Origin of the sequence: Mycobacterium sp. 852014-52450_SCH5900713, assembly GCF_001667075.1 — a bacterium.
In the GTDB taxonomy this organism is placed as follows: Bacteria; Actinomycetota; Actinomycetes; order Mycobacteriales; family Mycobacteriaceae; genus Mycobacterium.
The window spans coordinates 56,214-158,960 of the sequence record NZ_LZIL01000051.1 but is presented as its reverse complement, the minus strand read 5'-3'; the positions used below and the strand labels follow the sequence as shown (position 1 = coordinate 158,960).

The window sequence follows — 102,747 nt, the reverse complement described above, 5'->3', positions numbered from 1 at the left end:
AACACCACCTGCACGTCCGGACACTGGGCGGCCGCGGAGGGGATGACCGAACCGGCGAGCGCCGACGCGCCGAGGCCGGATGCGGCAACTACTGCTGGACATACAAAACGGGCTATTTGACGTGCGATCATGCCGCAATTGTGCCCAGTCGACCCCTCGGCTAAACAGGTGAAAGCATGGAAATTACTGCGAATTCACACAACCCCGGTTTCCTCGGGCTTTGCGGGCTGAGATCGCTTGCGCGGGCGCCCCATCCGGCGCCGCGGCGGCCGGCGATCCGGCGCCCGGCTCGACCGGAGCGACAACGCCGGGGCGGGGCTCGGGCCCGGATCGCGATGTGGTCTGCTAACTGTGACGAGTCGGGCGCACGGTGAAGCCATCGCCGATGCTCGACACGCGGCCCGAGTGAATGCGGCGGCAAAGTTGAACGTGATAGTGCAGGCCCTCAATAAGGTCACGGACCACGTGGCCAATCCGGCCCGGGAGTCGGATGCCGACAAGCTGCGCCGCGCCGTCGCCGGCAAGACCGTGCTGGTCACCGGCGCCTCATACGGCATCGGCGAGGCGACTGCGCGCAGGCTGGCCGCCGCCGGGGCCACCGCGCTGGTGGTCGCCCGGTCCGAGGAACGGCTCGGCGACCTGGCGGCGTCGATCAACGCCGCCGGCGGTCGCGCGATCGCATACCCGACCGACCTCACCGACGAGGCCGCCGTCAGCGCGCTGACCAAGGAGATCACCGAGCAGCACGGCGCGATCGACATCCTGGTCAGCAATGCCGGCAAGTCGTTGCGCCGCTCGCTGCACCACCAATACGACCGGCCGCACGATTTTCAGCGCACCATCGACATCAACTATCTCGGGCCCATCCGGCTGCTGCTGGGACTCCTGCCGGCCATGCGCGAAAGCGGGCGCGGGCACATCGTGAACGTCTCCAGTGTCGGCGTGCGCGTCGTGCCGGGGCCGCAGTGGGGCGCATACCAGGCGTCGAAGGGGGCTTTCGACCGGTGGCTGCGCAGCGTGGCCCCGGAATTGCACGCCGATGGTGTGGAGGTCACCTCCGTCTACTTCGCGCTGGTCCGGACCCGGATGATCGCACCCACGCCCATCCTGGGGCGGCTCCCCGGGTTGTCGGCCGACCAGGCCGCCGACGCGATCGCCAAAGCGATCATCGAGCGGCCCCGCACCAACGAGCCGCCGTGGGTGTTGCCGGCCGAGTTGGCCTCGGTGCTGTTGGCCGGGCCGGCCGAACGCGCGGCCCGGCTGTGGTACCGGCGGTTCTTCTCGGATTCCAGCGAGGCCCGGCGATGAGCGACGAGGGTGTGGTCGGCACCGCGGCCCGGGCGCTGGTGCGGTCGCGACTGCTCGCTCCGCCGTCGCCGCTGGCGGCCCTGCGGCTGATCCGGGAGGCACGCCGGGGCGGCACCAACCCGTACACCCTGCTGGCGGTGACCGCGACTCGATGGCCCAACCGGGCCGCGATCGTCGACGACGACGGCGTCTGGGATTACCGGCAGTTGCAGTCGGCGACCGAATCGCTGGCACGCAGGTTGTCGCGCGAGGGTGTCGGGCCCGGCGACGCGGTGGGCATCATGTGCCGCAACGGCCGCGGTTTCATCACCGGCGTCTTCGGCGCCGCGCTGGTGGGCGCCGACGTGGTCCTGGTCAATACGGACTTTCGCAGCGACGCCCTGGCCTCCGCGGTGAGCGGTCACCGGATCACCGCGATGGTCGCCGACGCCGAATTCGGCGAGCGCGCCCTGGCCGCCGACGGATCGGTCGTCGTGATCGACCCGGTCACGATCGCCGCCCAGGAGAATGAGCCGCGGCCCGACGTGGCCAAGCCGGGCCGGATCATTTTGTTGACGTCGGGCACCACCGGCACGCCCAAAGGGGTGCCGCGCTCACCGCAGCTGCGGTCCGCGGTGGGCGTGTGGGTGACGATCCTGGACCGCACCGGCCTGCGCACCGGGTCGCGAATCTCGGTGGCGATGCCCATGTTTCACGGGCTGGGACTGGGCATGCTGATGCTCACCGTGGCCCTGGGCGGCACGGTACTCACCCACCGCCACTTCGACGCCGAAGCCGCGCTCGCGCAGGCGTCGCTGCATCGCGCCGACGCGTTCACGGCGGTACCGGTGGTGCTGGCGCGCATCCTCGCCCTGCCGGAGCGGGTGCGGGCCCGCAACCCCGTGCCCTACCTGCGGGTCGTGATGTCGAGTGGGGACCGGCTCGACCCCACTTTGGGGCAGCGGTTCATGGACGCCTACGGCGACATCCTCTACAACGGCTACGGCTCCACCGAGGTCGGCATCGGCGCGCTGGCCACTCCCGCGGAGCTACGCGAGGCGCCCGAGACCGTCGGGAAACCGGTCGCCGGCTGCCCGGTGCGCATCCTCGACAAGAACGGCAAGCAGGTCGGTGCGCGCGTTACCGGCCGCATCTTCGTGGGCGGCGAACTGGCCAGCGAGGGGTATACCGGCGGCGGCGACAAGCCCGGCGCGAAGGCCGTCGTCGACGGCATGACCAGCACCGGCGACATGGGCTACCTCGACAACGCGGGCCGCCTGTACATCGTCGGCCGCGAAGACGACATGATCATCTCCGGCGGTGAGAACGTCTATCCGCGGGCCGTCGAAAACGCCCTCGCTCAGCATCCGGCGATCGCCGACAACGCGGTCATCGGTGTTCCCGACGAGAAGTTCGGTCATCGATTGGCCGCGTTCGTGGTGCTGCACCCGGACATTGGCACCGATGAGGCGGAGTTGCGGGAGTACCTCAAGGGCAAAGTCTCGCGATTCGAGCAGCCCCGAGACATCAACGTGGTCACCAGCATCCCGCGCAATCCGGCGGGCAAGGTCGTGCGCAGGGAGCTGTCCGGCTAGGCGCGCGAAACACTCACTGCGGCTTGGGTTCCAGGGCGGCGACCTGCTTGGCCAGCCAGTTGGGCGCCAGCACCGAGACGACGGTGGCGCCCGCGGTGGCGCTGATGACGCCGGTCCAGGCGACCGGGCCCAGCGGCGTGCAACCGAAGAAGTGGCTGACGCCGGGGGTTTGGACGATGGCGACCAGCACGCCCGCGCTCCCCAGCGCCGTGCCCAGCACCAGCGGGCTGTGGCGGCGGGTCAGCAGGGTCTGCGCGAGCTGCGTGGTCACCAGCGCGGTGAGTCCCATTGTCGACGTGCGGCGTTCGGTGCCCGGTGTCCAGCGACCGATGGCCCAGGCCGCCGTCGCACCCGCTGCCGTGATGGCGCCGCGGGTGACGATCTGCCGCATCAGCGGTGCGTCCAGGGAGGGCGGGGGCCCCGACAGCGTGGCCAACTGGAAGGCGCGGTGCAATTCCTCGGCGTCGCGGTCGGCCCCCTCCTCGGCCTCCTCCGGCTCGGAGAACTGCGGGGTGACCGCGACCGCAAGCGCGGGGAACATGTCGGTGAGCAGGTTCACCAGCAGCAGCTGGCGGGTGCCCACCGGCGCCCGGCCGGTGCCCAGGGCGGTGCCGATGAGGGTGAACAGCACCTCGCCGACGTTGCCGCCGACCAGGATGCCCACCGCGTCCCGCACGCCACCCCACATCCCGCGCCCCTCGACCAGCGCGTCGAGCAGCACGCCCAAATCGTTGTCGGTCAGCACGATGTCGGCGGCCCCGCGCGCGGCGGACGAGCCGCGACCGCTCACGCCGATGCCCACATCGGCCATCCGGATCGCGGCGGCATCGTTGGCCCCGTCGCCGACCATCGCGACCGCCTGCCCGCTGTCCTGGAGCGCCGCGACGATCTGCACCTTCTGCTCCGGGCTGACGCGGGCAAAGACCTGGACGTCGGCGGCGACCTTGGCGCGATCCTCCTCGCCGAACGCGACGAGTTCGGCGCCCGTCATCTCACGCGCGTCCGCCGGCAGGCCCAGTTGCCGGGCGATCGCCCGCGCGGTCACCGGGTGGTCGCCGGTGATCAGCACCACCCGCCGGCCGGCTTCCACCAGCGCTTCGATCAGCGGCCGCGCCGACGCCCGCGCGGTGTCCGCCAAACCGACGTAGCCGACCAACTCGAGGTCGTGCGCGGCGGCCTCGACGGCGTCGGCGTCGGTGTCCTCCTCGCCGGTCCCGTGCTCCCACGGGCGCTGAGCCACCGCCAGCACCCGCAGGCCCTGCTCGGCAAGGCGCAACACCAACGACTCCGCGCGGTCGAGGTCGGCGTCCGCATCGGCGAAGCGGCAGCGCGGAAGAACTTCTTCCGGCGCGCCCTTGACCATGAGCATCGGGCCGCCGTTCCCGCCGGCCGTGCCGATCGCGGCGGAGTAACCGCGGCTGGATTCGAACGGTACATCCGCGAGCACGGTCCAACCTGAGGCCCACTGGCGGTCAATGGAATTCGCCGCGGTGAGGATCGCCTCGTCGGTCGCGTGCGCGTGGCCGCCCCCGTTGTGGGGCTGCGTGCTGCTGCGCGCGGCGGCCCGCACCACCGCGGCGGACGCCGGGTCGGTCACGTCGGGGAAAGGAGTGTCCGCGTCGGCCCCGTGCGGGACGCCGCGGACGACGCGCAGGCGGTTCTCGGTGAGCGTGCCGGTCTTGTCGAAGCACACCGTCTCGACCCGGCCCAGCGCTTCGACCGCCCGCGGCGTACGGACCAGAACCCCGCGCCGCGACAGCCGCTGGGCGGCGGCCAGCTGGGCCAGGGTGGCCACCAGGGGCAGGCCCTCGGGGACGGCGGCCACGGCAATGGCCACCCCGTCGGCGACCGCCTGACGCAACGTTCCTTGATGTAGCAGCGCCAACGCGGTCACCGTCGCGCCGCCGGCCAGGGTCAGCGGCAGGACCTTGCTGGTCAACTCGCGCAATCGCGCCTGCACCCCGGCCGCGGACTCGACGTCGGCGATCGCCGAAATCGCGCGCTGGGCGGCGGTGCCCGCACCCGTCGCCACCACGATCGCGCGGGCGTGCCCGGCGACGATGGTGCTGCCTTCGAACAGCATGCTGGCGCGGTCGGAGTCGGCGACGGCCACGGGCTCGACCTGCTTGTCCACCGGCAGCGACTCGCCGGTGAGGAAGGACTCGTCGACTTCTAGGTCCTCGGCGACCAGCAGGCGGGCGTCCGCCGGGACCACCTCGGGGGCGGCCAGGTCGATGATGTCGCCGGGGCGCAGCGACTTCGCGTTCACCGAGACCGTCCGTTCGACGGTGCGGGCCGCCTCCAGCCGGCGGTGCGCCGTGGCCACCGCGGGCAGCACCACGCGCCGCGCGGATTGATCCTGCTCGGCGAACAGCTCGGCGACGGCGGCCTCGGCCCGCAACCGCTGCACCCCGCCGGCGACGGCGTTGGCGGTCATCACGCCCGCCACCAGCAGCGCGTCGACGCTGCTGCCGACGATCGCCGAGGCGGCCGCCCCCACGGCCAGGATGGGCGTCAGCGGATCGGACAACTCGGCCCGCGTCGCGGTCAGCAGTCGGCCCACCCGGCTGGCCGGCCCGCGCAGCGGCGCGACCAGCGGGTTGTAGGACAGGTCGTCGAGGAGTTGTCGCCAGGGCGCGGCGCCGGGTTCGACGGCCAGGGGCCGGGTGCGGCTGGCCAGCCGGGCATAGACGATCTCCGGATCGAGGGCGTGCCAGGCGGTCAGCGGCTGCGGTGTCGGGTCGGGCAGCCGAAGCACCCGGGAGGCCGCGAAGGTGCCCTGCATCAGCGCGGCCGCCGCGGCGGCGTTGACCGGGTTGAGCCAGCGCTGCACGGCGAAGGGGCTCAGCGTGCGTGGGTCGCCGGTGACCAGCAGCAGCCCCGCCAGCGTGCTGCCGCCCTTCGCGAGGCGCACCGCGGACTCGGTCGCCGCCCGGGCCACCGGCAGCGCCGACAAGATGCGCACCGCCGCGGCGAGGTCCGTGCCCGTGATGATGTCCGCCGTCCACGGCGTCGCCGCCTGCGGGTCGTCCAGCGCCACCCCGACGTCGGCGATGGCCAGCGCGGCCAATGTGTCGGTGGACGCGAAGTCACGGTGCAGCGCGGTGATGAGCAGCACGGGCCCGCGATCCGTGCGCAGGTCGCGCACCAACTGCAGCAGCGGCGTGCCCGGCGGGTGGCTCACGGCGACGCTGGCGGCCAGGTCCTCGGTGCCGGCGACGTGGCGTAGCACCACCCGGGCGCCCGTCCGGTGCGCGATCTGCAGCAGCGGGATGGCGAACGGGTCGACCTCCCACCCGACGTCGACGCTGCCGACCCGCTCGCCGTCGACCACGAGATCGGCGTGTTCGAGGCCCTGCGCCGGCGTCGCCGACGACCCTTGGGCCCGGGCCCACCGCAGCCGGGCGCCGGTGGCGGGCAACTCGTCCGGGTCCGGTTCGGGGGCTTCCTCACCGTGCAGCAGCGCGTCGGCGACCTCGTAGACGCGGTCCTCGTCCCACCCGGGTATGTCGCCGCGGGCCTGTAGCACGGCGCGGTTGTCGCCACGCAGTGCGGCGCCGTCGACCACGACCACCTTGACCCGGTCGAGGCGCCGCAAGGCGCCTGGGTCGAGAAACAGCTGCCCGGTGTTGGCCAGTCCGCGGCCCAGGACGGCGGCGAACGACTGCCGGCCCGTGTGTGCGGCCCGGGGCACGCCGGCCAGCAGCGCGCCGGCCGCGTCCTCGGTGCCGCCGCCGGCCAGCAGCGCACCCGCCGCGGCCACCAGCGAGGCGTTGGCGGCCTGGTCGGCGTACTCCTCCACCGGCCCGGCCATTGAGCCCTTCGCGGTGTCGATCGCGGCATCGATGGCCCCGCCCACCACCACGTGGGAAGCTTCCCCCGCTGCGGCAGCGGCCCAATTGTGCCGGGGCGCTTGCGATTTGGGGCCGGCCGAGGAGATGATCGGAACCACCGGGGCCTGCGGCCGGTTAGGTGAGGCCAGCTCCGGTTCGCGGTCCCGCCAGCGCTGACGGTGCGCCGCGGCCTCGGAGACCTGCAAGCTTCGTTGTGCCAGGTCCAGCAGCGGGGTGCCGACTGCCTGCGTCAGCCCGTTGGCCAGTGCGGTCGACGCGCTGAGGGCGATGTCGGTGCCGACGCGACCCAGCCGCGACTCCAGCACGGCAACCACCCGCGGCTGATGGTTCAGCAGCGCGGCGGCGGCGCGTGCGCTTCGCGGCGCGACGGGGAGGCGGCCCAGCCAGCCCGTCACCGCGGCTCCGATGGCCGCCACGTCCATGGCCGCGGCGCTGAACGGGACCAGGATCGCCAACGGGTTTCCGGGGTCGGCGAACGGCGCGGTCCGGGATGCCTCCTTGGGGGCGACGAGGGTCAAGTCCGCCGCGACGCGGCAGATCGTCTCGCGAACCCGGTCCAGCACGGCATCGCCATCGGGTTCGTTCTCGAATTCGACCACCAGCCGCCCGAGGGCGCCCTCGACGTGCGCCGAGGCCACTCCCGGAATCCGGCGAACCGGCTCCTCGACCGCCGGCGCGTGCTCGTGCCAGCCCGGGAACGGCAGCAACGGGTCCAGGTCCAGATGCACGCGCCGCCCGCTCTGCCACCGGACCGGCGGGGTGACGCTGGGCCCGGAACCGTTGGTGGAACCGGTCAATCCGACGGCCCGGCCCGTCGTCTGGGCCATCGACTGCACGACCGGGACCGCGAGTTCGGCGACCGGGTTGGTCAACGCCTGCAGCGCGCCCGCCGCCCCGGTCGCGGTGGCCACGCCGGCGCGCACCACCTGCGCGGCCCCGTCGGTCATGCCGGCGACGACGCTGCCAACGCCCGGAATCCTCACTCGGTCACCCTTCGACTACCTCTACCGCGCCTAATGATCCTGGGGGGTTGGGGGCCTGTCCACATTTGCAACGGTGGACGTGCGACGACAGCGGTGACGCCGGTGGGGTCGTGCCTTCCTTCGCTGACCGGTGGTGTTGTCGCTTCCCCTGCCGACAGGTTACCGGCTCGCCGGAAAACCAAACCTGCTGAACAGGCCGGGGTCCAGGAAGACGGTGATGGTGGCGATGCCGGTGGCGTCCGCGGTGAGGACGTGGATGGAATGGGCCCGCATGGTCCCGTCGGGACCGCGGCGGTATTCGGCGACCGCGGGTTGCGCGTTCGCGGCCGTCGGGATCATCGCGATATCACCGGCCTTGGCGAAAGCGCGCGCGGCCAGGAACCGCAGCACCGCGTCGCGACCGGCGAACCACACGGGGAGAGGCGGCATTTCGAGTTTCACCTCCGCCTGCAGCAACGCGGTGAGGGCGGCCATGTCCGCGTTTTCGAATGCCGCGCAATAGCGGTCGAGGAGTTCACGGCGCCCGGCGTCGTCGGGTTCGGACAGGCTTTCCTCGGTGGGGGAGAGCTCGGCGAGCCGGGCCCGCGCCCGCTGCAGCGAGCTGTTGACGGCGGCCGGTGTCGTTTCCAGCAGCTCGGCAACCTCGGCGGCACTGAACTGCACGACGTCGCGCAGGATGAGCACCGCTCGCTGGCGGGCCGGGAGCTCCTGCAGGGCCGTCATCACGGCCAGCCGCAGGCTTTCCCGCGCGGTGACGTTGTCCTCCGGGGTGAACATCAGCGAGTCGGGAATGGGCTCCAGCCACTCGTGTGCACCACCGACCGCGTCGAGGCCGGCGTCCGGGTCGGTCGTTCCGTCACCCAATCCGGCCGGCAGCACGCGGCGCGCGCGGTTCTGCAGCGCCCGCAGACAGGCGGTCGTCGCGATCCGATACAGCCACGTTCGCAACGCAGCGCGTTCCTCGAACGCCTGGTAGCCGCGCCAGCCGTTGAGATAGGTCTCCTGCACCAGGTCCTCGGCGTCGTGCACCGACCCGAGCATGCGGTAACAGTGCGCGATCAGCTCGGCCCGAAACGGCGCCGCCTGCGCGATGAAGTCCTCTTTCGCCGGCATGGCCTCTCCTGTCTCGGCTGCGACCGAACGCTACTCCAGTACAGAGACGGCGGACCGGGGAAATTCATCGGTCCGCGGGCGATGAATTCCGGTGCTGCGACGTCTCTCAACTAGTGGACGCACATTCCATGAGAGCGAGGAAGAACATGAACGAGCCACTGACAACCGATGGGCTGGCCGGTACCACGGCGATCGTGACCGGGGCGAGCCGCGGATTCGGCCGCGCCATCGCCGGCGCCCTGGCGGTGGCCGGCGCCCACGTGGTCGGCGTTGCGCGCAACGCATCCGGCCTCGACGAGGTGCGCGACGAGCTGGGCGGCGGCTTCGTCCCGGTGGTCGCCGACGCCGCCGACCCGGCGACGGCGCAGCGGCTGATCGACGAGTACCGGCCGCGCACACTGGTCCTGTGCGCCGGGGCGACGCCGCGGATGAGCCCACTGCAGGACCAGAGCTGGCACAGCTTCAGCCAGAACTGGAATGTGGATGTCGCGCAGGCGTTTCACTGGATCCGCTACGCGTTGCGACGGCCGCTCGCGCCGGGCAGTTCGGTGATCGCCGTGTCCAGCGGCGCCGCCGTGGCCGGGTCACCACTGAGCGGGGGGTACGCGGGGGCGAAGGCCACGGTCAGGTTCATTGCCGGCTACGCCGCCGTCGAATCGGAGCGGTCCGGCTTGGGGATCCGGTTCGTGTCCGTCCTGCCGCGGTTGACCCCGGTCACCGACCTCGGCGCCAAAGCCGTCGCGGCGTACGCCGAACGGCAAGGGGTCGACGTCGAGTCGTTCGTGCAGGCCGGCGGGCCCGCGCTCAGCGCGGAACAGGTGGGCCAATCCGTCCTTTCGATCGCCGCCGACGGCCGTGGCGGCGGGGACGCGTATCTGCTCACGTCGACCGGCCTGTCGGCAGTGGCCTGACCCCCGAAACCCAAGGAGGACAACGCAATGAACACACCCCCCATCGTGTCGGCACGGGACTGGGCGGCCGCACGCGAACAACTGTTGGTGAAGGAGAAGGAAGTGCTGCGGGCCCACGACGCCCTGGCGGCGGCCCGCCGGCGGATGCCCTGGCTGGCCGTCGACAAGGACTACGCGTTCGAGGGGGCCGAGGGCAGGATCAGCCTGCTGGGCCTCTTCGGGGGCCGGCGTCAGCTGATCGTCTATCGCGCATTCTTCGAGCCGGGCGTGGACGGCTGGCCCGACCATGCCTGCCGCGGCTGCTCGATGATGGCCGACCACGTGGGGCACCTCGCCCATCTGAACGCTCGCGACACCACCCTGGTGTTCGCGTCGCGGGCACCGCAGGCCGAGATCGCGCGGCTGAAGGCGCGGATGGGTTGGCACATGCCGTGGTACACGCTCACCGACGATTTCGATGCCGACTTCGGCGTGGACGAATGGCACGGCACCAACGCCTTCATCCACGACGGTGACCGCGTGTTCCGGACCTATTTCATAAACAACCGCGGCGACGAGGTGATGGGCAACACCTGGAGTTACCTCGACATGACCGCGCTCGGACGCCAGGAGAACTGGGAGGACTCGCCAACGGGCTACCCGCAAAGCGCGCCGTACGAGTGGTGGGAATGGCACGACGCATACGGGGAGCGCGCGCCGTCGCGGTGGTTCGGGGATCCCGATCCGGACAATCCCAATGACCCCCGGCCCGCGCGGAGCGGCTAAATCCGGCAGACCGCAATTCGCGTTTCCGGCCCGAATAACACGAATGCGCGTAGCCGTCCAACGGCTACTCGCGCACTATTCGGCTGAGTAAATCCGGCTATAAAATTCGGTGGTTCGCCCTGTTGACGTGGTACCCGGCTGGGAACGACTTCTCGATGACCTGCAGCTGGTGGTCCACCCTGGACTCGAGCTCGAGGACCACGCAGCTGTCGCCGACGGCCTTCGATTCGAGGACTATGTACCGCTGACCGCAATCCATGATGGGATCACCTGAGTGCAATGTTTCGACGGGCACCAATTCCGGGCTTCCGTTTGATTCCACCCATCACACGCTAGGTCAATTTCGCGGGCGAGGGAATAGTTTCCCGATCAGCCTGCGCCCCCGGGCTGCTTGAAGAACACACTGACGCGTGAGATCAGCCCGTCGTCGCCCCGCTCGAACAGGATGCATTCCGGCCACCGCTTGGGGACGCCGTCGATCACGAACGACTCGGTCAGCTCGACATAGGACAAGCGGGTGCTCACGTGTGAAACCCGCTGCACGTCCAGCCGATGACCGTCCAAGTTGGTGAGGACCTTACGTAGGTAGGCGACGTAGTGCTGCTTGCCCTCGACGACGTCGCAGAACGGGCCCTCGCGGGTCAGGCCTTCGTCGCCGATCGTCGTGGCAAGGCCGTCCCAGTCGTGTGCGGCCAGGCAGTCCAGGTAGCGCTCGACTACACCCTGCTCGCTCACCTCGCCTCCACCCACAACACAGTAGGTGACCGGCCGGCCGCGCAACAGGTTTGCCAAAGCGCGGCGCCCGGCCAGTCGGCGCGGGCGAGAATGGGGCGATGAGCGCACCCAGCCCACCGGATTCGCCGCCCGCGGCCCCCAGTTGCTATCGGCACCCCGGCCGGCCGACGTACGTCCGCTGCAACCGTTGTGAGCGCTACATCTGCGGGGACTGCATGCGGGAAGCAGCCGTCGGTCAGCAGTGCGTGGAGTGCGTCCGGGCGGGCGCCCGCACCATCCGGCAGCCGCGGACCCGCTTCGGCGGGCGGCAGCGGTCGGCCACGCCGGTGCTCACGTACGCCCTGATCGCGATCAACGTGGCGGCGTTCGTGCTGCAGATGGCGTCGGGGCAGCTGGAAAGGCAGCTCGCGCTCTGGCCGCCGGCGGTCGCCGACGGCCAGTTCTACCGCCTGGTGACGTCGGCGTTCTTGCACTACGGGGCGACGCACCTGCTGTTCAACATGTGGGCGCTCTATGTGGTGGGGCCGCCGCTCGAAATGTGGCTGGGCCGATTGCGTTTCGGCGCGCTCTACGCGCTCGGTGGGTTGGGCGGCTCGGTGCTGGTCTACCTGGTGTCGCCGCTCGACACGGCCACGGAGGGTGCCTCCGGGGCGATCTTCGGTCTCTTCGGTGCCACCTTCGTGGTGGGCAAACGGCTGGCCGTCGACGTCCGCTGGGCGGTCGCGGTCATCGCGATCAACCTGGTCTTCACTTTCGTTGTCCCGCTTATCAGTTCGCAACGCATCAGCTGGCAGGCGCACGTGGGCGGATTGGTCACGGGCGGGCTGGTCGCCGCGGCCTACGTCTACCCGCCACCACAGCGGCGCAACGCGGTTCAGGCCGCGGTGACGATCGTGGTGCTGGCGGCGTTCGCCGTGCTGATCTGGTGGCGCACGGCGGAATTGCTCGCAGAGTTCTCCGCATGAGCTGGTGGGTCGCCCACGCCGAGCGCACGCTGACCGAGGACGTGCCCGCGCCGCCGGGCGAAGTTCGTGACTTCTACGTGGACCTGGACAACATCAAGCTCGTCCACCCGCTGATCGTGTCCGTGGAGACGCTGTCGCGCACCGAGACCGCGGACGGTGTCGTGCACAGCTATCGGGTTCGGGACCGGATTCCGTTGGGGCCATTCAGGGTGACCATCACCTACCGGGCCCGGCTGCGGGTGCCGGCGGTGGGCGCGGTGCTGACCGAGGCCGACCAGTCCCCGGGGGTTCACCTGCGCGGGACGGTGAGCTTCGAACCGATCGCGGCGGGCACCCGTGTCACCGAGCGAATCCGGATAGCGGCGCCCCGGCTGCTCGCCCCGATGACGACACGCGAGGCCGTCAAGGCGCACATCGAGATGCTGGCCGGCATCCGCCGGCACTTCGAGACATGATGATCAGCGCGGCTTCCACTCCGACGTCAGCGCCGACTCCGACAGATACTTCGTCGAACTCCACCCGCCGTCGACGACGATCGTCTGGCCGTTGATGAAGGCCCCACCGGGCGAGCACAGGAACGCCACCGTGCTTGCCACGTCGTCGACCGTGCCCAGGCGCTGATGCGGTGTCATCTCGGCGTTTATCCGCCGGAACCGCTCGTCGTGCAGGCGATGCTCGGTCATCGGCGTCTGAATCACCCCGGGCGCCACTGCATTACAACGTATCCCCTGCGCCCCGTACTGGCAGGCGATGTGGGTGGTCAGCGCCGTGAGGCCGCCCTTGGCCGCCGAATACGCTCCGCCGCGCAGGCCGCCGACCACGGCGAAGGTCGACGTGACGTTGATGATCGCCGACCCGGGAGGCATGTGCGGCAACACCTCCCGGATGAGGCGGAACGGGGCCCGCAACATCAATCCGAGGAAATGGTCCAGCGATTCATCGTCCGTCTCGTGCACCGGCTTGGGGCTGCCAATCCCGGCGATGTTGACCAGAAAGTCGATGTGGCCCCACCTGTTTAGGGCGGCGTCGGTGATCCGCTTGGGTGCATCGTCGTCGGTGAGATCGACGGCCACCGTCGCCACCCGGTCGGGGTCGCCGATATGGCGCGCCAGCCCGGCGAGCTTCTCGTCGCTTCTCCCGGTCGCCATGACCGCCATGCCCGCCTCGGCGAGCTTGGCCGCGCAGCCGAAGCCGATGCCGCCGCTCGCCCCCGTCACCATCGCTACCTGCATGTCACTGCTCCGCCTCTATGAGCGCCGCCTTGATCCGGTGCTTCAATATCTTCCCCGCGTCGTTCTTGGGCAGCACATCCCAAAGCACCAGCTGCTCAGGGGCTTTGAACCGCGCCAGCCCCGACTCTTCCAGGAAGCCGCGCAGGCTGGCCACATCGAGGCCGGGGCCGCCCGCGGGCACCACGACGGCGCAGGCCCGTTCCCCGGTCCGGTCGTCGGGCAGCCCGACGACGGCGATCTCCGCGATGCCGGGGTGGCCGGCGAGGATGTCCTCGACTTCCTTCGGCGAGATGTTCTCACCGTTGCGGATGATGATGTCCTTAGCGCGCCCGGTGACGACCAGGTAGTCGTCGTCGAGCCATCGCGCCAAATCTCCGGTGCGGAAGAAGCCCTCCTCGTCGAAGGCGTCCGCTTCGTCTTCGAGGTGGTGGTAGCCGGTCAGCATCTGCGGCCCTCGCGCGCGGATCTCCCCGTCGACCAGCTTGACCTCGGCCAGGCCGACGCGACCGTCGGTGTCGGCGGCGTGATCGATGTCCCGCACCGACCCGATCGTGGTGACCGGGACTTCCGTCGACCCGTACACCCGGGTGACGATCGCCGACTCGAAAAAGGCCGCGGCCCTGCGGATCAGCGCGGGCGCCACCGACGCGCCGCCACAGACGAACAGCTTCAGATCCGGGAGCCGGGTGCCGGCGCGCTCCGCGGCGGCCAGCATGTGTTCCAGGAAGGGTGTCGCTCCCGCCATGTGTGTGCACCGCTCGGCCTGCATGAGTGCGACGGCGTCGTCGCCGTCCCACCGGTCCATCAATACCGCGGTCGTGCCCAGCAGCAGCGGGCATTCGAACGCGTAGATGGAACCGCCGATGTGCGCGATCGGCGACGGCACCAGGAACGCGTCGCCCGGCTCGACGAGCCAGTGCTCACCGAGCTGACGGATCAGCGCGTGGATCGAGTTGTGGCTGTGCAGAACACCTTTCGGACGTCCCGTGGTGCCCGACGTGTAGAGGATCATGCGGACGGCATCGGGATGCAGCGTGGGCAACGGCGCGCGTGAAGGCCGCTCCTCGAGCAGCGATTCGTAGGGGACGCCATGCCCATCCGGGCCACCCCGCACGAGCACGACCTCGGGCGGTGACTCCAGTTGCGCGGTCACCCGGCCCAGCATCGCCGCATAGTCGTGATGCCCGAACTGCGCTGGGGCAAAGATCATTCGGCTGTCGGCGTCTTCCAGGACGAACCGGAGTTCGCGGTCGCGCATGGACGGCAGGATGGGGTTGGCCACCAGCCCCGCCAGCGTGCTGCCTAGGTAGATCACCGCGGCCTCGTGCCAGTTGGGCAGCATGAAGGAAACCACGCTGCCCGGCGGGATCCGCGCGTGCAGCGCGTGCGCCAGCGCCGTTGCCTGTCGGTACAGGCTCACACAGTCCAGCCGCCGGTCCCCGTCGACCAGCGCCACCCGCTGCGGCGTGCGCTCGGCGGCCTCCCGCAGCGCGTCGGCCAGCGTGCCGGGGACCCACCAACCGCGCGCGTAGGCCTCGGCGGCGCGTTCGTCGTCCCACCGAACCCGCCGCCCGCCGATCAGCTTCCGGGTGGATGCCATTGCGGCAGCTTAGCCACGAACCCGCCGCATCGTCATCGAGTGCCGGAAGCGCGATGCGGGATGGGTGTTGATGGTGACCTGGGCGACCCGCCCGTCGGAGGTCGTGTACGTCCGTTGCACCTGCAATGCCGGTGTGCCCGAATCGATCTCGAGCCCGGCCGCCAGGTCCGGGGAGATGACCACTGCGGCGATCTCCTGCTGGACCTCGACGACGCTGAGGCCGAACAGGTCTTCGATGAGCGGGAAGATGGGGCCCTCGTGACGCTGCAGGAACCGGCCGACGCCGGCGAACGCGCGGTTGATGTAGTACTCGGTGCGGCAGAGCGCGGACCCGGGAGAGTCGCTGGTGACGGTTCGCCGGAAGCCGCGCACGGTCAGCCATTGTTCGCCGGTCGTCAGCCCGGTCCGGGCGGACAGTTCGTCGTCGATGGTGACCATGGCGACCGATTCGATGGCGAATCGGGTGTCCGTCGCGAACGCCAGCAGGTCGTTGATCGACATGACGTGCTGGACGTAGGAGTCGGCCGACGGCCGCGGCACCACGAGGGTTCCGGTTCGTGGGCGCGACGACACCAGGTTGTCCTCGCGCAGGCGCCGCAGCGCCTCCCGAATGGTGTAGCGGCTCACCGCGAATCGCTCACACAGTTCGTGTTCGGTCGGTAATTGCGAGCCCACCGGATAGACGCCTTCCACGATCTCTTTCCGCAACGTGCGGGCGACCTGCAGGTACCGGTGGTCGACGACTCTGGTTTCGGTCATCTCGCCCCTTCAGGATTCCCGCCGCAATGCCAGCACGCTGCCGTCGGCGTCCGCCGAGATGTACAGCGTGCCGTCCGGACCGGCGGCGATACCGGCGAACGGGCCCTGCGGCCCGGAGAAGGGCGGCATGCCACGCAGCGGCTTGGGCGTCACGCCGGGCGGCGCACCCACCGGCAGGCCCGACGCGATGGTGCGGCGCGCGCCGGTGTCCAGGTCGACGGCGACCAACTGCTTGGCGCCCGCGTCCACGACGTACAGCTGCCCGTCGCGCACCAGGATGCCCTGGGGCCGCTGCAGGCCGTCGCATACCGTGCCGCCCGCGCCGCCCAGTCGGGCCACTCGCCCGGCGCCCGCCTCGGAGACCAGGCATCCCCCATCGGGGGCGATGGCCACCCCAACCGGTTCGCTGAGCCCGGTCGCGACCACCTCGACCGCGCCCGACCGGATGGACAGCACCCGTCCCGCGCCCAGTTCCGCCGTCAGCACGGCACCACCCGGGGCGACCGCAACCCCGTAGAGCTGATCGAAACCCTCTGCCAGCACCTGGCTTTCGCCGCCGGCCGGTCGATAGCGGGCCACCTGCCCGTTGGATGTCGTGACGACGAACTCGCCGTCGGCCACGGCGGCAATCCCGCGCAGGAAGCCCGGATAGCCCGGGCTGAAAAGCATTCCGGCGGTTCGCAACGAACCGTCGGAGAGGAGCGCATAAAAGTACGTCCCATCGGCGATGTAGAGATTGCCGTCGGAACCGACCGCCAGGTCCAGCGGCCAATTCAGCCCGCCCGGCAGGACGGTCTGGGTACGGCCGTCGCCGAGGATCTCGGTGATCTCGCCGGTGAAGTTCGAGGCGAACAACCGCTCACCGAGGAACGTCAGGTTGTCCAGTCCGGGATTGAGCGTGGCCAGCACGGTCCGGTCGCCGTTGCTTGGATCGATGCGCAGCACCTGGCCGCTGTGCACCTGCGTCGACACGATGCGCCCGCGGGAATCGAACTTCACCGCGTCGGGGACACCCAGGTCACCGGCCACCCGCTCGGGGTCGCCGCCGCCGGGGTCGATGCGCCAGATCTCGTTGGCCCCCATCAGCGGGAAATACAGCATGCCGTCGGGCCCGACCTCCATCGCGTTGGGCGACGGCGCGTTCTCCAGCAGCACCCGCGCCGCGCCGCCCGCCGGGTCGAGCTCGAGCAGGCGGCCCCCGTCGCGGCATTCGCCGATGAACAACCGGTCCCGGTAAAACGTGATGCCGTTGGCCGACGGCACGTCGTCGCGCAGCACCCGGGTGCGGCCCGCCGGATCGCGCACGCTCACCCGGCCGTCCATGACCTCGGTCGCGAACAGGTTGCCGTCCGGGTCGAAGGCCACGTCGTCGGGCGCGATGATGTCGCCGCCCTTGGCGCTGACGACGTCCAGCCGACCGGTCGCCGGGTCGAGGGCGCTGATCTGGCTGCCGGTCACCTGGGCGATGTAGATGCGGCCGTCCGGGCCGGTGCGCAGGCCGTTCGCGCCGAAGAGCCGGCTCGGGGGCGTCAGGCGGGCGAGACGGAAGCCATCGGCCACGCTCGGCGCCCGCTCGGGGGAGAAGCGACCCTGCGACTGTGACAATCCGGCCATCACCGCTCGCACGTTAGCAATCGACCAATAGTCCAGACAATAGCCTTCGTCCGATTCGATCCGGCACTTGACGGGCCGCCATACCCGAGAGAATCATGCTCTCTGATGAGTGCACATCATTATCTTGTCCGGACAATTGGTTGACCCGATGGTAGGCGGCCTGCTGAGCCTGGACGGGCGCATCGTCGTGGTCTCCGGCGCGGCTGGCGGTGGCATCGGGACCATCGTCACCCGCATGGTCGCCGAGGCCGGCGCGACCGTAGTCGCGGTGAGCCGGGGGCAGGACAACCTCGACCGGCACCTCGGGCCGCTGCAGGCCGAGGGCCTGGCCGTCGTGCCCGTCGCGGCCGACGCCGCTACCGAAGACGGGGTGCGCGCAACGATCGACGCCGTGCGGGGGGCCGACGGTGAACTGCACGGGCTGGTCAACGTCGCCGGCGGCGCGGACCCGTCGACGTGGATGCCGTTGACCCGGGTGACGCGCGCCGACTGGCGCGACCTGTTCACCCGCAACCTCGAAACGATGTTCTTCATGAGTCAGGCGGTGGCCGCGGAACTGAAGGGCCACGACCGTCCGGGCTCCATCGTGTCGATCTCGTCGATCAGCGGCATGAACGCGGCGCCGTTCCACATCGCCTACGGCACGGCCAAAGCCGCGATCGTGGCGGCAACCCGCACCATGGCGCTCGAACTGGCCGACAGCGCGTCCCCGATCCGCGTGAACGCCGTGGCGCCGGGCGTGACCGAGACACCCGCGTCGGGCACCTATGTCGACTCCGATCCCGAACGCGACCGCCGCGCCATCGCGATGGGTCGCCGCGGGCGGCCCGCGGAGGTGGCCGGCGCGGTCCTCTTCCTGCTGTCGGACCTGTCGAGCTACATCACCGGACAGACACTCCTGGTGGACGGCGGATTGAACCTCAAGTGGGGGCACCTGGGCGCCGACAACACCTCGGTGTTCCTCAAGGACGAAACATTCCGCGCGGCGATCACGCGCTGGGACGGGTAGAAAGCGAGGGACCCGATGACACAGAACGGCGCGGCCGCGCCTGAGGAGCTGACCGAACCGGTCACGATCCCGGTGGAGGCCTACCTCTCCGAGGAATACCTGCGCGCCGAGCGCGACAAGCTCTGGCGCAAGGTGTGGCAGCAAGTCGGGCGCGTGGAAGACCTGCCCAAGGTCGGTAGCTACCTCACCTACGACATCCTGGACGACTCCGTCGTCGTGATCCGCACCGGATCCGACACGCTCAAGGCTCACCACAATGTGTGCATGCACCGCGGCCGCAGGCTGGTCGACACCCCGGACGGCGCGAGAAACGCTTGCGGCCACAAGAAGTCGTTCGTGTGCGGGTTTCACGGGTGGACCTACGACCAGGACGGCGCCTGCACCCACGTCCCCGAGCGGCAGGACTGGCAGGGCGCCCTGACGCCGGAGAACACCCACCTGGCGCCGGTCAACGTCGACACCTGGGGCGGCTGGGTCTGGATCAACATGGATCCGGCGTGCGAGCCGTTGCGGGACTACCTCGAGCCCGCCGCGACCATGCTCGACCCGTTCCGCCTGCAGGACATGCGCTGCAAATGGCGGAAATGGCTGCATTTCGAATGCAATTGGAAGGTCGCGATGGAGGCCTTCAACGAGACCTACCACGTCGCCACCACTCATCCGCAGTTCAACAAATTCGGCAACTTCCGCGGCTGGGCGATGGCGCAGGGCAAGCACAGCAACATCGGCTACGACGCGCCCAAGGGGCTCGAAGAGACCAAATCGAAGATCCGCCTGGGCACCGGTGCGGACCCGCGGATTTCGACGGCCGAGATGCAGGTCTACACGCTGGAGGAAACCAACGCCACCACCACCAGGACCCTGGTGGAGGCGGCGCGCCGGCTGGTCGACGAACTGCCCGCGGACACCCCGGCCGGCCGGGTGCTCGAGCACTGGCTGTCGTCGGCGCGGCGCGACGACGCCGCGCGGGGCGTCGAGTGGCCGACCATCGACCCCGAACACCTGGCCAAGAGCGGGACCGCGTGGCAGATCTTCCCGAACTTCCAGATCGGCCAGGGCCTGACCACCGCGCTGTGCTACAGCGCCCGCCCCTTCGGCTACGACCCCGACAAGTGCATCTTCGAAGCCTCGTGCTACGAGCTCTACCCCAAAGGCGAAGAGCCGCAAACCGAATGGGTGTACGCACCGCCGGATGATCCGAACTGGCGCAGCGTGCTGCCCCAGGACTTCTCCAACATGGCCGCCGTCCAGCAAGGCATGAAGTCGTACGGCTTCCGCGGCCCCAAGCCCAACCCGTACATGGAACGCAGCACCGCCAACCTGCACCGCAACCTCGCCCGGTACCTGGGCACCGGTGCCCCGAAGGAACTAGCAACGGAGATACAACGATGAAGGTCAATCTTGGTTTCGGCGCACACAACTCCCACGACTGGGACCGCGTGCTCGCCGAAGATTTCAGCCGGCCGCCGGCCACCCCGGACTGGGAGTGCGTCCAGGCGACCCTGGCGATCGCCGACCTGGCCGAGCCGCTCGGGTTCGACGGCATCTGGATGCCCGAGCACTGCGGGACGCCATATGGCATGACGCCCAACCCCATTCAGGCACTCAGTTATTTCGCCGGCCGCACCGAGCGGGTCGCCCTGGGCACCTTCGTCGCCGTCGCGCCGTGGTGGCATCCCGTCCGGCTCGCGCACCAAATCGCCTACCTCGACATCCTCTCCAACGGCCGCTACACCACGATCGGGATCGGCCGCGGGGTCTCGAAGGGAGAGTTCGACGCCGTCGGCGTGCCGCGGGAGGAGAGCAGGCAGCGGTTCAACGAGACCCTTGACATCCTGCAGCTGGCGTTCTCCGGTGAGCGATTCTCCTACGACGGGGAGATCTTCAAGGTCCCCGAGATGTCACTGCGCCCCGAACCGCTTAGCAGCGACCTCTTCTCACGCATCTACAGCTCGTCCTCGACCGCCGAGTCGCTGGAGATCCTGGCCCGCCGCGGCATGGTCCCGCTCTTCGTCGGCAACAAGCCGATCGAGGACGCCGGACGGGAAGTGCAGAAGGTCAACACGTTCCGCAAGGAGGAGGGCCTGCCGCCCTGCCAGCCGAAGAACGTGATGTTCATGTACTGCACCACCGGTGACCCCGCGGCATCCGAGGAGTGGATCTGGACGGCCAACCGCGACGTCACCGTGCACTACGGGTTCGCCGATGCCGCAAACTTCAAGGGCGTCAAGGGTTACGAGGCCTACGCCGCGCGGGAGGCGACCGCGACGGCCGTCCTCGCTTCGTCCGTCACCGGTGACGCCAAGGCCGGCCCGTCCAAGACGCCGGGCTACCACGCGTCCAACCTGCTGATCGGGACGCCGGAGGAGATCTTCAACCGGATCAAGGCCGCCCAGGAGGCGTGTTCGTTCGCGGAGCTGACGATCGTCCCGCAGTTCGGCACCATGCCCTACGCCGAAGCGATGGCCAGCACCGAACTGTTCGCCAAGGAGGTGCTGCCCGCCGTGCAGAAGATGGACGCACCCCTGCACGCCGCGGCCCTACCGGAGAACGCCCTGGCATGACCAACCCGGATTGCCCGCCATCGCAGACGCCGGACGACGTCGACTTCGAGGCGCTGCGCGAGAAGTACCGCCGGGAGCGCGAGAAGCGGCTGCGCCCGGAGGGATCCAAGCAGTACGTCGAACTCGTCGACGACTTCGCCGGATATTACGAAACCGATCCGCATTCACCGCCGTTGGTGCGGGACCCGATCTCGGCGGACATCGACGTCGCCGTGATCGGCGGCGGCTTCGGTGGCCTGCTGTGTGGCGCCTACCTGAAGAAGGCGGGCGTCGACGATGTCCGCATCATCGAGCTGGGCGGCGATTTCGGCGGGGTCTGGTATTGGAATCGGTACCCGGGCATCCAGTGCGACAACGAGTCCTATTGCTACGTACCACTTCTCGAGGAGCTCAACTTCATTCCGTCGAAGAAGTTCGCCGACGGTGCCGAGATCTACGACCACTGCCGGCGCATCGGGAAGCACTACGGGCTCTACGACTCGGCCATCTTCTCCACCCAGGTCCGCGAGCTGCACTGGGACGAGCCCGGCAAGCGCTGGCGGATCAGCACGGACCGCGGCGACGACATCCGGGCGCGCTTCGTGGTGATGGCCTCGGGGCCGTTCCACCGGCCCAAACTGCCGGGCATACCGGGAATCAATGACTTCAAGGGCCACAGCTTCCACTCCTCGCGCTGGGACTACGAGTACACCGGCGGGGACACATCCGGTGGGCTGGACAAGCTCGCCGACAAACGCGTTGCGGTGGTGGGCACCGGGGCGACGGCCATCCAGATCGTGCCGTTCCTGGGCCGGCATGCCAAGCACCTCTACGTCTTTCAGCGCACGCCCTCTTCCGTCGGTGCGCGCAACAACGCGCCGACCGATCCGGAGTGGGTGAAGACGCTCAAGCCGGGCTGGCAGAAGGAGCGGCAGCGCAACTTCCATGCCTGGACATTCGAGGGGATGGCGCTGGGCCAGCCGGATCTGGTCTGCGACTTCTGGACCGAGCTGGGCCGCAACACCGCGGCGCGGGTCCTCGCGCTGGCCGATCCGGCCGCTATGACGCCGGAGCAGTTCATGGCCATCCGTGACGAGGAAGACTTCAAAGTGATGGAGCGGCTCCGGCGCAGGGTCGAGAGCCTGGTCGAGGACCCCGAGACCGCCGAAGCGCTCAAGCCCTACTATCGGTTCCTGTGCAAGAGGCCGACCACCAACGACGAATACCTGCAGACCTTCAACCGTCCCAACGTGACCTTGGTCGACGTGTCGGCCAGCAAGGGCGTCGAGCGGGCGACCGCGAATGGATTGGTGGCCAACGGTATTGAGTACGAGGTCGACTGCATCATTTACGCCAGCGGCTTCGAGATCACGACCGAGATCAGCCGCCGGTATTCCATCGACGCGATCGAAGGCCGCGACGGGGTGTCGCTCTTCGACTATTGGCACGACGGGTACCAGACGTTGCACGGGATGACGAGCCGCGGCTTTCCCAACCAGTTCTTCACCGGGTTCACCCAGGTGGGCATCTCCGCGAACATCGCCGCCAACTATGAACTGCAGGGCGAGCACATCGCCTACATCATTTCCGAGGCCCTGGCCCGCGGCGCGACCACCGTCGAACCCAGCGAGGCCGCCCAAGACCAGTGGTGCCAGACGGTCAAGGACACGGCGATCGACAACAGCCAATTCGACATGGAGTGCACGCCGGGCTATTACAACAACGAAGGTGGCGGCGGTGGCGAGGGCATCCGCTCCCACCTCGGCGAACCGTACGGGCCGGGGTTCTACGCCTTCAGTGACCTGCTGGCCGAATGGCGCGCCAAGGGTGACCTGGACGGCCTCGTGCTGGGATCGTAATGGCGCAACTGAGATTCGACAATCGGGTGGCGGTGGTGACCGGCGCCGGCCGGGGGCTGGGCCGCGAGTACGCGCTGCTGTTGGCCGCCCGCGGAGCCAAGGTCGTGGTCAACGACACCGGGGGCGCACTGACCGGCTCGGGCGCCGACGCCGGTCCCGCGCACGACGTGGTGAGCGAGATCAGGGCCGCGGGCGGCGACGCGGTCGCGTGCACCGAATCGGTCATCACGCCGCAGGGCGGCCAGGCGATCATCCAAGCCGCGCTGGACAACTACGGACGCATCGACATCTTGATCCACAACGCCGGCAACGTCCGGCGGGGATCCCTGAAGGAGATGAGCTACGAGGACTTCGATGCCGTCGTCGACGTTCACCTGCGGGGCGCCTTCCACGTCGTGCGGCCGGCGTTCCCACTCATGTCCGACGCCCACTACGGCCGCATCGTGTTGACCTCGTCGATCGGCGGCCTGTACGGCAACCACGGCGTCGCGAACTATGCCGCCGCCAAGGCGGGCCTGCTCGGTCTGTCCAACGTCGTCGCGCTGGAAGGCGCGGTCGACGGGGTGCTCTGCAACGTCATCGTGCCGTCGGCGGTGACGAGAATGGCCGAGGGACTGGATATCTCGGCCTATCCGCCGATGGGCACCGAGCTGGTTGCGCCCGTGGTGGGCTTGCTGGCACACGAAAGCTGCCCGGTCACCGGCGAGATCCTGGTTGCCATCGCCGGCCGCGTGGCCCGCGCGGTGATCGCCGAGACCCCCGGCGTGCATCGATCGTCATGGTCGATCGAGGACGTGGCCGAGCAGATCGACGCCGTCCGCTATCTGGCCGCGCCCCTGGTGTTTCCCGTCGTGCCCGACGGTCACGGCGAGCACATCCGCTACAGCTTCGGAACCGCGGCGCGCAACGAAGGCGTGCGCAATGTCTAGCCGCGGGCCCGGCCCGCTCACGGGCGTGCGCGTCGTCGACCTGACGGCGATGGTGATGGGTCCCTACTGCACGCAGATCATGGCCGACATGGGCGCCGACGTCATCAAGGTCGAACCCCCGCAAGGTGACGACACGCGTTATGTGTCGGTCGGGCCGGCCCGGGGCATGGGTGGCGTCTTCGTCAATGTCAACCGCGGCAAGCGGGGGATCACCGTCGACCTGCAGTCGGATTCGGGCAAGGCCGTCCTGCGCGCGCTCATCGAACGGTCCGACGTTTTCATCCACTCGATGCGCTCCAAAGCGGTTGCCCGGCTGGGGTTCAGCTACGACGAGGTGGCGGCGATCAATCCGGGCATCGTCTACACCAACTGCTACGGCTACAGCCGGCGCGGCCCCAACAGGGACCTGCCCGCCTACGACGACACCATCCAGGCCGCGTGCGGGTTGCCGTTCGTCCAAGAGCAGTTGACGGGTGAACCAAATTACGTCGGAACGATCATGGCCGACAAGGTCGCCGGCCTCACCGCGCTCTATGCCACGATGATGGCGCTGTTCCATCGCGAGCGCACCGGTGAGGGACAAGAGGTCGAAGTCGGCATGTTCGAGACGATGGCGTCGTTCATGCTCGTCGAACACGCCAACGGCGCCATGTTCGATCCGCCCCTGGGCCCCGCGGTGTATCCGCGGACGGTGGCGCCGAACCGGCGGCCGTACCGCACCAGTGACGGCTACATCGCCGCGCTGATCTACAACGACAAGCATTGGGCCGCCTTCATGGCCGCGGTGCGGCCCCCGTGGCAGAGCGATCTGTACGCCACACTCGAGCGGCGCGCGCGCCAGATCGACGCCGTGTACGCGCTGCTGGCCGAGACGATGGCGCAGCGGACGACGCAGGAGTGGCTGGATCTGTTCCGCGAACTCGAGATACCGGCCGCGTCGCTGGCCAGCCCGGCGACCCTGTTCGACGACGAGCACCTCAACGCCGTCGGCTTTTTCGAGACCGTGCACACGCAGCACGGCCCGGTGCGGTTCCCCGGTGTGCCGACCTGGTTTTCCCGCACGCCGGGCCGCGTCGCCGGGCCGGCCCCGGAGCTCGGCGCGGATACCGAAGAGGTACTCGAGGAGCTCGGGCTGGCCCTGGTCGACGTGAACGCCGACGTGAAACCGGCCGGGCCCGTATAGCACGCGCGACACCGGCCAAAAGCGAAGCAGGTCTTCGCGTGTCTCCGGTCGATCCGGCCGCGTCGCCTTTAAGCTGGCTCCGATCAAGAGGAGGGGCAGCGACGTATCGGCATCAACTATGGCGCCGGGCGACATGGTGGTCAGGGCGCGCTAACCGCGAGCGCTGAGCCGGGCGGGACCAATCCCGCGCCGGCCTGTCGTGCTCGGCAGCCCCGCTGGGTCGCTCCCGTGCGCAGGGCCGGTCGGCTGGCGATCTGGGACAAGCCGGAGCGGCGCAGCGGCATTCCCGCGCTCGACGGGTTACGCGCGATAGCGGTCGCGTTGGTGCTGGTCGGCCATGGCGGCATCCCCGGGGTGAGCGGCGGATTCATCGGCGTCGACGTCTTCTTCGTGCTCAGCGGGTTTCTGATCACCTCGCTGCTTTTGGACGAGCTGGGACGCACCGGCCGGATTGAGCTGACCGGCTTCTGGATTCGCCGTGCGCGCCGGTTGCTGCCGGCCCTGATGTTGATGGTGCTCACCGTGGCGGCGGCCCGCCAACTGCTTCCCGATCGGTCCCTCACCGGCCTGCGCGACGACGCCATCGCGGCGTTCGTATGGATGGCGAACTGGCGGTTCGTCGCCCAGAAGACCGACTACTTCACGCAGGGCGCCCCGCCCTCGCCGCTGCAGCACACCTGGTCGCTCGGGGTCGAGGAGCAGTACTACTTCGTGTGGCCGGTGCTGCTGATCGCGGTGACGCTGCTGCTGGCCGCGCGGGCCAGGCGCCGCTCCACCCGGGCCACCGTGGGCGGAGTCCGCTTCGCCATGTTCGTCATCGCCACCGTGGGGGCGCTGGCTTCGGCCGCGATCGCCATGGGGATGGTGTCCGACGACACCCGCGACCGAGTCTATTTCGGCACCGACACCCGCGCGCAGGCGCTGCTGACCGGCGCCGCGGCGGCGGCCCTGCTGGTCCGCGACTGGCCGTCGCTGAACCGGGGCTGGTGCCTGATCCGGACCCGGTGGGCCCGGCGGGTCGCGCGCGTTCTACCGCTCGCCGGCCTGGCGGGCCTCGCGGCGGCGACCCATTACGCCACCGGCAGCAGCGGCGAGTTCCGCCACGGGCTGCTCATCGGGGTTGCGATCGCCGCCGTCCTCGTGGTGGCGCCGGTGGCCCTGGAACAGCGGGGACCGGTAGCCCGCGTCCTGGCCGCACCACCCCTGGTGTGGCTGGGCACCATCTCCTACGGCGTCTATCTGTGGCACTGGCCGATCTTCCTGGCGCTCAACGGCGAACGCACCGGCTGGAGTGGACTGCCACTCTTCGCCGCCCGGTGCGGCGCGACGGTGGTGCTGGCCGCGGCGTCGTGGTGGCTGATCGAGCAACCCATCCGGCGCTGGCGGCCCGCGCGAGTGCCGCTGCTGCCGCTGGCGGCGGCGACGGTGGCCAGCGCCGCCGCGGTGACCCTGCTGGTGGTTCCGGTGGGGACCGGCCCCGGCCTGCGTGAGGCGGGACTGCCGCCGGGAGTCTCTGCGGTCGCAGCGGTATCTCCGTCCCCGCCGGGCGGCAGCCGCCCGCCCGGCCCCCGGGACCCCAACCGGCCCTTCACCGTTTCGGTGTTCGGCGATTCGATCGGGTGGACATGGATGCACTACCTGCCACCCACGCCGGGATTCGCGTTCCTCGACCACACCGTCATCGGCTGCAGCCTGGTGCGCGGCACGCCGTATCGGTACATCGGCCAAACCCTGGAGCAGAGAGCCGAATGCGACGGCTGGCCGATTCGATGGTCGAAACAGGTCAGCCAGGACCAGCCGGACGTCGCGCTGCTGATCATCGGCCGCTGGGAAACCGTCGACCGCGTCAACGAGGGGCAATGGACACACATCGGGGACCCCACCTTCGACGCGTATCTCAACGGCGAGCTGGAGCGGGCGCTGAACATCGTCAGCTCCACCGGCGTTCGAGTGGTGGTCGCCACCGTGCCGTACAGCAGGGGTGGCGAAAAGCCGGACGGCCGACTGTATCCGGAGGATCAGCCCGACCGGGTGAACCTGTGGAACACCATGCTGCGCAAGACCGTCAGCCACCATCCGAATGTGCAAATCCTGGACCTGAACAAAAAGCTCTGTCCGGACGGCGTTTACACCGCCAAGGTCGACGGCATCAAGGTGCGCAGCGACGGCGTACACCTCACCCCCGAAGCGGTGAAGTGGTTGACGCCGTGGCTCGAGGAATCCCTGCGCTAATCGCCGGTGCGGCAGCTGATTTCCATGCTGTCGCTGTCCCGTACCGCAAAGTTGAAGCTGACGTAGCCGTTCGCGGGATTGCGCACCCGGTCCAGATACGGCTGGGTGTCTGCGGCGCTGGTGTTGTCGGCCACCACCAATGCGCCCGTCGACAACCGCGGTTCGAGCAGCTCGATCACCGGCAGATAGAGGTCCTTCCAACCGTCCAGCAAGACGAAGTCGATCGGCCCGTCCAGCTCGGCCAGCGTGGCCAGCGCGTCCCCTTCGAGGATGGTGATCGCCTCGTCCAGGCCGGTTTCGGCGAACGTCTTCCGAGCGGCGGCGATCTTGCTGTCGTTGAGTTCGGTCGTCACCACCCGCCCGGCGCCGTTGTCCCGCACCGCCGACGCCAGGTGGAGCGCGGAGATGCCGAACGACATCCCGAACTCGACGACGGTGCCCGGGCGGGTCGCACGCACCAGGGCGTACAGCAGCCGGCCCGCTTCGGGAGTGACCGGGATGTAGAACTCGCTCATCGCGTCGGCGCGCTCCTGCGCCGTCATCGGCCGGTCGAAGTCGCCATGCCGCTGACGTAACAGCGACATCTGGTTCTTCGCTTCGGTATACATGCGGTCGAGCACGGTCGCGACCTTCGGATCTTGCAGAGTGTTGGCCATGCTGTCGAGGGTAGGCGCGCGGTGGCCGGCGACCGACCGCGCGCAGGTCGGAGCGGCGGTGAGCCGCCGTAAGGGATATGTCAATCAGTTTGACGGGCCCTGAACCGCGGTGTAGAAAGGGTTTCGCAAGCACCTCGGTAGGTGAGGCGTCTGCATGGACACAGGCCACTGACCCCGAACGTCGAGAGACGCCCCGGGTCAGGACAGCTCTTCCCGGACCCAAGGGTTGAGCCCAAGTGGCTTCCGGAAGTTTCGGATACGCCGTGCAGTGCCGAAGCTCCGACGAGAGGGGTGCGTCGGCCGGCACGTCGCCGGCGTTCGTGCCTCTCCCGTTTCAGGTGATGTGTGACACCCGCGTGTGTCGTGGCCGTGAGGAGGTGAGGGCGAGATGAGCGAGACCAGTCCAAGCGATAGTCCGTATCCCAATTCCGTCTTGTCCCGATCCGGTTCCGGCATTCCTTCTGCCGCCTGAGCTTTCACGGGCGTTCCGGTGATTCGCGCGCAATGCCTGCCCGCGAGCTGCCGCCCCTACCCCGCGCCATGAGCTGAGCCGATCGGACCTTCCCAAAGGAGAAGATCATGGCATTTGTTGTCACACACCGCGTTCACGGTCGGACCGGGGGGCGCGGACGGGCGTTGCTCCGCTCGGCGCGGCTGTTGGTCGGCAAGGTGCACGCGCGGACCACCCTGACTCCCCAGGAGCGGGCCAACCTGTACGTGTCACGGATGCCGATCGCGGTCGTCACCGCCTCGCTGGGCGGGCACGCTTCGACCGGCAACCGGCGGTGACGGATTCCACGAGAACACCACGACCCTCGTCTCTTCCGAGGCCGTCGGCGCCGGCGCGTTGGGGCGGGCAGAACTACGGGATGGCTCTGCTATGGATCGAATCGTTCGGCAGCAGAACGATTTTGCCGCGGGTGTGCCGCTTCTCCAATTGTTCGTAGGCGTCGGCGACCCGATCCAGCGGATAGGTGGCGGCGACCTCGAAATCGATGGCGCCGCTGACGACGAGGTCGGCCATCTCGGCCAGCACCTCCGGGGTCGACGCCTCGGCGCTGCCTTCGGTCTTGGCGCCGACTTCGCCGGCCTTCTGGAACGAGATGATGGTGTCGATTCGTTCGGGTGCGACGCCGAGGTCGACGGCGAGCTGCACGTAGTCGGGGCCGAACAGATCGATGAACGCGTCGATCCCGGTGGGCGCCGCTTCGCGCAGCCGCTCGGCCAGGCCGTCGCCATAAGGGATCGGGGTGACGCCGTGAGCCCGCAGCCAGTCGGCGTTGCCCGGTCCGGCGATGCCGAGCACCCGCGCCTCGCGCAGCACCAGAAGCTGCACGACGAGGCTGCCCACCCCGCCGGCCGCCGCCGAGACGGCCACGGTCTCACCCGGTTGCGGCGCCACCGCGCGGACGGCCGCGTACGCGGTCACGCCGACTACGTACAGCGAACCCGCGACCTCCCAACTGAGTTGGGCCGGTTTGCGAATCAGCTGGCCGACCGGCACCGCGGCATGGGTCGCGTGGCTGGAGCGGCGCAAGCTGAACCCCAAAACCTCGTCGCCGACCGAGAATTCGGTGACCCCGGGGCCTAGCGCGGTCACCACGCCGGCGAGGTCGCTGCCCTCGCCGGACGGAAACGTCGCGGGAAACATCTCATGTATCGCCCCGGTTCGGATGGCGGCCTCGCCGGGGTTGATCCCGGCGGCGCGGACCTCGACGACCACCTCACCGGCCGCGGGGACGGGCATGTCGATGTCCGCCACGTACAACACCTCGCGGTCCCCGTACCGGTCGAACCGAACGGCGCGCGCAGTCGCAACCGTCATCTCGATCTCCTCCCCGCCGCACCCATGGCCACCGACGCCAGCATAGGCGCTGGAAAACGGGTACCCACTCACCGTCGCGCGGGCGCACGTTCGAGTGCGCCGCCGGCCAGGACGTGGAAGGAATGGCCATGGAGGTTGCTCGCATCGATGCCGCCGGATGGGCGGTGGCCACCGTCATGGCCGGCGCGACGCTTGCCGGCTGCGGGGGCGGCAACAACGCGTCCCCCACTGACTCGAGTTCCGCTGCGCGCTCTATGAGTTCCAGCGTCTCCAGCCCGTCGCCGGGCCAACCCATGGATTACAGCGCACTCCTGATCAAGCCGGCCGACATCGGCGGCGATCTCACCGCCCCGCAACCGCCCGTGCTGAACCCCAACAATGCGCCCGGTGTGGCTCAGCTGTTCGCGAGCGCCGACCACAGCCGTCGAATCGGCGACAGCATCCTCATCGTCGCCGATCCCGCGACGGCGGCGGCCGGAATCGACAGGACCCGAGCCAATTACGGCGGCACGGTCAACGGCACGTGGCAGCCGATCGACGTCGGCTCCAACGGGACCATCATCTCCGGCACATCGCCCGACACAGCGCAATCGGTGACGGTGTTGCTGTTCAGCGAGGGCAGAGCGCTGGTGAACCTCGAATTCCACAGCGCGCCTGGCGATCCGATCAATCCGGCCGTGGCCGTCGATATCGGGCGCAAGCAGGACGCCGCCATCAAGAAGGCGCTGCCCGGCTAGGCGCGCCGCGTCTACAGCAGGCCGAGCAATCGCAGATCGAAAACATACTTGGCGATCAAGTCCGCCGACAGATGCGGAATGTCTCTGTCCGCACCGAGTTTGGCGGCCTGGACCGCTGCGCGGAAGACCTCGGTCGGGGCCGGCGCGCCACGCAGCGGCCTCTCCGGCTTCCGGTAAGCATCCAGCAACGGCAGCACGGACTGTTGGCGCTGCTTGTCCGGTAGAGCCCGAAGCGCGGTGCCGAAGCGACCGAGCCACTCGTCGTAGTCGTCGATGCGCCGGATGTCGTGACGGTCGGCGATCAGCCAGTCCACGAACACGTCCAGCGAGATCCCGTCGTCGTGCGGGTTCATCACGTCATAGGAGCGAAACACCCCGACGGATCCCGTGTCGTCGGCGGCGGTCGCGATCTGCTCGCCGAGCGCGGTCACCGCTTCGGCCACGAAGTCGGCGGGCAGCCCGTCGTAATGTGCGACGGCCCGGCCACCGGCGTCGGTGGTCTCGTAGAACGACGACGGTGCGATGCCGGTGACGAGCAAGCTGAAGATCAGCCGCGTAAAGGCATCCGGCACGTTCAGCTGTCCGGCGTAGCGGCTGTGGGCGAGGATCATGTCGGACCGGAAGACGGCGACGGGAAGCTCGCACAGGTCATGCGCCTCGCGCAGCAGCACCTCGCCGGCCCACTTGCTGTTGGCGTACCCGTTGGCGTAGCTGCCGTCGACCGGCCGGACCGGGCTGATCGTGCGGATGTCGCCGTCCTCTTTGAAGTCGGCCGGATCGACGGACATGGCCACCGCGACCGTCGACAGGTAGGTCACCGGTTTGATGCGGGTGGTGATCGCCAGGCGGACAACCTCGGCGGTGCCAACGACATTGGGCCCGAACAGCTGATCGTAGGGCAGGACGTGGTTGACCAGCGCCGCCGGGTGGACGATCAAGTCCACGGTGCGGGCCAGCCCGTCCCACGTTGGCTGGTCCAGCCCCAGATTCGGTTCACCGATATCGCCGGCGACGACCTCGAGATGTTCGGCCGCGAGCTCGCGGAACCGCTCGACCAGATGCGGATCGCCGCTGCGGTAGACATCCTCCAGCCGCTTGGTGGCGGCCGCCGCGTCGGTGCCACGCACGAGACAGACCAATTTTCCGCCCGTCTCGGCGAGCCGCTCCAGCCATTCCAGGCACACGAAGCGGCCCAGATAACCGTTGGCGCCGGTCAACAGGACGATGCGCGGGGTGCCGGTGGCTCGCGGCAAGGCCGGGGTGCCGGCCAATGTTTTCGCGTCGATGAACTTGTCGAGGGTGAGGTCAGCGGCGCGGACCTCGGTGGCGTCCCGCCCGTGCACCGACCCGAATGTCGTTCGCCTGGACCCCGTTCGGCGTTCGGCCTCAACGTATTCCGCAAGCTGGCCCAAATCGGTGGCCGGGCCGATGATCATGCCGACCGGCACCTCGACGTCGAAGATGTCTCGCAGCAGGTTGGAGAAGGTCAAGGCCGACAGGGAATCTCCGCCGAGTTCGATGAACAGGGCATCGGGTTCGGGCGGGCCGCCGGCCAGGCCGAGCAGCGCTTCGGCGGCGCGAGCCAGCGTGTCGATGACCGGACGGTCGGCCACCCCCTCGCGCAGCGCCCGGAGCTCCGTCACCCGGTTGGTTGCCAGCTCCGCATACAACTGCTCGAGCCGTTCGCGGTAGTGCTCCTTGAGCTTCGGCCGGAGCAACTTGCCCACCCCGGACAGCAGCCCGTTGTCCTCGCTGAACGGCTCGGCCTCGACGAGAAAGTCGACGGGCACCTCGTAGGACTGCAGCTGGGCGAGTTTGCCTGACTGGCGCAGTGATTCGCGCAGGGCGGCCTTGAGCCCGTCGCCGTCGCCGGCGAACCTGTCCAGCGCGTCGGCGGTCGGGACCACGACCGCCAACAGGTACGGGCGTTCGCTGTTGCCGTAGACGAAGATCTGGCGAACCAGGGCCGCGCTGCTGAACACGGCCTCCAGGCGCGCGACGGCGACGAATTCGCCTTGGGCGAGCTTCAATACGTTGTTGCGCCGATCGACGTAAGCGAGCCGGCCCGGCTCCAGCTCGGCCATTACGTCCCCGGTCCGGTAGTAGCCCTGTTCGTCGAAGGCGTTGGCGGTGACATCCGGGCGCTTGAAGTATCCGGGCGTCGCGGTCAGCGATTTGACCAGCAGCTCGCCCCGCGGGAAAGGTTTGTCAGTAAGGAAATAACCCAGTTCGGGAACGTCGATGAGCTTGTATCCCAGAACCGGCGGCGCGGCGATCCGGCCGTCCTTGGTCACCATCCCGACCTCGGTCAGGCCGTAGCCGTCGAGGACGTGCACGTCCAGGCAGGCCTCCACAAAACTGCGCATCTCCGCCGCAAGCGGCGCGGTGCCACAGAACGCGGTGATGATGCGTCCGCCCAAAACCTGCTCGCGCAACTCAGCCCGCGCTTCGGCCTCGGCGGACGCCGGGTCGGTCCCCTGGAAGACCCGCCGGTCGACGGCGCTTTGGTAGCGCTGGTAGAGCATCTCCGCAACCCGCGGCACCAACCCCATTTCGGTGGGGCGCACCAGGTTCCAGTCGTCGAACAGCGTGGACAGGTCACTTTCGGGAACGAAGTAACTGGTGCCGCCCGCTTGGAACGCGGTCGACAACGGTATCCGGCCACCGAGGTGATTGAGCGGCATGAAGTTGACGTTGAACACGGGCGTGTCCGCGAAGTCGGGCATCAGCTCGTTGGTCCACAGCTTGCACAGCATGCGCTCGGTGTACATCGCGCCCTTGGGCAGTCCGGTGCTCCCCGAGGTGTACATGATCATGGCCAGGCGTTGATCGGTGTCACCGGTGTATGCCGGCTCGGGCGGCAGGGTGCGGCCCCGCTCGATCAACTCGTCGAACGTCTCGATCGTCACCGCCATCCCGGCCGCCGACAGCTCCACGCGAGCGCGCTCCAAAGCCTCGCGCTGATCGTCGATTTGGGGGGAGTAGTCGAAAACCACCACGCGCCGCAACGACGTGCTGCCCAGCGCTGCCTCGACGGCCAGATCCAGGTAGCCGGCACCAGCCGCGAGCACCCGCGGCTCCACCTCGGCGACGATCGGCTGCAACCGTGAGGCCGCCGCATTGTGCTGCAGCGGCACCGCCACCAGGCCGAGATAGGCACACACCAGGTCGAGGGTCAGGTATTCCGCGCTGGCGAAACCCACTGTGGCGACGAAGTCTCCAGGCATCACCGGATCGGCGGCGTCGTGCTGCCAGGCGCTGGCGATCGCGCCCACGTTCGCCCACAGGTCTCGGTAGCTGATGGTGTCGAACCGGGGGAGCAGCTGCGCGGTGGTGCGGCCGGTCGCGGGATCGGCGACCAGCGACCGTGCCCGCCAACCCAGCGCCGGACGATCGGCATAGCCCTCGACGAAGGTCTGCAGGATCTGTGTCAGGCGAAGCTCCGGTTCGCGCGCCGCTCGTTGCAGTGCGGCATTCGGTTTGGTGCTGCGGAACTGTTCGTCCGTCGCGTCCAGTTGGCGAATACGTTCGGCAACCCGCTTCCGTACCGGACTGATCGAACCCTCGATGGTGGACTCTTGTTGTTCCGCATCACCGGTCATGGCCAGCCTCCCGTTCGGATCCTCGTCTACCGGGAACCGACCGTTGCGGGCCAGTCTTCCGTTCAATGGTTGTGACGGTTGTCACACCGGCGAGCGGAGGGCGCGGGCAGCGCCGCTATGCCACGACCTGGATGGGATCGCCGACGTTGACCTGGTTGAAGTACCAGGCGGCGTTGTCGGGACTGAGATTGATGCAGCCATGACTCACGTTGGCATTACCCTGCGAGTCGACCGACCAGGGTGCCGAGTGCACGTAGACGCCGCTCCAGGTGACGCGAACCGCATATGAGGCGGTGATCTTGTACCCCTCGGGCGAGCTGAGTGGGATGCCGATGGTGCGCGAGTCCATGACCACGGTGCGCTGCTTTTCCAGGGCGGTGAAGTTGCCGATGGGCGTGGGCCGACTGGGCTTGCCCATCGACGCCGGCATGGTGCGCAGCACTTCTCCGTTTCGGCTGACGGTGAAGGTGTGCGCGGAGATGCTGGCGACACCGAGTAACGCGTCACCGGTGTCGAAGCCCGTGGTCAGGGCCTGAATGCCCACCGAAACGTGGGTGTGGGCCGGCCAGTACTGGTTCGGCACCCATTGCACGACGTTGTTCTCGACCCACTCGAAGTGTCCGGGCGTGTTGTTCGGCGACGTGACGTGGATGGACCGCTCGGCGGCGCCTCGATCCGTGATCGGTGCGGTGAACGTCACCACGACCGGGTGCGCCACGCCGACCACCGCGCCGTTGGCCGGCAAAACCGAGGCAATCGCCGGGGTGGGCGGTGGTACCGGGATTGACGCGTGGCTGCGACCGATCGGCGCGACCAGGCCGATCGCCGTGATCGCGACCATAACAAATAGATAACGAACACCACGAACCATAGCGTCCGCCCTTCGAGATGGTGCGATTAACACGACTGTATTCTACCGGCTGTACCCGCGTTGTCGCTTTCAGCAAACATTTGTGGCTTCGCCGGTCGCCCCTCGGCCCGCTGGATTGGCTGGCGGCCTAGCGACGCGTTAGCCTCAGAAATCACTGCCCGGAGGGCGAGGAGGTGCGGGTGCTCTTCCGTCAGCTGGAGTACTTCGTCGCGGTCGCGCAGGAGCGCCACTTCGCCCGCGCGGCCGAAAAGTGCTTCGTATCCCAACCCGCGCTTTCCGCCGCGATCGCCAAGCTGGAACGGGAATTGAACGTCACGCTGATCAATCGCGGGCACAGCTTCGAGGGCCTCACACCTGAGGGCGAGCGGTTGGTGGTGTGGGCCAAGAGGATTCTCGCCGAGCACGACGCCTTCAAGTCCGAGGTGCATGCCGTGCGCTCTGGCATCACCGGGATGCTGCGGCTGGGCACGGTCCCCACCGCCTCGACGACCGCCTCCCTGGTGCTCTCGGCGTTCTGTTCGGCGCACCCGTTGGCGAAGGTGCACATCCTTTCCCGGTTGTCCGGCACCGAACTGTACCGGCGGCTACGCGAATTCGAACTGGACGCCGCGATCGTGCACGCGGCGCCCGACGAGGCCCACGACGTGAACCTGGTGCCGCTTTACGAGGAGCACTATGTGTTGTTGTCGCCCGCGGACATGCTGGGATCCGGGGCCTCGACGATGACCTGGCCGGAGGCCGCGCAGTTGCCGCTGGCGTTGCTCACACCCGAGATGCGGGACCGCCAGATCATCGACAAGGCTTTCGCCGACCATGCCATCGAAGTGACTCCGCAGGTCGAAACCGACTCCGTCGCTTCGCTGTTCGCTCAGGTCGCCGCCGGGAACTGGGCATGCATCGTGCCGCACACCTGGTTGTGGACGTCGCCGCTGGGGCGGGAGGTGCGCGCGGTGGAAATGGTCGACCCGGTGCTCAAGGCCGACGTCGCGCTGGCCACCAATTCCGCCGGGCCGGGGTCGCCCATCGCCCGCGCGCTCGCCTCCTCCGCGGCGCAGCTGTCGCTGGACGAGTTCTTCGACGCGCAGTTATCGCGAATCACCCACGGGCGCTGACCGCTACCGCGCTGGTCGGGTTCAGGCTCGCCAGATGCCCGCTTTCCACCCCGGCCGCCGGGTCGAGCTCGCAGTCGATGATCGACGGCATCCGAGAGCCGATCGACTCGGACAGCGCCGACTGCAGCTCCGCCGGGGTGGTGACGTGATATCCCTTGCCGCCGAAGGCTTCCGCGAGCAGCTCGTGATGGGCCCGCGCGTTGAGGACGGTGGGCGCCGGATCAGATCCCCGCGCTGCTTCGTCGCCGCGGTAGATACCGCCGTTGTTGAGAATGACGACGGTCAGCGGAAGCCGGTAGCGGCAAATGGTCTCGATTTCCATCCCGCTGAAGCCGAACGCGCTATCACCCTCGATCGCGATCACGGGGTCACCGGTTTCGACGGCGGCCGCAATGGCGTAGCCCATGCCGATGCCCATGACGCCCCATGTTCCCGTGTCGAGGCGGTGCCGCGGCACCTCCATACCGATGACGTTGCGGGCCAGGTCCAGGGCGTTGGCTCCCTCGTTGACCACGTAAGCGTCCGGGTTTTCCTGCAGCACAGCGCGGATCGCACCCAGCGCGTTGTAAAAGCGCATGGGATGGGGGTTTTCGGTCAGGCGCTCGCGCATCCTGGCGTCGTTGCGGGCGGTGCGCTCGGCTAGCTCCTTGGTCCATTCGGCGGGCACCGCGAGGGGGTGGGCGGCCAGGCCGTCGCGCAGCGCCGACATCACCGAGCCGATGTCGCCGGCCAGGGGCGCGGCGATCGGCTGGTTGCTGTCGAACTCCGACGGGGCGATATCGACCTGGATGAACTTGGCGCCGGCGGACCATTGCGGCGAGTCCCCGTGGCCGAGTAGCCAGTTCAGCCGGGCGCCGACCAGCAACACGACGTCCGCGCGTGCGACCGCGAGCGAGCGGGCGGCCGCGGCGGACTGCGGGTGGGAGTCGGGGAGTAACCCCTTGGCCATCGACATGGGCAGGAAAGGAACGCCGCTGGCCTCGACGAACTCGCGAATCACGTTGTCGGCTTGGGCATATGCCGCGCCCTTGCCGAGCACGATCAAGGGTCGCCGCGCCTGCGCCAGCACCCGCAGCGCGCGCTCGACCGCGTCGGGCGCCGGCAGCTGCCGGGGCGCGGGGTCGACGATCCGCCAGACCGTCTCCGCACCGGCCGCGGCGTCCATGGCTTGACCCAACACGTCGCCGGGGATGTCGAGGTAAACGCCACCGGGACGGCCGGAGATCGCGGTGCGGATGGCACGCGCGACGCCGCGCCCGACGTCCTCGACCCGGCTGATCCGATAGGCCGCCTTCGCGAACGGCCGTGCGGCGTTGAGCTGGTCGATTTCCTGATAGTCACCGCGTTGCAAATCGACCAGCGCCCGGTTGCTGGAGCCCGAAATCTGGATCATCGGGAAGCAGTTCGCCGTGGCGTTGGCGAGTGCCGGCAACCCATTGAGGAAACCGGGCCCCGATGTCGTGAGGCACACGCCGGGTCGGCGGGTCAGGAATCCGGCTGCTGCGGCGGCGTTACCGGCCGACGTCTCTTGCCGGAAGCCGATGTATCGGATTCCGGACGCCTGAGCGACGCGGGCGAGGTCGGTGATCGGGATGCCGACGATCCCGTAGATGGTGTCCACGTCGTTGGCCTTGAGCGCTTCCACCACCAGGTGGAAGCCGTCGATCAAGCGAGTGGGCTCGTGCTCCTGGCCCGGAGATGCCGAAACTGCGGTCATGGTGCCGACTCCTCATGTGTGGTCGGAGGTGAGGTAAAAGCCTCAGCCCATACTCTGGCGCGGCCGCCCCGCGGGTGTCCAAGACCAAGCCGCTATGCCGCGATTCACGCCGTCTATCGGTGCTGGCCGGCCGGGTTCCGCGGCGTCGATAGCCAGCGGTTATCGGTCGTGAGCGAATCGATATTGGACGCGCGGGACGGCCACCCGTCATGGTTCGAGCAGGTGGACGACGAAGAGACAAGGAGCGCGGCGATGAAACCTGAGGCGATCATCGGCAGCCATGCCACGGCGGAGACGTCGGGCCCACGCATCGCCGATTTGGTCGAGGAGGCGGCACGCCGGTCCCCGGGGGCGCCCGCGCTGGTCGCCACCTCCGACCGCGCACCGGTCAGCTACCAGGATCTGCTCCGGCTCGTGGACGACCTGGCCGCGCAGTTGAAGCGGGCCGGGCTGCGGCCGGGCGATCGCGTCGCGCTGCGCTCCGGGAGCAACGCGGAATTCGTCGTCGGACTGTTGGCCGCCTCGCGGGCCGACCTGGTCGCGGTCCCGCTGGACCCGGCCCTTCCGGTCGGCGATCAGCGCACCCGCAGCGAGGCGGTGGGCGCCCGGGCGGTGCTCATCGACGGCGACGCGCCCGCCGATCAGAAAAAACCGGGCCTGCCGTGGTGGCCGCTCGCGGTGACGGTCGGCACCCCGACGGTGCGCTTGGACGTGACCGCAGCTCCGGCACAACACTTTTCGACGCCGGAGGGGATGCGCGACGACGACGCGATGATCATGTTCACCGGCGGCACCACCGGGGTGCCGAAGATGGTCCCCTGGACCCGCGGCAACATCGCCGCCTCGGTGCGGGCCATCATCGCCGGTTACGGGCTGAGCCCCAGCGACGCCACGGTGGCGGTGATGCCGCTCTACCACGGTCACGGGCTTCTGGCCGCGCTGCTGGGGACCCTGGTGTCCGGGGGAGCGGTGCTGCTGCCCGCGCGGGGACGGTTCTCGGCCCACACCTTCTGGGACGATATCGGCGCCGTCCGCGCCACCTGGTACACGGCGGTGCCGACCATTCACCAGATCTTGTTGGAGCGGGCCGAAACCGACCGACCGGGCGAGGCCGGATTGCGGTTCATCCGCAGCTGCAGCGCCCCCCTCACCGCCGAAACGGCGCAGGCGCTGCAGGACACGTTCTCGGCCCCGGTAGTGTGCGCCTTCGGCATGACCGAAGCCACCCACCAGGTCGCCACGACAGAAATCGGCCACGCCGAAAACCCGGCTGCCACACCGGGTCTCGTTGGTCGCTCGACAGGGCCGGAAATCAGAATCGTCGGGACCGACGGCCGGCCGGTGCCTACGGGGGAGGTCGGTGAGGTGTGGCTGCACGGACCCACCGTGGTCCGGGGCTACCTGGGCGACCCGGCGATCACCGCAGCCAATTTCACCGACGGGTGGTTGCGCACCGGTGACCTGGGAACTCTGTCGGCGGCCGGTGAACTGATCATCCGTGGGCGGATCAAGGAGCTCATCAACCGGGGCGGCGAGAAGATCTCCCCGGAACGCGTCGAGGGCGTGCTGGGCAGCCACCCCGGCGTGCTGGAGGTGGCCGTCTTCGGGATGCCGGACAAGCTGTACGGGGAGACGGTGGCAGCGGTGATCGTTCCCCGCGGACCGGCCGCACCGACCGCCGACGAACTGGCCGCGTTCGCCCGCGACCGGCTGGCCCCCTTCGAAGTGCCGGGCAGCTTCCGGCAGGCGACGGAGCTGCCGCACACCGCCAAAGGATCACTGGATCGCCGCGCCGTCGCCCAGCGATTCGGGGCGTAGCGACTTATGAGCTCAGACGCTGGCCTTCACCCGAGTGGCCGCGGTTTCCGGCATCGGTTCGTAGCGGGAGAAGGCCCGGGTGAACGATGCCGCCCCATGGGCCAGTGAGCGCAAGTCGATCGCGTAGCGCGTCAACTCCACCTGCGGCACCTCGGCTTTGACCAAGGTGCGTTCGTGGCCGGCGGTCTCGGTACCGAGCACGCGACCACGACGGCCCGACAGGTCGCCCATCACCGCACCCACGAAATCGTCGGGCACCAGCACCGAGATCTCGTCGATGGGCTCTAGCAGGCTCACCTTGGTCGCCGCGGCCGCCTCACGCAGCGCCAGGGAGCCCGCCATCTGGAACGCGAAATCCGAGGAGTCGACGCTGTGTGCCTTGCCGTCGAGCAGCGTGACCCGAATGTCGACCATGGGGTAACCGGCGTGCACGCCCTTCTCCATCTGCGCGCGCACGCCCTTCTCCACGCTCGGGATGAATTGCCGCGGCACCGCCCCGCCGACCACCCTGTCGAGGAATTCGAATCCGGAGCCCTCGGGCAGCGGCTCCACTTCGATGTCGCACACCGCGTATTGACCGTGCCCGCCGGACTGCTTGACGTGACGACCATGGCCTTTTGCCTTGCCGCCAAACGTTTCTCGCAGCGGCACCCGGAGCTCGACGGTGTCGACCGTGACGCCGTACCGATTGGCCAGCGCGTCGAGGACGACACCCGCGTGGGCTTCACCCATGCACCACAACACGATCTGGTGGGTCTCCTGGTTCTGCTCGATGCGCAGCGTCGGGTCTTCGGCGGCCAGCCGCCCGAGCCCGACCGACAGCTTGTCCTCGTCGGTCTTGGCGTGCGCCTGGATCGCCACCGGCAGCAGGGGCTCGGGCATCGTCCACGGTTTCAGCACGAGCGGCTCCGCCTTGTCCGAGAGGGTGTCGCCGGTTTCGGCCCGGCTCAGCTTGCCGATTGCGCAGATGTCGCCGGCCACCACCGCCGGTGCGGGGCGCTGCTGCTTGCCCAGCGGGAAGGACAGGACTCCGACGCGCTCGTCTTCGTCGTGGTCGGGGTGCGTGCTGCCGTTCCCGTTGACCGCCCCGAAGAACGACGCAAAATGGCCCGACACATGGACCGTCGTGTCGGGCCTGATGGTCCCGGAGAACACCCGGACCAGGCTGACCCTTCCGACGTAGGGGTCCGACGTCGTCTTCACCACCTCCGCGAGCAGGGGTGCGTCCGCGTCGCAGGTCAGCGTCGCGTGCGGGGCGCCCTGCGGTGTAAACACCTCCGGGAGTGGGTGTTCCATCGGGGACGGGAATCCGCGCGTGGCGACCTCCAGCAGTTCGAGCGTGCCGACGCCGGTGCTGCTGCATACGGGGATCACCGGGAAGAACGACCCCCGGGCGACGGCCCGCTCCAGGTCCTCGATGAGCACCGCCTCGTCGATGGACTCACCGCCGAGGTAGCGATCCATCAGCGATTCGTCCTCGGACTCCTCGATGATGCCTTCGATGAGGGTCCCGCGCGCCTCCTCGATCTTCTCCGCGTCGGATGGATCGGGCGGTTGCATGGTCCGCTTGCCGTCGGCGTACTGGTAGCGGGTCTGCGACAGTAAACCGATCAAACCTTCGCAAGACGGCAGGCCGCTCGGCAGGTATAGCGGTAACACCTTGTCGCCGAACGCGTTCTGCGCGGCGGCCAACGCCTCGGAGTAGTTGGCCCGGGCGTGGTCGAGCTTGGTGATCACCACGGCGCGGGGCATGCCGACCTGATCGCATTCCTGCCACAGCGATTTGGTGGGTTCGTCGACGCCCTCGTTGGCAGCGATCACGAACAGCGCGCAGTCCGCCGCGCGCAGGCCGGCCCGCAACTCGCCGACGAAATCGGCGTATCCCGGGGTATCGACCAGATTGATCTTGATGCCGTCGTGCGCCAGGGAAGCGACGGCAACGCCGACGGACCGCTGCTGGCGGATCTCGGCGTCGTCGTAGTCGCATACCGTGCTGCCGTCGGTGACGGAACCCGCTCTGTTCAGCACCCCGCCGGCGACCAACAGCGCCTCGACCAAGGTGGTCTTGCCGCCACCCGAGGGCCCCACCAGGACGATGTTGCGGACATCGCCGGGACCGTTCGCGGTGGGGGCGGCCGTCGCGCCCTGGGAGGCATTCGCCTTGTCCGCCATGTCCTTCCTCCAGTTCTCCCCGGTGGGTGCGCCCAGCGCGGTGTGTCCTAGCTCACAGGGGCTAGAGGCAACTTTTCCCCCAACCGCGGCCCAACACAAGGCCACGGGCGAGCCACATTTGCGCCGGCCCGGCGGGGCAGGGGGTGTCGGATCTCAGGCGTGCCAGCTCGACCAGCGGTGCACCGCGATCGCGATCACCGGCCCGTCCAACGGGACGGATTGGTACTGAGGGTATTTGGCGCGCAGTAGCCGGTATGCGGACTCCATCGCGGGCCCGTCGGCATGGATGCTGGCCGCACCGTCCACCCGCACCCACCACAGCCGCGTCCAATCGTCGGCGTAATGGTCGACGAGCAGGCTCACGTGGGGGTTCTTTTCGATGTTGGCCAGCCGCCGCAGTCGCCGCGTCGTCTTGGGTTTCGCGTCGACGGCCGTGTACACCACGTCGGGAGCGGCCTCAGCGACCGCGAATACCACCGGCACCAGGTGGGGGAAGCCGTCGGGCGCGATCGTGGCCAGCCGGGCCACCGGCGATCGGGTGAAGCTGGCCTTGGGGTCGAATTCGCCCACCGTGTCAGCCTAGGCGGATTGGAACCTTGCCACTGCCATGAATAGCTACCTGCATTACGGTTATATACACATCATTGTGCCGCCCAGAACCGCAAGGCCGGGACAGTTTGGTGTTACCGCAAAGCAGGAAGGGTGACGGATGAGCAAATCGCACCACCGCTCGGTTTCGTGGTCGTGGTTGATCAGCGTGCTGGCCGTGGTCGGACTGGGCCTCGGCCTGGGCACCGTACCAGCGGTCGCATCGCCGTTCCCGCGGCCGCAGGCTCCGGTCGACGCGGCGGCATTGGTCGGCCAGGTGGGGCCGCAGGTGGTCAACATCAGCACCAAGTTCGGCTACAACAACGCGGTGGGCGCCGGGACCGGCATCGTCATCGACCCCAACGGTGTCGTGTTGACCAACAATCACGTGATCTCCGGGGCGACGGATATCAGCGCGTTCGACGTCGGCGACGGGCAGACGTACGCCGTCGACGTCGTCGGATATGACCGCACCCAGGACATCGCGGTGTTGCAACTCCGCGGCGGGGCCGGCCTTCCGACCGCGGCGATCGGCGGCGGCGTGTCGGTGGGCGAGCCGGTCGTCGCGATGGGCAACGCCGGCGGCCAGGGCGGAACGCCCAGCGCGGTGTCCGGCAAGGTCATCGCGCTCAACCAGTCCGTCTCGGCGACCGACACGCTGACCGGCGCCAACGAGTCGCTGGGCGGGTTGATTCAGGCCGACACACCGATTCGCCCCGGCGACTCCGGCGGTCCGCTGGTCAACAACGCCGGGCAGGTCGTGGGAGTGAACACCGCCGCCACTGATAACTACAAGATGTCGGGCGGCGGGCAGGGCTTCGCCATTCCGATCGGCAGGGCGATGGGCGTGGCGGGGCAGATCAGGTCGGGCGCCGGGTCGAACACCGTGCACATCGGCCCGACCGCGTTCCTCGGCCTGGGGGTGACCGACAGCAACGGCAACGGCGCGCGCGTCGAGCGCGTGGTCACCAGCGGCCCCGCGGCGGCGGCCGGGATCTCCCCCGGCGACGTCATCACCGGGGTTGACAACGTCGCGATCACCGGTGCCACGTCGATGACCGAGGTGCTCGTCCCGCACCACCCCGGCGACAACATCACGGTGCGCTACCGCTCCGCCGGGGGCGGCGACCGCACCACGAACGTGACGCTGGCGGACGGACCTCCAGCCTGATCCCCATGTCGACGATGCCCGGCGGGTGGCCAATTCCCTTGGCGCCGGGCTTGTTTCGTCACATGTCAGTAGGTGTGATTCCGAATGTCGCGCCTCGGGTACCCGTGGCATCGTGGATTTGATGAACGACGCAAGAGAAGCTGTCGAACACCATCCCGGAGGGGGCAGTCACGTCCAGGACGGGGTCGTCGAACACCCCGAATCCGATGACTTCGACAACGCCGCCGCGCTGCCCACCGACCCGACATGGTTCAAGCACGCCGTTTTCTACGAAGTGCTGGTGCGGGCGTTCTTCGACGCCAACGCGGACGGGTCGGGCGACCTGCGCGGACTCCTGGGGCGCCTGGACTACCTGCAGTGGCTGGGCATCGACTGCATCTGGTTGCCGCCGTTTTACGACTCGCCGCTTCGTGATGGTGGTTACGATATCCGGGACTTCTACAAGGTGCTGCCCGAGTTCGGCACAGTCGAGGATTTCGTCGCGCTGCTCAACGCCGCGCACGAGCGGGGCATCCGGGTCATCACCGACCTGGTCATGAACCACACCTCGGATTCGCACCCCTGGTTCCAGGAGTCGCGGCACGACCCGGACGGCCCGTACGGCGACTTCTACGTGTGGAGCGACACCAGCGAGAAGTACACCGATGCCCGCATCATCTTCGTCGACACCGAGGAGTCCAATTGGACCTTCGACCCGGTGCGCAAACAGTTCTACTGGCACCGGTTCTTCTCGCATCAGCCGGACCTGAACTACGAAAACCCGGCGGTACAGGAAGCGATGATCGACGTGCTGCGCTTCTGGCTGGGCCTGGGCATCGACGGGTTCCGCCTGGACGCGGTGCCCTACCTGTTCGAACGGGAGGGCACCAACTGCGAGAACCTGCCCGAGACGCATGCCTTCCTCAAGCGCGTCCGTAAGGTCATCGACGACGAGTTCCCGGGCCGTGTGCTGCTGGCCGAGGCCAACCAGTGGCCGGCCGACGTGGTCGAATACTTCGGCGATACCAGCACCGGCGGCGACGAATGCCACATGGCGTTCCACTTCCCGCTGATGCCGCGCATTTTCATGGCGGTTCGCCGGGAGTCGCGCATTCCGATCTCGGAGATCCTGGCGCAAACGCCGGAAATCCCCGACATGGCGCAATGGGGAATCTTCCTGCGCAACCACGACGAGTTGACGCTGGAGATGGTCACGGACGAGGAACGTGACTACATGTACTCCGAGTACGCCAAGGATCCCCGGATGAAGGCGAACGTCGGAATCCGGCGCAGGCTGGCGCCGCTGCTCGACAACGACCGCAACCAGATCGAGTTGTTCACCGCGCTGCTCCTGTCGCTGCCCGGCTCGCCGGTGCTGTACTACGGCGACGAGATCGGCATGGGCGACGTCATCTGGTTGGGTGATCGCGACGGCGTGCGCACCCCGATGCAGTGGACACCGGACCGCAACGCCGGGTTCTCCAAGGCCAACCCGGGCCGGCTCTACCTGCCGCCCAGCCAGGACTCGGTCTATGGCTATCAGGCCGTCAACGTGGAGGCCCAACGCGACACGTCCACGTCGCTGCTGAACTTCACCCGCGTGATGCTGGCGGTGCGGCGCCGCCACGAGGCCTTCGCGATCGGCACATTCGAGGAGCTAGGGGGCTCCAATCCGTCGGTACTGGCGTTCGTGCGCCAGGTGCCCGACGGGGGCGACACGGTGTTGTGCGTCAACAACCTGTCGCGGTTCCCTCAGCCGATCGAACTGAATCTGCAGCACTGGAGCGGTTGCACGCCGGTGGAACTCACCGGGCACGTCGAATTTCCGCGGATCGGGCACCTGCCCTACCTGCTGACGTTGCCTGGGCACGGGTTCTACTGGTTCCAGCTGACCGCATGTGAGGATGAAGAGGAGCGGCGCACATGACTGAGCCAGCCAAGTTGCCCTGGTCGGACTGGCTCCCACAGCAGCGGTGGTACGCCGGGCGCAATCGAGAACTGACCTCCGCCGAGGCCGCCGTGGTCGTCCCGCTACGGGAGGACCTCGACCTGGTCCTGGTCGACGCCCAGTATGCCGACGGCTCGTCCGAGCGTTACCAGGTGATCGTGCGGTGGGATACCGCGCCGGTCTCCGAATACAGCACCGTGGCCACCATCGGCGCCGCCGGTGACCGCACCGGTTTCGACGGCCTGTACGACACCGAGGCGCCGCAGTTCCTGCTGTCGTTGATCGATTCGTCGGACGTTCGAACCGCGTCGGGCACCGAAGTGAGGTTCGTCAAGGAACCCGACGCGGTGTTGCCGCTGGAGGCGATGCCGCACGTCTCCGACGCCGAACAGAGCAATACCAGCGTGATCTTCGATCGGGACGCGATCTTCAAGGCGTTCCGCCGCGTCAGCAGCGGCATCAACCCGGACATCGAACTGAACCGGGTGCTGGGCCGCGCGGGCAACCCGCACGTGGCCCGGCTGCTCGGCACCTACGAGATGGCCGCCCCGGACGGAACGGACGATGAGGCGTGGCCGCTCGGCATGGTGACCGAGTTCGCGTCCAACGCCGCGGAAGGGTGGGCGATGGCCACCGCCAGCGTTCGCGACTTGTTCGCGGAAGGTGACCTGTATGCCTACGAAGTCGGCGGTGACTTCGCCGGCGAATCCTGCCGGCTCGGCGAGGCCGTGGCGTCCGTGCACGCCACGCTGGCCGAGTCCCTCGGAACGGCGCAGTCGGCCTTCCCGGTCGACACCGTGCTGGCGCGGCTTTCGTCGACCGTGGCGAAGGTGCCCGAGCTGCAGGAGTACGCGGCCACCATCGAGGAGCGATTCGCCAAACTCGCCGGGCAGACGATCACCGTCCAGCGGGTACACGGGGACCTGCACCTCGGGCAGGTGCTGCGCACGCCCGAAAGCTGGTTGCTGATCGACTTCGAGGGCGAACCGGGGCAGCCGCTCGACGAGAGGCGGGCGCCGGATTCACCGCTGCGCGACGTGGCAGGTGTGCTGCGGTCCTTCGAATACGCCGCGTACGGACCCCTGGTGGACCAGGCGGCCGACAAGCAACTGGCGGCCCGCGCCCGGGAGTGGGTCGAACGGAACCGGACCGCGTTCTGCGAGGGCTACGCCGCCGCGTCGGGCACCGACCCGCGTGACTCGGCCGAGCTGCTGGCCGCCTACGAGCTCGATAAGGCCGTGTATGAGGCCGGCTATGAGGCGCGGCACCGGCCCGGTTGGCTGCCGATCCCGCTGCGCTCCATCGCCCGGCTCACCGCCTCATAGGTGCGGGATAGGAATTCGCTATGCGTGCCCTGCGGGGGCGCCCGGCGTCTGACAGCATGTCAGCGTGGCGAGCGAAACCTTTAATAGCGAAGCGCGGTTGTCGTGGGTGCTGGCGGTGTTGGCCGGTGTGGTCGGCGCGATCTCCTTCACCCACTCCGCGGGCTACTTCGTGGTTTTCATCACCGGTAACGCCCAACGCGCCGTGCTCGGTTACTTCACGGGGCAAGGGTGGCTGGCCGCAAGCGCCGGGTTCCTGATCGCGGCGTTCGTTGCCGGCGTTGTCGTTGCGTCGCTGTGCCGACGATTTTTCTGGGTGGACCATCCGCACGGCCCGACGGTGCTGACCACCTTCAGTTTGGCGGCCGCCACCGTTGTCGACGTCCTCGATGAGGGCTGGGAGGAAAATTTCGTCGATTTCTTGCCGATGATGCTGCTGGCGTTTGGTACCGGGGCGTTGAACACCTCTTTTGTCAAAGATGGCGAGGTTTCGGTGCCGTTGAGCTATGTGACCGGCACGACCGTCAAGATGGGCCAGGGCATCGAGCGCCACATCGCCGGCGGTGGAAACGTCTCGGACTGGCTCGGTTACTTCCTGCTGTTCGCCAGCTTTGTCGTGGGCGCGGCGGTGGGCGGCTTCATCAGTGTGGTCGTCAACGGGACCTGGATGCTGGTGATGGCCACGTCCCTTTGTGCGGTAACGACCGGGTACACCTACTTTCACCAGGACCGGCGCGCTCTGTTGATGCAACGGTCCGACAAAAAGCATCGGCAGTAGCGCTGACCGGTGCGCTACTGCCGATGCTGGCTCGGCGGGTTTCAGGCGGACGGTTGTGCCGGTGGTGCCGGTTGGGCCGGTTGAGCGGTGGTGTTGCTGGCCAGCAGCACCTGCTGGATGTCGGGCTTCATGGCGAGCAACTGCTGGTTCCAGTAGGGCCATGAGTGCGTCCCGTTGGCCGGGAAGTTGAACGTGCCGTTGCGTCCGCCCGCGGCCGCGTAGGTGTTCTGGAACTGCTGGTTGGTACGCAGCGTGAGGCCTTCCAGGAACTTGGCCGGCATGTTGTCGCCGCCGAGGTCGCTGGGGGTCCCGTTGCCGCAGTACACCCAGATCCGGGTGTTGTTGGCGACCAGCCGCGGAATCTGCAGCATCGGGTCGTTGCGCTTCCACGCCGGGTCAGTGGACGGACCCCACATGCTGTTGGCGCTGTAGCCACCCGAGTCGCTCATCGCCAGGCCGATCAGCGTCGGCCACCAGCCATCGGAGGGGTTGAGGAAGCCCGACAGCGATGCGGCGTAGGGGAACTGCTGCGGGTAGTAAGAGGCCAGGATCAGGGCGGAGCCACCGGACATCGACAGGCCCACCACGGCGTTGCCGGCCGGCGAGATCTGCTTGTTGGCCTGCAGCCACAGCGGCATCTCCTGGGTCAGGAACGTCTCCCACTTGTAGGTGTAGTTCTGGCCATTGCTCGACGACGGCTGGTACCAGTTGCTGTAGAAGCTGGACTGGCCTCCGACCGGCATCACCACCGACAGGCCGGACTGGTAGAACTCCTCGAAGGCCGGGGTGTTGATGTCCCAGCCGTTGTAGTCGTCCTGGGCCCGCAAGCCATCGAGCAGGTACACCGCGTGCGGTCCGCCGCCCTCGAACTGGACCTTGATGTTGCGGCCCATCGACGGTGACGGCACCTCCAGGTACTCCACCGGCAGCCCCGGCTTCGAGAACGCCCCCGCGGTAGCCGCGCCGCCGGCGGCGGTGACGAGGCCAGACACCAGGGCAGCCCCCACAGCCGCGACCGCCAGTTGGCGCGGCATGGTCGCGGCGGCGCCACGCAACTTCCGCAACTCTTCGAAGAACTTCATAGCTCTCTACCCATCCCAACTTTCATCTGCCATGTGCGGCGGTCGAATCTGTTCGCTGGGCAGTCAAACACGTGGGGAGGGCTCGATTCGCCTGTCACGGCCGAAGCTTCACATCGCGGTTGGCTAACGATTGGGAGTCAGCCCGGAATCGTCACCGTTGGATCACGATTGGCCATCGGAACCGCACGCCGGCCTTCCCAACGGCCGGCGCATCGGCTAACGCCGGCCGCCGTCCCTAGGCGACGAGTCGGCGCAATAACGTTGACGCCGCAGCGATTCCGAGCACGGCGGCCACCACCAGCACGACGATGTCCATCGGGTTGAAGGGCGTGCCGATGAGCAGTCCCCGTAGGGCGTTGACCTCGTAACTGAGCGGGTTGACCCTGCTCAACACGTGCAGCCACGTCGGCATCACGTCGACCGGGTACAGCGCGTTGGAGGCGAAGAACAGCGGCATCGTGATCGCCTGGCCTATGCCCATCAGGCGATCCCGATTGCGCACCAGGCCGGCCAGCGTCATCGACAGGCAGGCGAAGAACGCGGCGCCGAGCATGACGACGGCCATCGCCGCCAGAATTCGCAGCGGGTTGACCGTCAGGCCGACATTCATCAGATACGCCAACGCCATCACGCCGACCACCTGGGCCACCGAGCGGACCCCGGCCGCAAACGCCTTGCCGGTGATCAGCGCCGACGCGGGCGCCGGCGTCACCATCAGCTTGGCCAGGACACCGGCGTCCCGATCCCAAATGATCTGTATCCCATAGAAAATCGAGATGAACAGCGCCGACTGGGCGATGATCCCCGGCGCCAGGAAGGCCAGGTAGGACACCGACCCGGTCTGGATGACGTGCAGGTGGCTGAAGGTGGTTCCGAAGATCAACAGCCACAGCGCCGGCTGCACCATCCGGGTGACGAGCTCGGTCCTGTCGTGCTGCAACTTCTGCAGTTCGACGATCGCGAACGCGCCGATGCGGCTCAACACGGCGCCGACCCGTTGCCATCCGCGGGGCGCCCGGACCAGGGTACCCGGCATGGCGTTATCAACCGACACGGCGCGCAACCTTTCTGGCAGAACGGATTTCGCGGAACGATCCCGCCGACTCGTCCTCCAAGCCCGAGGCGGCATAGTGGCGGAACACGTCCTCGAGGGTTGCGCGCGGCGACACCGTCGACTTCAACTTGGCCGGCGTGCCCACCGCCCGCAACTCACCCTGGTGCATCAGCGCGACGCGATCGCACAACGCGTCGGCCTCTTCCATGTAGTGGGTGGTCAGCAGCACGGTCATCCCGAACTGCGCCTGCATCTTCTGCACCTGTGTCCAGACGCCGTCGCGCGCAATCGGGTCCAGCCCGACGGTCGGTTCGTCGAGAACCAGCAGTGACGGGCGGTTCACCAGCGCCTGCGCCACCTCGAGACGGCGGACCATGCCGCCGGAATAGGCGGAGGCCATCCGGTCGGCGACGTCAAGCAGGTCCATGGCCGCCAGCGCCTGCCCGACCCGATCGGAGCGCTCGGCCCGGGGGACCCCGTAGAGCCGCGCGAACCATTCGACGTTTTGCCGGCCCGTCAATGCGGGCTCGATCGAGAGTTGTTGCGGCACATAGCCGATGTTGCTGCGAATGTCGGTGGTTTGGCGGCGCGCGTCCAAACCGAAGACGCGCAATTCGCCTTGTTGCACCGGCGCCAGCGTGGTGAGCATCCGGACCATGGTCGTCTTCCCGGCGCCGTTCGGACCGAGCAGGCCCATGGTTTCGCCCGGCCGCACCTGCAACGTCACGTCGTTGACGGCCGTGAACTGGCCGTACCGGTAGGTCAGGTGCCTGGCATCGATCGCCATCGGCAGTGATGCGCTCATGGCCGTCGCTCCTGCAGTGTCTGGGTCATCATCTCAATGACCTCCAATCCTCTGGTCAAAGCCTCGATTTGGTCGTCGTCAAGTTCGGCGAGCACCTCGGCCAGCACCGCTCGCCGCGCGGCCCGGGACGCGTCGACGATCTGCTGGGCGGGCTCGGCGAGGTGTAACCGGCCGACCCTGCGGTCCGTGTCCCCGACGGTGCGCATCAGCAAACCGCCGGATACCAGCTTGGACACCAGGGTAGAGGCGGTGTTGGGGGCCAGCCCGAGCTCGGCGGCAGCGGCGTTGACCGAGATGCCCGGCCGCCGGCCCACCAGCCACAGCAGCTCGGACTGCGACTCGGTCAGCCGCGACGAATCGAAGCCGCGGCCGGCCGACCGGCGTAGTTGCCGGCGAAATCTGCCGACGACGCGAAACACCTCGGTGACCACGTCGGTACTTGACTTCACCCGTTCCATAATACCTCTGTAGCCGAGCTATATATGTGTGGAAGCTGTGCAGAAGGTATGTACCCGTTACCTCTGGAGGCGATGCAGGACGACGTCGGCGAGGGTCCCGTCGGCGACGTCGGCGGTCATGTAGGTGCAGAACGGTTGTCGGCGCCGGTCCGTCGGCGAGCCCGGATTGAGCAGGCGCAGGCCGGTGTCGGTGTGGCTGTCCCAGGGGATGTGGCTGTGCCCGAACACCAGGACGTGGGTGTCGGGATACAACCGCGACATCCGGGCTTCGCGGCCCGTCGCCGCGCCGGTCTCGTGCACCACCGTGAATCGCACACCCGCCAGGGTCACGTCCGCCCGTTCCGGCAGCCTGGCCCGCAGTGCCGGCCCGTCGTTGTTGCCCCAGCAGGCGACCAGCCGGGCCGACCTGGCTTCGAGTTCGTCGAGCAGCTCGGGCACCACCCAGTCGCCGGCGTGCACGACGACGTCGGCCGCGTCCACCTCATCCCAAATCCGTGCGGGCAGGTCGCGGGCGCGTCTGGGGACGTGGGTATCGGAAATCAGCAGCAGCCGCACAACCCCATCTTGCCGCGACCCTGGTCGTTACCTCGCCGTCGACGCCATCGTTTTTTCGGGCTTGGTGATTGGCGCGTCGGCCTCCTCGCCGAGCAGGAGGGAACGAACGAGGCGACGGGGTCCGAAGGGCCGCAGCATGGCGCTGGCGGGGCGGGGCCGCACGCGCATCGGCCACCAGAACCACCGCCCCAGCAGCGCCGCGATCGACGGCGTCATCAACGAGCGCACGATCAACGTGTCGAACAGCAGGCCGAGACCAATCGTGCTGCCGGCCTGGCCGATTGAGCGCAGGTCGCTGGCGACCATCGACATCATGGTGAAGGCGAAGACCAGGCCCGCCGAGGTGACCACGCCACCCGTCCCGCCCATGGAGCGGATGATGCCGGTCTTCAGTCCGGCTCCGATCTCCTCCTGGAAGCGGGAAACCAGCAGCAGGTTGTAGTCGGATCCGACCGCCAGCAGGATGATCAGCCCGAATACCGGTGCGATCCAGTTCAATTCCAGTCCCAACAGGTGTTGCCACACCAACACCGAGAGCCCGAAGGCGGCACCCAACGAGAGCAGCACTGTGCCGACGATCATTAGGGATGCGACCAGCGCACGCGTGATGATCAGCATCACGACGAAGATCAGCGTCAGCGCCGCGAGCCCCACGATCAGCAGGTCGTAGTGGGAGCCCGACTGGATGTCGCGGTAGATGGCCGCCGTGCCCGCGAGGTAGAACTTGGCGCCCGTCAGGGTCGTACCCTTCACCGCTTGATGTGCGGCGGCCAATTCCGGCATGACCGCCGAGATGCCCGCAGGCGTCGCCGGGTCCGCGTCGTGGGTGATGATGAAGCGGGCGGCCTTGCCGTCCGGCGACAGGAAAAGCTTCAGGCCGCGCTGAAAGTCGGTATTCTGGAATGCTTCCGGCGGCAGGTAGAAGTAGTCGCCACTGCGGGAAGCGTCGAAGGCCTGACCCATCGCGCTCGCCGTGTCGGTCATCTGCGCCATCTGGGTGACCAGACCGGAGAAGCTGCTGTGCATGGTGAGCAGAGTCCCCTGCATCGACTGGGCGACGGCGATAATCGGCGGGAACTCGGCGAGCATCTGGGGCAATATCGCGTCGACGTTGTTCACGTCATTGATCAGGGTGCTCATGTTCTCGCTGAACTTGTCCACACCGTCGATCGCCTCGAACACCGACCTCGCAGCCCAGCACACCGGGATGTTGAAACAGTGCTGTTCCCAATACAGATAGCTGCGGAACGGCCGAGCGAAATCGTCGAAATCCGCAAGGTGGTCGCGCATCTCGTCCAGCGTGGCCTGCATCTCGTGCATGTCGCCGACCATGTGATGGGTTGCGCCGCTCATCTGCCCGACCAAGCCCTGCATCCGCTGCATCGAGACGATCATGGCGCCAAGGTCGTCGCTCATCTTGAGCATGTCGTCGGTGCGGTCCCGCATGAACTGCAGGTTCTGCTGGATCGGGATCGATTGGGCGCTGATCTGGAAGGGTATGGAGGTGTGCTCGATAGGGCCGCCCAGCGGCCGGGTGATGCTCTGCACCATCGCGATTCCGGGTGAGCGAAAGATGTCTTTGGCAAGCCTGTCGAGGATGATCATGTCGCCGCTGTTCCGCATGTCGTGATCGCTTTCGATCATCAGGATGTCGGGATTCATTGTGGCGGCGCTGAAATGGCGCTCCGCTGCCGCGTACCCGACGCTCGACGGGAGGCCGCGGGGTATGTAGAAGCGGTCGTTGTAGCTGACCTTCATGCTCGGCATGACGAGAATGCCGACGATCGCTATGACCAGCGAGGCCGCGAAAACCGGACCGGGCCAGCGCACGGTGGCGGTGCCGATGCGCCGCCAGCCGCGCGTCTTGATCATCCGTCTCGGGTCGAGCAGGCCGAACCGGGTTGCCACCGCGACGACGGCGGGGGCCGCGGTCATCGCTCCCGCCACGACGACGAGCAGGCCCAAGGCGGACGGAATGCCCAGTGCCTTGAAGTACGACAGGCGCGCCAGGTGCAGGCAGAACGTAGCACCGGCGATCGTCAATCCCGAGCCCAAGATGATGTGTGAGGTCCCGCGAAACATCGTGTAGTAGGCGGTTTCTCGGTCTTCACCGGCCTGACGCGCCTCCTGGTAACGCCCGATGAGGAAGATCGCGTAGTCCGTGCCCGCCGCGATCGCCAACGAGGACAGCATCGCAACGACGAACGTCGAGAATCCCAACAGCTCATTGTTTCCAAGCAGCGCGACAAGCCCCCTGGCCGTGCCCATCTCGAAGCCGACCATGACCAGGACCAGAAGAACCGTGCTGACGGAACGATAGGCGATGAACAGCATGATCATGATGACCACACCCGTGACGCCCATCATCTTGAACATGCTCTTGTCGGCGGCCTCGTTCATGTCCGTGTTCAGGGGGGCCGGACCGGTGACGTAGACCTTGAGTCCCTTGGGGGGCTCTGACTTGTCGACGATCTTCCGCACCGCGTCGACCGAGTGGTTGCCCTGGGTGCTGCCCTGGTTGCCGGCCAGGTTGAGTTGGACGTAGGCGGCCTTGCCGTCGCGGCTCTGGACACCGGCGGCGGTGAGCGGATCGCCCCAGACGTTCTGGACGTGCTGCACATGCTTGGGGTCTGCCTGCAGCTTGCGCACCAAGGAGTCGTAATAGCGGTGCGCCTCGTCGCCGAGCTGCTTATCGCTCTCCAGGACGATCATCGCGATGCTGTCGGAGTCCGACTCGTGGAACGTTGCGCCCATGCGCTTGGCTGCGATCATCGCCGGAGCGTCCTGGGGCGACATCGTCACCGCGTGATTGCGTGCGACCGACTCGATCGGCGGCACGAGCACGTTCAGGGCGACGGTGAGTAATAGCCAGCCGATGATGATGGGCCACGCGAACCTGCGGACGAACCGCATGAATTTCGGACGGGCCTCGGTATCGGTGTTCATGCGGCCTTCACCAGACAGGAAGTTTGGGCGTGGCGCCCGGCCGAGGAGCGCTGGTCCTTGACCACACCGTTGACGGTGATGCGGCACCCGATGTTGTCGCTGTCGCCTTGCGCCACAACACTGGCGATCACGGCGGGCACCGTCGACGTGACCGTGAAGGTCCACGGCAGCGTGGCGAAGTCCACCTGTTCCGGCTGCGCGTTGTTGTCGAGGTAGCTCGCGGTTCCCGTTGTGCCGCTGGGGCCGTAGACCTCGTAGGTCACTTGCTTGATGTGCGAGGGTTCGAGTGGTTCGGCGCTGCGGCCCGTCGCGGTGAAGATCGCGTCGGACCCGAAGACGCCGCGGAGCCGCTCGACGGCAATGCCGCCGAGGGCGACTGCCGCCACGACGACCAACGGCACCCACGCCCGTCTGAGAAACGTGGACACTGACGTTTCCTTCCCTCGTGACCTGGTCGTTCTGGTACGGAGTCTCAGCCCGCATCGCCCCAACGAATAGGGCCATTTGGCCCGCACCTGAGGGCCAGCGGGCACACGTCGCGCGTGTTCGCGTGACCGGTACCCAAGAGTCGCGGCATCAACCGCAACTCAATTCGTACCATACCCCCCGGGGTATTATCAATCGGCCCGGTATACCCCGGTGGGTATGGTATGAAGGAGTCATGGCAAACGAAGTTCACGACCCCGGCGACATGGATGCCGTCCTGGCCCGGTTGCGTCGCGCACACGGTCAGCTCGGCGGCGTCATCGCGATGATCGAGCAGGGCCGCAGCTGTAAGGACGTCGTTACCCAACTGGCCGCGGTATCGCGGGCGCTGGATCGCGCCGGCTTCAAGATCATTGCCTCGGGGCTGCGCGACTGCATCGCCCGACCGGAGGGTAGTCCCACCGAGAGGCCGGCCGTGTCGATCGATGAGCTGGAAAAACTGTTCCTGAGCCTGGCCTGACGGCCCGGTGCCGACGAGAGGGAAGCGCAATGAACCCTGCTGACAGCGGTCGAGCCGGATCGACGGTCACACTCTGGTTGGACCCGGTGTGCCCGTTCTCGTGGAACACCGCACGGTGGCTTCGCGCCGTTGCCGAGAAGACCGGCATGGCTGTCGACTGGCAGCTGATGAGTTTGGCGGTGCTCAACGAGGGGCGAGAACTTCCGGCCCCTCAGCAGGCCCGCATGCGCGACTCGCAACAAGTTGGCCGGCTGATGGCCGCCATCGCGCGCGAAAGCGGCGCCGCAGGATGGACCGCCGCGTACTTCGCGTTTGGTGAACGGTACTTCGACGGCTCCGAACCCCTTGACGACAGTCTCGTCGCCCACGTGTTGACCGCCGCCGGTGCGCGAGACACCACCGCCGCGGCCACCTCGGACACATCGCTGGACGACGTCGTGCGACGTGGACACCAGGCGGCGCAAGACGCGCTCGGCGAAACCGGGGGGAGCCCGATCCTGCGGATCGACGGGCACGCGTTCTTCGGGCCGGTCCTGACCGCGGTGCCCGACGCCGCGGACTCGATCGCCGTATTCGATGCGGTCGCCACCTTGGGTTCGGTTCCCCAGTTCGCCCAGCTGCAGCGGCCACGCGCCGCCGCCTAGCGCCACACGTCACAGATGAGAACCGGAAAGAGGAGAAAACGATGACTGCAGGGCTGACCACCACGTTGCACACCTCGTTCGACGACGCGGTGAAACGGACAACGGAAGCTCTGGCCGAACAGGGCTTCGGGGTGCTGACCACGATCGACGTCAAAGCCACCCTGAAAAACAAACTCGGGGAGGACATGGAGGACTATGTGATCCTGGGTGCCTGCAACCCGGTGTTGGCGCATCGCGCGCTGGGCATTCACCGCCAGATCGGCCAGTTACTGCCGTGCAACGTCGTGGTTCGAACCGACCCCGCCGGTAGCGATGCGGTTCTCGTCGAAGCGATGGACCCGCAACTCATGGTTAAGGTGACAGGCGAGCAGGGGGCCCTGCAGGAGGTTGCGGATCAGGCCACCACCAAATTGCAGGCCGCGATCGGCGCGCTTCGGTAACCGATTCGCTGTGGTCCATGGGGTCAGCCTTGCTGGCTCCGCGCTTCGGCACCCGTTTCCCCGGCATCGAAAGAATCGTCGGGACCAGCCGCTCCCACGTACGAGCCGTCGGCCTCTCCGGCCGCGGCGCGTGACCGTGACTCGTGAGCCTCCGGTTCGACGTCGGACTCTGTCTTGTGGCCCTTCGGGTCCCCCATTTGCTTCCTTCCGGTGCGGGTCGTGACTTCCGACGGGTTCCCCGCGTATGCGCCGCCAAACCGGATCGTGCGTGCGGCGGGCCGGGATGGCTGATCTGGCACCAGGACCCCGGCGCTATTCTTAGCGCCCGGACTCAAGGAGAACCTCTATGCGCACCTTCGAATCAGTAGCCGAACTCGCGGCCGCTACCGGCGAAACCATCGGCCACAGCGACTGGGTGACCATCACCCAGGAAGACGTCAACCTGTTCGCCGACGCGACCGGCGATCACCAGTGGATCCACGTCGACCCGGAACGCGCCGCCGCCGGTCCCTTCGGTGGGACGATCGCCCACGGTTTCATGACCCTGGCCCTGTTGCCGCGCCTGCAGCACCAGATCTACACGGTCAACGGCATCAAGCTCGCAATCAACTACGGCCTCAACAAGGTTCGCTTCCCCGCCCCGGTTCCGGTCGGCTCCCGGGTGCGCGCGCAGACGTCGCTGGTCGGTGTCGATGACATCGGAAACGGCGCCGTGCAGGCGACCATGTCGACGACCGTCGAGATCGAGGGTGCGCCAAAGCCGGCGTGTGTGGCCGAGTCCATCGTTCGCTACGTGTCGTGACCTCCTGCCGCGAAACTTAAACTACGGCAGCGCTTTACGGCGTGTCGTGCGCGTGATTTAAGTGCAGCCGGGTCAGAACTCGGCGACGGAATGCTCGAGCCGCTCGGCCAGCCGCGCTTGGGCTTCCGCGCGCCTGGTGGGTATGTGCGCGGACGGGAATGGCGTTGTGACCGGCTGGTATTCGCGCAAGGTGCGGCGGGCCACCGTCATCTTATGCAGTTCGGTGGCGCCGTCGGCGATGCCCAGCGACTCGGCCGCCACCATCATCTTCACGAACGGCATCTCATCGGAGACGCCGAGCGCGCCGTGCAGGTGCATGGCCCGTTGCACGACGTCATGCAGCACCTGGGGCATGGCCACCTTGACCGCCGCGATGTCGCGGCGCACCTTCTGGTAGTCGTGGTGCTTGTCGATCAGCCACGCGGTGCGCAACACCAGCAGCCGGAACTGTTCGATCTGTATCCAGCTGTCGGCGATCTTCTCCTGGGTCATCTGAAAATCGGACAGTCGCCCGTGCCGCGTCTTTCGGGACACGGCACGTTCGCACATCATGTCAAAAGCGCTGCGCGCCAGAGCGATCGTGCGCATCGCGTGGTGGATGCGCCCGCCGCCGAGTCGGGTTTGCGCGATCATGAACGCCTGACCCTCGCCGCCCAGCACGTGGTCGGCCGGGACGCGCACGTCGGTGTAGCGGACATACCCGTGGCTGGCGCGCGCCGACGACTCGGCTCCCACGCCCACGTTGCGGACGATCTCGATGCCCGGTGTCTCGGCCGGGACGATGAAAAGCGACATCTTGTCGTACGTGCGCGACTCGGGGTTTGTCACCGCCATAACGATGAAGAACGAGGCGTGCTTGGCGTTGGTGGAGAACCACTTCTCCCCGTTGATCACCCAGTAGTCGCCGTCGCGGGTAGCGGCGGTGACGAACTGTCCGGGATCGGAACCGCCCTGCGGCTCGGTCATCGAATAGCACGAGGTGATCTCGCCGTCGAGCAGCGGTTGCAGGTAACGGGCCTTCTGATCGTCGGTGCCGAACATCGCCAGGATCTCGGCGTTGCCCGAATCGGGCGCCTGGCAGCCGAACACCGACGGCGCCCAGCGGGAACGGCCGAGGATCTCGTTGAGCAGCGCGAGCTTGACCTGGCCGAAGCCCTGGCCGCCGAGCTCCGGCCGCAGATGCGCGGCCCACAGGCCCTGATCCTTCACCTGCTGCTGCAACGGCCGCAGGATCGCCATCATCTCGGCGTTCTTCTTGTCATAGGGGTCGAGAGCGACCAGATCGAGCGGTTCGAGCTCGTCGACCATGAACTTTTCGACCCAGTCGAGCTTTGCCTGATATTCCGGGTCCGTTTCGAAGTCCCACACGGTGGCCACCCGTTCCCCGGCGCTGCGTCGCGCCGGACTCATCGATGAAGCCACCCCATCGTAGATGGCGGCGGCGGGGTCAGTCTTCGCGGCGAGTATCGATGACACGCTGCGCGATGTCGGCGAGCTTGACCTGGCTCTCCTGGGATAGCTGACGGAGCAGGTCGAACGCGCGCAGTTCGTCCACGTTGTAGCGCTCCATGATGATGCCCTTGGCCTGGCCGATCCGGTCGCGCGTCGACAGGGCCGATTGCATCTGCTGCCCGTGGCGGCTGGCCATGATCGCCGACGCCGCGTGTGCGGCGAAGATGGTGCCGATGGTTTCGGCCTCGGTGTCCCAGACGTTGGCCTTATGGCTGAACAGGTTCAGCGCTCCCGCCGTGCGCTCGGCGGTATACAGCTTGAACGACAGGCTGCTCAGCACGCCGCGTTCCACAGCCGCCGGCGCATAATTTGGCCAGCGGGGTTCATTGCGGAGGTCATCGGTCCGCACGATCGTCTGTTTCAGGGCGGCGTCGTGGCAGGGCCCCTCATTGAAGTCGTGTTGTAGCTTGTCGAGCTCCGCAGCCAGGCTGTCGGTGTCGGCCACCGATTCGAAGTCCCCGCCCCCCTTGATCAGCAACACCCCGGCGACGTCCGCGGCCGGTATCAGCGCTACGGCGGTGTTGGTCACGTCGTTCAGGACATGAGCGAGCGAGCGCGGCGCGGCGGTGTCGCGGGCCAGTTCGGCCATGCGCACGGCCAACTGGTGCCGGGCATTCGGGTCCGATAACTCCATAGGACCGGATTGTCCACTATGGCCGCCGTCGCGTCACCCGCACACCGGTCCGCGGCGCTGGGCGGCCCGCGCCGGAAGTTGCTGTCACCGCCGTTTGGCGGCAAAGGCCGCGGGTACCCGGCGAAACCATAACCTTCTCGACAAGCCAAGGGAGACCAAGTGTTCGTACACAACAAAGATCTTCAATTCGAGGTCCGCGTCGACCGGCCGGACCCGCGGTTCGCGACGTTGCTGATGGACCAATTCGGCGGCGCCAACGGCGAACTCACCGCCGCGTTGCAGTACTTCACTCAGGCGTTCGTGCTGCGGCAGAAGAACCCGAAGATGTACGACCTGTTCATGGACATCGCGACCGAAGAACTCAGCCACCTCGAAATGGTCGGATCGATGATCACCATGTTGCTCGACGGGCTCAACGACAACCTCAAGATCGCCCACGAGAAATGCGACTGGATGCCGGCGGTGGCCAGCGGCGACGGCCGGGACAGCATCATCCATTCGGTATCGGTCAACCCGCTGTTCCTGGTGCTCAGCGGCGGTGGGCCGGACGTCAAGGACTCCGGGGGAAACAACTGGACCGGCGCCTACATCGATGCCAATGGTGACCCGACGGTCGACCTGCGCAACAACATCGCGGCCGAATCGCGCGCGAAGATCGTGTACGAGTACCTCAAGCAGTACACCGACGATCCCGGCGTGCAGGACACCCTCAACTTTTTGATGACCCGCGAGGTGACGCACTATCAGCAGTTCACCGCCGCGCTCAATGAGCTTCCGGTGAACTTCCCGCCGGGGCAGTTGCCGGGCGACCCGCGCTTCCAGAACGTCGCGTTCAACATGTCCAACGGTGGCGGCGAATCGATTCGCGGCCCGTGGAACGAGGGCCAGGGGCCGTGGCCGAAGGGCATGTCATGGGAGTACGTCGAGAAGCCCGAACAGCAGTGGCTCGGCGGCAGCACTCGCCAGAACCAGGGTGCACAGCAGAACCCGCAGGGCTCACCCGCCATCAAGGCCGAGAAGCCCTTCACGCACGAACAGCACGTTCCAACAAGCTAATTGGGACAAAGAGGCCGGGCGCTGAGGATCCAGCGCCCGGCCTTCAAGTCTCCTACTTGACCTGCGGGTCCGGCGGGTTGTCGTCCGCACGGCCGGTCAACGCGTCGCGCATGTGGTCGACGATTGCCGCCCCCAAGCCCATCGTCTTGAGCACGGTGGGGTTTGGCGGGGTGTCCGGATGGGGCCGGGTCGGCGCGATTTTCTTTGCCTGCTCCAGCTTTTCGCCGATCTTCTCCAGCTCTTCTCGGCTGATCGCCAGCTCCACCTGCGGCCAGACCACGTCCTGCTCGTACGCGATGTGTTCGCGGCCCGCGCGCACGAACTCCTGCAGCGCCTCGTGATAGTCCGGCTCGCCGGGCTTGCCGTCCTCGAGCCGCTGCAACAGCTGCTTGCCGGCCTGCTCCTGCTCGATCGCCTTGTCGACGAGTCCGTCGCCTAGCGCGTCGCGGACCGCCGGCCAAAAGAATTGCTCCTCAATGGCTTCGTGCTGCGACTCGGCGATGATGAGGTTGTTCACCATCGTTTCCAGGCCGCTCGCCTCGGCGCCCGAGCCCGACGGCGCCCCGTCGAGCGTCTCGAACAGACCGAGGACACTCTTGTGGTCCTGGCGAAGAAAAGTGATTGCATCCATGCCTTGCCTTCCAGTTGGGCTTGTCACTCGAAGTGGCCTGCGGATACCCGGGCCCGGGGCGTTGAAACTGCTGCCAGCGGCGCAAACTCCGGTGCGGTTGCGGCAAAACACCGTCGTTTCAACCGGTCTCGTCGGGGTAGGCGGTCGAGTCCAGGTCCGTCTAGTGCAACTGGGGCAAGACGTTGGTGCGGTAGAAGTCGATGGCCGTCAGCGGATTGCTTTGGGGGAAATGCAGAAACGGCACGGCGCCGGCGTCCAGGACCGCTTGCACCGCCTTGATGTGGGGGGCGGGGTCGGTGCCGACGGTCCAATTGGCCAGCACCTTGTCGATGGGATTGACCGCCGCGGCACGCTGTATTTCGACTGGATTCGGCTGGTCGACGGCGCCGGCGGTGAAGCGCCATAGGCCGGCGGCCGTCGTCGCCTCGGTGTTATCGCCGACGACAGCGAACAGCTCCGCGCGCTTGCCCAGGCTGCCCGGGTCGCGGCCGGAGGCCTCCGCACCGGCGCTGAATGCGGCCACGAGTGCGGGGTTCGTGACATCCCGGGCCTGACCGATCCAGCCGTCTCCGTATTGACCGGCCACAGTTGCGCTCTTGGGTCCGCTGGCCGCCACGAAGATCGGGGGCGGTGTGGACGGTGTGTCGTATAGCTTCAGCGCGTTGGTCTGAAAGTACCGGCCGGCGAACGAGGTTCGCGATCCGCTCCACAACTGGCGGATCAGGCTGATTGCCTCGACCAAACGGTCGTGGCGTTCGGCATATTTGCCGAACGCGGTTGTGGTCGCCTGTTCGTTGAGCCGTTCCCCGGTACCGACACCCAGGAACACCCGGCCGGGGCTGAGGATCGCCAGCGAGGCGAACGCCTGTGCCACCACTGCCGGGTGATAACGGTATGTGGGGCAGGTGACTCCGGTGCCGAACGCGATGCGGCTGGTGACGTTGCCCACCAGCGCCAGCGTCAGCCACGGGAACATCGAATGGCCTTCGTTGTCCTGCCACGGCTGAATGTGGTCGCTGGCCCAGACATACTGAAAGCCGGCCTGTTCGGCCGCCTGCGCTTGTGCCACCAGCTGGTCGGTGCGGAACTGTTCGTGCGAGAGCACCACGCCCACCCGCTTGACCGCGGGCGGTGGCGGGGCGGCGGGTGCGGCGTGGTCGTTACCCGGGCGCCCGCAGCTGGCTGTGCCGAGCATGCCCGCTGCGGCGGCCATCCGCCCGAATGCGCGACGCGAAACGCCGGTCACCGCCCTAACGTACCCGCTGCTCCGGTCATGACACCCGGATGTGGCTCACCCGCTAGCCTGACTCGGGTGACTCCCCAGCCACGCCCGGCGCGCAAGGCCGATGTCCGCGAGCTGTCGCGCACCCTGGGCCGGGCCTTCTACGACGACCCGGTGACGACCTGGCTGCTGCCCGACCCGAAGGACCGGGCCGCCAACCTGCACCGGTTGTTCGCAACGATGACCCGCCACCACCATCTGGGCTGCGGCGGCGTCGAGGTGGCTTGCGCCGGCCCGGACATCGGCGCGGCGGCGCTGTGGGATCCGCCGAATCAGTGGCGCGAGACCCGGCGGGGCGAACTGGCGATGATTCCGACGTTTCTGCGGGTGTTCGGCCTTCGTACCGCGAGGGCGCGCGGCCTGCAGGAGCTCATGAAGCGCATGCATCCCGAAGAGCCGCACTGGTATCTCGCCGTGATCGGGAGCGACCCCTCGGTCCGCGGGCAGGGCTTCGGGCAGGCGTTGATGCGGTCGCGGCTGGATCGGTGCGACGCCGAATACTGTCCGGCCTACCTCGAGTCGAGCAAGCCCGAAAACGTGCCGTACTACGAACGTTTCGGCTTCACGGTGACCCGCGAGATCGTCGTCCCCGATGGCGGTCCCACCATGTGGGCGATGTGGCGGTCGCCGCGCTAGGGGCGGGTTGCGTTTAGCCCCCCGATCCCGCGGGCAACCGTTCCCGCATGAGCGAAAACCCCCAAGCCGACGAGCTGGTGGATCCTGCGGACTTCCCCGAGGAGGGCGGTCCCGGTGACACGTTGAACGCGAGCGAAGGTACCGACTCCGACGAGTTGCACAACGACGACGGCGACGTCGTCGTCGACCCGCCCGAGGGCTGGAGCGAAGCGAACCGGTTTGGCATGACCGCGCGAGAAGAGCGTGAGGGCGAATCGCTGGATGCCCGGCTCGCGGAGGAGGAACCGGACATCTCGCCCGACTTGCCCGGGGAGGGTGTGGACGCGCTCGCCGACGGTCCTCCCGGACGCGCCCATCGGGGCCAGATCGATGGAGCGCCCGAAGACGGCCAGTCGCTGTATGAGGTCGTCGATGAGAACAGGGCGCCGGATTTCACTCAGACGACGGACTGAGGTAGCCAGTGTTCGACTGTTCACTCCAGGTGCGGCGCGACTAAGGCTTGCTCTTCCAGCCGGCGATGCCGATGGCGATCATCCGCAACTGCTTGACGGCGAGCCGCCGAATGTCTTCCAGCGTTTCGGCGCTCTGCGAATCCTCGATCGCCTCCGCGATCACGATCATCGCGTTGACGAACAGGGTCGCGAGCACGTTGAGATCTTCGGTGGTCCACTCGTGCAGCCGTGGAAAGCGCGCCAGGTCGGTGGCCAACTCGGACGTGATCAACCGGATCTCGGTGCGGATGGCGTAGCGCAGCACGCTGAGCCCGCTGTTGCGTTCGCGAGCAATGAATCGCCAGTGTTCCCGCCGCTGCGCGACACTGGCGACCAGAATTTCGACTGATGATTCGATCACCCGGTTCGGGTCGAGCTTGCCGGCACGCGCGTCACGCAGGGTGTCGCGCAGGCTTCGGAATGACTCGTCGATCAGAACCAGCCCAAGGGCCTCCATCGACTCGAAGTGGCGATAGAACGCGGCCGGCACGATCCCGACCTCACGGGTCACCTCACGCAGGCTGAGACTGGAAAAGCTGCGGTCCTGCAGCAGCTTGAGTGCCGCGGCGATGATTGCGCGACGGGTCGCCTCCTTGCGCTCCTCACGCGACCGACTTTCGCGCGAGCGCTCGCGACCAGAACCGCGCACCCGTGAGCTAGGAGTACGGCTGTTCACTATGTGAACCCTACCACAGACCTGCGGAAACCCTTGACTGACCGGGGGGTATGGTCCCACGGTGTACATATGTTCACTCAAACCGCTCAGACTTCGGGTCGAACTTTCGCTCGGACTTTTCGGAAGCGAGTCTTGGGTTCAGACCTTCTCGATCTCCTCACCGGCCCGCACGGCGTCGACCGGTACACCGAGCTGGTGGCGCCGACCTGGACGCTGGGGGAGGCCCGCGCCAAGGTGATCGAAGTGCGCCGCAGCGCCGCGCGCAGCGTCACCCTCACCCTCGCTCCCAACGACAGCTTCGCATCCGCCCATACCGTCAAAGCCGGCCAGTACGTCAACCTCACCGTCGAAATCGACGGCCGCCGGCACACCCGCTGCTATTCCCCGGCCAATGCCGAGGGGGCCGCCCACCTCGAGCTGACGATCGGACAGCACGACGGCGGGCTGGTCTCGAACTACCTGTACGAACACGCCCGGCCCGGCATGGTGTTCGGTCTGGCCGGCGTCGGTGGCGACTTCGTGTTGCCGCAGCCGGGGCCGAAAGGACCCCGCCGGATCTTGTTCGTTTCCGGCGGAAGCGGCATCACCCCGGTGATGGCCATGGTGCGCACCCTGGTCGCCGAGGGGCACCCCGGCGAGATCGCGTTCATCCATTACGCACGAAACGCGGGCGATGCGTGCTACCGCGACGAACTCGCGACGCTGCCCGGCGTCCGGGTGCTGCACGGCTACACCCGAGCCGAGGGCGGCGACCTCACCGGCCGATTCGACGCCGCGCATCTGGCCGCCGCGATGCCGTCACCCGATGCTGTGTTCGTCTGCGGGCCAACGCCTTTGGTCGACGCCGTCCGAAAGCACTGCGACAACGTCTACACGGAGAGCTTCGTGCCACCCTCCTTCGAGGCGCCGGCCAATCCCTCGGGGGGGCGGGTTACGTTCTCCGACAGCGGAGTCGATGTCGTTGACGACGGACGTTCGCTGCTAGAACAGGCGGAATCGGCCGGCCTGTCACCCGAAAACGGCTGCCGGATGGGCATCTGCCACACCTGCACGCGGCGGAAGACCGCCGGCACGGTGCGCAACCTGATCACCGGCGCGGTCTCGACCGGCCCCGACGAGGACGTGCAGATCTGTGTGTCCGTCCCGGTCGGCGATGTGGACCTGTCGCTTTAGCCCAACCAACCCTGGAGGAAAAGCCATGACACAGAACAAGATCAACCTGACCCCCGAACAGGCCGACGCATTCGGCCGCGAACTGGACGCCATCAGGGAACGCGTGATGGCCAGCCTCGGCGCTGAGGACGCCGACTACATCCGCCGCGTCATCAAGGCCCAGCGGGCGCTGGAAGTCGGCGGCCGCGCGCTGTTGTTCCTGCCGCCCGCCTGGCTGCTGGGAACCACGATGCTGGGGTTGTCGAAAATCCTGGACAACATGGAGATCGGCCACAACATCATGCACGGCCAATACGACTGGATGCGTGACCCGAACATCTCCGGCCGGTCCTTCGAGTGGGACACCGCGTGCCCGGCCGATCAGTGGCGCCATTCGCACAACTACATGCACCACACCCACACCAACATCGTGGGGATGGACCGCGACATCGGTTACGGCATCCTGCGGATGAGCGAAGACCAGCGCTGGCAGCCGTACTTCCTGGGCAACCCGCTCTACGCCTTCTTGCTGATGGTGTTGTTCCAGTACGGCGTCGCACTGCACGAACTGGAAACCGAGCGAATCCGCTCCGGCGAAATCGAGTTGGCCGACAAACGAGACGTGCTGCGCGCGATCTGGAAGAAGACCCGTCGGCAAACGCTCAAGGACTACGTGGCCTTTCCGTTGCTGGCCGGTCCCTTCGCGCCGTTCGTCTTCACGGGCAACCTCTCGGCCAACCTGATGCGCAACGTCTGGTCCTACATGATCATCTTCTGCGGCCACTTCCCGGACGGCACCCAGGAATTCACCGTCGAGGAGACCAAAGACGAGTCGCGCGGCCAGTGGTACTTCCGCCAGGTCCTCGGTTCGGCAAACCTCACCGGTGGCAAGCTCTTTCATCTGCTGTCCGGCAACCTGTCCCACCAGATCGAGCACCACCTGTTCCCGGACATGCCGGCCCGGCGCTACGCCGAGATCGCACCCGAGGTGCAAGCGATCTGCGAGCGCTACGGCATCCCCTACAACCGCGGCCCGCTGCTGCGGCAGTTCGGCACCGTCGTCCGCAAGATCGTCCGGCTCACCTTCCCGGACTCGGTCCTGCGCAAGTCAAGCTCCGACCGGTCGGCCGATCCGGTGCCCACGGCCGCCTGACAGCCGCCCACGGCCCCCGCACCTGAGCCGGGCATTCACGTGCGGGGGCACAATGGGCTGCGTGGAATGGACCGGCGCGCGGTATGCGGACAAACCGACGGTGGAGGCATCGACATGGATCGATGCGGAGCCGGCCCGGGTGTGGAGCCTGGTCTCCGACATCAAGCTGATGCCGACGCTCAGCAACGAGCTGCAGGCCGTGGAGTGGGCCGAGGGTGCCGACGGCCCGCGCGTGGGCGCCCGCTTCATCGGGCACAACGAGCACGACGCGTTCGGGAAATGGACCACCACTTCGCAAATCGTCGCGTGTGACGAGCCACGCGAATTCGCCTGGGCCGTCGGGGAACCCGACAACCCCGCGGCGATGTGGCGGTTCCGGCTGAACTCCCGCGATGGCGGCACGGCGCTGAGCTACTGGATGCAGATGGGTCCGGGACGTTCGGGGCTGTCGGTCGCCATCGAATCGATGCCCGACAAGGAACAGAAGATCGTGTTCGTGCGGATGCGCGAGTTCGAGGCCGCGATCGGCAAGACGCTCGCGGCGATCAAGAGACTGGCCGAGCACGGGGTGCGCTGATGCGCACCGCCACCACGGTCGAGTTTTCGAGTGCCGGCCGGGACACCGCGGCCTTCGTCGTCGAGGCGGAGAAGCTGGGCCTCGATGTGTGCTGGGTGGCCGAGGCCTGGGGCTCCGACGCGCCCTCGGCCCTGGGCTACCTCGCGGCGCGGACCGAACGGATCCTGCTGGGCTCGGGCATCCTGCAGGTCGGCGTTCGATCGCCCGTCATGGTCGCGCAGACCGCCATCACGCTATCCAACCTGTCGGGTGGGCGTTTTCTGCTCGGGCTGGGCGCGTCCGGTCCCCAGGTGATCGAGGGCTTGCACGGCGTCTCGTTCAGCGCGCCGCTGGCCCGCATCTCCGAAACCGTCGACATCGTGCGGAAGGTGTTCACCGGGGACAAACTCTCGTACTCGGGCAAGCAGTTTCAGATCCCGCTCCCCGGCGGCGAAGGGGTGCCGATGCGGTTGTCGACCCGGCCCGAGCATCCCATTCCGATCTACCTGGCCGCGCTGTCTCCGGCCATGCTGCGGTTGACGGGGCGGGTCGCCGACGGGTGGCTGGGCACCAGCTTCGTCCCGGAGGGCGCCGGCGCCGCCTACTTCTCGCATCTCGACGAGGGCCTGGCCGCCGCCGGCCGCTCGCGCGCCGAGGTCGACATCTGCCAGGGCGCCGAGGTTGCGTTCGCCGCGGACGAGGATGAGCTGCACGCCATGGTCGCCGGCCGCAAGAAGGAGCTTGCGTTCAGCCTGGGCGGGATGGGGACATCGAGCACGAACTACTACAACCAGGCCTACAGCCGGCAAGGCTGGGCCGGCATCGCCGCCGAGGTGCGCGAGCGCTGGCAGCGGGGCGACCGCGACGGCGCGGCCGCGTTGGTGACCGACGACATGGTGTTGGCCACCACGCTGATCGGCACCGAGGAGATGGTCCGCGCGCGGCTTGCGGTGTGGCGCGACACCGGCGTGAACACCGTGCGGCTGTACCCGGCCGGCGACACACTGGAGGCGAAGCTTCGCACGCTCGGGCGCGCCATCGAGTTGGTTCGCGAAATCTGAGTGCCGGCGGGCTAGCTGGTCTCCGTCGGCGCCTGTGCCACCTTCACCAGTTCCACCTCCGGCCGCTCCGGCACCCCGTCGGCGAGAAACCACCGGAAGGCGAGGTTACCGCGGGGATAGCCCAGCGTGGTCAGCGAATTCGGGTGGCCGGTTCTATCGCCGGACAAGACGATCGTCACCGAGCGGTCGCTGTTGAGAGCGGCGCTGTGGCCGTTGATCGAACAGCGGGCGTCCGGGCCCTCGGCGGCGCCGAAGGTGGCCATGAATTGGTTCCACACCACCAGGTTCCAGAACCTGCACGCGGGCGGTCGGTGCGTGATCACCAGCGCTTCGTCGTCAGCGAGCACAAAGCTGCCATATGAGTAGCAGGCGTCGCGGGCCGACCAGCCGAAGTTTGCGTCGGGAACCTGATAGGGATCGGCGAATTGATTTGCCGTGTGCGCGGTTTCGTGCCCCAGGGCATGGTCGTCGTCGGCACGTGTCCCTACCGTCAGCGGCACGATCGCGAACATGGTGCGCAACCAGGTTGCGACCGCCTGCAGGCTCGCGGCAGCCTCGGCGTCGCCGTGCCGAATCGGCTCCGGATCGTCGAGCGCCTCGATCCGCCAGGTGACGGGGTGGCCGGTCAGCGGGTCGGCCTGGTAGTCGCGGGTCATCAGCACGGCGGCGTCGGGGGTGGGGCCGAGTTCGAAGGCGAAGTCGCCGTTGGCGGCCACGTCGAGATCGCTGTCGCGGACGATCGCGACCACCCGGTCGGACCACGCGCCCGGTGACGGCTCGTTGTAGGCGGTCACCGAAAAGTACACGCTGTCACCGCGATTGCCGCTGATGCGGTAGCGGCGCTTCGGGTCGACCGGACACATGAAGTAGTAGGCGTCGGTGTTGTCGCCACCCCAGCGGCGGTCGCGGCGGAACGGCGTGTTCACCGCGACGAACTGGGGTCGGCCGGGCTCGGGGAAGAGGTAGGCGTCGAATGCCACGCCGAGTGTGCTGGCGAGCATGCGATAGCCGTCGGCGATGTGGCGGTCGTCGGTCACCGCCCGGTCTCCCCCCAGGAAGGAGCGGTCCAGGGTGCCCAGGGTGGCGAGCAATTCCTGCCACGCGGCCGTCGTTTCGTGCGTCATGCGCGGATTCCCTTCAGGAGCAACGTGGTTGTGCGATCGACCCAGGCCTCATCGAGCTCACCGACACGGGTGAGCAGGCCCATCAGGGTGATGCCGGCGATGGCATCGGTGAGTTCGGTGGCGGTCACCTCGGGCCGGACCTCGCCGCGGCCCGCGGCCCGCTCCAGCAACTCGGTCAGGCCGCCGCCGATGACGCCGGCGAATCGCTCCAGCAGCGCCGAGTGCAGGGTCGGGTCCGCGGTCATCTCGCCCACCAAACCCGGCAAGGCCGCCCTGGCGGCCGGCGTCGTCAGGAAAGCCATTGAGCGACAGACCATTTCGCGTAGATCCTCGGGCAGTGAGCCGGTGTCGGGTAGCTCGGTCGCGACACCGATGGGGAACACCGCCTCATGGACCAGGTGCGCCTTGCTCGGCCAGCGCCGGTAGATCGCGGGCTTGCTGGTGCCGGCGCGTTCGGCGATCGCGGAGACCAAAAGCCCGGCATAACCGGTTTCGGCGAGCAGCTCGACCGTCGCGCTGAGCACCGCGCCGTCGATGCGTGGGTCACGGGGCCGGCCAAAATCCACTACCATTACGAAACTGAGAGTAACATAAGTCGCCGTGACCGCCGCCGTTCGCCTCGATGACCTCGCCACGCCCCGCTTCGGCGCCGAGGCGCAACAACTGCTCGACATGATGGCCTCGCTGGCGCCGGACTGCCCGCTGGATGCCGAGGCGTTGCATGCGAGGGCGGCCGCGGACACCGGCCTGGACGACTTCGGTGCGGACGACTATCGCGAACGGCTCGAGGTCTACCTCGCGGCGCTGCGCGACATCGACGGGCTGCACGAGGCCGGGGTGGTGAACTTCTTCGGGCAGCTGCTGCAGTTGCTCAAGAACCGGCTGTTGTTGACCGACCTGGTGCGCCGGCATCCGGAGATCGACGACATCGAGCTGCAGCCGCCGGTGGTGATCGCCGGCCTGCCCCGCACCGGCACCACGCATCTGCACAACCTGCTGGCGGCGCCGCCCACCTTTCGCACCATGCCCTACTGGGAAAGCGTCGAACCGTTCCCGTTGCCGGCCGAGGCCGGGATGGAGCCGGATCCCCGCCGGGCGCGGATGGACCTCGCGGTCGGGTTGATCAACACCGTGATGCCGCACTTCCCGCTGATGCACGAGATGACCACCGAGCACGTCCACGAGGAGATCCAACTGCTCGCCAACGATTTCTCGACCATGCTGTTCGAGACGCTGGCCGACGTGCCGCCCTGGCGCGAGTACTACCAGGCCCACGACCAGACGCCGCACTACGAGTACCTCGCCCGGCAACTCAGGGCCATGCAGTTCTTGCGGGGCGGGCGGCGCTGGCTGCTCAAGTCGCCCCAGCACCTCGAGCAGGTGCCGGTGCTCGATCGCGTATTCCCCGGCAGCATCGTGGTTTTCACGCACCGCGACCCGGTGCCGGTGGCGCTGTCGATGATCGCGATGATCACCTACTCCGCACGCATGCACCGGTCGCCGGTCCCCGTGGAACGGATCGCGGCGTCGTGGATCGACCGCCTCGAGCACATGCTCACCGCCCTGGTCCGCGACCGGGAAACCATCGGCCCGCAACGCTCGGTCGACGTCCGGTTCGACGACTTCATGACCGACGAAATCGGCGTCGCCGAACGCGTATACGTCCTGGCCGGCGAGCCGTTCACCGACGAGGTTCGAACGGCGATCGACGAGTACCTGGCCGGTCACCGCCGCGGCCGGCTCGGCAACATCGCGACGTCCTGCGAGATGTTCGGGTTGGACGAGGCCGACCTGCGTTGCCGCTTCGCGCCGTACGTCGAGCGGTTCCTGGCCTAACCGGCGGCGGGCCGCTACGTTCTCAATTCATGGTCACTATGCCCGCGCTGGACGGTGTCGAACACAGGTATGTCGATCTGGGGAGCGGTGTGACGATCCATGTCGCGGACGCGGGTCCGGCCGACGGGCCGGCGGTGATGCTGGTGCACGGCTTCCCCCAGAACTGGTGGGAATGGCACAACCTGATCGGGCCGCTGGCCGGCGACGGCTATCGCGTGCTGTGCCCCGACCTGCGCGGCGCCGGCTGGAGCTCGGCGCCCCGATCGACTTACACCAAGGCCGAGATGGCCGACGATCTGGCGGCCGTCTTGGATCGCCTGAATGTCAAGGCCGTCAAGCTCGTCGCCCACGACTGGGGCGGGCCGGTCGCGTTCATCATGATGTTGCGCCACCCGGCAAAGGTGACCGGTTTCTTCGGCGTGAACACGGTGGCGCCCTGGGTGAAACGTGATTTGCGCGCGGTTAGGAATATCTGGCGGCTCTGGTATCAGATCCCGATCTCACTGCCGGTCATCGGGCCGCGGATGGTCGGCAATCTCAACTCGAGGGCGAGCCGTCTGCTCGGGTCATGGGTGGGTGGCGGTTTCGCACTGCCCGAGGACGACCTCCGAATCTATGCCGAGTGCATGCGCCAGCCCGGCCACGCCGAGGCGGGTTCCCGATGGTATCGCAGCTTCCAGACCGGGGAAATGCTGAGCTGGATGCGCGGCGAGTACGCCGACGCCCGCGTCGAGGTGCCGGTGCGCTGGCTGACCGGTACCGAAGACCCGGTGATCACGGCGGATCTGACCGACGGATATGCCGACCACATCAGCGATTTCGAGGTGGAGCTGGTCGACGGCGTCGGCCATTGGATCATCGACCAGCGGCCCGAGCTCGTGCTCGACCGGCTACGGTCCTTCCTGCGCGGCGAAGGTTAACCGCCGGCGCCTCAGGGCTGGACGAGGATACGGATGGGGTTGCCCTGTTGACGCTCGAGTATCTCGATGCCGTGCGCCACGTCTTCCAGGGCGACGATCTCGCTGATCGACCGTGAAAGGTCAAGGCGACCAGCCGAAACCAGCTTCGCCAGGGTCTCGATGTCGACGTTCTGATAGCCCAGGTGACCGAGCACCTGCTTGCGGGTCAAGCCGAACAGGGAGGTGGGTCCGATGGTCGGAGCCTGCGCGCTCATGCCGACGCCCACCAGGCGGCCGCCCGGGGTGAGCAAATCGAGCGCCTGCTCGAACGTCGCTTTCAGCCCGACGGCGTCGAAGGCCGCATCCAGCAGCCGGCCGTCGGTGACGTCGGCGATCTTGTCCCTGAGCCCGTCGTCACGGGAGTCGAACGCGTAGTCCGCGCCCACGGCCAGGGCACGCTCCAGGACGGCGGGGTTGACGTCGATGGCGATGATCGGTACGGCACCGACCAACCGTGCGAGCTGGACGATATGGGTGCCTAGGCCGCCCACGCCCCACACGCCGACCGACTCGCCGACCGCGACCTTCCCGGTCCGGACGACCGCGCCGAACGGGGTGGACACCGCGTCGGCCAGGATCGCGGCCTGCTCCAGCGGAACGTTGTCCGGTACCCGGGTCAGGCCCGCCGCCTGAGCCACGGTGTACTCGGCCCAAGCCCCGTCGTAAGCGAACGCCATCAATTGGATCCGCAGGCAATTCACCACATCACCGCGCCGGCAGTTCGCGCATTTCTGGCAGGGCCGGCCGGCGGCAACCACGACGCGGTCGCCCTCGGCCCAGCCGGTCACGTCGGGGCCCAGCTTCGCGATGGTGCCCGACGCTTCGTGGCCCTGGATCACCACGGGCCGCTGAGCCGGGAAGGTGCCGTTGATCAGGCTCAGGTCGGAGTGGCAGATGCCGCAGAAGGCGACCTTGACCAGGACTTCGCCGGGACCGGGCTCGGGTATTGGAACGTCTTCAAGCGCAACCCTTTTGGTGTCCGCGTAAAAGCGCTCGGCGCGCATCGTCGTCGCCATGGGGTTAGTCGACGCCGATGGTGACTTCCGTGGACTTGATGAACACGGTTGCGGGCTGCCCGACCTTGAGGCCGAGATCGGTCGCGGCGTCCTTGGTGACCGAGGAGGTGACGACCTGGTCGCCGCCGTCGAGCTTCACCTTCACGATCGCCATCACGGTCCCGAGATCGACCTCGGTGATGGTTCCCTTGAGCTGGTTTCGGGTTGATAGCCGCATCGCGAGGTCCTCCGCTTGGTTGAGGGGTATGCGATGGAGCCTAGTGTCGCGGGCCGAGCAGGGCTATGGAGGCGTCGACGGCCGGCTCGACGATTTCCCGCACCGGCTTTCCGTCTTCGACGGCAAGGGCGGTGAGTTCGCGCAAACCGCCCAGCAGGATGACCGCCAGCGCCGCGGTCAGCGGGGGCAGTTCGGCCCGCTGGAACCCGGGGCTGGCGCTGAGGTCGATCAGCAGGCTGGACAGCAGCTGCAGCCCACGGCGCTGCACCGGGCGGGCGGCGGCACCGAGCGACGGAAGCTCCCGGATCCAGCTCAGCGTGATGGCCGGCCGGGATTCGATGTGGCCGACGTAGGCCTCGACGGCCTGACGAATCTGCTGATGCCAATCGGCCTCGGGGTCGACCGCTGCCGCGATGCACGCGCCGAGCTTTTCGTTGTCGGACCCCAGCAGCTCCAGGAAGCACTCTTCCTTGCTCGCGAACTGATCGTAGAAGGTGCGCTTGGACGTCCGGGCGTGACGAACGACGTCGGCGACGGTGCTGGCGCGGTAGCCGCGCTCGGCGATCGAGGTGGCGAGGCCGTCGAGCAATCGGAGCCGGAACGGGTCGCCGACAACCGCTTCGTCAGCCGTTGCTGTCGCCGCTGATGTCACGGCCGGCGCCCCTTTCGGTCGGTGCGGCACCCTTGTCAGGTCTGGTACCACAGAGTACCGTATCCTCAAAGGTTCTGGTACACCGCGGTACCACCCCGGGGGCCCGGGGCAGAAATGGGGAGTAGCCCGTCATGAGTGAAGCCGTCACCGCCCCACCGGCAACCATGCCCGTCCGGTTGCCCCCCGCGACCAGGCTGCCAAAGCTGTTGCAGGGGTTGGGTTTTGCGATGTCGCGGCGCGGGATGATCCAGCGGCTGGCCCGCAGGCACGGTGACGTCTTCACGCTGAACCTCCCCATCTACGGCCCGGTCGTGGTGGTCGCCGACCCGCAGCTGGCCAAGCAGATCTTCACCACCAGCCCGGACGAGCTCGGCAACATCCAGCCCAACCTGAGCCGGCTGTTCGGCTCCGGCTCGGTGTTCGCGCTCGACGGGGAGGACCACCGCCGGCGGCGGCGGTTGCTGGCGCCGCCGTTCCACGGCAAGAGCATGAAGAAGTACGAGGCGATCATCGAAGAAGAGACCTTGCGCGAGACCGCCGGCTGGCCGGAGGGCGAGGCCTTCCCGACGCTGCCGTCGATGATGCGCATCACGCTCAACGCCATCCTGCGCGCCGTCTTCGGGGCCGAGGGTGCCGAACTCGACGAGCTGCGCCGGCTCATCCCGCCGTGGGTCACGCTGGGCTCGCGGATGGCGACGATGCCGAAACCGCAACGCAATTACGGACGCTTCACCCCGTGGGGGCGGCTCGACGAGTGGCGCCGCCAGTACGACACCATCATCGACAGGCTGATCGAAATCGAGCGGGCCGATCCGAACTTCGACGAGCGCTCCGACGTGCTCGCACTGATGCTGCGCAGCACCTACGACGACGGTTCCGCCATGTCGCGCAAGGACATCGGCGACGAACTGCTCACGCTGCTGGCCGCCGGGCACGAAACGACCGCCTCCACGCTGGGCTGGGCGTTCGAACGGCTGACGCGGCATCCGGACGTGCTGGCGGCCCTGGTCGAGGAGGCCGACAATGGCGGCCAGGAGCTCCGACAGGCGACCATCCTGGAAGTCCAGCGGGCCCGGACCGTCATCGATTTCGCGGCCCGACGCGTCTATCCGCCGCGCTATCAACTCGGGGAGTGGATCGTTCCCCGCGGCGAATCAATCCTGGTGAGCATCGCGCAGATTCACGAAAATCCCGACGTGTTCCCGAATCCGGAGCGCTTCGACCCGCAACGGTACGTCGGGACCAAGCCGTCGGCCTTCGCGTGGATTCCGTTCGGCGGCGGCACCCGCCGCTGTGTGGGGGCTGCGTTCGCCAACATGGAGATGGACCTGGTGCTGCGAACGGTGTTGCGCCACTTCACCCTTGAAACCACGACGGCGCCGGGGGAGCGCTGGCACGGGCGGGGCGTCGCCTACACGCCGAAGGATGGCGGCCGGGTCGTGGTGCACCGGCGCTAAGCCGGAACGGGGCGCCTACTGGTCCGCGGTGGCCCGGCGCGGCAGTTTCCAGCCCGGGCGGATGTAGTGGCAGGTGTACCCGCTCGGGTAGTGCTGCAGGTAGTCCTGGTGCTCGGGCTCGGCCTCCCAGAAATCCCCGGCCGGGCTGACCTCGGTCACCACCTTGCCGGGCCACAACCCGGACGCCTCAACATCGGCGATGGTGTCCAGCGCAATCCGCTTCTGCTCCTCGTCGAGGTAGAAAATGGCCGACCGGTAACTGGGCCCGCGGTCATTGCCCTGGCGGTCTTTCGTTGTCGGATCGTGGATCTGGAAGAAGAACTCGAGCATGGTGCGATAGTCGGTGACCGCCGGGTCGTAGACGATCTCGATGGCCTCGGCGTGCGTGCCGTGATTGCGATAGGTCGCATTCGGGACGTCGCCGCCGGTGTAGCCGACCCGCGTCGAAACCACACCCGGTTGCTTGCGGATGAGTTCTTGCATCCCCCAGAAACATCCGCCGGCAAGTATCGCTTTTTGGGTTGCCATTGCTCGTCCTCCTCACGGGTCACGATGCCGCCCAGGCTACACTCCGCCGATGAGCTGCAACGGTGCCGCAAAATGACTACCCGTTCGTTCTCCCGCACCGAACTGGCCGCCGCCTTCGAGAGGTTCGAGGAGACGGTCGCCCGGGCCGCCGAGACGCGCGACTGGGACGCCTGGGTCGAGCAGTACACGCCCGACGTCGAGTACGTCGAGCATGCGGCGGGCACCATGCGCGGCCGCGACGAGGTGCGCGAGTGGATCAAGCAAACGATGACGACCTTCCCCGGCAGCCACATGGTCGCGTTCCCCACGCTGTGGTCGGTGATCGACGAGCCCACCGGGCGGGTCATCCTCGAACTGGACAACCCGATGCGCGACCCCGGCGACGGCAGCGTCATCAGCGCGACCAACATCACGATCATCACGTATGCCGGCGACGGCCAGTGGAGCCGTGAAGAAGACATCTACAACCCGCTGCGTTTCCTGAAGGCCGGGATGAAGTGGTGCCGCAAGGCCCAGGCGCTGGGCACGCTCGACGAGGACGCCGCGCGGTGGATGCAGCAATACGGAGGATCCCAGTGAGCAGCAAACCCAAATTGGTCATCGGCGCCAACGGCTTTCTGGGTTCCCACGTCACCCGCCAACTCGTCGCGGACGGTTTCCAGGTCCGGGCGATGGTGCGCCCGAATGCCAACACCCGCTCCATCGATGACCTCGAGCTCACCCGTTTTCACGGCGACGTTTTCGATGACGCCACGTTGCGCGAGGCGATGGACGGTGTGGACGACGTCTACTACTGCGTGGTCGACACCCGCGCATGGTTGCGTGACCCCGCGCCGCTGTTTCGCACCAACGTCGAGGGCCTGCGCAACGTTCTCGATGTCGCGGTCAGCCAACCCGACCTGCGCAGGTTCATCTTCACGAGCACCTACGCGACGGTGGGCCGGCGGCACGGGCACGTGGCGACCGAAGACGACGTGATCAGCCCGCGGGGACAGACCCCCTACGTGCAGGCCCGGGTGCAGGCCGAAGACCTGGTGATGCGGTACGTGGCCGAGGCGGGGTTGCCCGCCATCGCGATGTGCGTGTCGACGACGTACGGCAGCGGTGACTGGGGCGGCACGCCGCACGGTGCCTTCATCGCCGGCGCCGTGTTCGGCAAGCTGCCCTTCGGAATGAAGGGCATCCAGCTGGAAGTCGTCGGCGTCGACGATGCCGCGCGGGCCATGATCCTGGCCGCCGAACGCGGCCGCATCGGCGAGCGGTACCTGGTCTCCGAGCGGATGATCGCGTTGAACGACGTCGTGCGCATCGCGGCCGACGAGGCCGGGGTGCCGGCGCCGCAACGCTCGATCTCGGTCCCGATGCTCTACGCCCTTTCCGCGCTGGGCAGCCTGAAGGCCCGGCTCACCGGCAAGGACTCCGAACTCAGCCTCGCGTCGGTGCGCATGATGCGCGCCGAGGCCAACGTGGACAGCGGCAAGGCCAAGCGCGAATTGGGTTGGCAGCCGCGCCCGGTCGAGGAGTCGATCCGCGAGGCCGCCCGGTTCTGGGCCGCCATGCGCAGTCCGCGAAAGACCAGCCCGGCCGCACAGCCCGAATAGACGCCCGGGCCGTGGACCGAATACGCGTCGATCTCGACGGGCCGCCGCAGACGATGCTGGCGACGCTGTATGCAAAGGCGGTCGACGCCGACCTGCCGAACCCGATTCTGGGCGACCGTTATGCCAAAGAGGTCGTCGAGCGGATCGACTACGACTGGACGAAGACCACTATCACCGCGCGCAATTCATCGTCGGTGACGACTCGCACCGCGCACTTCGACATGTGGGCTCGCCAATTCCTTGACGCGCATCCGAGTGCGGTTGTCCTGCATGTGGGTTGCGGACTGGACGGCCGATATTTCAGGCTCCAGCCGAGCCCGCTGGTGGAGTGGTACGACGTGGACTACCCCGACGTCGCGGACCTGCGCTCCCGGCTCTACCCGGCTGCCCCGCACTGTCACGTCGTCGCCGCGTCGGTAACCGATCCAGCCTGGCTGGCGGAGATACCCGACGACCGGCCCGCGCTGATGCTCGCCGAAGGGTTGACCATGTATCTGTCCCAACAGGACGGCATAGCGCTGCTGCAACGGGTCGTTGATCGCTTCGAACGCGGCGAGCTGCAATTCGACGCGTTCAACCGGACGGGTATCAAGTCGCAGTGGATGAACGCGGTGGTGCGCCGGTCCGGGTCGAAGTTGAGCTGGGGCATCGACGGGCCGGGCGAGATCCTCCAGGCGGTGCACGGCACTCGACTGCTTTCCTGGGTGCGGTGGTTTGAATCAGAGACCTTCGAGCGGCTTCCGCGCATCTACCACGTGATGGGCAGGGTCATGGCAGTCGTTCCGGCCATGGCCAATATGTCCCAATATCACCGCTACGCATTCGGGGTGCCTGATCGGGAAGCGTCGGGCGCCGGCTCGTGTTGAAGCCTTTATCGGCGTCTAGGAGGAGACCATGAGCCATCCCGAAATCAAAGAGCCCAGTGCCGGCCACCCGATCACCATCGAGCCGACAAAGGGGCGGGTCCAGGTTCGCGTCAACGGCGAGGTGGTCGCCGATACGACGGCCGCGCTCGAATTACGCGAAGCCAGTTTGCCTGCGGTGCAATACATTCCGATGAGCGACGTGGTGCAAGACCGGCTGGCCCGCACGGACACCAGCACATATTGTCCCTTCAAGGGCGAGGCGAGCTATTACAGCGTGACCACCTCCGCCGGTGACACCGTGGAGGACGTGATCTGGACTTACGAGCAGCCCTATCCCGCGGTCGCGGCGATCGCCGGGCATGTCGCGTTCTACCCGAACAAGGCCGAAATCAGCGTTTCTGCGTCCTAGAAAATCCACCCCGGCAGCGCGGCCTCGTGGGCCCGGGTGTCGCTGTACAGCCGCATCGAGACGATCAAGCCATCGCGGGTGTCGAAGATGCAGACGAATGGGCTGTCGTATTTGACGCCGGCGGTGGTGATGCCGCTGGCGTGCGCCTCGACCACCACGGTCTCTCCCTCGTTCACACACCGCACCAGGTCGATGGTCAGCTCGAGGTCCCGTTTGCGCCGCTCGATAGCTTGCCGGAACGCTTCCTTGTCGCACGAAGCCCGCGTGACGAGCGACCAGTAGGTGAAGTCGTCGCTGAGCAGTGAAAAACCCTCGTCGAGGTCGCCCCCGTCGCTCGTACTTTGCAGGAACATCCAAGCCAGTTCGCCCTGCGGGTCATCGAACGGCGTCATCACATCGCAATATTGACTTGGCACATCGTTAACGGTCAATCGGAGAGTTGGTCGGTGGAAAGCACGCGCACTGTCACGTTCCCCGGGGTGGTCAGCTTCGGGCACACGTTGGCGCCGCTTCGCCGAGGTCGCGGGGATCCGTGTTTTCAGGCTTCCGGTGACGGCACGATCTGGCGGACCAGCCTGCTGCCGACCGGACCCGTCGCCGCGCGGATCAGCCGTGTGGCCGCCAACGCCGCTCACTGTGTGGCGTGGGGTAGCGGCGGGCCGGAATTCGTCGAACGGTTGCCCGCGCTGCTCGGCCACGAGGACGACGCTTCCGATTTCGCGCCCCGGGACCCGATCGTTGCCGCCGCGCAGCGGCGGGTACCCCACTTGCGCCTCGGTCGTACGGGGCTGGTGCTGGAGGCGCTGATCCCGGCGATCATCGAGCAGCGGGTGCCCGGCGCCGATGCGTTTCGGTCCTGGCGCCTGCTGGTGTCCAAGTACGGGTCGCCGGCGCCGGGGCCGGCGCCGGCGCGAATGCGGGTGCCGCCCTCGGCCGACGAGTGGCGGCACATCCCGTCGTGGGAGTTCCATCGAGCCAACGTCGACCCGGGACGTGCGCGGACCGTGGTGACGTGTGCGCGTCGGGCCGCCGCGCTGGAACGGCTGGCGTCCCGTTCGCCCGCGCAGGCGCGCGAGGCGATGATGTCGTTGCCTGGGGTGGGGGAGTGGACCGCCGCGGAAACCGCGCAACGGGCGTTCGGTGACGCGGACGCGCTCTCGGTCGGCGACTATCACATCCCGAAGATGATCGGCTGGACGCTGGCGGGCCACCCGGTCGACGACGCGGGCATGCTGGAGCTGCTCGAACCGATGCGACCACACCGCCACCGAGTGGTCCGGTTGCTCGAGGCCAGCGGGCTGGCATACGAACCACGGCGCGGCGCCCGGCTACCGGTGCAGCACATCAGCGAACTCTAAACGTGGTCATGGCCTCGTCGGCGCCGCGTTTTCGGCAACGGTCATCGGGTAACCAACGTCAAAAGACGTGACCGTGTGCGAAACGGAGGAAACCGATGACACAGTTCACCATCCCGGGGCTCACCGACAAACAGGGAGCGCGGCTGACCGAACTGCTGCAAAAGCAACTGAGCACTTACAACGATCTTCACCTGACGCTCAAGCATGTCCACTGGAATGTGGTGGGGCCCAACTTCATTGGCGTGCATGAGATGATCGACCCGCAGGTCGAGGCGGTCCGCGGTTTCGCCGACGACGTTGCCGAGCGCATTGCGGCCCTGGGCGGATCACCGCAGGGTACGCCGGGAGCCATCATCAAAGACCGCACCTGGGACGACTACTCCGTCGGCCGCGACACCGTTCAGGCTCACCTGGCCGCGCTCGACCTCGTCTACACCGGCGTCGTCGAAGACATCCGCAAGTACATCGAGGAGACCGAGGAACTCGACCCGGTCACCCAGGATCTGTTGATCGATCAGGCCGGGAACCTGGAGAAGTTCCAGTGGTTCGTCCGGGCGCACCTGGAGAGCGCGGGTGGGCAGTTGACCCACGAGGGCTCGACCACCGAGAAGGACGCCGCCAGCAGCGCGCGCAGTTCCTAGCGGGCCGGCGAATCCGGGTGCTGCACGCCGTCTTTGGGCGCGAGGACGTTGACGCGGTCGCCCACGGCGAGCCGTAGTGTGGCGTCGGCATCGACGAGCCGCCGATTGTGCAGCACGGAGACGGGGAAGTGACCGTCCGGCCAGTCGAGGTCACCGAGAACCCGGCCTACGGCGGTCGAATCGCCGGCCAGGGTGTGTTCGACGATGCAATACCCGTCGAGTTCACTGTGCGGGTCGTGTTCGGCGGCGGGTCGCGGCTCGACCCAGTCCGCAGCCGGTTGGCCCGTGGCGACGTCCGGCTGGACGTCCGTGAAGTGGGCCCCGACCGCGCGCAGCACATTCTGGTTGGTCAGCCACCCCTGAACAGACCGGGCCTCGGTGTCGATGACGGGCAGCCCGTCGCGCCCATAGAGGACGAGCTGACGCAGGGCTTGGGCGAGGCTGTCGTTGGCGAACAGCGCCTGCGGTTCGCGCACGCGCGTGACAGGGCCGAGCAAGGCCGTCAAGTTCTGATCGGCATTTCCGACGGCGCGGGTCAGGTCCAGTGGAATGGCGAACGGATGCATGGCGTCGGCCGCGGTGAGGTCGGCGAACGCATGGGTAGGAGTGGGGCGGTCGATGTCGATGCCCCGGCGCAGCAGCTTCGTCGTGTAGATGGTTCCGTAGGAAACCCCCCGCGACACGGTAGTGCCGACCGCTACGGCCAACATGACCGGCAGGGTAAGGGTGAAATCGCCGGTCATTTCGACGGTGCTCGCCAGGGCGGTGAGCGGGGCGCGCGCTGCGGAGGCGAACACGGCACCCATGCCGACGATGGCGTAGAGGGCGGGGTGCCCGACGGCCGTCCCGATGGTGTGCTGGACGAACAGCCCGAAGGCCATGCCGGAAGTGGCCCCGACGAACAGCGAGGGCGCGAACACCCCGCCCGAGCCGCCGATCCCGATGGTCAGGCTGCAGGCCAGCATTTTGCCGGCGGCGAGCACCAGTAGGAGCCACAGCGCGTAGTGGCCGGCGAAGGCGGCGTACATCACCGGGTAGCCGACACCGTAGAGCTGCGGCACCGCGAGCAGCAGCAGGCCGAGCACGATCCCGCCGACCGCCGGCCGCGCCCAATCCGGGCGCCCACCCCACGCCCGGTCGCAAAGATCTTCGGTCTTGTACAGGACATTTTTGAAGAGGATCCCGATCAACCCGGCGATCGCCGCGAGGAGCGCCACCAGCAAGTAGTTGGCTATGTGATTCAGCTCGATGCCGGCAGGCAACTGGGTGAGGAAGGGGGCCGAGCCGAAAAACACGCGGGCGACCACGTCGGCGACCATCGACGACAGCATGATCGTGAAGATCGCCTCGACGGACAGTTCACGCAGGATCAGCTCGACGGCGAAGAACACCCCGGTGATCGGGGCGTTGAAGGTGGCCGAGATGCCGCCCGCCGCGCCACAGGCCACCAGCACCCGCAGCCGATTTTCCGGCATTCGCACCCACTGGCCGAGACCGGAGGCCAGCGCCGCGCCGATCTGAACGATGGGTCCTTCACGGCCGACCGATCCGCCCGTACCGATGCACAACGCGGAGGCCAGGGCTTTCACCACGGTCACCTGCGGACGGATGCGGCCACCGTTCTCCGCCACCGCGATCATGACTTCCGGGACGCCATGGCCGCGAGCCTCCCGGGCGAACCGCGAGATCAGCGGCCCGTACAGCAATCCGCCGATGACAGGGATGATCACGAAGAAGCCAATTCCCAACCAGGGCAAATGGTCGCTGCCCACCCAACCGTCCTGGCCGAATTCGTCGTGTCCGGTCGCCAACCAGGTGAAGCCGTAGATCAGGTAGCGGAACGCCGCCGCGCCCAGGCCGGCGCCGAGCCCGACGACGATGGCCGCACAGAACAGCCCGACCCGGTTCGCGCGCAGCCAACCGGCGAACTGACCCACGGCTCTGGACACTGGCCGGATCGGCAGAACCGTAGCCGTGGCCGCCACATTTTGACCCATCCACGCATCCTTCCCCCCACGGCCGCATTTTGCTTGTCGGCCGCCTCTGGATCGTGCACGCCGCTGCGACCATTTCCTGCAGCAAATATTGCCCTACGCAACTTTTCGCCGCGACGGCAGCACCGGGGAATAACTGGACCGCGGTCCGGTTATTCGGGGTAGTTCTCAACACGGAGGTCACATGCCCGCTATCACCGCAAACACGTTGACGTTGCCCCGCGTCGGTGTCGCCACACCCGCCGACACCGAGCGCCCGGTCCGATCGATCACCACTGGGCCGCGCGGCTATGAGGGCGAGGGCTTTCCCGTCGTGCGCGCCTTCGCCGGGGTGAGCGCCGCCGCCCTGGACCCCTTCGTGCACATGGACCAGATGGGCGCGGTGGAGTACGAGCCGGGCGAGCCGAGGGGCACGGACTGGCACCCGCACCGCGGGTTCGAAACGGTCACCTACATGATCGACGGCAAGTTCGCTCACCAGGACTCCCACGGCGGCGGCGGCCTGATCACCGACGGCGCGACGCAGTGGATGACCGCCGGTTCGGGGATCCTGCACATCGAGACGCCGCCCGCAGAACTGGTCGACAGTGGCGGCCTCTTTCATGGCATCCAGTTGTGGGTGAATCTGCCGAAGAGAGACAAGTTCGCGCCGCCTCGGTACCAGGCCATCGACGGTGGTGACGTGCAGTTGATCTCGTCCGACGACGGCGGGGCGCTGGTCCGCATCATCGCCGGGGAAGTCGACGGTCACCGCGGCCCCGGAAGCACTCATACGCCGATCACGCTCGCCCACGCCACGATCGAAACCGGCGCCCGACTGAACCTGCCGTGGCAGCGCGATTTCAATGCGCTCGTGTACGTGTTGTCGGGCAGCGGATGTGTCGGTCCGGTTGCTCACCCGATTCGCGAGGGCCAATTGGCGGTGCTGGGCCCCGGAGATCGGATCACGGTGGGCGCCGATCCGGCACAGGAATCGTCGCGCACGACCGCGATGGATGTGCTGATTCTGGGCGGTCGACCCATTCGCGAGCCGGTATTCCACTACGGGCCTTTCGTAATGAACTCGCGTGCGGAATTGGTTGAAGCGGTGCAGGACTACCAGGCCGGGAAGTTCGGCAGCATTCCGCCAAACGCGCTAATGCCGCACCGTGGCGGTGGCACACTTTAACGATGTCTTCAGGGGTGGGTCGCAGGCCTGGACGCCCCCCTGCCGCAAAGGCGGACGAGACGCGCCAGCGAATCATGCGGGCCGCTCGCCTGGTGTTCAGCGAACGCGGTTACGACGGCGCCACGTTCCAGGCGATCGCGGCCCGCGCTGATCTGACCCGTCCGGCCATCAACCATTACTTCTCCAGCAAGCGCGTCTTGTATCGCGAGGTATTGGAGCAAACCAACGAAGCCATCATCGGAACCGGCATCAAAGTGGCCAGCCGCGAGACCACTCTGGCGGCGCAGCTGACGGCATTCATCACCTCCGCGGTGCAAGCGAATTCGGAGAATCCCGCCGGATCGGCGCTGATAATTTCCGGGGTGCTCGAGTCGCAGCGGCACCCGGAATGGAACAAGACCGAAAACGAGTCAGTCCGGGCCGTCCGGGAATTCCTGGATCGAGTCGTCAAGCACGCGATCGAGCGCGGCGAGGTTGCCGCCGACATCGACGCGTCGGCGCTGATCGAGTCGCTGGTCGTCATCATGTGCGGCGTCGGCCTGTACGCGGGCTGGGTGGAGAGCCCCCAGCAGATGCTGGCCGTGACCGGAATGCTGCGGCAGCTGATGGAAGGCGGGCTGCTGCGGCCGGAGGCCTAGCCGATCGCGCGGGCAGTGAAGTTGCGCACAAAGCGTATAGGCTAACTAACTTATCCCGGTAGCATGGCCCCGTCATGACTGATGTGGACGCGTCGTTACCGCCTTCCCTGAGATCTGCCGGCGACAGCTGGGCCATCACCGAACTCGTCGGTGCCACCGCGCTGGGCGTCGCCGCCTCGCGCGCGGCGGAAACCGCCGGAAGCAACCCGTTGATCCGCGACGAGTTCGCCCGCGTTCTGGTCTCGTCGGCCGGCCCGGCATGGGCCCGGCTCACCGATCCCGAATTGGCGTGGCTCGACGGCGACGAGCAGGGCCGCCGCGCGCATCGGATCGGCATCGACTACCAGGCCGTGCGTACCCACTTCTTCGACGAGTACTTCGCCGACGCGGTGCAGGCCGGCATTCGGCAGGTGGTCATCCTGGCCGCCGGGTTGGACTCGCGGGCCTACCGCCTGAATTGGCCGGACGGCACCGCGGTCTACGAGATCGACCAGCCCAAGGTGCTGGAATACAAGACCGGGATCCTGCAGCAGCACGGCGCCGCCCCCGCCGCGAGCCGCCGCCCTGTCCCCGTTGACCTGCGCGACGACTGGCCCGCGGCGCTGGCCGCGGCGGGCTTCGACCGCACGCGACCGACCGCCTGGCTCGCGGAGGGCTTGCTCCCGTACCTGCCAAGCGACGCGCAAGACCGTCTGTTCGAGACTTTCACCGCTCTCAGCGCCCCGGGCAGCCGGGTCGCCATCGAGGCATTCGGCCTGAACTCGCGGAGCAATTCACAGCGCTGGCTGCGGATGCGGGAGCGGCTCGGCCTGGACGTCAACGTGCAGGCGCTGACCTACCACGAGCCGGACCGTTCGGACGCGGCCCAGTGGCTGACCGACCACGGCTGGCAGGTGCGAGCCGTGGACAACCGCGAGGAGATGGCCCGGTTGGGCCGCCCGGTACCCGAAGACCTGGCCGAAGACGCCGTGCGCAGCGTGCTGCTGCGGGCGCACCTCGGCGAGCCGACCGACTGACTTCCGCCCGAGGATCAAGGAGCAATTCAATGAGCTCACTGCGCACCCACGACGACACCTGGGACATCAAGACCAGCGTCGGCAGTACCGCGGTAATGGTCGCCGCCGCCCGGGCCGTCGAGACCGAACGGGCGGACGCCCTCATCCGCGACCCGTACGCCAAACTTCTGGTCACCAACGCCGGTGCCGGGGTCTTGTGGGAGCACATGCTCGACCCGGATGTCGCGGCCAAGATCGAATCCCTCGACGCCGACTCCGCGGCGCAGCTCGAGCACATGCGCGGCTATCAGGCGGTGCGCACCCACTTCTTCGACACCTACTTCAAAGACGCCGTCGCCGCCGGAATCCGGCAGGTGGTAATCCTGGCGTCCGGCCTGGATTCCCGCGCGTACCGCCTCGACTGGCCGGCCGGCACGGTGGTGTACGAGATCGACCAGCCCCAGGTCTTGGACTACAAGTCCGCGACGCTGGCGGAAAACGGCGTGACGCCGTCGGCCGAGCGCCGCGCGGTGGCCATCGACCTGCGGCAGGACTGGCCGGCCGCGCTGCGCGACGCCGGCTTCGACCCGTCGGCGAGGACCGCCTGGCTGGCCGAGGGCCTGCTGATGTACCTGCCGGCCGAGGCGCAGGACCGGTTGTTCACCCAGATCGGCGAACTGAGCCCGGCCGGAAGCCGGGTCTCGGCGGAAACCGCGCCCGCGCACGCCGACGAGCGCCGGCAGCAGATGCGCGAGCGGTTCAGGAAGGTCGCCGACGAACTGGGCATCGAAGAGACCGTCGACGTCGGCGAGCTGATGTACCGCGACGAGCACCGCGCGAACGTCGCCGAATGGCTCAACAACCACGGTTGGCGTGCTCAGGCGCAGCGCTCGACGGACGAGATGCGCCGGCTGGGCCGCTGGATCGAGAACGTCCCGCTGGCCGACGACAAGGACGCCTTCTCCGACTTCGTCATCGCCGAGCGGCTGTAATGCCGCGCTCGCTGGACGACTCCTGGGACATCGCCACCAGCGTCGGCGCCACCGCGGTGATGGTCGCCCTGGCCCGCGCCGCCGAGACCGCCAGCGACTCACCGCTCATCCGCGACCAGTTCGCCGAGCCGCTGGTCTCCACACCCGAGCTGGCCGGAGTCCGCGAGCAGGTGGCGGCCTGGTGGGCGGGCGAGCCGGACGACGACTCCGGTGGCGACGCCCCGGACCCCAACCACATGATCAACTACCAGGCGGTGCGCACCCACTTCTTCGATGCGTACTTCGCCGACGCCGTGGCGGCGGGTATCCGGCAGGTCGTGCTTGTGGCCGCCGGATTGGATTCGCGTGCCTACCGCCTGGACTGGCCGGCCGGCACCGTGGTGTACGAGATCGATCTACCCAAGGTGCTCGAGTACAAGACCGAGACGCTGGCGAGCCACGGCGCCGAGCCCACCGCCGACCGCCGGGCCGTGCCCGTCGACCTGCGCCACGACTGGCCAAAGGCATTGCGCGAGGCCGGTTTTGACGCTAGCCGGCCGACGGCGTGGCTGGCCGAGGGGCTGCTGCCATTCCTGCCCGCGGCGGCGCAGGAGGCGCTGTTCGCCTCCATCGATGCGCTGAGCGGACCGGGCAGCCGGGTGGCGGTGGAGAACTTCGGAGTCGACGAGGAGAAGCGCCGCGAGGCCGAGCAGAGGTGGCAGGAACTGCGGGCCAAGCGCGAAGCGCGCGGCCAAGACACCTCGTTCAACCCCTTCGACCTCTGGTTCTCCGACGAGGGCCGGCCCGACTGCGCCGAGTGGTTCGCCGCGCACGGCTGGACCACGCGCACGGTGAGCGCGCGCGACGAGGGCCAGCGGCTGGGCCGCGCGCCGCAACCGGAGGACCGGCCGTTCGCGAACAGTTTCGTGGCGGCGTCCAAACCCTGAGCCCGTTCGCCGGATCAGATCCTTTCTACTGCTCTCCCAACCGGATGGTTAGGATCGCGGTTATCACCCATGAGCGCTCGTGCGACGAGCAGCGGGCGCATCGGGATGACCGAAGCAGGGGAAGGACAACGATGACCACCGAATCGGTTACACCCACGACATCCGCCGCCAACGGCGCGCCCACACCTCAGCCGGCGAACATCCCCGCGACCGTCGCGCGGCTGCGCAAGACCTTCGCCAGCGGGCGCACCCGCGACGTGGAGTGGCGCAAACGGCAGTTGTTGCAGCTGGCCAAGCTGATGGAAGAGAACGAAGCGGCGATCGCGGATGCTCTCGCCGCGGATCTCGACCGCAGCCCGTTCGAGGCGTTCATCGCCGACATCGCAACCACGGCCGGCGAAGCGAAGTACGCCGCCAAGCGGGTGCGCAAGTGGACGCGTCGCAAATACCAGCTGCTCGAGGCGGCGCAGCTCCCCGGCCGCGGTTGGATCGAATACGAGCCCTACGGCACCGTGCTGATCATCGGCGCGTGGAACTACCCGTTCTATCTGACGCTGGGCCCGGCGGTCGGCGCGATCGCCGCGGGTAACGCCGTCATCCTCAAGCCCTCGGAGATCGCCTCGGCGTCCGCGCACCTGATGGCGGACCTGGTGCCCAAATACCTCGACAGCGACGCGATCGCGGTGGTCGAGGGCGACGGTTCGGTCAGCCAGGAACTCATCGCGCAGGGCCTGGACCGCCTGCTGTTCACCGGCGGCACCGAGATCGGTCGCAAGGTCTACGAAGGCGCCGCCCCGCATCTGACCCCCTGCACGCTGGAGCTCGGCGGCAAGAGCCCCGTGATCGTGGCGGCTGACGCCGACGTGGACGTGGCGGCCAAGCGGATCGCCTGGATGAAGCTGCTGAACGCCGGCCAGACGTGTGTCGCCCCCGACTACGTGTTGGCGGACGCCAAGATTCGCGATGAGCTGGTGAGCAAGATCGGCGCGGCCATCACGAAGTTCACGTCGGACAAGCCCAACGGAATGCGGATCGTCAACCAGCGTCAGTTCGACCGGATCAGCGGCTATCTGGCCGGCGGGGACGGCCAGGTCGTCGTCGGCGGCAAATGCGACCCGTCGAGCCTGCGCATCCAGCCCGCGGTCGTTGTCGACCCCGATCCGGACGGGCCGTTGATGCAGAACGAAATCTTCGGACCGGTACTGCCGGTGATCACCGTCCAATCCCTTGATGACGCAATACGTTTCATCAACTCGCGGCCTAAGCCGTTGTCCGCCTACCTGTTCACCAAGACGCGCGAGACCCGCGAGCGGGTGATCAAGGAGGTGTCGGCGGGCGGCATGCTGGTCAACCACCTCGCCTTCCAGGTGTCGACGGCCAAGCTGCCGTTCGGCGGTGTCGGCGCATCGGGCATGGGCGCCTATCACGGCCGCTACGGCTTCGAGGAGTTCAGTCACCGCAAGTCGGTGCTGACCAAGCCGACCCGGCCCGACCTGTCCAGCTTCATCTACCCGCCGTACACGGCGCGGGCCTTCAAGATGGCCCGCAGGATGTTCTGACCACTGTCCGAATTCGCTTGCTAGGACGTAGTTTTCACCTTAGAGAGGAACCTGATGCCCGGAGTGCAGGATCGCGTCATCGTCGTCACCGGAGCTGGCGGGGGGCTGGGCCGTGAATACGCCCTGACCCTGGCCCGCGAGGGGGCCAGCGTCGTCGTCAACGACCTCGGTGGATCCCGTGACGGCACGGGGGCCGGCCACAACATGGCCGATCACGTCGTCGACGAGATCAAGGATGCGGGTGGCCGGGCGGTCGCCAACTACGATAGCGTCGCCGAGCCCGAGGGCGCCGCGAACATCATCAAGACGGCGCTCGACGAGTTCGGCGCCGTGCACGGCGTGGTGAGCAACGCCGGGATCCTGCGCGACGGCACCTTCCACAAGATGACGTTCGAGAACTGGGACGCTGTGCTCAAGGTGCACCTCTACGGCGGGTACAACGTGCTGCGCGCCGCCTGGCCGCATTTCCGGGAGCAGAGTTACGGGAGGATCGTCGTCGCCACCTCCACCAGCGGCCTGTTCGGCAACTTCGGGCAGACCAACTACGGCGCGGCCAAACTCGGCCTGGTCGGCATGATCAACACGCTGGCGCAGGAGGGGGCGAAGTACAACATCCACGCCAATGCCGTCGCGCCGATCGCGGCGACCCGGATGACCGAGGACATCCTCCCCAAGGAGGTGCTCGAGAAGCTGACGCCCGAGTATGTGGCGCCGGTGGTGGCCTACCTGTGCACCGAGGAAAACTCCAACACCGCTTCGGTTTTCGTCGTCGGTGGAGGCAAGGTGCAGCGGGTGGCCCTGTTCCAGAACGAGGGCGCCAACTTCGACAAGCCACCGACGGTCGAGGATGTCGCCTCGCACTGGTCGCAGATCGACGACCTGTCCGCGGCCAAACAAGCCAACTTCAAGCTGTAACGGTCAGCGCCGTGGCCGCGTGGTTCGAGTCAGGCCAGCAGCGCCTGACGTAGTCGATCCACGTCGGCCTCGGTGATGCCCGCGTCGCTCAGATAGGCGTCCAGCGAACCGAATTGCTCGTCGATGGTCTGGCGCGCGGCGGCCAGGTACTCGGGCCGCACGCCGAGAACACCGTCGGATAGCCGGGCTTCGGTGAAGGTCCTGACCTCCGGCGTGAGTTCGGCTTCCGAGCGCTGCTCAATCATCTCGGAGATGCGGACCCGCAGCTCCGCGACGGCGTCATTGCTGCGCAGGTAGTCGGCGACGATGGTGTCGCGATCGATGCCGACAGTCTCCAGCACCGTCGCCACCACGAAGCCGGTGCGGTCCTTGCCCGCGAAGCAGTGCGTGAGGACGGGCCGCCCCGCGGCCAGCAGCGTGACGACGCGGTGCAGCGCCCGCTGGGCGCCGTTGCGGGTGGGGAACTGCCGGTACTCGTCGACCATGTAGCGGGCGGCCGTGTCGTTGATGGACTCGTCGGGATCGCCGTTGGTCATCAGCTGCCGGAACGCATGTTCATGGGGGGCTTCGTCGCCCTCACCGGCGTCGTCGGCGAGGTCCGGGAACGGAAGCAGGTGAACGTCGACACCGTCGGGCACGCGGCCGGGCCCGCGGCGGGCCACCTCCCGCGCCGCCCGTAGGTCGGCGACGTCGGTGATGCCCAGTCCGAGCAGCGTCGCCCGGCCGTCGTCGTCGAGGCGGCTCAGCTCGCTGGACCGAAACAGCCGGCCCGGCCGCAGCGCCCCGGCGCCGTCGGCGACATCGCGAAAGTTCCACGCGCCGGGCAACTCCCGGAGGGCGGCCTTACTCATGTGCGGTGACCGCCGCGGCGAGCGGAGACTTCTCCCGGCCGAGCTCGGCGCGCGCGATGGTCCGCATGTGTACCTCGTCGGGGCCGTCGAAGAGCCGCATCGCCCGGTGCCAGGCGTACATGCGGGCGAGCACCGTGTCCTCGCTGACCCCCGCGGCCCCATGCACCTGAATCGCTCGGTCGATGACGTTGCACGCCACCTGCGGCGCGACCGCCTTGATCTGCGAGACCAACGTGTGGGCGGCCTTGTTCCCGTGCTGGTCGATGGTCCACGCCGCCTTTTCGCACAACAGCCGCGCCTGGTCGATCTCGTTGCGGGACTTGGCAATTGCCTCCCGCACCACGCCCTGCTCGGCCAGCGGACGGCCGAACGCCACCCGGTTCTGCGCCCGGTCCACCATCAGGGCCAGCGCCCGTTCGGAACCGCCCAGCGCACGCATGCAGTGGTGGATGCGGCCCGGCCCCAGCCGGGCCTGCGCGATCGCGAAGCCCCCGCCCTCCTCGCCGAGCAGGTTGGTGGCGGGCACCCGGACGTTGTCGTAGATGATCTCGCAGTGTCCAGGCTGGTCCTGGAAACCGAAGACCGTGGTGGAGCGGACCACCGTCACGCCCGGCGTATCGATCGGCACCAGCACCATGGACTGCTGCTGGTGGCTTGCCGCCTCGGGGTTGGTGCGGCCCATCACGATGAGGATCTTGCAGCGCGGGTCGGACGCCCCGGAGGTCCACCACTTGCGGCCATTGATCACGTAGTCGCCACCGTCGCGCACGATGGAGGTCTCGATGTTGCGGGCGTCGCTGCTGGCGACAGCCGGCTCGGTCATCGAAAAGCCGCTGCGGATCTCACCGTTGAGCAACGGCTCCAGCCATTGCTTGCGTTGCTCCTCGGTCGCGAACAGGTGCAGGGTCTCCATGTTTCCGGTGTCCGGCGCCGCGCAGTTGAGCGCCTCGGGGGCGATCTCGAGGCTCCAGCCGGTGATCTCGGCCAGCGGCGCGTATTCCAGGTTGGTCAGGCCCGACTCGGCCGGCAGGAACAGGTTCCACAGGCCGCGCTCCTTGGCCTTGGTCTTCAGCTCCTCGATGATCGGCGGGACCGTGTGATCGTTCGGGCCGGCCTCGTCCCGGTACTTGTCGTATTCGGCCTCGGCCGGGAAGACGTACTCGGTCATGAAGTCGGTCAATCGCTTGTGGTAATCGTTGCCTTTGGCCGACATCGCGAAGTCCATGCCGCCACCATAGGACACGTGTCTAGCGGCGCCACGAGCAGACGCAACGTCACCTGTCGGCGTGCGGATTAGCGCGATTTTGTGTTCTGCTCGCGGTAGACATGGCGCCATGACCGAATCCCGTCCGCCGTTCCCGCCGTTCACCTCTGAGACTGCCCTAAAGAAGGTGCAGGCCGCCGAGGACGCGTGGAACACCTGCGATCCGCACCGCGTCAGCCTGGCTTACACGCCCGACTCGCAGTGGCGCAATCGCGACGAACATGTCGTGGGCCGCGACGCGATTGTGGGGTTCCTGACCCGCAAGTGGCAGCGCGAGCTCGACTACGCGTTGCGGAAAAGCTTGTGGGACTTCCACGGCAACCGCATCGCCGTGCGGTTTCAGTATGAGTGTCGCGACGCGAGCGGCCAGTGGTTTCGCAGCTACGGCAACGAGCTGTGGGAGTTCTCGCCGTCGGGGTTGATGGCGCGCCGCGAGGCCAGCATCAACGACGTGCGGATCGACGAGTCCGAACGCCGCTACTTCGGGCCCCGCCCGGTGGCCGAGCGCGGGCAGGACATCCCGCTCTGGTAGCGAACCGGCCACAACGTTGTCTTGTGGGTCCACAACGCCGCGGCCGCTACTGCGCGCGCCTCGGGTAACGAACCATCGACGGGAGCCCGTCTGCCGCGCCGGCGGTAGCCCGCCCCGGTCGATCGCACGTCCGGGGCGAAATCCGGCAGGCGTTAAGGTAGCGAAGCGTGCGGCCAGCCAGCGGCACATCAAACGGCAGGAAAGTGCGGGAAAGCAGATGTACGCGCCATGACAGATGCGCAGACGACGGTAGGGGTGGTCGCCGAGTCCGGGGCCGATGAACGACGGGTCGCACTGGTACCCAAGGCGGTGGCGTCGCTGATCAGCGGCGGTGTGGCGGTAGTGGTCGAGTCGGGTGCGGGCGAGGGTGCTTTGCTTCCGGACCAGCTCTACACCGAGGTCGGCGCCAGCATCGGTGACGCCTGGGCTGCCGACATCGTCGTCAAGGTGGCGCCGCCGACCAAAGAAGAGGTCGCCAAGTTGCGCCGCGGGCAGACCCTGATCGGTTTCCTGGCACCGCGCAACACCGACAACTCGATCGGCGCTCTCACCGAGGCCGGAGTGCAGGCGTTCGCGCTCGAGGCGATCCCGCGCATCTCGCGCGCCCAGGTCATGGATGCGCTGTCGTCGCAGGCCAACGTGGCCGGCTACAAGGCCGTGCTGCTGGCGGCGTCCGAGTCGACCCGGTTCTTTCCGATGCTGACGACCGCGGCGGGCACCGTGAAGCCGGCCAGCGTGCTGGTGCTCGGCGTCGGGGTGGCCGGACTGCAGGCGCTGGCGACGGCCAAACGGCTGGGCGGGCGCACCTCCGGGTACGACGTGCGCCCGGAGGTGGCCGATCAGGTCCGTTCGGTGGGGGCGCAGTGGCTGGATCTCGGTATAGACGCGGCCGGTGAGGGCGGGTATGCCCGCGAGCTCACCGAAGAAGAGCGCGCCCAGCAGCAGAAATCCCTGGAGAAGGCGATCGCCGGGTTCGACGTGGTGATCACCACCGCGTTGGTTCCGGGGCGCCCCGCACCCCGGCTGGTGACCGCCGCGGCGGTGGAGTCGATGAAGCCCGGCAGCGTGGTGATCGACCTGGCGGGGGAAACCGGTGGCAACTGCGAACTGACCGAGCCGGGGCAGACGGTCGTGAAGCACGACGTCACCATCGCCTCTCCGCTGAACCTGCCGGCAACCATGCCCGAGCACGCCAGCGAGCTCTACAGCAAGAACATCACGGCGCTCCTGGACCTGTTGATCAAAGACGGCAAGCTGGCCCCCGACTTCGACGACGAGGTCGTCGCGGCGGCCTGCGTTACCCGGGCGAGTGAGGACTCCTAGATATGTATGACGAGCTGTTGGCCAACCTGGCGATCCTGGTGCTGTCCGGGTTCGTCGGGTTCGCGGTCATTTCAAAGGTGCCCAACACGCTGCACACGCCGCTGATGTCGGGAACGAACGCCATTCACGGCATCGTGGTGCTCGGCGCTCTGGTGGTCTTCGGCGAGGTTGAGCATCCGTCGCTGGCGGTGCAGATCATCCTGTTCGTCGCGGTGGTGTTCGGGACGCTCAACGTGATCGGCGGCTTCATCGTCACCGACCGGATGCTGGGCATGTTCAAGGGCAAGAAGAAGGCCGCGCCGGTGAAGACCGAAGATCTGGCGGCGAAATGAACTACCTGGTCACCGTTCTCTACATCATTTCGTTCGCCCTCTTCATCTACGGCCTGATGGGCCTGACCGGCCCGAAGACGGCGGTGCGGGGCAACCTGATCGCCGCGGTCGGCATGGCTCTGGCGGTGACGGCGACCCTGATCAAGATCCGGCACACCGAGTCGTGGGTGCTCATCATCGCCGGCCTGGTCGTGGGTGTCGTGCTCGGTGTGCCGCCGGCGCGGCTGACCAAGATGACCGCCATGCCGCAGCTGGTCGCGTTCTTCAACGGCGTCGGCGGCGGCACGGTCGCGCTCATCGCGCTAGCGGAATTCATTGAGACCAAAGGCTTTTCGGCCTTCCAGCACGGGGAGTCGCCGACCGTGCACATCGTGGTCGCGTCGCTGTTCGCCGCGATCATCGGGTCGATCTCGTTCTGGGGATCGATCATCGCCTTCGGCAAACTGCAGGAGATCATCTCCGGCTCTCCGATCGGCTTCGGCAGGGTTCAGCAACCGATCAACCTGCTGCTGCTGACGGCGGCGGCCGCCGCCGCGGTGGTCATCGGCTTGGGCGCGCACCCCGGCACCGGCGGGGTGCCGCTGTGGTGGATGGTCGGCCTGCTGGCCGCCGCGGGGGTGCTCGGCCTGATGGTGGTGCTGCCGATCGGTGGCGCCGACATGCCGGTGGTCATCTCGCTGCTCAATGCCATGACCGGCCTCTCGGCCGCGGCGGCCGGCCTGGCGCTCAACAACACCGCGATGATCGTGGCCGGCATGATCGTCGGCGCGTCCGGTTCGATCCTGACCAACCTGATGGCCAAGGCCATGAACCGTTCCATCCCGGCGATCGTCGCCGGTGGCTTCGGCGGTGGGGGCGTGGCCCCGGGCGCCGGAGGGGACGGCGGCGACAAGCACGTCAAGGCGACCTCGGCGGCCGACGCCGCGATCCAGATGGCGTACGCCAACCAGGTGATCGTGGTTCCCGGCTACGGGCTGGCGGTCGCGCAGGCCCAGCACGCCGTCAAGGACATGGCCAGCCTGCTCGAGGACAAGGGCGTGCCGGTGAAGTACGCGATTCACCCGGTCGCGGGGCGCATGCCCGGGCACATGAACGTGCTGCTGGCCGAGGCCGAGGTCGACTACGACGCCATGAAGGACATGGACGACATCAACGACGAGTTCGCCCGCACCGACGTCGCGATCGTCATCGGCGCCAACGACGTCACCAACCCGGCGGCCCGCAACGAGCAATCCAGCCCGATCTACGGCATGCCCATCCTGAACGTGGACAGGGCCAAGTCAGTCATCGTGCTCAAGCGGTCGATGAACTCCGGGTTCGCGGGCATCGACAACCCGCTGTTCTACGCCGACGGGACGACGATGCTGTTCGGGGACGCGAAGAAATCGGTGACCGAGGTCGCCGAGGAACTGAAGGCGCTCTAGAGGCGCCAAGCGGCCTAGACCGGCGGGTAGGCGGGCGGCGGGTAGCCGTTGCCGTCGACGACGCCGCGCAGCCCCCAGGGCACGTAGCGGAAGAAGAACTCGATTTCGTCGCTAGCGTCGTAGTCCGGGCTCGGATCCATGAGGCCACCCCTCCAGTCGCGACTTGAGCTTTCGAAAGCGAGTCTAGTCCCATCCTCGTCGGGGCGACACCTGGCGTTTGCCTAAACTGTCCAACCAGTTGATTGATAATTGGCCTTGCCCGGCACCCGAAGGTCCCGCCCGGCAGTGACGATAGCGAGGGCAGATGCCATCCGAGAACGGACGCACGCGACGTGAAGAGCTGCTGGCTGTCGCCACCAAGCTGTTCGCCGCCCGCGGCTACCACGGCACCCGGATGGATGACGTCGCCAACGTGATCGGCCTGAACAAGGCGACGGTCTACCACTACTACGCCAGCAAGTCTCTGATCCTCTACGACATCTACCAGCAGGCCGCCGAGCGCACCCTGGCCGCCGTCCACGACGATCCCTCGATGACCGCGCGAGAGGCGTTGTACCAGTACACCGTGCGCCTGCTCGACCAGATCGCTGCCAATCCCGAGGGCGCGGCCGTGTACTTCCAGGAGCAGCCGTATATCACCGAGTGGTTCACCGAAGAGCAGGTCGCCGCGGTGCGGGAGAAGGAAACCCAGGTCTACGAGCACGTGCACGGCCTCATCGACCGGGGGATCGCCAGCGGGGAGTTCTACCCGTGCGACTCCCACGTGCTGGCGCTCGGGTACATCGGCATGACGCTGGGCGCCTACCGGTGGTTGCGGCCCAGTGGACGCCGCAGCGCCAAGGAGATCGCCGCCGAGTTCAGCACCGCGCTGCTGCGCGGATTGATCCGCGACGAGGCGATCCGCACGAGTTCCCCGCTCGGGCCCTAGCCCAATGGGGCGACCCGCTTCGCCCGACTACGCCGCGCTCGCGATCGCCCCTAGTCGCCCTTCAGGTGCTTGTCGAGGAAGGCGAGCTGGTCGGCGACGACACGCTCGAACGCCTCGTCGACATAGATCGCGAAATGGCCTTCGGGATAAAGCTTGACCTCACCGCGCGGGGCCTTGGCCGCGTAGCGCAGCGTCGCCGCCGCCGGAGCCACCGAGTCGGCTTCGCACACGCAGAACAGGATCGGGCAGGGGATCTTCGCGGCGTCGCGGCCGGGACGGTAGGCCATGATCGTCAACGCAATGCGGGCCGCCACCTCGTTGGTCAGCTCCTCACCCACGGGCACGAGCCTGAGGTAGCCGGGGTACGCGTCGGGGGTGGTCATCAAGGCGACGTCCCCCGGCATTCCGACCGTCGGCACCATGACCGGGGGCTTGCGCAGCCGGGCGGCCACCAGGTCGCGTGCCGCTAGGAGGCCGACCCGCGCGAAGACCAAGGGGTTGCTGATGGTGCGCGCCGACGCGAGGCCGTCGGTGAAGGGGCATTGGACGACCGCCGCGGCGATTCCCGGCAGCCGGGCCGCCGTAGCCATCACGTGCCCGCCGGCAAAAGAGGTGCCCCACAACGCGATTCGCTTGGGATCGATTCCCGGGACGGTGCGGGCGTAGGCGACCGCCGCGGCCCAGTCGGCGAGCTGCAGCCCGACATCGAGCACCTGGCGCGGCCTGCCCTCGCTGTCGCCGAAATTGCGATAGTCGAACACCAGGCAGGCGTAACCGGCCGCGCTGAATCGCTCGGCGTAGGCGTCGAGCCGCATGCTGCGGACCCCGCCCAGGCCGTGCGCCATGACCAACAACGGTGGGGGGCCGCCGCCAGCCGGCCGATAGAGCCAGGCGCTGATCAAATCGCCACCGGAGGGGAATTGGACGTCTTCGCGTTGTGCCATCAGCGAGTCATTCTGCCCGAGCAGCCGACGGCCAGTCCGCCGGTATGCGCCACAAATTTTGTGGACTAGTGTCTAGAAAAGTTTTGAGCGCTCAAAGGACGGAGACTCTCATGGCGATCCGCGTCGCGCACGTCGGTACCGGAAACGTCGGAGGGTTAGCCCTGGCCGAGCTGATCACCAACCCGCAATTCGAGTTGACGGGCGTGTGCGTGTCCAACCCGGAGAAGGTGGGCAAGGACGCCGGCGAGCTGTGCGGCGTGGGCCTCGAGGCCGGCGTCGTCACGGGTGTCACCGCCGTCTCCGACCTCGACGCCCTGTTGGCCACCAAGCCCGAGTGCGTCGTGTACTGCGCCATGGGCGACACCCGCCTGCCCGACGCGATGGCCGACGTCATGCGCATCTTGGCGGCCGGTGTCAACGTCGTCGGATCCTCGCCGGGGCTGCTGCAATACCCGTGGGGCGTGATGCCCGACAAGTACATCGGCCGCGTCGAAGACGCTGCCAAGCAAGGTAATTCGAGCATCTTCATCAGCGGCGTCGACCCCGGATTCGCCAACGATCTGCTACCGTTCGCGCTCGCCGGTACCTGTCAGCGCATCGAGCAGGTGCGCTGCATGGAGATCCACGACTACGCGTCGTACAACGGGACCGAGGTCATGGACTACATGGGATTCGCCAAGCCCATGGAGGAGATCCCGATGCTGCTGCAGCCGGGCATCCTCAGCATCGCCTGGGGAACCGCGATCCGTCAGCTGGCGGCCGGCCTCGGCATCGAGGTCGACGAGATCACGGAGTCCTACCAGCGCGAGCCGGCACCGGAGGATTTCGATATCGCGGTCGGCCGGGTGGCCAAGGGCACCGTGGCGGTGCTGCAGTTCGAGATCCGCGGCATGGTCAAGGGCCACCCCGCCATCGTCATCGAGCACGTCACCCGGCTGCGGCCGGACCTGCGGCCGGACCTGCCTCAGCCCGCTGCGGGCGACGGCTCGTACCGCGTCGAGATCACCGGCGAGCCGTCGTATGCCGTCGACATCATCCCGAGCAGCCGCAAGGGCGACCACAACCACGCCGCGATCGCCGGCGCCGCGGGCCGCGTCGTCAACGCCATCCCCGCCGTCATCGCCGCCCCGCCGGGCATCCGGACCACGCTTGACCTGCCGTTGGTCACCGGCAAAGGCCTTTACGCACCAAGCACTTTGGTAAGCACCTAAATCGAAAGGAGTCCCTGTGGGACGGGTAGACGGCAAGGTTGCGCTGATCAGCGGGGGCGCCGGCGGTATGGGAGCCGAAGATGCGCGCCTGCTGGTGTCCGAAGGCGCCAAGGTCGTGATCGGCGACATCCTGGACGATCAGGGCAAGGCGTTGGCCGACGAGATCGGCGACTCTGCGCGCTACGTGCACCTCGACGTCACCCAGCCCGACCAGTGGGACGCCGCCGTCGCCACGGCGATCGGCGAATTCGGCAAGCTCAACGTGCTGGTCAACAACGCCGGCACCGTCGCGCTCGGCCCGCTGAAGAGTTTCGATCTGGCCAAGTGGCAGAAGGTGATTGACGTCAACCTGACCGGGACGTTCTTGGGCATGCGGGTTGCGGTCGAGCCGATGATCGCCGCCGGGGGCGGCTCGATCATCAACGTGTCCTCGATCGAGGGCCTGCGCGGCGCGCCCATGGTGCACCCCTACGTCGCGTCCAAGTGGGGCGTGCGCGGCCTGGCGAAGTCGGCGGCATTGGAGCTGGCGCCGCACAACATTCGGGTGAACTCGGTGCATCCGGGGTTTATCCGCACCCCGATGACCGCCCACCTGCCCGAGGACATGGTGACGATCCCGCTTGGGCGTCCGGGCGAGGTTCGGGAAGTCGCGACGTTCGTGCTTTTCCTGGCCAGCGACGAGTCGTCCTACTCCACCGGCAGCGAGTTCGTGATGGACGGTGGCCTGATCACCGACGTGAATCACAAGGAGTTCTAGCGTTCGGGGCCGGTCCGAAGCAGACCCGTAAAGGTAAGTGACCGGTCGGCTACCATCGAGGGATGCCGCGTCCGCCGAATCCCGAGGTGCGCCGCCTCCTGCTTAGCGCGGGGCTCGAACTCGTCCACTCGCGCGGATTTTCCGCGAGCGGCGTCAAAGACATCACCGACGCGGCGGGCGTCCCGAAAGGGTCGTTCTACGCGTATTTCGCGAGCAAGGAAGCGTTCGCGGCGGCGATCCTCGAGCATTACTGGGCCGACATCGAAGCGCGCCTGCTGCCGATCCTCGGCGAAGCCGGGCCGGCACCGGACCGGATCACCCGCTTCTTCCATGCTCTTGCCGACGAGCACGAGGCCGGCGACTTCATGCTTGGCTGCTTGATCGGCAATCTGTCGCTCGAAATGGGCGGTTCGAGCGAACCGGTGCGCGCCGAACTGGTGCGCATTCTCGACCGCTGGGGCGCGGCCCTCACCGAGTGTGTGCAGTCCGGGCAGCGGCGTTCCGGCGGCGTCCGGCGCGACCTGCCGGCTCCCGAGCTCGCCTCCCAGCTGATCGAGGCGTGGGAAGGCGCGGCCCTGCGCGGGAAGGTGACCCGCAGTAGGGCCCCGTACGACCGGTTCGAGGCGACCACGGTCCCGGCGCTACTGCACTGATGCGGTCGGCGGCGGAATGGTTCACGGGCCCGGCTTGTTAAATAGACGACTGGTCATCTAACATCGGACCTTACCGGTTCCGAAGACGAGGATGTGTGTGATGCCAGAGCCGAGCAGCGACGCCGACCCGCACCTGCCCGAGCTGCCGGATTCCGGCTTCGTGCTCGACCTCGATCGCGCCGCGCTGGTCCTCACCGATCCGCAGGTCGATTTCCTGAGTCCGGCGGGCGCCGGGTGGCCGGTCTTCGGCGACGGTGTCCGGGCCAACGACGTCGTCGCCCATATCGGCGAGCTGCTCGACGCCGCGAAGCGGGCGGGCATCACCGTCGCGGTGTCACCGCACTACTTCTTTCCCACCGACAAGCAGTGGCGGTTTGGTGATCCGCTGGAGAAATTCATGGACTCCGTCGGCATGTTCGAGCGCCAAAGCGCTTACGCGGCAGATGGATTCGTCGGCTCCGGAGCCGACTTCCTGCCGGCGTACCGCCAGCACATCCACGACGGCCAGACCGTTATCGCCTCACCCCACAAGATCGTCGGCCCGGAGTCGAACGACCTGGTGCTTCAGTTGCGCAAGCGCGGCGTCAGCCAGGTCGTGCTCGCGGGGATGGCCGCCAACCTGTGCGTCGAAGGCCACCTGCGCGAGCTCATCGAGCAGGGTTTCGAGGTCGCCGTCGTCAAGGACGCCACGGCGGGCCCGCGCCTGGCCGAATGCGATGGCTACCTCGCCGCCCTGATCAATTTCCGCTTCCTCGCCAGCGCGGTCTGGACCACATCCGAAGCCGTCGCCCTGCTGACCAAGCCGGCCGATCCGTCGAAAACAAAGGAGTCCGAAAGCCATGGCACCGAATGAAAGTCTCAGTCAACGCAGGTTCGCCCTGAACGACGGGAGCGGCGCGATCCCGGCGCTCGGGTTCGGCACCTCGCTGTCCGACAACACCAAGACGCGTGATGCCGTCAAGACCGCGGTCCAAGCGGGGTTTCGTCACCTCGACGCCGCCGAGCGGTATCGCAACGAAGCCGAGGTCGGCGCGGCGCTCAAAGAGCTGTTCGCGCAACGAACGGTCCGACGCGAGGAATTGTTCGTGACCACGAAGCTGTGGAACAACAACCATCGCCCGGAACGGGTGAAGCCCGCCCTGCGGGCCAGCCTGGACAGGCTGGGGCTGGACGCGGTCGATCTGTATCTCGTGCACACCCCCTTCGCGTTCCGGCCCGGGGACGACCAAGACCCCCGGGACATCCATGGGGCCGTCGTCTACGACGACGGGGTCACGTTGGCGCAAACCTGGGCGGCGATGGAAGCCCTTGTCGACGAGGGCCTTACGCGGGCAATAGGCCTCTCCGACATCGACGCCGAAGGCACCCGAGAGATCCTGAAGACGGCCCGCATCAAGCCGGCGGTCGTCGAAGTCGAGTCGCACCCGTATCACCCCCAATGGGCACTTCACCAAATGCGCGAGACCGACGGCATCATCCTGTTGGCCTTCGCCTCCCTCGGTCACGCACTGGAACCGCGGCTGCTCGATGACCCTCTCGTCGTATCGATCGCTCGGCGGCTCGGCAAGACGCCCGCGCAAGTGCTCCTGGCCTGGGGCATCCAGCGCGGCAGCGCGGTTCTCACCGCATCCGTGTCACCGGCACGCATCCGCGAGAACTTCGATGTCACAGTGCTTCCCGACAGCGCCGTGCAAGAGATCAGCGAACGTCTCGACACTCGGATCCGGTTCAACTCCGTTGTGGACGCGGGCGAGCCGGGATTCGCCGAGGTGCCCCGGGGCTAGGGTCGTGGAGTGAGGGCGATGGCTGGCATCGGCGTTCCGACCCACCTTGCCAGCGTGATATCCGGCCCCGACGGCGTCACCCGCTGCCGGTGGGCCACCCAAACGGGTCGCGATCTGACCGCGTATCACGATCACGAGTGGGGGACAGCGACACGCGACGAGGCCTTGCTCTTCGAAGCGCTGGTGCTGACCTATTTTGAAAACGGCCTGTCGTGGACGACCGTTTTCGACAAGCGGGACAACCTGCGCGAGGCGTTCCTCGGATTCAACCCCGCGGCGGTCGGAGAAATGACGCCCGAAGACGTCGAGGGGTTGATGACGGACACATCGATCATTCGCAATCGACGCAAGATCGAAGCCACGCTGCACAATGCCCGCCTGTTATCGAAACACTCGTTGTCGCAACTGGCGTGGCAACATCAACCCCGCAGGCACCATCGGCTCCGAACCTTCGGCGATGGTCGAATGGTCAGTCCGGAGTCACGCCAGCTGTCAAGAGCATTGCGAGATAAGGGTTTTCGAATGGTCGGGCCTGTGGTCGCCCACTCGTTCATGCAGACTGTCGGGATTGAAAACGGTCATTTCGAGGGCTGTTTTCGGGCAGCGGCGTGAGGTGCTATAACCGCGAGCATGCTACGTAGCCTGGCCGAGGTGGTGGGATCGACCCACGTGGTCACCGATCCCGACGTGCTCGCGGGCCGCAGCGTCGACCACACCGGCCGCTATCGGGGCCGGGCCAGTGCGCTGGTGCGCCCGGGATCGGCCGAACAGGTCGCCGAGGTGCTGCGGGTGTGCCGGGACGCCGGGGCGCACGTGACGGTGCAGGGCGGCCGCACCTCGCTGGTGGCCGGCACCGT

98 protein-coding genes, 2 pseudogenes and 1 riboswitch (1 of these 101 cut by a window edge) are annotated in these 102,747 nt (G+C 67.6%); of the genes and pseudogenes, 60 read left to right on the top strand and 40 right to left on the bottom strand.

Going from position 1 to position 102,747, the window contains the following annotated elements:
• Window positions 1-131, bottom strand: a pseudogene (locus A5773_RS26560) (cutinase family protein); the annotation flags it as partial.
• Between the two features lie 292 nt (window positions 132-423).
• Here A5773_RS26560 and A5773_RS16395 point away from each other — a divergent pair.
• The gene (locus tag A5773_RS16395) at window positions 424-1,308 is read left to right on the top strand and encodes an SDR family NAD(P)-dependent oxidoreductase (protein ID WP_066946511.1); all 885 of its coding nucleotides are present in this window, start codon (window positions 424-426) and stop codon (window positions 1,306-1,308) included.
• Window positions 1,305-2,882, top strand: coding sequence for an AMP-binding protein (locus A5773_RS16390; protein ID WP_067791591.1), 1,578 nt, complete (start codon window positions 1,305-1,307; stop codon window positions 2,880-2,882). The genes A5773_RS16395 and A5773_RS16390 overlap by 4 nt, the downstream gene beginning before the upstream one ends.
• 13 nt (window positions 2,883-2,895) lie before the next feature.
• On the opposite strand, the gene A5773_RS16385 is transcribed toward A5773_RS16390, so the two are convergent.
• Window positions 2,896-7,719, bottom strand: coding sequence for a cation-translocating P-type ATPase (locus tag A5773_RS16385; RefSeq protein WP_067791589.1), 4,824 nt, complete (start codon window positions 7,717-7,719; stop codon window positions 2,896-2,898).
• 159 nt (window positions 7,720-7,878) lie between these two features.
• Window positions 7,879-8,859, bottom strand: a pseudogene (locus tag A5773_RS16380) (sigma-70 family RNA polymerase sigma factor); the annotation flags it as partial.
• Between the two features lie 119 nt (window positions 8,860-8,978).
• On the opposite strand from A5773_RS16380, the gene A5773_RS16375 reads away from it, so the two are divergent.
• Both A5773_RS16375 and A5773_RS16370 read left to right on the top strand, forming a co-directional pair.
• The gene (locus tag A5773_RS16375; protein WP_067791587.1) at window positions 8,979-9,743 is read left to right on the top strand and encodes an SDR family NAD(P)-dependent oxidoreductase; all 765 of its coding nucleotides are present in this window, start codon (window positions 8,979-8,981) and stop codon (window positions 9,741-9,743) included.
• 27 nt (window positions 9,744-9,770) lie between these two features.
• On the top strand, window positions 9,771-10,508 hold the full coding sequence (locus A5773_RS16370; RefSeq protein ID WP_067265632.1) for a DUF899 domain-containing protein: 738 nt from the start codon (window positions 9,771-9,773) through the stop codon (window positions 10,506-10,508).
• 97 nt (window positions 10,509-10,605) lie between these two features.
• Here the strand turns inward: A5773_RS16370 and A5773_RS16365 are convergent, their stop codons facing one another.
• Both A5773_RS16365 and A5773_RS16360 read right to left on the bottom strand, forming a co-directional pair.
• Window positions 10,606-10,830 carry a hypothetical protein gene (locus A5773_RS16365; RefSeq protein WP_007167137.1) on the bottom strand — a complete coding sequence of 75 codons (225 nt, stop codon included), beginning with the start codon at window positions 10,828-10,830 and terminating at the stop codon, window positions 10,606-10,608.
• 47 nt (window positions 10,831-10,877) lie between these two features.
• Complete coding sequence (locus tag A5773_RS16360) at window positions 10,878-11,243, bottom strand: nuclear transport factor 2 family protein (protein ID WP_197505497.1); 366 nt, start codon at window positions 11,241-11,243, stop codon at window positions 10,878-10,880.
• A 98-nt stretch (window positions 11,244-11,341) separates the two neighbouring features.
• On the opposite strand from A5773_RS16360, the gene A5773_RS16355 reads away from it, so the two are divergent.
• Window positions 11,342-12,208, top strand: a complete 867-nt coding sequence (locus A5773_RS16355; RefSeq protein WP_082948263.1) for a rhomboid family intramembrane serine protease — start codon at window positions 11,342-11,344, stop codon at window positions 12,206-12,208.
• Window positions 12,205-12,663: an SRPBCC family protein gene (locus A5773_RS16350; protein WP_067265625.1), complete on the top strand. Its 459-nt coding sequence runs from the start codon at window positions 12,205-12,207 to the stop codon at window positions 12,661-12,663. Before A5773_RS16355 ends, A5773_RS16350 begins: the two co-directional genes overlap by 4 nt.
• A gap of 3 nt (window positions 12,664-12,666) precedes the next feature.
• Here the strand turns inward: A5773_RS16350 and A5773_RS16345 are convergent, their stop codons facing one another.
• The 4 genes from A5773_RS16345 to A5773_RS16330 are packed head-to-tail and all read right to left on the bottom strand — an operon-like array spanning window position 12,667 to window position 17,413.
• Complete coding sequence (locus tag A5773_RS16345) at window positions 12,667-13,440, bottom strand: SDR family NAD(P)-dependent oxidoreductase (protein WP_067265623.1); 774 nt, start codon at window positions 13,438-13,440, stop codon at window positions 12,667-12,669.
• A gap of 1 nt (window position 13,441) precedes the next feature.
• Window positions 13,442-15,040: an AMP-binding protein gene (locus A5773_RS16340; RefSeq protein WP_067265619.1), complete on the bottom strand. Its 1,599-nt coding sequence runs from the start codon at window positions 15,038-15,040 to the stop codon at window positions 13,442-13,444.
• A 9-nt stretch (window positions 15,041-15,049) separates the two neighbouring features.
• A complete protein-coding gene (locus A5773_RS16335) occupies window positions 15,050-15,799 on the bottom strand; it encodes a GntR family transcriptional regulator (RefSeq protein WP_066946482.1) in 750 nt (249 codons plus the stop codon).
• Between the two features lie 9 nt (window positions 15,800-15,808).
• Window positions 15,809-17,413, bottom strand: a complete 1,605-nt coding sequence (locus A5773_RS16330; RefSeq protein ID WP_067265614.1) for an SMP-30/gluconolactonase/LRE family protein — start codon at window positions 17,411-17,413, stop codon at window positions 15,809-15,811.
• A 148-nt stretch (window positions 17,414-17,561) separates the two neighbouring features.
• Here A5773_RS16330 and A5773_RS16325 point away from each other — a divergent pair, with 148 nt between their 5' ends.
• From A5773_RS16325 to A5773_RS16295, 7 genes are all read left to right on the top strand, one after another.
• On the top strand, window positions 17,562-18,422 hold the full coding sequence (locus tag A5773_RS16325; RefSeq protein ID WP_066946488.1) for an SDR family NAD(P)-dependent oxidoreductase: 861 nt from the start codon (window positions 17,562-17,564) through the stop codon (window positions 18,420-18,422).
• 15 nt (window positions 18,423-18,437) lie between these two features.
• Window positions 18,438-19,814: an SRPBCC family protein gene (locus A5773_RS16320; RefSeq protein WP_066946491.1), complete on the top strand. Its 1,377-nt coding sequence runs from the start codon at window positions 18,438-18,440 to the stop codon at window positions 19,812-19,814.
• Entirely contained in the window at window positions 19,811-20,986 is a 1,176-nt protein-coding gene (locus tag A5773_RS16315; protein ID WP_066946495.1) for an LLM class flavin-dependent oxidoreductase, read from the top strand. The genes A5773_RS16320 and A5773_RS16315 overlap by 4 nt, the downstream gene beginning before the upstream one ends.
• Window positions 20,983-22,824, top strand: coding sequence for an NAD(P)/FAD-dependent oxidoreductase (locus A5773_RS16310; RefSeq protein WP_066946499.1), 1,842 nt, complete (start codon window positions 20,983-20,985; stop codon window positions 22,822-22,824). Before A5773_RS16315 ends, A5773_RS16310 begins: the two co-directional genes overlap by 4 nt.
• On the top strand, window positions 22,824-23,753 hold the full coding sequence (locus tag A5773_RS16305; RefSeq protein WP_066946502.1) for an SDR family NAD(P)-dependent oxidoreductase: 930 nt from the start codon (window positions 22,824-22,826) through the stop codon (window positions 23,751-23,753). Before A5773_RS16310 ends, A5773_RS16305 begins: the two co-directional genes overlap by 1 nt.
• Window positions 23,746-24,936, top strand: coding sequence for a CaiB/BaiF CoA-transferase family protein (locus tag A5773_RS16300; RefSeq protein WP_066946507.1), 1,191 nt, complete (start codon window positions 23,746-23,748; stop codon window positions 24,934-24,936). Before A5773_RS16305 ends, A5773_RS16300 begins: the two co-directional genes overlap by 8 nt.
• 228 nt (window positions 24,937-25,164) lie before the next feature.
• Entirely contained in the window at window positions 25,165-27,168 is a 2,004-nt protein-coding gene (locus tag A5773_RS16295) for an acyltransferase family protein (protein ID WP_067791585.1), read from the top strand.
• Here A5773_RS16295 and A5773_RS16290 read toward each other — a convergent pair.
• Window positions 27,165-27,824, bottom strand: a complete 660-nt coding sequence (locus tag A5773_RS16290; RefSeq protein ID WP_066957312.1) for an O-methyltransferase — start codon at window positions 27,822-27,824, stop codon at window positions 27,165-27,167. The genes A5773_RS16295 and A5773_RS16290 overlap by 4 nt on opposite strands.
• Window positions 27,825-27,950: 126 nt before the next feature.
• Window positions 27,951-28,122, top strand: a riboswitch (M-box (ykoK) riboswitch).
• 281 nt (window positions 28,123-28,403) lie between these two features.
• Between A5773_RS16290 and A5773_RS16285 the strand changes: the two genes are divergently transcribed.
• A complete protein-coding gene (locus A5773_RS16285) occupies window positions 28,404-28,613 on the top strand; it encodes a hypothetical protein (protein ID WP_067791583.1) in 210 nt (69 codons plus the stop codon).
• A gap of 73 nt (window positions 28,614-28,686) precedes the next feature.
• On the opposite strand, the gene A5773_RS16280 is transcribed toward A5773_RS16285, so the two are convergent.
• Window positions 28,687-29,649 carry an NADP-dependent oxidoreductase gene (locus A5773_RS16280; protein WP_066957314.1) on the bottom strand — a complete coding sequence of 321 codons (963 nt, stop codon included), beginning with the start codon at window positions 29,647-29,649 and terminating at the stop codon, window positions 28,687-28,689.
• Between the two features lie 128 nt (window positions 29,650-29,777).
• On the opposite strand from A5773_RS16280, the gene A5773_RS16275 reads away from it, so the two are divergent.
• Window positions 29,778-30,386, top strand: coding sequence for a hypothetical protein (locus tag A5773_RS16275; RefSeq protein ID WP_067262150.1), 609 nt, complete (start codon window positions 29,778-29,780; stop codon window positions 30,384-30,386).
• An 11-nt stretch (window positions 30,387-30,397) separates the two neighbouring features.
• On the opposite strand, the gene car is transcribed toward A5773_RS16275, so the two are convergent.
• Complete coding sequence (gene car, locus A5773_RS16270) at window positions 30,398-33,988, bottom strand: carboxylic acid reductase (RefSeq protein ID WP_067791581.1); 3,591 nt, start codon at window positions 33,986-33,988, stop codon at window positions 30,398-30,400.
• 115 nt (window positions 33,989-34,103) lie between these two features.
• On the bottom strand, window positions 34,104-34,859 hold the full coding sequence (locus A5773_RS16265; protein ID WP_067262126.1) for a L,D-transpeptidase family protein: 756 nt from the start codon (window positions 34,857-34,859) through the stop codon (window positions 34,104-34,106).
• Window positions 34,860-35,038: 179 nt separating this feature from the next.
• Between A5773_RS16265 and A5773_RS16260 the strand changes: the two genes are divergently transcribed.
• Window positions 35,039-35,971, top strand: a complete 933-nt coding sequence (locus A5773_RS16260) for a LysR family transcriptional regulator (RefSeq protein WP_067791603.1) — start codon at window positions 35,039-35,041, stop codon at window positions 35,969-35,971.
• On the opposite strand, the gene oxc is transcribed toward A5773_RS16260, so the two are convergent.
• Window positions 35,955-37,688, bottom strand: a complete 1,734-nt coding sequence (gene oxc / locus A5773_RS16255) for an oxalyl-CoA decarboxylase (protein ID WP_067791579.1) — start codon at window positions 37,686-37,688, stop codon at window positions 35,955-35,957. The genes A5773_RS16260 and oxc overlap by 17 nt on opposite strands.
• A gap of 252 nt (window positions 37,689-37,940) precedes the next feature.
• On the opposite strand from oxc, the gene A5773_RS16250 reads away from it, so the two are divergent.
• Window positions 37,941-39,506 carry a FadD7 family fatty acid--CoA ligase gene (locus A5773_RS16250; protein ID WP_066949494.1) on the top strand — a complete coding sequence of 522 codons (1,566 nt, stop codon included), beginning with the start codon at window positions 37,941-37,943 and terminating at the stop codon, window positions 39,504-39,506.
• 12 nt (window positions 39,507-39,518) lie between these two features.
• Here the strand turns inward: A5773_RS16250 and A5773_RS16245 are convergent, their stop codons facing one another.
• Window positions 39,519-41,678 carry an elongation factor G-like protein EF-G2 gene (locus A5773_RS16245; RefSeq protein WP_067262122.1) on the bottom strand — a complete coding sequence of 720 codons (2,160 nt, stop codon included), beginning with the start codon at window positions 41,676-41,678 and terminating at the stop codon, window positions 39,519-39,521.
• 153 nt (window positions 41,679-41,831) lie between these two features.
• The gene (locus tag A5773_RS16240; protein ID WP_066949235.1) at window positions 41,832-42,248 is read right to left on the bottom strand and encodes a TIGR03668 family PPOX class F420-dependent oxidoreductase; all 417 of its coding nucleotides are present in this window, start codon (window positions 42,246-42,248) and stop codon (window positions 41,832-41,834) included.
• A 139-nt stretch (window positions 42,249-42,387) separates the two neighbouring features.
• Between A5773_RS16240 and A5773_RS16235 the strand changes: the two genes are divergently transcribed.
• The 4 genes from A5773_RS16235 to A5773_RS16220 all read left to right on the top strand — a co-directional run bounded on the left by A5773_RS16235 (window position 42,388) and on the right by A5773_RS16220 (window position 47,464).
• A complete protein-coding gene (locus A5773_RS16235) occupies window positions 42,388-43,437 on the top strand; it encodes a S1C family serine protease (protein WP_067262120.1) in 1,050 nt (349 codons plus the stop codon).
• A 121-nt stretch (window positions 43,438-43,558) separates the two neighbouring features.
• Entirely contained in the window at window positions 43,559-45,343 is a 1,785-nt protein-coding gene (gene treS / locus A5773_RS16230; protein ID WP_066949496.1) for a maltose alpha-D-glucosyltransferase, read from the top strand.
• Entirely contained in the window at window positions 45,340-46,689 is a 1,350-nt protein-coding gene (locus tag A5773_RS16225) for a maltokinase (RefSeq protein WP_067262118.1), read from the top strand. Before treS ends, A5773_RS16225 begins: the two co-directional genes overlap by 4 nt.
• Before the next feature lie 64 nt (window positions 46,690-46,753).
• Window positions 46,754-47,464, top strand: coding sequence for a YoaK family protein (locus A5773_RS16220; protein ID WP_067262117.1), 711 nt, complete (start codon window positions 46,754-46,756; stop codon window positions 47,462-47,464).
• A gap of 41 nt (window positions 47,465-47,505) precedes the next feature.
• On the opposite strand, the gene ag85C is transcribed toward A5773_RS16220, so the two are convergent.
• The 7 genes from ag85C to A5773_RS16185 form a co-directional block, all read right to left on the bottom strand.
• Window positions 47,506-48,546, bottom strand: coding sequence for a diacylglycerol acyltransferase/mycolyltransferase Ag85C (ag85C, locus tag A5773_RS16215; RefSeq protein ID WP_067791577.1), 1,041 nt, complete (start codon window positions 48,544-48,546; stop codon window positions 47,506-47,508).
• 235 nt (window positions 48,547-48,781) lie between these two features.
• A complete protein-coding gene (locus A5773_RS16210; protein WP_066949499.1) occupies window positions 48,782-49,600 on the bottom strand; it encodes an ABC transporter permease in 819 nt (272 codons plus the stop codon).
• Entirely contained in the window at window positions 49,590-50,405 is an 816-nt protein-coding gene (locus A5773_RS16205) for an ATP-binding cassette domain-containing protein (protein ID WP_067262115.1), read from the bottom strand. The genes A5773_RS16210 and A5773_RS16205 overlap by 11 nt, the downstream gene beginning before the upstream one ends.
• Entirely contained in the window at window positions 50,402-50,863 is a 462-nt protein-coding gene (locus tag A5773_RS16200) for a MarR family winged helix-turn-helix transcriptional regulator (RefSeq protein ID WP_067262114.1), read from the bottom strand. Before A5773_RS16200 ends, A5773_RS16205 begins: the two co-directional genes overlap by 4 nt.
• A 57-nt stretch (window positions 50,864-50,920) precedes the next feature.
• Window positions 50,921-51,418, bottom strand: coding sequence for a metallophosphoesterase (locus A5773_RS16195; protein WP_067791575.1), 498 nt, complete (start codon window positions 51,416-51,418; stop codon window positions 50,921-50,923).
• 27 nt (window positions 51,419-51,445) lie between these two features.
• Window positions 51,446-54,364 (bottom strand): RND family transporter, encoded by a 2,919-nt coding sequence (locus A5773_RS16190; RefSeq protein ID WP_067262110.1) that lies wholly within the window; start codon window positions 54,362-54,364, stop codon window positions 51,446-51,448.
• Window positions 54,361-54,792, bottom strand: coding sequence for an MmpS family transport accessory protein (locus tag A5773_RS16185; protein ID WP_067262109.1), 432 nt, complete (start codon window positions 54,790-54,792; stop codon window positions 54,361-54,363). The genes A5773_RS16190 and A5773_RS16185 overlap by 4 nt, the downstream gene beginning before the upstream one ends.
• Window positions 54,793-55,025: 233 nt before the next feature.
• Here A5773_RS16185 and A5773_RS16180 point away from each other — a divergent pair, with 233 nt between their 5' ends.
• The 4 genes from A5773_RS16180 (at window position 55,026) to A5773_RS16165 (ending at window position 57,196) form a co-directional block, all read left to right on the top strand.
• Window positions 55,026-55,310, top strand: a complete 285-nt coding sequence (locus A5773_RS16180; RefSeq protein ID WP_066949265.1) for a metal-sensitive transcriptional regulator — start codon at window positions 55,026-55,028, stop codon at window positions 55,308-55,310.
• Window positions 55,311-55,339: 29 nt separating this feature from the next.
• Window positions 55,340-55,954, top strand: coding sequence for a DsbA family protein (locus tag A5773_RS16175; RefSeq protein ID WP_066949268.1), 615 nt, complete (start codon window positions 55,340-55,342; stop codon window positions 55,952-55,954).
• Between the two features lie 41 nt (window positions 55,955-55,995).
• Window positions 55,996-56,394, top strand: a complete 399-nt coding sequence (locus A5773_RS16170; RefSeq protein ID WP_066949271.1) for a DUF302 domain-containing protein — start codon at window positions 55,996-55,998, stop codon at window positions 56,392-56,394.
• A gap of 346 nt (window positions 56,395-56,740) precedes the next feature.
• Window positions 56,741-57,196 (top strand): MaoC family dehydratase, encoded by a 456-nt coding sequence (locus A5773_RS16165; RefSeq protein WP_066949274.1) that lies wholly within the window; start codon window positions 56,741-56,743, stop codon window positions 57,194-57,196.
• Between the two features lie 72 nt (window positions 57,197-57,268).
• On the opposite strand, the gene A5773_RS16160 is transcribed toward A5773_RS16165, so the two are convergent.
• Together A5773_RS16160 and A5773_RS16155 are read right to left on the bottom strand one after the other, a co-directional pair.
• On the bottom strand, window positions 57,269-58,606 hold the full coding sequence (locus A5773_RS16160) for an acyl-CoA dehydrogenase family protein (protein ID WP_156664298.1): 1,338 nt from the start codon (window positions 58,604-58,606) through the stop codon (window positions 57,269-57,271).
• Window positions 58,607-58,643: 37 nt separating this feature from the next.
• A complete protein-coding gene (locus A5773_RS16155) occupies window positions 58,644-59,342 on the bottom strand; it encodes a GAF and ANTAR domain-containing protein (protein ID WP_066949277.1) in 699 nt (232 codons plus the stop codon).
• A gap of 159 nt (window positions 59,343-59,501) precedes the next feature.
• Between A5773_RS16155 and A5773_RS16150 the strand changes: the two genes are divergently transcribed.
• On the top strand, window positions 59,502-60,398 hold the full coding sequence (locus tag A5773_RS16150) for a manganese catalase family protein (protein ID WP_066949280.1): 897 nt from the start codon (window positions 59,502-59,504) through the stop codon (window positions 60,396-60,398).
• Window positions 60,399-60,450: 52 nt separating this feature from the next.
• On the opposite strand, the gene A5773_RS16145 is transcribed toward A5773_RS16150, so the two are convergent.
• Window positions 60,451-61,029: a hemerythrin domain-containing protein gene (locus A5773_RS16145; protein ID WP_067262098.1), complete on the bottom strand. Its 579-nt coding sequence runs from the start codon at window positions 61,027-61,029 to the stop codon at window positions 60,451-60,453.
• A gap of 160 nt (window positions 61,030-61,189) precedes the next feature.
• A complete protein-coding gene (locus tag A5773_RS16140; RefSeq protein WP_067262096.1) occupies window positions 61,190-62,275 on the bottom strand; it encodes a F420-dependent hydroxymycolic acid dehydrogenase in 1,086 nt (361 codons plus the stop codon).
• Window positions 62,276-62,341: 66 nt separating this feature from the next.
• On the opposite strand from A5773_RS16140, the gene A5773_RS16135 reads away from it, so the two are divergent.
• Both A5773_RS16135 and A5773_RS16130 read left to right on the top strand, forming a co-directional pair.
• Window positions 62,342-62,947: a GNAT family N-acetyltransferase gene (locus A5773_RS16135; RefSeq protein ID WP_066949288.1), complete on the top strand. Its 606-nt coding sequence runs from the start codon at window positions 62,342-62,344 to the stop codon at window positions 62,945-62,947.
• A 47-nt stretch (window positions 62,948-62,994) separates the two neighbouring features.
• A complete protein-coding gene (locus A5773_RS16130; RefSeq protein WP_066949290.1) occupies window positions 62,995-63,399 on the top strand; it encodes a hypothetical protein in 405 nt (134 codons plus the stop codon).
• A 40-nt stretch (window positions 63,400-63,439) separates the two neighbouring features.
• On the opposite strand, the gene A5773_RS16125 is transcribed toward A5773_RS16130, so the two are convergent.
• Window positions 63,440-64,087 (bottom strand): TetR family transcriptional regulator, encoded by a 648-nt coding sequence (locus tag A5773_RS16125; RefSeq protein ID WP_197503788.1) that lies wholly within the window; start codon window positions 64,085-64,087, stop codon window positions 63,440-63,442.
• Window positions 64,088-64,183: 96 nt separating this feature from the next.
• Between A5773_RS16125 and A5773_RS16120 the strand changes: the two genes are divergently transcribed.
• From A5773_RS16120 to A5773_RS16105, 4 genes are read left to right on the top strand one after another with little or no spacing between them, the layout of a single operon-like run.
• The gene (locus A5773_RS16120; protein WP_067791574.1) at window positions 64,184-65,287 is read left to right on the top strand and encodes a ferredoxin reductase; all 1,104 of its coding nucleotides are present in this window, start codon (window positions 64,184-64,186) and stop codon (window positions 65,285-65,287) included.
• A gap of 25 nt (window positions 65,288-65,312) precedes the next feature.
• The gene (locus A5773_RS16115; protein WP_066949306.1) at window positions 65,313-66,419 is read left to right on the top strand and encodes an acyl-CoA desaturase; all 1,107 of its coding nucleotides are present in this window, start codon (window positions 65,313-65,315) and stop codon (window positions 66,417-66,419) included.
• A gap of 52 nt (window positions 66,420-66,471) precedes the next feature.
• A complete protein-coding gene (locus tag A5773_RS16110; protein ID WP_197505386.1) occupies window positions 66,472-66,996 on the top strand; it encodes an SRPBCC family protein in 525 nt (174 codons plus the stop codon).
• Entirely contained in the window at window positions 66,996-68,036 is a 1,041-nt protein-coding gene (locus A5773_RS16105) for an LLM class flavin-dependent oxidoreductase (protein ID WP_067262091.1), read from the top strand. The genes A5773_RS16110 and A5773_RS16105 overlap by 1 nt, the downstream gene beginning before the upstream one ends.
• Window positions 68,037-68,047: 11 nt before the next feature.
• On the opposite strand, the gene A5773_RS16100 is transcribed toward A5773_RS16105, so the two are convergent.
• On the bottom strand, window positions 68,048-69,160 hold the full coding sequence (locus A5773_RS16100; RefSeq protein WP_067262088.1) for a DUF1214 domain-containing protein: 1,113 nt from the start codon (window positions 69,158-69,160) through the stop codon (window positions 68,048-68,050).
• Window positions 69,157-69,732: a TetR/AcrR family transcriptional regulator gene (locus A5773_RS16095; protein ID WP_067262086.1), complete on the bottom strand. Its 576-nt coding sequence runs from the start codon at window positions 69,730-69,732 to the stop codon at window positions 69,157-69,159. Before A5773_RS16095 ends, A5773_RS16100 begins: the two co-directional genes overlap by 4 nt.
• Window positions 69,733-69,760: 28 nt before the next feature.
• On the opposite strand from A5773_RS16095, the gene A5773_RS16090 reads away from it, so the two are divergent.
• Both A5773_RS16090 and A5773_RS16085 read left to right on the top strand, forming a co-directional pair.
• Complete coding sequence (locus tag A5773_RS16090) at window positions 69,761-70,996, top strand: sulfotransferase (protein ID WP_067262085.1); 1,236 nt, start codon at window positions 69,761-69,763, stop codon at window positions 70,994-70,996.
• A 29-nt stretch (window positions 70,997-71,025) separates the two neighbouring features.
• Window positions 71,026-71,916: an alpha/beta fold hydrolase gene (locus A5773_RS16085; RefSeq protein ID WP_067262084.1), complete on the top strand. Its 891-nt coding sequence runs from the start codon at window positions 71,026-71,028 to the stop codon at window positions 71,914-71,916.
• 11 nt (window positions 71,917-71,927) lie between these two features.
• Here the strand turns inward: A5773_RS16085 and A5773_RS16080 are convergent, their stop codons facing one another.
• The 3 genes from A5773_RS16080 to A5773_RS16070 are packed head-to-tail and all read right to left on the bottom strand — an operon-like array spanning window position 71,928 to window position 73,840.
• Entirely contained in the window at window positions 71,928-72,971 is a 1,044-nt protein-coding gene (locus tag A5773_RS16080) for a zinc-binding dehydrogenase (protein ID WP_067791572.1), read from the bottom strand.
• A gap of 4 nt (window positions 72,972-72,975) precedes the next feature.
• Entirely contained in the window at window positions 72,976-73,188 is a 213-nt protein-coding gene (locus A5773_RS16075; protein ID WP_066949331.1) for a molybdopterin-binding protein, read from the bottom strand.
• Between the two features lie 40 nt (window positions 73,189-73,228).
• Window positions 73,229-73,840, bottom strand: coding sequence for a TetR/AcrR family transcriptional regulator (locus A5773_RS16070; RefSeq protein ID WP_067262079.1), 612 nt, complete (start codon window positions 73,838-73,840; stop codon window positions 73,229-73,231).
• A 131-nt stretch (window positions 73,841-73,971) separates the two neighbouring features.
• On the opposite strand from A5773_RS16070, the gene A5773_RS16065 reads away from it, so the two are divergent.
• Window positions 73,972-75,297, top strand: coding sequence for a cytochrome P450 (locus tag A5773_RS16065; protein WP_067262077.1), 1,326 nt, complete (start codon window positions 73,972-73,974; stop codon window positions 75,295-75,297).
• A gap of 15 nt (window positions 75,298-75,312) precedes the next feature.
• Here the strand turns inward: A5773_RS16065 and msrA are convergent, their stop codons facing one another.
• Window positions 75,313-75,825 (bottom strand): peptide-methionine (S)-S-oxide reductase MsrA, encoded by a 513-nt coding sequence (gene msrA, locus A5773_RS16060; protein ID WP_066949340.1) that lies wholly within the window; start codon window positions 75,823-75,825, stop codon window positions 75,313-75,315.
• A gap of 72 nt (window positions 75,826-75,897) precedes the next feature.
• Here msrA and A5773_RS16055 point away from each other — a divergent pair, with 72 nt between their 5' ends.
• Genes A5773_RS16055 through A5773_RS16040 form a run of 4 tightly spaced genes read left to right on the top strand, consistent with a single transcriptional unit; the run spans window position 75,898 to window position 78,701 of the window.
• Window positions 75,898-76,404, top strand: a complete 507-nt coding sequence (locus tag A5773_RS16055) for a nuclear transport factor 2 family protein (RefSeq protein WP_067262146.1) — start codon at window positions 75,898-75,900, stop codon at window positions 76,402-76,404.
• Window positions 76,401-77,426, top strand: a complete 1,026-nt coding sequence (locus A5773_RS16050) for an NAD-dependent epimerase/dehydratase family protein (protein WP_067262074.1) — start codon at window positions 76,401-76,403, stop codon at window positions 77,424-77,426. Before A5773_RS16055 ends, A5773_RS16050 begins: the two co-directional genes overlap by 4 nt.
• Window positions 77,427-77,446: 20 nt before the next feature.
• Window positions 77,447-78,292, top strand: a complete 846-nt coding sequence (locus A5773_RS16045) for a class I SAM-dependent methyltransferase (RefSeq protein WP_066949512.1) — start codon at window positions 77,447-77,449, stop codon at window positions 78,290-78,292.
• Window positions 78,293-78,320: 28 nt separating this feature from the next.
• Window positions 78,321-78,701 (top strand): DUF427 domain-containing protein, encoded by a 381-nt coding sequence (locus A5773_RS16040; RefSeq protein WP_067791570.1) that lies wholly within the window; start codon window positions 78,321-78,323, stop codon window positions 78,699-78,701.
• Here the strand turns inward: A5773_RS16040 and A5773_RS16035 are convergent.
• Complete coding sequence (locus A5773_RS16035; RefSeq protein WP_066949349.1) at window positions 78,698-79,096, bottom strand: nuclear transport factor 2 family protein; 399 nt, start codon at window positions 79,094-79,096, stop codon at window positions 78,698-78,700. The two genes, A5773_RS16040 and A5773_RS16035, sit on opposite strands and share 4 nt — an antisense overlap.
• 51 nt (window positions 79,097-79,147) lie before the next feature.
• On the opposite strand from A5773_RS16035, the gene A5773_RS16030 reads away from it, so the two are divergent.
• Window positions 79,148-80,059 carry a DNA-3-methyladenine glycosylase gene (locus A5773_RS16030; protein ID WP_067791568.1) on the top strand — a complete coding sequence of 304 codons (912 nt, stop codon included), beginning with the start codon at window positions 79,148-79,150 and terminating at the stop codon, window positions 80,057-80,059.
• 95 nt (window positions 80,060-80,154) lie between these two features.
• Window positions 80,155-80,700, top strand: a complete 546-nt coding sequence (dps, locus tag A5773_RS16025; RefSeq protein ID WP_067791566.1) for a DNA starvation/stationary phase protection protein Dps — start codon at window positions 80,155-80,157, stop codon at window positions 80,698-80,700.
• Here the strand turns inward: dps and A5773_RS16020 are convergent.
• Window positions 80,697-82,697, bottom strand: a complete 2,001-nt coding sequence (locus tag A5773_RS16020; protein WP_066949356.1) for a chloride channel protein — start codon at window positions 82,695-82,697, stop codon at window positions 80,697-80,699. The genes dps and A5773_RS16020 overlap by 4 nt on opposite strands.
• Before the next feature lie 181 nt (window positions 82,698-82,878).
• Between A5773_RS16020 and A5773_RS16015 the strand changes: the two genes are divergently transcribed.
• The 7 genes from A5773_RS16015 to A5773_RS15985 all read left to right on the top strand — a co-directional run bounded on the left by A5773_RS16015 (window position 82,879) and on the right by A5773_RS15985 (window position 89,887).
• The gene (locus tag A5773_RS16015; protein ID WP_067791564.1) at window positions 82,879-83,862 is read left to right on the top strand and encodes a pirin family protein; all 984 of its coding nucleotides are present in this window, start codon (window positions 82,879-82,881) and stop codon (window positions 83,860-83,862) included.
• Between the two features lie 2 nt (window positions 83,863-83,864).
• Window positions 83,865-84,500 (top strand): TetR/AcrR family transcriptional regulator, encoded by a 636-nt coding sequence (locus A5773_RS16010; protein WP_067791562.1) that lies wholly within the window; start codon window positions 83,865-83,867, stop codon window positions 84,498-84,500.
• 74 nt (window positions 84,501-84,574) lie between these two features.
• On the top strand, window positions 84,575-85,516 hold the full coding sequence (locus tag A5773_RS16005) for a class I SAM-dependent methyltransferase (RefSeq protein WP_067791560.1): 942 nt from the start codon (window positions 84,575-84,577) through the stop codon (window positions 85,514-85,516).
• 38 nt (window positions 85,517-85,554) lie between these two features.
• Window positions 85,555-86,487, top strand: a complete 933-nt coding sequence (locus A5773_RS16000; RefSeq protein WP_156744856.1) for a class I SAM-dependent methyltransferase — start codon at window positions 85,555-85,557, stop codon at window positions 86,485-86,487.
• The gene (locus tag A5773_RS15995; RefSeq protein WP_066949372.1) at window positions 86,487-87,413 is read left to right on the top strand and encodes a class I SAM-dependent methyltransferase; all 927 of its coding nucleotides are present in this window, start codon (window positions 86,487-86,489) and stop codon (window positions 87,411-87,413) included. The genes A5773_RS16000 and A5773_RS15995 overlap by 1 nt, the downstream gene beginning before the upstream one ends.
• 131 nt (window positions 87,414-87,544) lie before the next feature.
• A complete protein-coding gene (locus A5773_RS15990; protein WP_066949375.1) occupies window positions 87,545-88,972 on the top strand; it encodes an aldehyde dehydrogenase family protein in 1,428 nt (475 codons plus the stop codon).
• A 54-nt stretch (window positions 88,973-89,026) separates the two neighbouring features.
• A complete protein-coding gene (locus A5773_RS15985) occupies window positions 89,027-89,887 on the top strand; it encodes an SDR family oxidoreductase (RefSeq protein ID WP_067791556.1) in 861 nt (286 codons plus the stop codon).
• Window positions 89,888-89,916: 29 nt separating this feature from the next.
• Here the strand turns inward: A5773_RS15985 and A5773_RS15980 are convergent, their stop codons facing one another.
• Entirely contained in the window at window positions 89,917-90,738 is an 822-nt protein-coding gene (locus A5773_RS15980) for a tyrosine-protein phosphatase (protein ID WP_066949380.1), read from the bottom strand.
• Window positions 90,731-91,951 carry an acyl-CoA dehydrogenase family protein gene (locus A5773_RS15975; protein ID WP_066949515.1) on the bottom strand — a complete coding sequence of 407 codons (1,221 nt, stop codon included), beginning with the start codon at window positions 91,949-91,951 and terminating at the stop codon, window positions 90,731-90,733. The genes A5773_RS15980 and A5773_RS15975 overlap by 8 nt, the downstream gene beginning before the upstream one ends.
• A 121-nt stretch (window positions 91,952-92,072) precedes the next feature.
• On the opposite strand from A5773_RS15975, the gene A5773_RS15970 reads away from it, so the two are divergent.
• The 4 genes from A5773_RS15970 (at window position 92,073) to A5773_RS15955 (ending at window position 95,613) form a co-directional block, all read left to right on the top strand.
• Window positions 92,073-92,534: a nuclear transport factor 2 family protein gene (locus A5773_RS15970; protein ID WP_066949383.1), complete on the top strand. Its 462-nt coding sequence runs from the start codon at window positions 92,073-92,075 to the stop codon at window positions 92,532-92,534.
• Between the two features lie 228 nt (window positions 92,535-92,762).
• Complete coding sequence (locus A5773_RS15965; protein ID WP_067791554.1) at window positions 92,763-93,857, top strand: Re/Si-specific NAD(P)(+) transhydrogenase subunit alpha; 1,095 nt, start codon at window positions 92,763-92,765, stop codon at window positions 93,855-93,857.
• Window positions 93,858-93,859: 2 nt separating this feature from the next.
• Window positions 93,860-94,189, top strand: coding sequence for an NAD(P) transhydrogenase subunit alpha (locus A5773_RS15960; protein ID WP_066949393.1), 330 nt, complete (start codon window positions 93,860-93,862; stop codon window positions 94,187-94,189).
• A complete protein-coding gene (locus A5773_RS15955) occupies window positions 94,186-95,613 on the top strand; it encodes an NAD(P)(+) transhydrogenase (Re/Si-specific) subunit beta (protein ID WP_067791552.1) in 1,428 nt (475 codons plus the stop codon). The genes A5773_RS15960 and A5773_RS15955 overlap by 4 nt, the downstream gene beginning before the upstream one ends.
• A 14-nt stretch (window positions 95,614-95,627) precedes the next feature.
• Here the strand turns inward: A5773_RS15955 and A5773_RS26085 are convergent, their stop codons facing one another.
• Complete coding sequence (locus A5773_RS26085) at window positions 95,628-95,753, bottom strand: hypothetical protein (RefSeq protein WP_007167223.1); 126 nt, start codon at window positions 95,751-95,753, stop codon at window positions 95,628-95,630.
• A 164-nt stretch (window positions 95,754-95,917) separates the two neighbouring features.
• On the opposite strand from A5773_RS26085, the gene A5773_RS15950 reads away from it, so the two are divergent.
• Entirely contained in the window at window positions 95,918-96,541 is a 624-nt protein-coding gene (locus A5773_RS15950) for a TetR/AcrR family transcriptional regulator (RefSeq protein WP_067791549.1), read from the top strand.
• 50 nt (window positions 96,542-96,591) lie between these two features.
• On the opposite strand, the gene A5773_RS15945 is transcribed toward A5773_RS15950, so the two are convergent.
• Complete coding sequence (locus A5773_RS15945) at window positions 96,592-97,485, bottom strand: alpha/beta hydrolase (protein WP_067791547.1); 894 nt, start codon at window positions 97,483-97,485, stop codon at window positions 96,592-96,594.
• 110 nt (window positions 97,486-97,595) lie between these two features.
• Here A5773_RS15945 and A5773_RS15940 point away from each other — a divergent pair, with 110 nt between their 5' ends.
• The 7 genes from A5773_RS15940 to A5773_RS15910 all read left to right on the top strand — a co-directional run.
• A complete protein-coding gene (locus A5773_RS15940; RefSeq protein WP_067791545.1) occupies window positions 97,596-98,696 on the top strand; it encodes a diacylglycerol kinase in 1,101 nt (366 codons plus the stop codon).
• A gap of 16 nt (window positions 98,697-98,712) precedes the next feature.
• Window positions 98,713-99,453 carry a glucose 1-dehydrogenase gene (locus A5773_RS15935; protein ID WP_066949409.1) on the top strand — a complete coding sequence of 247 codons (741 nt, stop codon included), beginning with the start codon at window positions 98,713-98,715 and terminating at the stop codon, window positions 99,451-99,453.
• A 62-nt stretch (window positions 99,454-99,515) separates the two neighbouring features.
• Window positions 99,516-100,106, top strand: a complete 591-nt coding sequence (locus A5773_RS15930; RefSeq protein ID WP_067791543.1) for a TetR/AcrR family transcriptional regulator — start codon at window positions 99,516-99,518, stop codon at window positions 100,104-100,106.
• A gap of 100 nt (window positions 100,107-100,206) precedes the next feature.
• On the top strand, window positions 100,207-100,959 hold the full coding sequence (locus A5773_RS15925; RefSeq protein WP_197507884.1) for a cysteine hydrolase: 753 nt from the start codon (window positions 100,207-100,209) through the stop codon (window positions 100,957-100,959).
• Window positions 100,946-101,890 carry an aldo/keto reductase gene (locus A5773_RS15920; protein WP_067262044.1) on the top strand — a complete coding sequence of 315 codons (945 nt, stop codon included), beginning with the start codon at window positions 100,946-100,948 and terminating at the stop codon, window positions 101,888-101,890. Before A5773_RS15925 ends, A5773_RS15920 begins: the two co-directional genes overlap by 14 nt.
• An 18-nt stretch (window positions 101,891-101,908) precedes the next feature.
• Entirely contained in the window at window positions 101,909-102,502 is a 594-nt protein-coding gene (locus A5773_RS15915; RefSeq protein WP_066949518.1) for a DNA-3-methyladenine glycosylase I, read from the top strand.
• 18 nt (window positions 102,503-102,520) lie between these two features.
• A protein-coding gene (locus tag A5773_RS15910) for an FAD-binding oxidoreductase (protein ID WP_067791540.1) crosses the window boundary here: on the top strand, window positions 102,521-102,747 show its start. 1,114 nt of this gene lie beyond the right edge of the window; only the first 227 of its 1,341 coding nucleotides appear in the window; its start codon is at window positions 102,521-102,523; its stop codon lies off the right edge, out of view.

Excerpts from the sequence above, each read along its gene's own strand:
- A5773_RS16265 (WP_067262126.1), bottom strand. The coding sequence starts at position 34,859 with ATGGTTCGTGGTGTTCGTTATCTATTTGTTATGGTCGCGATCACGGCG.
- A5773_RS16075 (WP_066949331.1), bottom strand. The coding sequence starts at position 73,188 with ATGCGGCTATCAACCCGAAACCAGCTCAAGGGAACCATCACCGAGGTC.
- A5773_RS15960 (WP_066949393.1), top strand. The coding sequence starts at position 93,860 with ATGTATGACGAGCTGTTGGCCAACCTGGCGATCCTGGTGCTGTCCGGG.
- A5773_RS16175 (WP_066949268.1), top strand. The coding sequence starts at position 55,340 with ATGAACCCTGCTGACAGCGGTCGAGCCGGATCGACGGTCACACTCTGG.
- A5773_RS15945 (WP_067791547.1), bottom strand. The coding sequence starts at position 97,485 with ATGGCACAACGCGAAGACGTCCAATTCCCCTCCGGTGGCGATTTGATC.
- A5773_RS16325 (WP_066946488.1), top strand. The coding sequence starts at position 17,562 with ATGGTAGGCGGCCTGCTGAGCCTGGACGGGCGCATCGTCGTGGTCTCC.
- A5773_RS16330 (WP_067265614.1), bottom strand. The coding sequence starts at position 17,413 with ATGGCCGGATTGTCACAGTCGCAGGGTCGCTTCTCCCCCGAGCGGGCG.
- A5773_RS16145 (WP_067262098.1), bottom strand. The coding sequence starts at position 61,029 with ATGGATGCAATCACTTTTCTTCGCCAGGACCACAAGAGTGTCCTCGGT.
- A5773_RS16100 (WP_067262088.1), bottom strand. The coding sequence starts at position 69,160 with ATGACGCACGAAACGACGGCCGCGTGGCAGGAATTGCTCGCCACCCTG.
- A5773_RS16355 (WP_082948263.1), top strand. The coding sequence starts at position 11,342 with ATGAGCGCACCCAGCCCACCGGATTCGCCGCCCGCGGCCCCCAGTTGC.
- dps (WP_067791566.1), top strand. The coding sequence starts at position 80,155 with ATGACACAGTTCACCATCCCGGGGCTCACCGACAAACAGGGAGCGCGG.
- A5773_RS15915 (WP_066949518.1), top strand. The coding sequence starts at position 101,909 with ATGGCTGGCATCGGCGTTCCGACCCACCTTGCCAGCGTGATATCCGGC.
- A5773_RS16040 (WP_067791570.1), top strand. The coding sequence starts at position 78,321 with ATGAGCCATCCCGAAATCAAAGAGCCCAGTGCCGGCCACCCGATCACC.
- A5773_RS16200 (WP_067262114.1), bottom strand. The coding sequence starts at position 50,863 with ATGGAACGGGTGAAGTCAAGTACCGACGTGGTCACCGAGGTGTTTCGC.
- A5773_RS16285 (WP_067791583.1), top strand. The coding sequence starts at position 28,404 with ATGGCATTTGTTGTCACACACCGCGTTCACGGTCGGACCGGGGGGCGC.
- A5773_RS16130 (WP_066949290.1), top strand. The coding sequence starts at position 62,995 with ATGAGCGAAAACCCCCAAGCCGACGAGCTGGTGGATCCTGCGGACTTC.
- A5773_RS15980 (WP_066949380.1), bottom strand. The coding sequence starts at position 90,738 with ATGAGTAAGGCCGCCCTCCGGGAGTTGCCCGGCGCGTGGAACTTTCGC.
- A5773_RS16180 (WP_066949265.1), top strand. The coding sequence starts at position 55,026 with ATGGCAAACGAAGTTCACGACCCCGGCGACATGGATGCCGTCCTGGCC.
- A5773_RS16290 (WP_066957312.1), bottom strand. The coding sequence starts at position 27,824 with ATGGCCAACACTCTGCAAGATCCGAAGGTCGCGACCGTGCTCGACCGC.
- A5773_RS16015 (WP_067791564.1), top strand. The coding sequence starts at position 82,879 with ATGCCCGCTATCACCGCAAACACGTTGACGTTGCCCCGCGTCGGTGTC.
- A5773_RS15930 (WP_067791543.1), top strand. The coding sequence starts at position 99,516 with ATGCCGCGTCCGCCGAATCCCGAGGTGCGCCGCCTCCTGCTTAGCGCG.
- A5773_RS16190 (WP_067262110.1), bottom strand. The coding sequence starts at position 54,364 with ATGAACACCGATACCGAGGCCCGTCCGAAATTCATGCGGTTCGTCCGC.
- A5773_RS16245 (WP_067262122.1), bottom strand. The coding sequence starts at position 41,678 with ATGGCGGACAAGGCGAATGCCTCCCAGGGCGCGACGGCCGCCCCCACC.
- A5773_RS26085 (WP_007167223.1), bottom strand. The coding sequence starts at position 95,753 with ATGGATCCGAGCCCGGACTACGACGCTAGCGACGAAATCGAGTTCTTC.
- treS (WP_066949496.1), top strand. The coding sequence starts at position 43,559 with ATGAACGACGCAAGAGAAGCTGTCGAACACCATCCCGGAGGGGGCAGT.
- A5773_RS16335 (WP_066946482.1), bottom strand. The coding sequence starts at position 15,799 with ATGACCGAAACCAGAGTCGTCGACCACCGGTACCTGCAGGTCGCCCGC.
- A5773_RS16390 (WP_067791591.1), top strand. The coding sequence starts at position 1,305 with ATGAGCGACGAGGGTGTGGTCGGCACCGCGGCCCGGGCGCTGGTGCGG.
- A5773_RS16375 (WP_067791587.1), top strand. The coding sequence starts at position 8,979 with ATGAACGAGCCACTGACAACCGATGGGCTGGCCGGTACCACGGCGATC.
- A5773_RS16110 (WP_197505386.1), top strand. The coding sequence starts at position 66,472 with ATGGGCTGCGTGGAATGGACCGGCGCGCGGTATGCGGACAAACCGACG.
- A5773_RS16005 (WP_067791560.1), top strand. The coding sequence starts at position 84,575 with ATGACTGATGTGGACGCGTCGTTACCGCCTTCCCTGAGATCTGCCGGC.
- A5773_RS16250 (WP_066949494.1), top strand. The coding sequence starts at position 37,941 with ATGAAACCTGAGGCGATCATCGGCAGCCATGCCACGGCGGAGACGTCG.
- A5773_RS15965 (WP_067791554.1), top strand. The coding sequence starts at position 92,763 with ATGACAGATGCGCAGACGACGGTAGGGGTGGTCGCCGAGTCCGGGGCC.
- A5773_RS16300 (WP_066946507.1), top strand. The coding sequence starts at position 23,746 with ATGTCTAGCCGCGGGCCCGGCCCGCTCACGGGCGTGCGCGTCGTCGAC.
- A5773_RS15990 (WP_066949375.1), top strand. The coding sequence starts at position 87,545 with ATGACCACCGAATCGGTTACACCCACGACATCCGCCGCCAACGGCGCG.
- A5773_RS16320 (WP_066946491.1), top strand. The coding sequence starts at position 18,438 with ATGACACAGAACGGCGCGGCCGCGCCTGAGGAGCTGACCGAACCGGTC.
- A5773_RS16055 (WP_067262146.1), top strand. The coding sequence starts at position 75,898 with ATGACTACCCGTTCGTTCTCCCGCACCGAACTGGCCGCCGCCTTCGAG.
- A5773_RS16165 (WP_066949274.1), top strand. The coding sequence starts at position 56,741 with ATGCGCACCTTCGAATCAGTAGCCGAACTCGCGGCCGCTACCGGCGAA.
- A5773_RS16010 (WP_067791562.1), top strand. The coding sequence starts at position 83,865 with ATGTCTTCAGGGGTGGGTCGCAGGCCTGGACGCCCCCCTGCCGCAAAG.
- A5773_RS15975 (WP_066949515.1), bottom strand. The coding sequence starts at position 91,951 with ATGTCGGCCAAAGGCAACGATTACCACAAGCGATTGACCGACTTCATG.
- A5773_RS16235 (WP_067262120.1), top strand. The coding sequence starts at position 42,388 with ATGAGCAAATCGCACCACCGCTCGGTTTCGTGGTCGTGGTTGATCAGC.
- A5773_RS16020 (WP_066949356.1), bottom strand. The coding sequence starts at position 82,697 with ATGGGTCAAAATGTGGCGGCCACGGCTACGGTTCTGCCGATCCGGCCA.
- A5773_RS15995 (WP_066949372.1), top strand. The coding sequence starts at position 86,487 with ATGCCGCGCTCGCTGGACGACTCCTGGGACATCGCCACCAGCGTCGGC.
- A5773_RS16105 (WP_067262091.1), top strand. The coding sequence starts at position 66,996 with ATGCGCACCGCCACCACGGTCGAGTTTTCGAGTGCCGGCCGGGACACC.
- A5773_RS16120 (WP_067791574.1), top strand. The coding sequence starts at position 64,184 with ATGTTCACTCAAACCGCTCAGACTTCGGGTCGAACTTTCGCTCGGACT.
- A5773_RS16340 (WP_067265619.1), bottom strand. The coding sequence starts at position 15,040 with ATGGCATCCACCCGGAAGCTGATCGGCGGGCGGCGGGTTCGGTGGGAC.
- A5773_RS16170 (WP_066949271.1), top strand. The coding sequence starts at position 55,996 with ATGACTGCAGGGCTGACCACCACGTTGCACACCTCGTTCGACGACGCG.
- A5773_RS16155 (WP_066949277.1), bottom strand. The coding sequence starts at position 59,342 with ATGGAGTTATCGGACCCGAATGCCCGGCACCAGTTGGCCGTGCGCATG.
- A5773_RS16080 (WP_067791572.1), bottom strand. The coding sequence starts at position 72,971 with ATGGCGACGACGATGCGCGCCGAGCGCTTTTACGCGGACACCAAAAGG.
- A5773_RS15985 (WP_067791556.1), top strand. The coding sequence starts at position 89,027 with ATGCCCGGAGTGCAGGATCGCGTCATCGTCGTCACCGGAGCTGGCGGG.
- A5773_RS16275 (WP_067262150.1), top strand. The coding sequence starts at position 29,778 with ATGGAGGTTGCTCGCATCGATGCCGCCGGATGGGCGGTGGCCACCGTC.
- ag85C (WP_067791577.1), bottom strand. The coding sequence starts at position 48,546 with ATGAAGTTCTTCGAAGAGTTGCGGAAGTTGCGTGGCGCCGCCGCGACC.
- A5773_RS16225 (WP_067262118.1), top strand. The coding sequence starts at position 45,340 with ATGACTGAGCCAGCCAAGTTGCCCTGGTCGGACTGGCTCCCACAGCAG.
- A5773_RS15925 (WP_197507884.1), top strand. The coding sequence starts at position 100,207 with ATGCCAGAGCCGAGCAGCGACGCCGACCCGCACCTGCCCGAGCTGCCG.
- A5773_RS16350 (WP_067265625.1), top strand. The coding sequence starts at position 12,205 with ATGAGCTGGTGGGTCGCCCACGCCGAGCGCACGCTGACCGAGGACGTG.
- A5773_RS16315 (WP_066946495.1), top strand. The coding sequence starts at position 19,811 with ATGAAGGTCAATCTTGGTTTCGGCGCACACAACTCCCACGACTGGGAC.
- A5773_RS16205 (WP_067262115.1), bottom strand. The coding sequence starts at position 50,405 with ATGAGCGCATCACTGCCGATGGCGATCGATGCCAGGCACCTGACCTAC.
- A5773_RS15920 (WP_067262044.1), top strand. The coding sequence starts at position 100,946 with ATGGCACCGAATGAAAGTCTCAGTCAACGCAGGTTCGCCCTGAACGAC.
- A5773_RS15950 (WP_067791549.1), top strand. The coding sequence starts at position 95,918 with ATGCCATCCGAGAACGGACGCACGCGACGTGAAGAGCTGCTGGCTGTC.
- A5773_RS16280 (WP_066957314.1), bottom strand. The coding sequence starts at position 29,649 with ATGACGGTTGCGACTGCGCGCGCCGTTCGGTTCGACCGGTACGGGGAC.
- A5773_RS16370 (WP_067265632.1), top strand. The coding sequence starts at position 9,771 with ATGAACACACCCCCCATCGTGTCGGCACGGGACTGGGCGGCCGCACGC.
- car (WP_067791581.1), bottom strand. The coding sequence starts at position 33,988 with ATGACCGGTGATGCGGAACAACAAGAGTCCACCATCGAGGGTTCGATC.
- A5773_RS15970 (WP_066949383.1), top strand. The coding sequence starts at position 92,073 with ATGACCGAATCCCGTCCGCCGTTCCCGCCGTTCACCTCTGAGACTGCC.
- A5773_RS16310 (WP_066946499.1), top strand. The coding sequence starts at position 20,983 with ATGACCAACCCGGATTGCCCGCCATCGCAGACGCCGGACGACGTCGAC.
- A5773_RS15955 (WP_067791552.1), top strand. The coding sequence starts at position 94,186 with ATGAACTACCTGGTCACCGTTCTCTACATCATTTCGTTCGCCCTCTTC.
- A5773_RS16115 (WP_066949306.1), top strand. The coding sequence starts at position 65,313 with ATGACACAGAACAAGATCAACCTGACCCCCGAACAGGCCGACGCATTC.
- A5773_RS16065 (WP_067262077.1), top strand. The coding sequence starts at position 73,972 with ATGAGTGAAGCCGTCACCGCCCCACCGGCAACCATGCCCGTCCGGTTG.
- msrA (WP_066949340.1), bottom strand. The coding sequence starts at position 75,825 with ATGGCAACCCAAAAAGCGATACTTGCCGGCGGATGTTTCTGGGGGATG.
- A5773_RS16305 (WP_066946502.1), top strand. The coding sequence starts at position 22,824 with ATGGCGCAACTGAGATTCGACAATCGGGTGGCGGTGGTGACCGGCGCC.
- A5773_RS16160 (WP_156664298.1), bottom strand. The coding sequence starts at position 58,606 with ATGAGTCCGGCGCGACGCAGCGCCGGGGAACGGGTGGCCACCGTGTGG.
- oxc (WP_067791579.1), bottom strand. The coding sequence starts at position 37,688 with ATGACCGCAGTTTCGGCATCTCCGGGCCAGGAGCACGAGCCCACTCGC.
- A5773_RS16085 (WP_067262084.1), top strand. The coding sequence starts at position 71,026 with ATGGTCACTATGCCCGCGCTGGACGGTGTCGAACACAGGTATGTCGAT.
- A5773_RS15940 (WP_067791545.1), top strand. The coding sequence starts at position 97,596 with ATGGCGATCCGCGTCGCGCACGTCGGTACCGGAAACGTCGGAGGGTTA.
- A5773_RS16095 (WP_067262086.1), bottom strand. The coding sequence starts at position 69,732 with ATGGTAGTGGATTTTGGCCGGCCCCGTGACCCACGCATCGACGGCGCG.
- A5773_RS16345 (WP_067265623.1), bottom strand. The coding sequence starts at position 13,440 with ATGCAGGTAGCGATGGTGACGGGGGCGAGCGGCGGCATCGGCTTCGGC.